We start from the raw sequence: 115343 nt of genomic DNA, 5'->3' as shown, positions 1-115343 counted from the left end.
GTACCTTGCGCGCCCTTAAGGTCGAAGGCGTTGCCGTCTATTCCGAAGCCGACGCCGCCAGCCTGCACATTCTGGAGGCCGATCAGGCCCACAGCCTGGGCGACGGTGGCGCGGCCGGAACCTATCTGGCGGTGGACAAGATCCTCACCATCGCGCAATCGACCGGCGCCAAGGCGATTCATCCCGGTTACGGGTTTCTCTCGGAAAACGCCGCGTTTGCGCAGGCCTGTGAAGACGCGGGGATCGCCTTCGTCGGCCCCACGCCTGAACAGCTGCGCGTCTTCGGCCTCAAGCACACGGCCCGTGCGCTGGCGAAACAGCATGGCGTGCCGATGCTGGAAGGCACCGAGTTGCTGGACAGCGTCGAATCCGCCCTGAGCGCCGCCGAGACAATCGGCTACCCGGTGATGTTGAAAAGCACGGCAGGCGGCGGTGGCATCGGCATGCGCGTGTGCCGCAGCGCCAGCGAACTGAGCGAATCGTTCGAGGCCGTCAAACGCCTCGGCCAGAACAATTTCAGTGACGCGGGCGTGTTCATCGAGAAGTACATCCAGCGCGCGCGTCATCTGGAGGTACAGGTGTTCGGCGACGGTCAGGGCGACGTCATTGCCTTGGGTGTTCGTGACTGCTCGGTGCAACGCCGCAATCAGAAAGTCCTTGAAGAAACCCCTGCGCCCAACCTGCCTGAAGGCATGGCCGATGAGTTGTGCACGGCGGCGATCAAGCTCGCGAAAGCCGTCAGTTATCGCAGCGCCGGGACCGTGGAATTCGTCTTCGACAGCGACGATCAGCGTTTTTATTTCCTTGAAGTGAATACCCGCTTGCAGGTCGAGCACGGTGTGACCGAGCAGGTCTGGGGCGTGGATCTGGTGAGCTGGATGATCCAGCTGGCCGCCGGTGACCTGCCGCCGTTGGCCGACTTGCAAGCGGGTCTGCAACCCCGCGGCCACGCCATTCAAGCGCGGTTGTACGCCGAAGACCCGGGCCGTGACTTTCAGCCGAGTCCGGGATTGCTGACGTCCGTTGAATTCCCGCCCGCTGATGGCAAACAGTTGCGCATCGACACTTGGGTCGAGGCCGGTTGCGAGATCCCGCCGTTTTTCGATCCGATGATCGCCAAGGTCATCTGCTGGGCGCCGGATCGTGCAGCCGCCAGCGAAGGTCTGGCGCAAGCTCTGAGCGACACGCGCCTGTATGGCGTGGAAACCAACCGCGACTACTTGCGCCAGATCCTCGCCGACGCGCCTTTTGCCAGTGGCCAGCCCTGGACCCGCTGCCTGGAAGGTCTGGTGTATCACGCCGACACCTTCGAGGTGCTGAGCGGCGGTACGCAAACCAGTGTGCAGGATTATCCGGGGCGTCTGGGTTATTGGGCGGTCGGTGTGCCGCCGTCCGGTCCGATGGACAGCCGCTCCCTGCGCTTGGGTAATCGTCTGCTCGGCAACCCCGAAGGCTGCTCGGCGCTGGAAATCACCATGAGCGGGCCGATGCTGCGCTTCAACACCGATACCGTGGTAGCCGTGACCGGGGCCGTGATTCCGCTGACGCTTGACGGTCAGGCACAGCCGATGAACCAGTCGTTTTTGGTGACCGCAGGTTCGACTCTGGCGCTCGGCACCATTGCCGGCGCAGGTGCACGCAGTTATCTGTGCGTGCGTGGCGGGCTGGATGTACCGGATTATCTGGGCAGCAAAAGCACGTTCACCCTTGGACAGTTTGGCGGTCACGGTGGTCGCGCATTGCGGGCTGGCGACGTGCTGCACATTGCGCCGTTGACTGACCGCAGCGTCGGAGCGCAATTGCCTGCAGAACAGGCACAGGCCCTGCCGGCCGTGCGTGATATCCGGGTGATCTACGGGCCCCACGGCGCACCGGAGTATTTCACCGAGGGCTACATCCAGACCTTCTTCACCACCGATTGGGAAGTGCATTTCAACTCTAGCCGTACCGGCGTGCGCCTGATCGGGCCGAAGCCTGAGTGGGTGCGTGCCGACGGCGGAGAAGCCGGGCTTCACCCCTCGAACATCCACGACAACCCGTATGCGATTGGCGCAGTGGATTTCACTGGCGACATGCCGGTCATTCTCGGACCCGACGGACCAAGCCTGGGCGGTTTCGTCTGCCCGGTGACCATCATCGAAGCGGACCTGTGGCAGTTGGGACAGCTCAAGGCCGGGGACAAGGTGCGCTTTCATCCCGTCAGCCTCGACGCCGCGCGAACAGCCTTTTGCAGAGGCCTGGATGTCGACGCTGATCTCCCGGGCGAACCTCAATCCTGTAGGAGCGCGCTTGCCCGCGATGACGATGGGGCCGACGCCAGAGATGCAGCGGATGTACCAGCCTCTTCGCGGGCCAGCGCGCTCCTGCAGGGGGCCTCGTTGACGTCGCCGATTGTGTTGGACATTGGCGTCGCCGACACCCGCTTGGTCGCGCGCGTATCCGGCGACACCCACCTGTTGCTGGAAATCGGCGCCCCCGAGCTGGATCTGGTGCTGCGGTTCCGGGGCCACGCGCTGATGCAGGCGCTGGAAAGCAAACGCCTGAATGGTGTGATCGACCTGACGCCCGGCATTCGCTCGCTGCAAGTGCATTACCAACCTGAACAATTACCCCTCGCCGAACTGCTGAACATCGTCGCGGGCGAATGGGATGCCGTATGCGCCAGCAAGAACCTCGAGGTGCCGTCGCGCATCGTTCACCTGCCCCTGTCGTGGGACGACCCGGCCTGCCAACTCGCCATCGAGAAGTACATGACCACCGTGCGCAAGGACGCGCCGTGGTGCCCGAGCAACCTGGAGTTCATTCGTCGCATCAACGACCTGCCGAACCTGGACGAAGTGCAGCGCACCGTGTTCGACGCCAGCTATCTGGTGATGGGCCTGGGTGACGTCTACCTCGGCGCACCGGTCGCCACGCCGCTGGACCCACGTCATCGTCTGGTGACCACCAAATACAACCCGGCCCGGACCTGGACCGCCGAAAACTCGGTCGGCATCGGCGGCGCCTACATGTGCGTGTATGGCATGGAAGGGCCCGGCGGTTATCAGTTTGTGGGGCGCACCCTGCAGATGTGGAACCGCTACCGCGCCGTCGAAGCGTTCGACGGCAAACCGTGGTTGCTGCGCTTCTTCGACCAGATTCGTTTCTACCCGGTGAGTGCCGACGAGTTGCTGAACATTCGTCGCGACTTTCCGCTCGGGCGTTACCCGCTGCAGATCGAACACACCACGCTGAACCTGGCCGACTACCAGGCGTTTCTGGCGAAAGAAGCCCAGAGCATCGCCGCGTTCCGCAACCAGCAGCAAGGCGCGTTCAATGCCGAGCGCGAACGCTGGATTGCCAACGGCCAGGCCACGTTCGAAAGCGATGAAGCGGTCGCCGAAAGCGTCGAAGAAGCCTCTGTACCACCGGGGCACTTGAGCGTCGACAGCCACATCGCGGGCAACCTCTGGCAGGTTCAAGTCGAAGTGGGGCAGCGTGTCGCGCCAGGCGACACGCTGGTGATTCTCGAGTCGATGAAAATGGAAATCCCCCTGCTCGCCCCGGTTGCCGGTGTGGTTCAGGAAGTGCGTGTGCAGCCCGGCTCCGCCGTACGCGCAGGCCAACGCGTGGTAGTGCTCCAGGCAGAGCACTGACAGCGAGGGCGGCGCTGATTCGGCGCCGCCCTTTCCTACCACCCTCGGTCACTGCGACCCGTACCAGATTCCACCTCGTAAAATGCATTACATAGATACGCTTTTTTAGCCCTCAAGCACGACATAGTGCACCGCTCACTCCCTCATAACTGTCATGCCATGACCCACAGCAACATCGCCACCACCCACACCGCGCCCGCCCTCCTCAACCACAAACAACTGGCCAGAATGCGCAACAGCCCCGTCGCACGGCTGCTGGCGGGTTCGGTATGGATTCTGAAAGCGTGGCAACTGGACCTCGAATTCCCGCCCTCGATTCACGCTTACCTTGATCAACGGCTTCAGCAGGCCTTGCGCGACAGGCTTGGCCACCCCATTGATATCGATGCGCTGCATATCCAGTTCACGACCGTAGAAAATCCCACCGTGGAGAACAACGGCGAGGAACAATTCGATCTGCGCCTGTCCGTCCGGGAACTCGGCCGTGCCGTGCTCGATCCTCCGGCCTTTCTGGCGCTCCAGCGTTGCGCGGAGCCTGACCGGGCGCTGCACGAAGACTTCCCGCACTTCACGCTGGCCACCCTGTTTGCGCTGCTCATCGATACGCGGTGGACCCGTGAGTACGAGGAGCGGGTGTTGCGATTCTGGGAGCAACATGCCGACACCTGGCAAATGCTCGCCACCCTGTCGTTTCTCGACGGGCTGCGTCTGTTACAGCGCCGCAAACGCATCAGCATGGACGGGTACGTCCTTGCGCTGGACGCTGCGGGGTTCGAGTGGTTTCCAAAGACCTTGTCGGCACTGACCACCGAAAGGCATACCCACCGCTCGGCAGTGCATCTGCTGACCCTCAACGATGACGTCATCCCGGGCGTGTTCCACCTGAGGTCCCGGTTCACGGGGCATTGCTACGTCCATGTACTCGGCGTCACCACACACTGCCACGAGTACATCAGCGACGATGAGCCCTGGAATCAGGACGCCGTCCTCAAGGCGCTGAACGCCTCACCCTGGCACCGGATGCACCTGGATCTTTCTCAGGCGCCGAACACGCTGGGGCTGAGCGAGCCGGTTGGGGATCTCTTCACTCAACTCAAGCAGGCACATCGGCAATTTTCCATTGACCGTCTCATGACCAGCGGTCCGTTCGAATCAGTAGCACACACAACTGAGGACGAAGACGACGTGCTGATGGCGCCGATCCAGCCCGCGATGACACTGGTCAGCGTGCTGGATCACTGGCATGGCGAACCGAAGATCCTCGACCGCATCCCCACGCCGACAACTGTCGCGAACCGAATCATGGGCAATTGGCTCAAGGGGCTCGATGCAGGACCTCCCCATGACCTGGACCCGAAACACGTTTTCATCCGTTACGTGCGAGGCACCTCGACCACGCCGTGGGGCGATCCGCAACGACCACCCACACACGTCGTCGTACCGAGTGAAACGCCGATGAGCCTCGGGCAGGCACTGATCAGAAATTATCGGGAAGAACATCCCAGCGGGTACACCGATGAGGGAGGCCGCTCGGTGGTGTACGTAGATGCAAGCGCCAAAGGCGTCTGGTCACCCGAGGCAGAGCTGTCGATCACACCCGCGAGTGTCCAGGCGCATGTCGACAGCATCGAATTTCTCGACATGATGGCCAAGAGGCTCAGGCGTTTTTGGGACAGACAAGGCGCGGCCATCGAACGTTCTCTGAAGAAGACCTTCATCGCGCAGGCGGTGTTGAGCCTAAAAAATGGCGAGCTCTCTGCCTCAGCGTTCAGCCTGTTGGTGACCGCGCTCGAAGAGGCGGAGCAACACACCGCGCAACGTCAGACCCACTGTCACGCACTCGGCTTTTACCTGAACGCAGGCTCCGTGACGGGGGCGGACGCTCCGGCCTGTGTCGGGCTGCTGCTGTTCCGGCACAAAACACAGCCGACCGGCGTGCTGTATCAGGCGGGTCAGAAGCAGCCCTTCGTGGAACTCGATGACCCCAGGCGTCTGGCTCAGCATCTGGCCCACGCGGCAGCGGATGAACACTGGCGAAAGACGGTGCTCAACTACATGCCCAGCCGTTTTCACGAGCGCCTTGCCTATATCACCGCACTCTGGGGCGGCACGGCCCCCATGCCCCCACCTTTTTCCGGCCTGCGCCCGTGGACCGAGCGAATTTACAACGAAGACGTGTACAAAACCCGGCAAGGCGGCGTCGCGGAACACGAGGTTTCCGGCTGTCCACTGGCGTTCATGGCCAGCGGGTTACGACAGAACGGCCACGATGACGCCGAAGACAGTATCGTCACGGATCGCGAGGTCGCGATAAACCACTGGACGCAACAGGTGAGCCGATTGCAGCTGCTGCTGGCACCGATGGCGTTGCTGATGCCTGTCGCCGTTATTGCATCGCTGACGGCGAGCGCCGCAAGCCTGGCGCTGAATGTTCAGGCGGCCAGTCTGCCGGGGCATCGTGCAGCCGAACGAAAGCAGGTCTTTTTCGCAATCCTCAGCCTGGGGCTGTTGCAGCTGGGGCCAGCAACGCCCCGCCTGCTGCGGGTGTTCACTCAGCTCGCCACACCCGCGAAGGCGCTGGGCGTTGCCCGTGCGCTACCGTCCTCCCGAAGCTTCGCCGAATGGCTACGGGGCGCCACGCACTCGCGAAAAACCTACGTCAGCACCTTCTTCAATGGCACAGGGCCGATGAAAACCTGGAGCCTGCTCGGCAACGGCATGTTCGGCGTCGAGCCGGTCAGGGCCTGGAAGCTGGGGCGCAAGTTTCTGCTCTGGACCTCGGATCGCAACCAGGCGCGCACGCTGGTTGTCAGCAGTCACGGTTACTACCTGCCCTGGACCCGCACCACGGCCATTCCCAACGGCACGGAATTGCGCACCTACGCCCCTCATGGCCAGACGCTGATTGATCCGACCCTGCACCGTGTTGCCAGCCAGAACGTTATCCCCTACTCGCTGCTCAACACCACGCAGCCTCTTCCCGGCCCCAGGACGCCGCCTTTCTCGTCCTGGCTGGAAGCCGACACCTTGATGGCCGGCACTTCACTCCCAGGTCGGATCAAGAATTACACCCTGGCGAAATTTCAGAGTGAGCACTACGAAAGCTATCGATACATCGGTCATATCGTACGCAACACCCAGCAGTCGCCGCTGGCGGGACACTTACCGTCAACCCCCATGGACGTGCTGACCGTGCGCAATCGTTTCGGCATGACAAACCCGACCTTGCAGGACCTGTTCAACGAACTGAATCGCCATGGCATTCATTACGACAGGATTCTGTTGGTGCATTGCCGCTGCTCGGCGGTCAGCTCGCTGCTGGGGCGAGTGCCTGACTTTCACGCGCCGATCGGTAACGCGCCGATCAGCCCGTAGGTGCCGGCCATCAACCGATCAGCCGTTAACCGCAGCCCCCCATGGCGCAACAGGGTGGCCGCAGGCTAGCATGTCTGGGTCAACGGACTCTTTTACATTCAAGCGGACTGGTCATGCCCCTTCGTTCCACGCTCCACTCACAACGCTCCCTGCTGTTGACGTTGGTGATCCTTCTGGGGAGCGGCTTTCTGGCGACATCCTTGCTCAGCTATTTTGCTTCGCGAGATGCCATTCGAGACAGCATCGTCAATACCGAACTGCCACTGACGTCGGACACGGTCTACTCCGAAATCCAGAAGGATTTGGTCCGTCCGGTGTTGATCTCATCGATGATGGCCCGCGACACCTTCGTGCGCGACTGGGTCGTGGCCGGCGAAAAAGACCCGCAGCAGATGACCCGTTACCTCAAGGAGGTCATGGATCACTACGGTGCCTACACGGCCTTCTTCGTCTCCAACCAAAGCCTGACCTACTACCAGGCCAAAGGCATTCTGAAAAAGATCAGCCCTGACGAGCCCCGTGATGTCTGGTACTACCGCGTGCGTGACATGGCCGATCCGTACGAGATCAACGTTGACCCGGACCTGGCGAACAAGGACAACCTGACCTTCTTCATCAACTACAAGGTTTTCGATTACAACGACAACTTCATCGGTGCCACAGGTGTCGGGCTGACCGTCGATGCCGTCATCAAGCTGATCGACCGATACCAGGAGCGTTATCAACGCAGTGTGTACTTCGTCGACACCTTTGGCCGACTCGTCCTGACGGGCGCGCAAGGCGGTCCGGGCGGCGCAAAAGTCGGGCAGGTCTTGCGCGAACTGCCCGACCTCAAGGCGCTTCAGCAGCAGATGCCGAAGCCACAAAGCGGCAGCTACCAGTACGATTCGCTGGATGACGCGCATTTCCTCAACGTGCGCTACATCCCCGAGCTGAACTGGTACCTGTTCGTCGACAAACGCGAAGACGGCGCGCTGGACGAGATTCGCCAGTCGCTGTACCTGAACCTGCTGATCTGTCTGGCGGTGATGGTGCTGGTGCTGTACCTGCTCAATCGGGTCATTCGCCGCTTCCAGGTCCGCATTGAAACCCAGGCCATGCTCGACAGCCTGACCGGTCTGCCCAACCGTCGCGGTTTCGACCGGATCGCCATGGACGCCATCGCGGACGCGCGCCGGGAACACAAAGCGCTGTCGGCCATGCTGCTGGACCTGGATCACTTCAAGCGCCTGAACGACACCCACGGCCACCTGGCCGGTGATGAAGTGCTCACGGGCTTTGCGGACGATGTGCGGCGTTGCCTGCGCGACACCGACATCATTTGCCGATGGGGCGGCGAGGAGTTCATCATCCTGCTCAAGGACACCAACAGCAGCGGTGCCCGACGCGTCGCCGAGAAAATTCGGCTGCTGGCCGAGCAACATACCTACGTCTTCACCGGCGCGGCCCTGCAAGTTACGGTCAGCCTTGGCCTGACCGAACTGCACCCCGGCGACACCCTGCAAAGCCTGATTGCCCGTGCCGACCAGGCGCTCTACAGCGCCAAGCAGAACGGCCGCAATCGGGTGTGTACCGAAGTGGCAGAACCGGCATGAACGCGTCCGAACCAAGCCCCGACATATGCCCCGTCTGCGGCATGAGTAACCGCTGCACACTGGCCGATCCGCGCACCGTCGATCAGCCGTGCTGGTGCTTCACCGAAACCATTGACCCCGCCGTGCTGGCAGCGCTGCCCGAGGCCCTGCGCAACCAGGCATGCCTCTGTCCGCGCTGCGCCGGACTGGCTCAGGCCATCGAACCCGACCAGATTCAACGACCGGAATGAGCCATTGACGGTCAAACAGGTCTCGGAAACCTGTGGGAGCAAATTCATTCGCGATGTGGCGAGCAGCCGATATCGATGTGCCGTATGTACCGGCCCTTCGCGAATGAATTCGCTCCCACAGGTTCAACGACCTCCTGACCTGACGTAACATGCCCCACCCTCTTTGCACGCCAAACTGCCATGCGCCTCGACCGCCTCCTCAGCAACCTCCCCCGCTTCAGTCGCAAGGACGTGCGCCTTGCGCTGCTCGCCGGACGGGTAAAAGTCGAGGGGCTGACGGTCAAGGACCCGCTGCACGAGGTTCGCGAATTCAGCCACGTCATGCTCGACGACGAAGTGCTGCAGACGGGCAAGCCCGCGCGTTACTTCATGCTGCACAAACCACCGGGATGCGTCAGCGCCACCACTGACCCTCAGCACCCGACCGTGCTCGATCTTGTGCACGAGCCCGACAAACACGACCTGCACATCGCCGGGCGCCTGGATTTCAACACCTCGGGACTGATGCTGATCACCAACGACGGCCAGTGGTCACGTCGTCTGACCCAGCCTGCCACCAAACTCCCGAAGGTTTACTACGTCGAAACCGAGCAGGACATCGGCGAGCATTACGTTCAGAAATTCGCGGAAGGCTTCTACTTCGCTTTCGAAGACCTGACCACGCAACCCGCTCTGCTGGCAATCCTCGACCCTCGCCGCGCACGATTGAGCATCGTCGAAGGCCGCTACCATCAGGTCAAACGCATGTTCGGTTTCTACGACAACAAGGTCGTGCGCCTGCATCGAGAAAGCATGGGCCCGTTACGCCTCGACCCGGCGTTGATGCCCGGCCAGTACCGGCCCCTGACAGCTGAAGAGATTCAGCAGATCTGACGTCTTTCGACCGCCCGGCAGATCGTGTAGGACAATTCACGAATGGCACTTGCGGGTTACCTCTACGCCTGCTTGAATCCAATCGTCGGTCCACATGTGACCGGAGAGTCACGAACGCACTCTAAGAAACCTTTTGTCGTCACGAGCGCCTTCAGGCACCAAAAGCGACACACCGCCCGCCAATAACAATACCTGTCGGACAGACTGTCCCGTACCGACATGGGCCCCCCTTTCAAGGCATTGCCTACCTGTCACGAAACTCGTGCAACGTGGTTGCGCGCACACCGGTTTTAACGTCAGGAGACATGGATATGAGGCCAGAAATCGCTGTGCTTGATATACAGGGCCAGTTTCGGGTTTACACGGAGTTCTATCGCGCAGATGCCGCAGAAAAGACCATCATCATGGTCAACGGCTCACTGGCCACTACTGCATCTTTCGCCCAGACCGTCCGCAATCTGCACCCGCAGTTCAACGTCGTGCTCTACGACCAGCCCTACGCGGGCAAATCAAAGCCTCACAACCTCCATGAACGACCGCTGACCAAAGAGATGGAAGGCCAGATCCTGCTGGAGCTCATCGACCATTTCAACGCCGAACACATCATGTCGTTCTCATGGGGTGGCGCGGCCGCGCTGGTGGCGCTGGCGCACCGACCCAAGCGCATTGAAAAGGCCGTGATCAGCTCGTTCTCGCCCGTCATCAACGAACACATGCACGACTACCTCACCCGAGGTCAGCAACACCTGGGCGCCTTTGATCGTTTCGAAGTCGGCAACCTGATCAACAGCACCATCGGCAAACACCTGCCGTCGCTGTTCAAGCGCTTTAACTACAAACACGTCAGCTCACTGGACCTGCACGAGTACGCGCAGATGCACCACCACATCAACCATGTGCTGGACGTCAGCACGCACAACCAGATCAAAGCCGCCAAACGCATCAACGTGCCGGTGCTGTTCATGAACGGCGAATGGGACGAATACACCGCCGCCCCCGACGCCCGACTGTTCGCCAATCACATTCGCGATTGCCACTTCACCACCATCAAAAGCGCCGGGCACTTCCTGGACATGGAACACAAAGCCGCGTGCCTGGAATCCCGGAACGCACTGTTGAGCTTCCTCACGCCGGCACCCGAACCCAGCCGAACCCGCTACCGACAGGCACACACGCACCATGCATTTGCAATCTGACCGTGAAGGTCTCAAGGAACGGATTCATTCGCCAGCGCCCGCCTACCAGCCTTCGGCGAATGAATCCCGAACCTTCCCCGCAGCACCCCGCAACACCCACTGATTTCCACGCACCGCATTTAACGCTTCAATTCAGTGCCCGCTTCTGGTACAAAGTGACCCGCTGAAAGCGTCAAAAGCGGGTGTCGTATAATGGCATTACTCCAGCTTCCCAAGCTGATAACGAGGGTTCGATTCCCTTCACCCGCTCCAGTCTCTCCAAACCCCGCCCGAAAGACCTCCTAATTCCTGATTTGATCTTCCGATCTGCCCCTGCGCCTCTGTTTGCACCAAGCTGCCACTTTTCCAGATACCCCCAATCACTTCTTTTCGCTTCTTCAGATACCCCGCACGCGCGTACGGTGGTGCCATCTGAAAGCAGCAGGCGAAGACGATGGAAAAGGTTCAGGTATCACCCTCTCGCACGGGTTCCCACGATCAGTCTCACAATGCCAAATGGGGCATTGCGGCCGGGTTTTCGGCGAGTCTGGTGGGTATTGGTCTTGCCCGGTTTGCGTATACGCCTTTGCTGCCGGCGATCATTGATGCCGGGTGGTTTGATGCGTCGAAGGCGGCGTACCTGGGTGCGGCGAACCTGGCGGGGTATCTGCTGGGTGCGTTGACTGGGCGGGTGATGGCGCAGAGGTCGTCGACGGCGTTCACGCTCAGGGCAATGATGCTGCTGGCCAGTGTGGCCTTTTTCGCCTGTGCGTTTCCGGTGTCTTATCTGTGGTTTTTTGTCTGGCGGTTGTTGTCGGGAATCTCGGGTGGCGCGCTGATGGTGCTCGCTGCGCCTGCGGTGCTGGCGTATGTGCCGCCGTCCAAGAGAGGGCTTTCGGGCGGGATCATTTTCATGGGAGTCGGCGTCGGTATCGCGGCGTCGGGCACGTTGGTGCCGCTGTTGCTGCAGCAAGGTTTGCAGCAGACATGGCTGGGGCTAGGGATCATTTCTCTGGTGTTCACGGCGATTGCCTGGAAGGGTTGGCCGAAGCAGGACGCTGCGCCCGTTCACGCAGTTCAGCATCCGCGTCAATCCAAGAACACGACGCTCAAGGCGTTGTACGCCGAGTACGCGCTCAACGCGGCGGGCTGGGTGCCGCATATGATTTTTCTGGTGGCCTTTATTGCTCACGGGTTGGGTCAGGGGCTTGAAGTCGGGGCTCAATATTGGGTGCTGTTCGGCATTGGCGCGACACTCGGCCCATTGCTGGCGGGCGTGTTGGCCGACCGCGTCGGCTTCGGCTTGGCGCTGCGGTTGTCGTTCATTCTGGAAGGTGTGTGTGTCTGCATCCCGGCGCTGGGCTTGGGCACTCCGTGGTTGATGGCCTCCAGCGTGGTGGTCGGCGCATTTGTAACGGGGACCGTGCCGTTGGTCCTGGGCCGTGTGCAGGAACTGCTGGTGCACCATCCCGCGCAACAAAACGCCGCGTGGCGGACGGCCACGGTAGGCTTCGCGCTGTTTCAGGCGGTGGCGGCGTATGGGTTTTCGTACTTGTTCTCGTACAGCGGCGGCAACTACGCCCTGTTGTTCCTGTTGGGAACCGGCGCTATCGCCCTCGCCTTGCTGATCGACATCGTGGCTTCACGAAGCGTTGATGAAGCGGCTCATCGCTGATGTCACGCAAGCTGCCTGACGTTCTGCGGGCGACCGCCATTTTCCTGATGCACGCTGTCGAGAAAGGTCGCCAGCGCGCTGGAGAAATGGCTGTCGATGCGTCGGACGAACACCGTTTCAACTTGGGAAAAAGCCGTCGGCAGCTCATGCACGGCGACCCGGCCTTCCTGCCAGGCGTCAGCCACAACGCCTCGAGGAAGGAGCGTGACGCCAACGCCCGCCGACACACAGGCGATGATGGCGTCGATGGAGCCGAACTCAAGTGGCTCCGGCACAAGCAGCCCCGTACTCGCCAATAACGCGTCCAGGCGCTGCCGATAGGAACAGCCGACACGAAACACCACGGTTTTCAGATGGGCGATCGCGCGCACAGCGTCCAGCGAGCGCACGGCACGAGAGGTGACGAGCACCAGCTCCTCGTGAAAGACGGTTTCGGTCTGCAACTCTGGATGACTGACCGGCCCTGCCACGAATGCCCCCTCGAGCTTACAGTCGACGACATCCTGAATCAGGCTGCTGGTGGTGCCGGTCCGCACCATTGGCCGAACGTCTGGCCACGCTTTGGCGAAGCGGGCGATCAACAGCGGCAAGCGAAGCGCGAGGGTGGTTTCCAGCGTGCCGATTTCCAGCACACCGGCCGGCGTGCCGTCATCGCGCGCAGCGGCCGATGCGTCGGAAAGAAGCTTGGACAGCCTGGCGGCATAGGGCAGCACGCGTCGGCCTGCCGGGGTGATCTGCACGCCCTTGGCGCTGCGTTGAAACAGCGAAACCCCGAGTTCGTCTTCTAGCGAGCGGATTCTTGAGGAAACATTCGACTGCACGGTGTTCAGTTCGACTGCGGCCTTGTTCATGCTGCCGTGCCGTGCGACGGCCTCCACGACCTTCAGATCGATAACGTCCACTGCATCACCTGCTATCTCGAATGAAACCAACCTGACCTCCAGGTTATTGGTTTTTGAGATTATTCCTCAACCCATGCGGTGACAAGCGCACGTAATCTTTCGAGAGCGGAAAAGTACAAAGCCCCGGCAAGAACCGAGGCTTCGTTTTTGTTCACGCATTTACTTTTTCGCTTTGGATTTAGCCTTTGGTGCTTCTTTATGGGCCTCGGCCGGCTTGGCTTTAGCGACTGCCGCGGGCTGTGCTTTCATTGCGGTCCGCTCCTGATAAGCCGGTAACGACGCAGCAAACGCCATCGCCTCCTCGCGCGAACCAAACGACCCGAGTCGGTCGTGGTGAGTGCAGACCCGCCATGGGCCGTTGTTGACGTTGATCACGTCGTAGCCGTTGAAATGGGTTTTGCTGAGCATCGCTGTGTGCATGGTGACCTCCCTCTCATTCAGAGAGTGTTATGGATTGTCCCGAAAGACCTTACACCCGGTCGCCCTCGTATGAGGGGCCGTTAGACAGATGGCGTCAGGGCTTAAGCGGTCGTTCTTCGTCTTTTTCCGACAGGTTTTTCCCATCGTCCGGGTGCTTCCAGGTTTGCGGGGGCGGCGTTTCGCGCCTTTGCTTATCGGTGGCTTCAACCCGTTCGAATTCGTCGGCGGACGGCGACGACCTGTCGCGACGCGGCGTTTCCATGGGGCTTGGATGAGGGCCGGGGCTTTGCGCGGCGGCGGTATTCACTGGATCGGTTTTCATGATGACCTCTCAGCGAACCGGATTTGGGGTTCAAGCGTTAGAAACAGGCTCGACACAGGGGTTCGAAATATCTTCCGGACGGTCCGACGACGGCTCCGGCGTTGACAAGGTCGACCTGGCTTCCTATAAGTCCACTCCGTTTGGCCGCTCGGCCAGCCTGCTCACCTGAACGCGAAGCGAGAAGATGGAATTCACGGATTTTGACGCTGAACTTGCCGACTGGCATCAACTGCAAACCGCTCACCCGTGTTCAGGTTTGCTGTTGGGCAACGGTGCCAGCCTCGCGGTGTGGAAGAACTTCGCCTACGACTCGCTGTTCGAGCTGGCGCAGACCACCCGCAATAAGCCGCTGAGCCCGACCGAGCTTGCGCTGTTCAAATCCATGGAAACCGAAAACTTCGAGCCCGTCCTCAGCGGCCTGAAGGTGGCGATGCGGGTGAACGCGGCGCTGACGATCAGTTCGTCGTCGCCACGTAACCGTTACTTCGCCATCAAGGAAGCGCTCATTCACGGGATTCGCTCGGCGCACATTCCATGGCGTTTGATGGCGCCGTCGACCATCGCACACATCAGCCAGGCGCTGAGCCAGTACGCGACGGTCTACTCCACCAACTATGACCTGCTGGCCTATTGGGCGGTGATGCATGGCGCACAGCCGTTCGACGATCTGTTCGATGACGACGCGGTCTTCAACCTGCACCGGACCACCAGCCACGCCACGCGCATCCTCTATCTGCATGGCGGCATGCACCTGGTGAAAAACTTCGACGGCACCGCGCGCAAGCTGATGTCCTCTGAAAGCACGCTGCTGGGTAGCTTTGCCGTCAATGCGCTGGAAGACGTCCCGCTGTTCGTCTGTGAGGGTCGCAGCAACGACAAGATGAAAATCATCCGAGGCTCGGACTACCTATCGTTCTGCCACGCCCAACTGGCGCAACACCAGGGTTCGCTGTGCATCTTCGGGCATTCGCTGGGCAAACAGGACCGACACATCCTGCACGCCGTGCTGCAAGCCAGACCGACCACCCTCGCCATCTCGATCCTTGCGCGCAGCGAAGCGTTCATCCAGCATCAAAAGCGGCACTACAGTGCGTTGTTCGAAGGACAGAACATCGAGTTGAAGTTCTTCGACGCCAAAACGCATCCGCTGGGCAATCCCGAGTTTTCGGTGCCGGTGGCGCGGTTGAAGGAAGGGTTGGAGATCAGGAAGGGCTGAGTCCTATCTGCGAGGAAATCTTCGGAATGCATTGGACTAAAGCGGCAGGTAAGCCTTTACACCGTTGATCACTGCTTCAAGGTCATTTGGGCAAAGACGTGGAACAAAATATTCCCTTCCGCCTCTCGTCTTGCGATGAGCCTTGTCCAGCCGATCAAAGCTGACGGTGTAGATCATGTCGCATTTGACCCATAACTGTTGAGCCCCATCCGTAATCAGCGGGTTCACTCTGAGCAGATGATGCCAGTCAAATTCGTTTTCAGGAGATGTGGAAGAGATGGGAACCACGGTACATAGACGTCTACGGTGTCTGGCACGATGGGAGATGACCACCACCTTGCGAACCTTCACCATTTCTGGAGGCACAAAACCTCTGGTGAAATCACAGACCAGCACATCGCCCTGTTTAGGCAAATAGTAGAGAGGCATCCCTTTCTCCAGGAAAAGCAAAGCCGCCCGAAGGCGGCCTCTATCGACACGCAGTAGAACTTGCATCGCCCTGACTGCGCCGCTGGTTCAACCTCAACTGAGGGATCCAGACTCCATTCAGCTCTCGCTGATCACCCGCGCAGTATGTGCAGTCAGAATTGCTGTTTCAAGCCCACTCTGGATATTCAGAATATATCCCACCTGCCAGGGCGATGCGTCCGAGAAATTCCCTGTATTGGAAGCAATAAAAGCGAGCGAGGGTCTCAGGGAACAGTTTTTGTCCGCTCCCCCCCAACCCGCTCCCAAACTTCCCACAACTGCCGGCTTACTCGTTACTTTCCGACAACGCCCCCACCACGACCGTGTTGCCGTGCGCCTTCTTATTGACGCTGGCAGCGACCGATTCTGTCGACAGTCGGACGCTGCTGAGGGAGGCGAGGCGGTCGCTGCTCGTCGATTTCACGACGCTCGCTGACCACTGAGCCGCCACGGTCGCTATCCATGCGAACAGGAACACCACGACACCTTGCAACGCCCACTTTCCGATGACCGACACGATTGTTCTCCTGGCTGAATTCGACGCCACCCATTTGACCTTCAAATGGTTGCAGGAAGATGGCATTCAATTTCTGCACCAATATTCAAAGGTGTGCAGCGGCCAGCAGGAAAATCCTCACAAACGGCGTTTCCCCCCTGAAACGCGAAGTGTACGGCCAATTCTGTCGGTATCTGTTAAGGGGCTTTGCGGGTCATCTGTGGCTGAATGGAAGCCTTCGTTCCACGCTTGGCTTTTATTCTTAAAACAAAAGGCACGACTCAACATGTCCTCTCGCGAAAACACCGGCATGGTCCTCGGACTGGTCGGCGTGGTGATCTTCAGTCTGACGCTGCCCATGACCCGCATCGTGGTTCAGGAAATCCATCCTTTGCTCAATGGCCTCGGCCGTGCGTTGTTCGCGGCGATTCCAGCGGCAGCTTTGTTGCTCTGGCGTCGGGAGAAATGGCCGACCCGCGCCCAGTTCAAAGCGCTGATGGTCGTCGCGCTGGGCGTGATCATCGGCTTTCCGGTGCTATCGGCCTGGGCCATGAAAACCCTGCCGGCCTCTCACGGTGCGCTGGTCAACGGCCTGCAGCCTTTGCTGGTGGCGATCTACGCGGCATGGCTGTCCCATGAACGTCCTTCAAAAGCGTTCTGGCTCTGCGCGGCGATGGGCAGTGTGCTGGTATTGGGCTATGCGCTGATCAGCGGTGCGGGCAACTTACAGGCCGGTGACCTGCTGATGGTGGGAGCCGTGGCCATTGGTGGGCTGGGTTACGCCGAAGGCGGCCGGCTGGCCAAACAGATGGGCGGCTGGCAGGTGATCTGCTGGGCGCTGGTGATTTCGATTCCGGTGTTGATCATCCCGGTCGGCTACCTCGCCTCGCAGCACGAAGGGCCGATCTCGACAGGCGCGTGGTGGGCGTTTGGTTATGTGTCGTTGTTCTCGCAATTCATCGGCTTTTTCGCCTGGTACGCGGGCCTTGCCATGGGCGGGATTGCCCGTGTCAGTCAGATCCAGCTGGTTCAGCTGTTCTTCACCATGGCGTTTTCGGCGCTGTTCTTCGGCGAACATATCGACCCGGTCACCTGGATTTTTGCCGCCGGCGTGGTCGTGACGCTGGCCATCGGGCGCAAGACGGCGGTCATCGCGCCCAAACCGGTCGTGGCTACGCGGCTCTAGCCGATCAGATGATCTGCCTGGAGCAAGGTCTCCAGGCAGTGTTCCTGAATGCCATAGAACGTCTTCAATTCCTGAATTTTCGCCAGCAGTTCTGCAGGATCGGCCGGCGTTGCGCGTTTGACGGCCAGGATCATCTTGTTCTTGTTGGTGTGCTCCAGCGAAATGAACTCAAAGACTTTGGTCTCGTAGCCACACACTTCCAGCAACAACGCACGCAGCGCATCGGTGACCATCTCGGCCTGCTGCCCCATGTGCAGACCGTATTGCAACATCGGCTTGAGCAGCGTCGGGCTCTGGATCTGCAGGCGAATCTGTTTGTGACAGCATGGCGAGCACATGATGATCGAGGCGCCCGAACGAATACCAGTGTGAATCGCGTAATCGGTGGCGATGTCGCAGGCGTGCAAGGCAATCATCACGTCCAGCTCGCTCGGCGCCACCGAACGCACGTCGCCACACTTGAACACCAGCCCGGGGTGCTCCAGACGCGCGGCGGCGTTGTTGCACAAGGTGACCATGTCTTCACGCAACTCGACGCCCGTGACGTTGCCTTCGGCCTGCAAGGTATTACGCAGGTAATCGTGGATGGCAAACGTCAGATAGCCCTTGCCTGAGCCGAAATCGGCCACCGTCACCGGCTTGTCGAGCGTGATCGGCGAGGTCGACAGCGCGTGGGAGAACACCTCGATGAACTTGTTGATCTGCTTCCATTTGCGCGACATCGCCGGAATCAGTTCATGCTGCTTGTTGGTCACACCCAGATCCGTGAGGAACGGACGGCTCAGCTCCAGATAGCGCTTCTTCTCGCGATCATGTTCCGCCGAAGGCGCCTCACGCTGTTGCTGTGAGGTGTTGCGGAACAGGGTGCTCTTGCCTTTCTTGCTGAACTCCAGCTGCACCTCGTCAGTGAGCGACAGCAGATGCGCGTTTTTGAACGATGCGGGCAGCAGGCTGGCGATCAGCGTTTGCGCCTCCGCCAGGGGATGGTTCTTGGTGATGTCGCGGGTCTTGTAGCGATACACAAACGACAAACAAGGCTGCTCCTTGATCGTCGTGGGTTTGATGATGATCCGTTGCAGCTCGGCCTCGGTCCCGACGTGCTTGGCCAGCACCAGCTTGATCAGTGAGTTCTGCGTCAGACAGGTGTCGAGCAGGCTCAGGAACTGGGCGCGGTGATCCTGCGCGGGAGCGACGTTGGCTGCAGTAACGGACATCGGGTGAACCCTGTGGATGCGAAAAATGCGAGGGCCGTATTTTAGGCGGGTTGACGGGCCGTGGTGGATTTAATTATTGACCACCACAAGGCCGTAGATCGGATTCCACTACTCCAGCACCACCAGACGGTTCGGCAGCTCGTTGCGCGCCTGGGTCACCGGCACCTGATCGCTCAGCACCTCGCCGCACGAACGAATACAGCCCAGAAAGCCTTCCAGGATCTTCCCGTCGCTCACCTGCCGGGTGAACACATCGACCATTGAACGCCAGACCATGTCATCCACATGACGGGCGATGCCGTCGTCAACGATGATTTCGACGTAACGCTCGGCTTCGCTGACGAAAATCAACACTCCCGTGCCATTAGCCGTCGCGTGCAGGTTTTGCTCCAGGAACTGACGCCGCGCCAGACTTCCCGCTCGCCAGTGCCGAACCGATCCGGGCACCAAGCGAGAGGTCATTGCGGGCAGTCGGCACACCAGCGCGACGACGATGAACGTCGCAATCTGAGTCAACAACAGCTCGTTGGCATTCAGCCAACCGGGATAAAAATTGATCAAACCGGGCACGAGCAGCGCAACCAGTCCGGCCCAGATCAAAGGCACGTAAGCATAATCGTCGGCACTTGCGGCCAGCACGGTCACCAGTTCGGCGTCCGTCTGACGCTCGACCGCTTCGATGGCTTGAGCAACCTGCTTCTGTTCGTCTTCAGTGAGTAACGCCATGCACTGCAATCCTTATTGAGCTATCGACTACCAGCCACCGGAGGCACCGCCGCCGCCAAAACTGCCACCACCGCCGCGCATACCCCCGCCACCGCCGGAGCCGCCGGAACCGAAGCCACCACCGCCGCCTCCCGAGCCGATATAGCCACCGCCCAAGCCACCCAAAGCACGGCCCCAGCGCATGTTGATAAAGACGAAGGCCACGAAGAGGATGAGAAACAGCAGGCTCATTTTCCAGTCAGTGACATCGTCGCCCCCGGACGCACCGACCGCGGGCTCAGCCAGCGGATCGCCGCCCAGCACCTGCACGATGGCTTCGGTGCCTTTACTGATGCCGCCGACGAAATCACCTTGCTTGAACGCCGGCGTGATGACCTGATTGATGATCACCGAGGACTGTGCGTCCGTCAGCCGGTCTTCCAGGCCGTAGCCGACTTCGATACGCACCTTGCGCTCGTCCTTGGCGACGATCAGTAACGCGCCGTTGTCTTTGCCCTTCTGGCCGATGCCCCAAAAACGACCGAGTTGGTAGCCAAAATCCTCGATGGTCGAGCCTTGCAGATTGGGCAGCGTGACCACCACGACCTGTTCAGTGGTGAGCTCTTCATGAGCCCGCAGCATCTGGGACAGCCGCTCCTTGCTCTCGTTGTCGATCATTGCGGCCGTGTCGACGACCTGACCGCTCAGCGCTGGAAACTTCAGTTCGGCCTGGGCCCATTGGGCACACAGGCCAACCGACATCGCCAGAAAGGCGAACAGAATGCCCCGCCCCGCGCGCGCCATCAGAATTTCACTTGCGGCGCTTTGTCAGCGTCTGCAGCGGTGGCTTCGAAGTTAGGCCGGATCGGCAGATCGCTGTACATCACCGAATGCCAGAGACGACCAGGAAAGGTGCGGATTTCGGTGTTGTACTTCTCAACCGCAGCGATGAAATCGCGACGTGCCACGGCAATCCGGTTTTCTGTCCCCTCGAGCTGCGATTGCAGCGACAGGAAGTTCTGGTTGGACTTCAGGTCCGGATAGCGCTCGGACACCACCATCAGACGACTCAAAGCACCGGTCAACTGACCTTGCGCGTCCTGAAACTGCTTGAGTTTGGCCGGATCGTTGAGCGTATTGGCATCGATCTGGATAGAGGTGGCCTTGGCCCGGGCCTCGATCACCGCCGTGAGCGTCTCCTGCTCCTGCTTGGCATAGCCCTTCACGGTTTCGACCAGATTGGGGATCAGGTCGGCGCGGCGCTGATACTGGTTCTGCACCTGGGCCCAGGCGGCTTTGACCTGCTCGTCATAGGTCGGAATATTGTTGATGCCGCAACCGGCCAGCAACGTGCTTAACAGCATCAGCAGCGCCAGTGACAAATTGTAACGACTGCCCCGAATGTGCCCGTAACGCTCTATTTGCATGGCCTGTGTGCCCCTTCATGTCCTGCATTAGTCTTCCCGTCTGACCATGACTTTAGCCAAATCGGACGATCCCCGGCATAATCTTGCCCCATCACGTTGTCAGGGCACTGGATTGCCAAGCAGCAATCAGATAAAACTCGCTGCGCTACTGATGCTCATATGCCTCGGGAGTTCAGCGACTCCCCGTCCTGATGACAATAAAAACCAAAGGTTTCACACCAAAAACAAAGGCCACCCGGTATTTCGCGCGAGTTGCCGGTCAACGCCTTGAGAAAATCATTCATGAATAAGCTGTGTTTACTGAGTCTAGTCATCGGTTTGGCCAGTCAGTCCGCCTGGGCCGAAACCGCAACCAGCCCCGCCAGTAACCTGTCCACGTTACAAGCCAAGAATGCATTCATCTCCAACCTGATGAAGCAGATGACCCTCGACGAGAAGATCGGTCAGTTGCGCCTCATCAGCATCGGGCCGGAAATGCCGAAGTCGGAAATCGTCAAGGAAATCGCCGCAGGCAGAATCGGCGGCACCTTCAACTCCGTCCTGCTGCCCGATAACCGCGCCATGCAAGACGCTGCCGTCGCCCACAGCCGTATGAAGATCCCGATGTTCTTCGCCTACGACGTGATCCACGGCCAGCGCACCATATTCCCGATCAGCCTGGGCCTGGCGTCGACCTGGGACATGGACGCCGTCACCCGCGCCGGTCGCGTTTCCGCGATCGAAGCCGCTGCCGATGGCGTAGACATGACCTTCGCGCCGATGGTCGACATCACCCGTGATGCCCGCTGGGGCCGCAGCTCCGAAGGCTTCGGCGAGGACACGTATCTCGTGTCGCGCCTTTCCGCGACGATGACCCGCGCTTTCCAGGGCACCAGCACGCAAGCACCGAACAGCATCATGGCCGCCGTCAAACACTTCGCCCTTTACGGTGCAGTGGAAGGCGGTCGCGATTACAACACCGTCGACATGAGCCCGGTGCGCATGCAACAGGACTACCTCCCGCCGTACCGCGCCGCCATCGATGCGGGCGCGGGGGGTGTGATGGTCGCACTGAACTCCATCAACGGCGTGCCTTCGACGGCCAACGCCTGGTTGCTGCAAGACGTGCTGCGCAAGGACTGGGGCTTCAAGGGCGTCACCGTCAGCGACCACGGCGCCATCAAGGAGCTGATCGACCACGGCGTCGCCAAGGACTTCCGCGAAGCCGCGAAGCTGGCAATCAAGGCCGGTGTCGACCTCAGCATGAACGACAAGGCGTACGGAGAAGAGCTCCCTGCGCTGGTCAAGAACGGTGAAGTGTCGATCAAGGAAGTCGACAATGCCGTGCGTGAAGTGCTCGGCGCGAAGTGGGAAATGGGCCTGTTCGCCAACCCTTACCTGCGCATCGGTGCGGCTGTCGACGACCCGGTCGATCGCGATGCCGAAAACCGGCTGCACCGCGCCGAGGCCCGCGATGTCGCGCGCCGCAGCATGGTCCTGTTGAAAAACGACCACAACACCCTGCCACTGAAGAAAGAAGGCACCATTGCCATTGTCGGCCCGCTGGCCAAGAGCTCGCTGGACATGCTGGGCAGCTGGTCTGCCGCCGGTCTGGCGCGTCAGACCGTCAGCGCCTACGACGGCCTGGCCAATGCCATCGGCGACAAAGCGAAGATTCTCTACGCCGCCGGCACCAACGTGACCGACAACCAGGAAGCGATCACCTACCTGGACAAGATGGACGACCAGATTCACATCGACGGCCGTCCCGAGCAGGACATGATCGACGAGGCGGTCAAGGTCGCCCAGCAGTCGGACGTGGTCGTGGCCGTGGTTGGCGAATCACGCAACATGTCGCACGAAGCCGCGAGCCGCGTGGATCTGGTGCTTCCAGGCCGTCAGCGCGATTTGATCAAGGCGCTCAAAGCCACGGGCAAACCGCTGGTCATCGTGCTGATGAACGGCCGGCCGCTGGCGCTGGGTGAAGAGAACAAGCAGGCCGATGCCATGCTTGAAACCTGGTTCCTGGGCACAGAAGGCGGCAACGCGCTGGCGGACGTGCTGTTCGGCGACTACAACCCGTCGGGCAAGCTGCCGATGACGTTCCCTCGCTCTGTCGGTCAGGTGCCTGCCTACTACAATCACCTGAACACCGGTCGTCCGTATCGCGAGAACGACTCGAACTACACCTCGAACTACTTCGAGGAGCCGACCAGCCCGCTGTTCCCGTTTGGTTACGGCCTGAGCTACACCCGGTTCAGCGTTTCGGACATCGTGCTGTCGGTCAACAAGATGACCCGCAAAGACAAACTGACCGCGACCGTTCAAGTGAAGAACATCGGCAAGGTCGCGGGTGAAACCGTGGTTCAGCTGTACCTGCGTGATGTGGCTGCGTCCATCAGTCGTCCGGTGAAGGAACTGAAGAACTTCCAGAAGGTGATGTTGAAGCCAGGCGAAGAAAAATCGGTGACCTTCACCGTGACCGAGGAAGACCTGAAGTTCTTCAATCCGTCGCTCAAGTACGCGGCAGAAGCAGGCGAATTCAAGCTGATGATCGGCCTGGACTCCAAGGACGTGAAAGAGACGACGTTCAATCTGCTTTAAGCCTTGCTGTGGGTGGTGCGGTGCCCAGACCGCACCACGAAGAGATTAACGTGTAGGAGCGCGCTTGCCCGCGATTGCATGCCTTCCTCGCCTGCCGAGGGGACTGACAGGTTGCTATCGCGGGCAAGCGCGCTCCTACACGGTCAGCATCCTCAGGCCTATCTATGCCCCGCGCCGCCCGCCTTCCTTTATATGTCCTGCTCATCCTGGCGGGCGCCGTGATTGTCGCGACCCTGGCGATGCATCAGGCGCAACGCCATTCGCTCGAAGACGAGGCTGCTCGCGCCCAGGACCAGCTTTCGCTGTACGCCAACACCCTGCAAACCCTGATCGAGCGTTACCGTGCCCTCCCCGCCGTTCTGGCGCTGGACCCGGAGCTGCGCGCCGCCCTGCGCGGACCGGTCAGCGCTGAAACCACGCAAGCCCTCAATCTCAAACTTGAGCAGATCAACGGCGCCGCGCAGTCCTCGACGCTGGAACTGCTTGATCGTGACGGACTGGCGATCGGCGCCAGCAACTGGAAACTGCCCAGCAGCTACGTCGGCCACAACTACGGGTTTCGTCCTTACTTCACACAGACCAAAGCGACCGGCGTCGGGCGATTTTACGCGGTCGGGGTCACCAGCGGCATCCCCGGCTACTTCCTGGCCAATGCGGTGCGCGACGACGCCGGGCTTTTCATCGGTGCGATGGTCGTGAAGCTGGAGTTCCCGGACCTTGAGCACACGTGGGCGCAGGGCGACGATTTGTTGCTGGTCAGCGATGCAAAGGGCGTGGTGTTCATCGCCAATCAGCCCGGCTGGCGCTATCGCTCACTGCACCCGCTGTCGGATCAGGACCGCAGCGAACTGGGCAGCACCCGCCAGTACGATAAACAGCCGTTGACGCCACTGACTCAAGAACCGCTGCGCACCTTCAACGACAGCAGCCACCTGAGCCGGGTTGTCGCGCCCGAGGGTACGACCGATTACCTCTGGCAGTCGTTACCCTTGCAACCGGAAGGGTGGACGCTGCACCTGCTTCGCAAACCTCAGCCTGCCCCTGAAGACCTTCGCAATGCCGCATTGGCAGCGGCTGGCACCTGGCTGACACTGGTGTTCCTCGGGCTGTTTCTTTATCAGCGCTGGCGACTGGCGCGCATGCGTCAACGCAGTCGCGAGGAACTGGAACAACTGGTCGAAGCGCGCACCCGGGATTTACGAACCGCTCAGGACGGTCTGGTGCAATCGACCAAGCTCGCTGCGCTGGGACAGATGTCCGCCGCCCTCGCTCACGAAATCAACCAGCCGCTGACCGCACAACGCATGCAACTGGCAACCCTGCGCTTACTGCTCGACCATGGCCGGGTCGATGACGCTTATAAGGCGCTGACCCTGCTCGACCAGCAATTGACCCGCATGGCGGCGCTTACCGGGCATCTCAAGACCTTTGCCCGCAAAAGCCCCAGCGGCCTGCGCGAGCGCGTAGACCTTGCCTGTGTGGTCGATCAGGCGATGTTGCTGCTCGACGCCAGAATTCGCGAGGAACGCGTGAGCTGTGTCCTGGACCTGACGCGTCCTGCCTGGGTGCGGGGCGATGCGATTCGTCTGGAGCAAGTGCTCATCAATCTGCTGCGCAATGCCCTGGACGCCATGCGCGAACAACCGCTCAAGCGGCTGGAAATCCGTATCGATGCCGAGGGCGATCACTGGCGCCTGAGCGTGGTTGACAGCGGCAGCGGAATTGCCGAGGCGCATCTGGCGAATATCTTTGATCCATTCTTCACCACCAAACCCGTCGGCGACGGGCTGGGTCTTGGGCTGGCGGTGTCCTACGCTATCGTCCATGAGCTGGGAGGACGTCTGAGCGCCGAGAACCTCGCGAACGGCGCGCGGTTTTTCTTCTGTCTGACCCAGGCCCCGGAGGCTGAACCCCTATGCTGAACTCGGTGATCGTGGTCGATGACGAGGCCCCTATTCGTGAAGCGGTCGAACAATGGCTGTCGCTGTCTGGCTTCCAGGTGCAAGTGTTCAGTCGTGCCGAAGACTGCCTGGCGCAGCTGCCCGAGCACTTTCCCGGCGTGATCCTCAGCGATGTGCGCATGCCGGGTATGGGCGGGCTGGAGCTATTGGCCCAGGTACAGGCGCGGGATCCCGACTTGCCGGTGATTCTGCTGACGGGGCACGGCGATGTACCCATGGCGGTGGATGCCATGCGCGACGGCGCCTATGACTTTCTGGAGAAACCGTTCACTCCGCAAACCCTGCTCGGCAGCCTGCGCCGTGCGCTGGAAAAACGCCGGTTGGTGCTGGAGAACCGTCGTTTGCATGAACAGGCGGACAATCGCAGCCGCCTCGAAGCCACGTTGCTGGGCCTGTCGCCGAGCATTCAGACCCTGCGCCGTCAGATTCAAGACCTCGCCCAACTGCCAGTCAATGTGCTGATTCGGGGCGAAACCGGCAGCGGAAAGGAGATGGTTGCGCGCTGCCTGCACGACTTCGGCCCTCGGGCCAGCAAACCGTTCGTGGCCGTCAACTGCGCCGCCATTCCCGAGCAACTGTTTGAAGCCGAGCTGTTTGGCCATGAAAGCGGCGCGTTCACTGGCGCTCAGGGCAAGCGCATCGGCAAACTGGAGTTCGCCCACGGCGGTACGCTGTTCCTCGACGAAATCGAAAGCATGCCACTGGCGCAACAGGTGAAGTTACTGCGGGTGATTCAGGATCGGCGCCTTGAACGATTGGGCTCTAACCAGAGTATCGAGGTTGACCTGCGCATCGTGGCCGCGACCAAGCCGGATCTGCTGGAAGAAGCCAGGTCCGGGCGATTTCGTGAAGACCTGGCGTACCGCCTGAACATCGCCGAGCTGCGCCTGCCACCCTTGCGCGAACGGCGCGAAGACATCCCGCTGCTGTTCGGTCATTTCTCAAGACAGGCGGCAGAACGTCTGGGCCGTAGCGCGCCAGTACTCGGCGGTGGGCAACTGAGTCATTTGCTCAGCCATGACTGGCCGGGCAATGTGCGGGAGCTGGCCAACGCCGCCGAACGTCAGGTGCTCGGGCTGGAGAATCCAGCCTCGGTGGACATGCCGGCCGGACAGTCGCTGGCGGCGCAACAGGAAGCGTTCGAGGCCCATTGCCTGCGCTCGGCGCTGAGCCGGCATAAAGGCGATATCAAGGCGGTGCTGAACGAGCTGCAACTGCCGCGCCGAACGCTGAATGAAAAGATGCAGCGTCACGGGTTGATCCGGGAAGTGTTTCTTCCTGACAACGGCGACCCTTTGTAGGACCCCGTCCACTGTAGGAGCTGCCGGAGGTTACGACGGTGGCGAATGCGATCGACCTGATACGAATAGGCTGGCTGCCCCCATGCCATCTCGGGCAAGCGCGCACCTGCAACAACGCGCGACATGAGCAAAATTTCGCTCACCCAACCCCGCGCATCGGCGGATTTCCGCTCATCCACTGCAAGCAAACCCTTCTAGACCGGGCCTTTCGGGCTTGGCACGTCTCCTGCTATCACCCTTGCAAGACCGCATCGCTGCGATCCTTCTAAAAACAATGACTTGCAGGAAATCCAATGGCTATTCCCAACTCTGTTTCCAACGGATCGGCTGCCGCACCCGTCGCCGACAAGACCACCCGAAGTCGCCTGAAATCCATTTTCAGCGGTTCGGTCGGCAACATGGTCGAGTGGTACGACTGGTACGTCTACGCTGCCTTCTCCCTTTACTTCGCCAAAGTCTTCTTCCCCAAAGGCGACACCACCGCACAACTGCTCAACACTGCCGCGATCTTCGCGGTCGGGTTTTTAATGCGCCCAATCGGCGGCTGGCTGATGGGCCTTTACGCTGATCGCAAGGGCCGCAAAGCTGCCTTGATGGCCTCGGTTCTGCTGATGTGCTTCGGATCGCTGATCATCGCGCTCACGCCCGGTTATGAAACCATCGGCGTCGGCGCCCCTATCCTGCTGGTGTTCGCTCGCTTGCTGCAGGGCCTGTCGGTCGGCGGCGAATACGGCACCTCGGCGACCTACCTCAGCGAGATGGCGACCAAGGAACGTCGTGGCTTCTTCTCCAGCTTCCAGTACGTGACGCTGATCTCCGGCCAGCTCATCGCGCTGGGCGTGTTGATCGTGCTGCAACAAACACTCACCACCGAGCAACTGAACACCTGGGGCTGGCGCATTCCGTTCGCCATCGGCGCGCTCTGCGCTGTCGTCGCGCTGTTCCTGCGTCGCGGCATGGAAGAAACCGAGTCGTTCACCAAAAAGAAGGAAGAACCAAAAGAGAGCCTGATGCGCACCCTGATGCGTCATCCCAAGGAACTCATGACCGTGGTCGGCCTCACCATGGGCGGCACCCTGGCGTTCTACACCTACACCACCTACATGCAGAAATACCTGGTGAACACCGTCGGCATGAGCATCACCGACTCCACCACCATTTCCGCCGCCACGCTGTTTCTGTTCATGGTGCTGCAACCGGTGATCGGTGCGCTGTCTGACAAGATCGGTCGTCGCCCGATCCTGATTGCCTTCGGTGTGCTCGGCACGCTGTGCACGGTGCCTATCCTCACCACGCTGCACACGATTCAAACCTGGTGGGGTGCGTTCTTCCTGATCATGGCGGCGCTGATCATCGTCAGCGGTTACACCTCGATCAACGCCGTGGTGAAGGCTGAGCTCTTCCCTACCGAAATTCGTGCACTGGGCGTCGGCCTGCCGTACGCACTGACCGTCTCGATCTTCGGCGGCACCGCCGAATACATCGCGTTGTGGTTCAAGAGCATCGGCATGGAAACGGGCTACTACTGGTACGTCACCGCCTGTATCGCCTGCTCGTTGCTGGTCTACGTCTTCATGAAGGACACCCGCAAGCATTCTCGGATCGAGACCGACTGACCGCGCGGAAAGGGCCGTATTAGCGCGCTCACGCACGCGAACCCAGGGGCACCCACGCAAAGTGGTTGCCCCTTTTTTTCGCGGCCCTGGCCGCTAAGTGGCTGAATCACCAAGCGCTTTTCGCAGTATCAATTTCAGCGATGATTGCTACTAATGCGATTGACTTCTTAATAATCCAGAGCCGAGTAAAGTTAACTCCATACCGAGTTACCCACTTATTTGAATCGATCTGGAGCAACTACCATGAAAACTAACAAACTGATCTTCGGCCTCGCTTTCTCTCTTCTGGCTTCTAGCGCTTTTGCACTTACCGCTGCAGACGCAAGCAAACATGTCAACGCGCCGGTAGTTGCTGAAAACGGATCCTCTCATACCAACATCGGTCGTGTTGCTGCTGACGGTGCTGACCGCGTAGGTAACAACCGTGTTGCCGCTGACGGTGCTGACCGCGTAGGCAACAACCGTGTGGCCGCTGACGGCGCTGACCGCGTAGGCAACAACCGTGTGGCCGCTGACGGTGCTGACCGTGTAGGCAACAACCGTGTGGCCGCTGACGGCGCTGACCGTGTAGGCAACAACCGTGTGGCCGCTGACGGCGCTGACCGTGTAGGCAACAACCGTGTGGCCACTGATGGTGCTGACCATGTTGGTGCAAATCGTGTCGCTGCCGATGGTGCTGACCGTGTAGGCGCAAATCGTCTGAGCTGATCGCCAAGCGGCTCCCTCTCCAGCCCGGCTTTCGCCGGGCTTAGTTTTTTCTGATGCAGCGAAACGATCTCGTCCCTGCATTTACGGGGCATCTGGCGATTTCGGGGTGATTTTCTCCTCGTTTCCAGCAGATCGCGCCATCACCCTGATGAATCACCACTCATCACGCAAACCTCACCCATGAAAAAATGCGTCCACGCAAGAATTTATTTGTCAAGGAGCAAAACTGTCAGAGCTGACAGAATTTGCCCCATTGCGGATCAAAATCCGCTGGAGCGCTTTAAAACCGGGCGCTGCGGCCAACTATCATTTTCAGCGATGGTCGTTAGCAACCTTGTTAACTTCTACTTAATGCATGCGCGCGTAGAATTCACTCCATACCCAAGTTAAAGAAATTATTGAACTTTGATGGAGCAAACATCATGAAAACTTCAAATCTTCTGTTCGGCCTTAGTCTTTCCATTCTGGCATCGAGTGCATTCGCATTGCCTGTTTCTGATCATCACCCTGTATTGAACGGTACGGTTGTAGCCGAAGGTGGTTCTTCTCACACCAACGCTTCGCACACGGGTTCTTATCGTCAGGCTTCTGATGGTGCTGACCACGTCGGTGCCAACCGCTTGGCCGCTGACGGCGCTGACCGTGTAGGCAACAACCGCCAGGCTGCCGACGGTGCCGATCACGTCGGTGCAAACCGCTTGGCCGCTGACGGCGCTGACCGTGTAGGCAACAACCGTCAGGCCGCAGATGGTGCCGATCACGTCGGTGCAAACCGCTTGGCCGCTGACGGCGCTGACCGTGTAGGCAACAACCGTCAGGCCGCTGATGGCGCAGACCACGTCGGTGCAAACCGCTTGGCCGCTGACGGCGCAGACCACGTCGGTGCAAACCGCTTGGCCGCTGACGGCGCTGACCGTGTAGGCAACAACCGCGTCAGCTGATTCGGCTTTACAGGTTTACCGCTTCACACGTTCAACCTCCTGAACTCCCTTTGTAGCCCGGTTTATGCCGGGCTTTTTTTTGTCCGCATCACGGCAGGGTCTGGAATCCGCGGGAAATGCCTTGCACTATGACGGCCTTCATTCTGTGCAGACAGCCGATACGTAAACCGGCTCGTCGCCTCTCTCATTCAGGAAGTGCGCCATGTCAGACGATATTCATTTCTACGAGCCATCCAAAGGTCACGGGCTGCCGCACGATCCGTTCAACGCCATCGTCGGCCCGCGTCCCATTGGCTGGATTTCGTCTCAGGACGCCCATGGCAAGCTCAATCTTGCGCCGTACAGCTTCTTCAACGCCTTCAACTACGTGCCGCCGATCATTGGCTTCTGCAGCATTGGCCGCAAAGACAGCCTGAACAACATTGAGCAGACCGGTGAGTTCGTGTGGAATCTCGCGACCCGTTCGCTTGCCGAGCAGATGAACCTGAGCTGCGCGCCCGTGGCAGCAGACGTGAATGAATTCGAGCTCGCCAATCTCACGGCCGAGCCGTCACGCATCGTGTCGGTGCCGAGGGTAAAAGAAACGCCGGTGGCGTTTGAGTGCAAGGTGACGCAGATCATCCAGCTGCAACGCGCGGACCACGAAGTCGTGCCAAGCTGGTTGATTCTGGGAGAAGTGGTGGCGATTCACATCGCCAAGCGCCTGCTCAAGGACGGTATTTACGACACAGCAGCCGGTGAGCCGATCCTGCGCGGCGGTGGCCCGGCCGATTATTTCCAGCTGGGCCCTGAATCGTTGTTCAAGATGTACCGACCGCGCGCCTGATCAGTCCTGGGCGAACATCAGTTCGCCCTCAGACGTCACGTCGATCAAGCGCTCCAGTTCCTGGACCGCCGCTTGATCGGCGGCCAGCGCTGTCTTGAATGTCTGGTCTTGAAGCACGCGATGAAAGGTCGGCGCACCACCGGCTCCCAGTCCTTTGACGGCGATAGCGGCGCTGTACGCGCCATCGCCAGGGACTGCAGCGGAAACGGCTTCGTAATGCTGGAATTCTTTGCGTGCCATGGGAGGAGGATCCTGCCTTGAAAGAGAAGGCGTGGATTTTAAACCTGAGCTGGGGAGATGAGCGTGAGATTTTCCATGTTCAAGCCGACGTAGTCGTCGCAATAACGCCCAGATCACGCTCACCCACCGTGATCGCACGGTCTCGCAGGAGTGGGTCTGCTCGCGATAAAACGCTTAACACAACCACTGCTCACCCCGCCTTCCGCACATCCGGCAACCCATACGCCGCCTCGGCCTGGGCGGCGCTGACGTGGGCGAAGGTCTGAAAATCCAGGCTACTGACCAGGCGCTCAGTCACCAACTCGGAAAAGAGTGCCAGCTCAGGTGTGGAGAACCAGTCGTTCATGGCTGAGGCGTCCGCCCACAGTCCGCTGATCACCCACACGTCCTTTTCAGTCATCGATTGCTGCAGCGCGAAGTGCAGGCAACCGCCGGCCCGGGAGGATGGGGCGATCAACGTGCTCAGGCGTGCGCCGAGTCGGGCACCGTTTCCGGCGCTGGCGCGCAAGGTCACAAGGTGGCTCACAGCTGACGGGTTGTGCATGGTCTTCGCTCCTTTGATTCAGCCGCGATCGAAGAAGGCGTTGCGGCTGGATGTGAAGATTAGTGGCCCCCGTGCAAATGTCGTTAGCCGGATACTGCCCCGTTATTGCCTGATTCTGCGCGCAGGCTTTTCAGCCGCCAGCCCATTGATCGCCCAACCGAGGCATTGGACGCGGGAGTTTCAAGCAATCAACCCAGCCAGTAAGGGCGTTTCGTCGTCTATCGCATGAATCGATAGCAGAATCAGGCAATCATCCGGCAGGATTCGCCTACCGCTTGCGATTGCACAAAAATAAGCTGTGCTGCATCGACGCTCCGTCAGAGGAATTTTCCATGTTGCCCACCGCCGTTGAGCCCGCCATCGCCCGTGCCGCGCCAGACGCCCGGCCGATGCCAGAACTGAGCGCGACAATGGAACAGCAGCGAGCAGAGCTTGCCGAGCTGATCCGTCGACACGCTCCCTCGGACGGCAGCTTTCAGACATTGATCAAGCCGCTGTTCATGGTGCGTCACGACCGCCCGCTGCAGTCCGTGCCAGGCGTGGTTCAACCCGCGCTATGTATCATGGCCCAAGGCCGCAAGGACGTGACGCTGGGTGGCGAACTGTTCACCTACGACCCGCTCAACTACCTGGTGCTCTCGGTTGCCCTGCCCATCAGCGGCAAAGTGATTTACGCAACGCCGGACGACCCGCACCTGGCCATGCGGCTGGACATCGACCCCGCCGACATCAATGCGTTAATCGCGCAAGCCGGTCCCATGAGCGTACCGACCCGTCCCAGTGGACGCGGCATGTACGTGGAACGCATCGATTCACAATTGCTGGACGCGGTTATTCGCCTGATTCGCCTGCTGGACAGCCCGAAAGACATCCCCATGCTGGCGCCGCTGATCACCCGCGAAATCCTCTACCGCTTGCTGCGCGGGAGCGAGGGCTATCGGTTGTATGAAATCGCCATTTCCAACTGCCAGACCCATCGTGTGACCCAAGCCATCAAATGGCTGAACGAGCATTTTCAGCAACCGTTGCGCATCGAAGAGCTGGCTCGGGAAGTGAATTTGAGCGTCTCGACGCTGCACCATCGGTTCAAGGCCGTGACCGCCATGAGCCCGTTGCAGTATCAGAAACAGCTGCGTTTGCAGGAGGCCCGTCGCCTGATGCTGGCCGACGGGCTTGAGGCGTCAGCCGCCGGTTACAAGGTGGGCTATGAAAGCCCGTCCCAGTTCAGCCGCGAATACAGCCGCCTGTTCGGCGCGCCCCCGTTGCGGGACCTGGCGCGCCTGCGCAAAACGCTGTGAACCATCGGCGCTGAGCAGCATGCAGGTCAGGCGCTCAGCACCCGGCACGCCTCAGCAGGAATCATCACCGAGACCGGATGACCAATGGCCAGCCCGAGGCTCTGGTTCGGCGTACTCAGCGCGGTCAGCGACACGCCGCCGCAATCCACCGTGGTTTCGATGGTGGCGCCAATGTCGCGAATGAACGTGACCGTGCCGTTCAGGCGATTACCTTCAGCAGCCTGCGAACGCGAAAGCTGCAAGTCTTCCGGGCGCACCAGCATTCTGATCTCGGCACCGGCTTTGATCGTGTCGCCGATCGGCACGTCCAGTGAATCGCCTGCGGGCAGCTGCACGCGGCCACCACCCAGAGCTTTGGCCGGGAAGATATTGCCGGAACCGATGAAGTCCGCGACAAAGGCGTTGGCCGGGTTGCGGTAAATCTCAATCGGCGTACCTACCTGCTGCACCCTGTGCTCACCCAGCACCACGACGATGTCGGCCATGGTCATGGCTTCGCGTTGATCGTGGGTCACCAGAATGGTGGTGATGTTCAGCTGTTTTTGCAGTTGACGAATTTCCACCTGCATCGACTCTCGCAGCTTGGCGTCCAGTGCGGACAGCGGCTCGTCGAGCAACAAGAGTTTCGGGTGCGAGGCAATCGCGCGGGCAATCGCGACACGCTGGCGCTGACCGCCGGACAGTTTCGCCACCGGACGATCCACCATCTGTTGCAGCTGAATCATCGCCAGCAGCTCGGTGACACGCGCTTTCTGCGCGGCCTTGTCGACACCCCGCAACTTGAGCGGGTACGCGATGTTTTCGCCAACCGTCATGTGCGGGAACAGCGCCAGCGATTGAAACACCATCCCGAAATTGCGCTCGTGCGCCGGCGTGTGGCTGACGTCCTCGCCATCCAGGCGAATCTCGCCGCTGGTGAGGGTTTCAAGCCCCGCGATCATGCGCAGCAACGTGGTTTTGCCGCAGCCCGACGGGCCCAGGAAGCACACGAGTTTGCCCTGCGGCAGGTGCAGGTTAACGTCGGTGACGGCGCAGGCCGAGCCATAGAATTTTTCAACGTTTTCGAGCATCAGTCCGGTCATTTCTTCACACCTCAAATCAGAACGAAACGCCACCTTCACCGACCAGCTTCTCCAACGCCCAGATCAGGACGAAGTCGATCAGCACGATCAGCACGGCGAACGAGAAAACGGTGGGGTCGAGCGAGGAGACGGTGCGGCTGTACATCCAGATCGGCACGGTCATCACGTCGATGTTGTAAAGGAAGTAGGTCACCGTGAACTCGTTGAACGAGACGATGAAGGCCAGCAGCATCCCGGCGAGAATCCCCGATTTCATCAACGGCACCACGACATCGACGATGGCGCGGGTGGGAGAAGCGCCCAGCATCTGCGCGGCCTCTTCCACTTCGCTGCCGATGGTCATCATTGAGGCCGTGCAGTTCTTGATCACGAACGGCAGCGCGAGAATCACGTGGGCAATCACCAGCCGCGAGGTGCTCAGGTGAAATGGCAAGCTGTCGAACACCAGCAGCAAGGCCAGCCCCAGGACCACCATCGGGAACACCAGCGGCAGCGACATCAGTTGCATCGCGAAGGCCTTGCCACGGAACTCGCAGCGCGTCAGCGCGTAAGACGCCGGCACTGCAATCAACGTGGCGAAGATCATCGTCAGGCACGCCACCATCAGGCTGGTGGTCATGGCTTTGCCCAGGCTCAGCACATCGCTTTCATCCGGGGAAACGAAGGTCTGCCAGGCCGCCTTGTACCACTGCAGGCTGTAGCTGCTCGGCGGAAAATCGAGGTTGGCCGAGCCGCTGAACGACATGACGATCATCGTCAGGATCGGGGTGACTGCCAGGAACAGAATCACCGCCGACACAATGGCCGCGAAACGTCCGGTTTCGCCGGGTAAAAGAGGCTGGGAACGGCGTATCTTTTTGCTCATTGCGAAGCCTCCAGCATGCGCCGACGGCGACCGGTGACGAATTCGGAAAGGGTCATGATCGCCAGCGTCGTGATGATCAGCACGACACCCGCCGCCGACGCAGCAGGCCAGTTCATGAGCGGCGCGATCTGGTCATGCACCATCACCGCGAGCATCGGCACGCGCCGACCGCCGAGGAGCAACGGCACGACGAAACTGCTGGCGTTGTAGGCGAACACCAGCGTGGCGCCGGTGATAATGCCCGGCAGACTCATGGGCAGGATGACCTGACGAAACACCTGAAAGCGACTGGCGCCCAGCGTCGCGGCGGCCTCTTCATAGCTTCGCGAAATCCCGCGCATGGCGCTCGCGATCGGCAGCACTGCCAGCGGGAAAGCGGTTTGCACCAGGCCCATCAGCACGCCGTTCTGGTTGTAGAGCATCATGATCGGCCGAGTGATCAGCCCCAGGCCTTTCAGCGCCTGATTGAGCATGCCGGCCGGGCCGAGAATCACCAGCCAGCCGTAACTTTGCAGCAGCAGGTTGACCAGCAGCGGCAACAGGACCGCCGCGAGAAAAACACGTCTGACCAAGGGCGACTTGAGCCGCGCCATGGTGTAGCCGACCGGGATCGCCAGGATGACGGCAATCACCGCGCTGATCAGGGCCAGTCGCAAGGTCAGCAGCAGGGACTTCAAATAATAGGGTTCGAACAGTTGTGCATAACTGTCGAGACTGAAGCCGCTCCACTCCGCCCCTTTGGTGCCGACGCTCATGCGCAGGACCAAGAGGCTGGCGACGATCAGTACGGCGAGGAACAGCATCGACGGCGTGAGGAACAGCCATGCGCGAGCGGTGGCAGAGAATGGCCGGTTTCGACGCGGTTTGGCTGCGTCTTCCTGGCGCGTTATAGGTGGGTTTTGCATGTTTTTGATCTCGGGTTTAGCGATGAGTCAGGGATGCATCGGGTGCACGTCCGATGTGTTCGCGGGCAAGCGCGCTCCTACAATTGATCGCGTTCCACTGTAGGAATGAGCTTGCTCGCGATGACGTCAGGACGGACGACCACACAACACCCGCGTGACGCCTATCACAGGCTCAGGACGAGAAAATCTCGGTGTAACGACGAATCCACTGGTCATGCACCGTCGCCAGGAAGGCGTTGTCGTGCATGATCGCCTTGTCGGCAATCTGCTCAGGCGTGAGGATGTAGGGGCTTTTGCGCGCTTCGGCGGAGATCACCGCCTTGGCATTGACCGGGCCGTTGTAGATGTCTTCGGCCATCTTGCCCTGCACCACCGGGTCCAGCGAGTGGTCAAGGAAGGCGTAGGCCAGGTCAGTATCGCCGGGACGATTCTTCGGCATCACCGACTGCATCAGGTCCGTGTAAAAGCCTTCTTTCATGCCAAAGGTGGCGCCCAGGCCGTAGTTCGGGTCGCGAATCTGCTTCGGGAAGAACGCTGGCGCGTACAGCCCGCCCATGTCCAGGGAACCGGTGCGGAACAACTCGGCGACCTGGTTCGGGTTCTCACCCAGCGTCACGACGCGGTCCTTCAACTCGGCGAGCTTCTTGAAGCCCGGCTCGATGTTGTGCTCGTCACCGCCTGCCAGTTTCGCGGCGATGATGATCAGGTCCATTGCCTCGGTCCAGTTGGGCGGCGGCAGGAAAATATTCGGCGCCATGTCCTTGTCCCATAGCGCGGCGTAGCTGTCAGGGGCCTCTTTCACGGTGCGAGTGCTGTACACCAGGCTGTTGCACCAGAGCAGGTAACCGATGCCGTGCCCATTGGCGCCGGTGCGGTACTTCTCAGGCACATCAACAATGTTGGGAATGCGGTTCAGGTCCGGCTTTTCCAGAAGACCGGCCGCCGCCAGGCCTTCGGCGCCGACGCCTGCCAGGGTGATGATGTCGTACTGAGGACGATCGCCGCCGGCCTTGAGTTTGGCGACCATTTCCGAGGTGCTGCCGGTGCGGTCTGCAATCACTTTGGCGCCGGTTTTGGCTTCGAATGTCGCCGCGATATTGCGCAGGGCTGCAAGGCCCGTGTCATCCGACCAGGTCAGCAGACGCAGGGTCTTGCCCTGGAATTTGCCATCACTGGCGCTCGCCCGGATAAAGGGCATGGACATGGCCGCCGCGCCCACGGATGCGACGCCCACTGCCTTGATGAATTGCCGTCTGTTCAGATCATGTTTGCCCACGTCGGACTCCATTGTTTTTCTGTCGCATGGTTGAGGGAATTCGCACCGCAGCGCGCAAGCCGACTTCTCTATAAGCCCCGGATGGCGGGGAGTTCAGCAAGTCAGCGGGGTCATCCTGCGGCGACGCAGGTCCCTCAACAATCGAAAGTTTTTCATTGGAGCCATGTGCTCGACGCATGCCTTATGGGGAGGCATGCGTGAACTGTTTTCGACCGGCTCAGACAGCGCGAACGACGTGTTTTATTTCCTGAAATGCCTGCATGCCCCAAGGCCCTAACTCGCGGCCCAGACTGCTCTGCTTGTAGCCGCCCCAAGCGGTTTGAGGAAAGATCACCTGTGGCGCGTTGATCCACACAAGCCCCGCCTGCAGCGCGTTGGCGACGCGTTCAGTGGTCGCGGCATCACGACCGACCACGCTGGCCACCAGACCGAACTGGCTGTCGTTGGCCAGAGCAATCGCCTCGGCTTCCGAGCTGAAACCCCGAACGCAGACCACCGGGCCAAAGATCTCCTCGCGCCACAGCGCACTGTCCAGGGGCACGTGGCTGAACACCGCCGGCTGTAAAAAATACCCGCGAGGCTGGTCGGCCGGACGTTTCCCGCCGCACAACAGACGCGCGCCCGTGTCTTTGCCGGCCTCGATATGGGCAATCACCCGTTGATACTGTGCCTTGTTGACTAAGGGGCCCATCTCGGCGCCTTCGTCCTGAGGGGCGGCGACCTTGATCGATCTGGCCTTTGCGACGATGCGCTCCAGAAAGGGTTCGAGCAGTTCGTTCGCCACCAGTACGCGGCTGGTCGCCGAGCACATCTGTCCGGCATTGAAGAATCCGCCGCCACTGGCCAGCTCCACCGCCAGATCCAGATCGGCATCGGCCAACACCAGAAGAGAAGACTTGCCGCCCAGTTCCAGGCTGACGCCTTTCACGGTTTCCGCCGCGCGCTGCATTACCTGCACGCCCACCGCATTACTGCCGGTGAACGACACTTTCGCGATGCCGGGATGGCCCGACATCGGCGCGCCGACCGCCAGACCAGTGCCGCAGACGACGTTGAACACCCCCGTCGGCAAACCGCTCGCGGCAATGATCTGCGCCAGTTCCAGCTCGGCGAGAGGCGTCACTTCGGAAGGCTTCAGGACCACACAGCAGCCGGCCGCCAATGCAGGCGCGAGCTTCCAGGCAGTGGTCACCATCGGAAAATTCCACGGCACGATCAGCCCGACCACGCCGCACGGCTCACGGCGCAGGCGCGCGGTGAATTCATCGCTGGGCAGCTCGACCGCACGGTTCTGCTGACCGTCGGACGCTTCGGCCAATTCGGCGTAATAGTTGAAGGTGCCGATCACATCGTCAACGTCGATGGCTGCTTCGAACCCCGGTTTGCCGTTGTTGCTCGATTGCAACTCGATCAGCCGCTCGCGACGGGCCGCCACACCGTGAGCGATTTTGCGCAGGATCATCGCCCGCGCCGCGCCGGTGGTTTTCGACCATGCGCCGAAGGCCTCGCGTGCAGCCTGCACGGCATCATCCACCGCACGCGCATCGCCACCGGTGACGATCGCCAGACGCTCCTCGGTCGACGGGTTGATCACGGTCAGTTGCTCGCCGCCAGCGCGCCAATGACCGTCGATGTACACACCTGCCAAAACCGGGCTCAACACAGTTGCCTCACTCACAATGCTTTCAATCCATTCATCCAGCGACGCTGGTCAATTTCGATGACGGTCGGGCCCTGACGGTCGTTGGCCGCATTCAATGCCGTTTTCAATTGCTCGACGCTGCTGGCCGCCTCGGCCGCGCAGCCCAGGGCTTTGGCGACGCCGATGAAATCAGGGGTGTAGATGTCCACGCCCACCGGCTCGATCGCGCGATTGACCATGTACTTCTTGATCTCCTCGTAACCCTGGTTATTCCACAGCAGCACGATGATCGGCGTGCGCGCTTCGACCGCGCTGGCCAGTTCCGACAGGGTGAATTGCAGGCCACCGTCGCCGATCAGGCAGGCAACCGGGTTGCGCTCCCCTGCATCCTGACTGCCAAGCCAGGCACCCACCGCCGCGGGCAAGGCATAACCCAGCGTGCCGTAGCCGGTGGACGAGTTGAACCAGCGGCGCGGCTTGTCCAGATCCAGCGTCAGGTTCCCGGTATAGACCGGCTGGGTCGAGTCGCCCACGAGCACCACGTCGGGCAGCACCTCCAGGACAGTTTCCAGGAACAGCGTCTGCCCGCGCGTGGCTTCATCCCATGACGCGGTCAGCGTCTCTTTGAGTGCAGCCGCACGTTTGTGGCCCCAGTCACTCTGACGCTCGGCCAGTGTTTCTTCGTTCACAGCAGCCAACAGGGCCTCGGCTGCGGTCCGGGCGTCGGACACCAGCGCGACCTTCGGCGGGAAGTTGCGCACCGTCTGATCAGGGTCGATATCGATACGCAGCAGCGTGCCGGGGATCTTGAAGTGTCCCTGGAACGTGATGTCGTAATCGGTTTCGGCCAGTTCTGTGCCGATCGCCAGCACCACGTCGGCGCCTTCGATGATTTCGCGGGTCGGGTCCAGCGACTGGGTCGAACCGATCAACAGCGGATGACTCGACGCCAGCATGCCCTTGGCGTTGATCGTCAGCGCAACCGGCGCGTCGAGCTTTTCTGCCAGCCGAGTGAGTGCGCCGGCCGCATCAATAGCACCACCACCGGCCAGAATCAGCGGACGCTTGGCGTTGGCCAGCAACCCGGCCATTTGCTTGATGGCGGCCGGCGATGGACCGGCCGGGGTGATCGACACCGGCTGGCTGTCCAGCAGGTCATCGGCGTTCTCGACCAGCACGTCCAGCGGGATTTCGATGTGCACAGGCCGGGGACGACCGGCCTGGAACAACGCGAACGCGCGGGCCAGCACCGACGGCAACTCGGCGGCCGACATCAACGTGTGGGAGAACGCCGCGACGCCCGCCACCAGCGCGCTCTGCGACGGCAGCTCATGCAGCTTGCCGCGTCCGCCGCCCAGCTGGTTACGCGATTGCACGCTGGAAATCACCAGCATCGGGATGGAGTCGGCGTAGGCCTGCCCCATGGCCGTGGTGATGTTGGTCATCCCGGGGCCGGTGATGATGAAGCAGACGCCCGGCTTGCCACGGGTGCGCGCGTAACCGTCGGCCATGAAACCGGCGCCCTGTTCGTGACGCGGGGTGACGTGATTGATCGATGAGCTCGCAAGGCCGCGATACAGCTCCACCGTATGCACGCCAGGGATGCCGAACACCTGCTCGACACCGTATCTCTCGAGTAACTTGACCAACACTTCGCCGCACGTCGCCATTTGTCTGGACCTTATAGTCGTTCGTTCTGAAAACCGGATTCGAAGCTGCCCGCCAGGCTCAGACCAGGCGCAACAGATGTAGGGTAATTGGAACCGTGCGGACATATCGGTGACAACGCAAAAAATGTCATGCTTAGGCATGTTCTCCACTCATGCCTGCGCAACCGATGAAACGCCTGCCTCCCCTGCCCGCCCTGCACACCTTCCTGATTACGGCTCAATGCTGCAATTTCACGCGTGCGGCAGAGCTGTTGCATATCACGCAGGGCGCCGTCAGTCGGCAGATTTCGGGGCTGGAAAGCCATCTGGGCTACAGCTTGTTTCAGCGTCAGGCCCGGGGCCTGAGCCTGACGGCGCAGGGCCGCGAACTGTTTCCGCGTATCCAGCAAGTGTTCGCATTGATCGATGAGGCGGTCGATCAGGTCGGGGTCAAGCGCGAGGCGCTGCAGCTCAAAGCGCCCACCTGCATGATGCGCTGGCTGCTGCCACGCCTGTTGCAGTGGCAAAAGGAACGCCCGGATGTGCCCGTGGAGCTGACTACAACCGTGCAGCACGCGGTGGACTTTCGTCGTGAGGAATTCGACGCCGCCGTGGTCTACGGCGCTCGCCCCGACGGATCGATGCAGGTCCATCACATTTTTGACGAACAGCTCACGCCCGTCTGTTCGCAATCGCTGCTTGACGGCCCGACGCCGCTGAGCGAGTTGAGCGATCTGGAGCAGCACATGTTGCTGCACCCGACCCGCGATCAACGTGACTGGGAGCAGTGGCTCAAGGCAGCAGGCACGACCCTGAGCAACATCAGCAAGGGTCAGCATTTCGATACCCTCGACCTGGCAATGACCGTCGCGTCTCAGGGTTCGGGTGTCGCGATTGGCGACTGGGCGCTGATCGGCGAAGACTTGAGCGCCGGACGACTGGTGATGCCGTTTGATCTGCGGGTCAAAACCGGTCAGGCCTATTATTTCGTCTACCCGAACCGTGCCGGGTCCTCACCACAACTGCAGGAACTGCTGGAGTGGTTGCTGGCCCAGGCCGCTCAGCGCGAGGGGCAGTGATCACGCCCGCAGCAGATCGGCCAGCAGGGTTTGACGGCGTTAAACCTTACAGCGCCCCTTCGCTGATAAAAACATTCAATCCTGATCGTTAAGCCATCATCGCGATAACGGCCTACACTCACCTTGTCCGACAAACAAACATTTTTTGTAACCGGATCGAGGCAAATGTCATGAAAACCACAATAAAAAGACAATGCGTGTACGTAGTCGCTGTTCTGGCGGTGCTCGGCATTTACGCGGCAGGCGCCTATCGAATAGAACAACTGCGGCAACAACCGCGCATGGCAGTGGTCTGCACCATTGGCCATTGTGTGCCGTCGGATGCGAGCTTCAGCGCCTTACGCTGATCGCATCTGCAGGCGTCGACAGCGGGTGAATCGATAAAGCCAGCTATCGATTAGCTAGCTAACGGACTAGACTGAGCGAAAATTCCCGCAGCGGTATACGGCGGGTCAACCTGCCAGTTCGAGCCCTTGTCGTGACCAGCCTTAATCAAACCCGTCCGGACATTCGCAGCATTCTCTTTGCGCTGATGATGGCCGTCTTTCTCAGTGCGCTGGACCAGACCATCGTCGCGGTCTCGATGCCCGCCATCTCCGCTCAATTCAAGGATTTCGACCTGCTGGCCTGGGTCATCTCGGCCTATATGGTCGCGCTCACCGTGGCCGTCCCGATTTACGGCAAGCTGGGTGACCTCTACGGCCGGCGGCGCCTGATGCTGTTTGGTCTGGGGACCTTCACCCTCGCATCCCTGTGTTGCGCCATGGCCCAGAGCATGGAACAACTGGTGCTGGCGCGCGTGCTGCAGGGTATCGGTGCGGGCGGCATGGTCTCGGTCAGCCAGGCGATCATCGGTGACATTGTCCCGCCCCGCGAACGTGGCCGTTATCAGGGTTATTTCAGCGGCATGTACGCAGCGGCGAGCGTCGCGGGCCCGGTGTTGGGCGGCTTTATGACCGAATACCTCTCCTGGCGCTGGGTGTTCATCATCAACCTGCCGCTGGGTCTCGTGGCCTGGTGGGTCGCGCGTCAGACCCTGATCGGCCTGCCGGTTCCGCAGCGCAAACCTGTCATTGATTACCTGGGCACGGTACTGATGATCATCGGCCTGACGGCCCTGTTGTTGGGCATCACTGAAATCGGTCAGGGTCATAGCTGGCGCGATGATCACGTGCTGACTCAACTGGGCGTGGCGCTGCTGGCGCTGGTGGTTTTCGTGCTGCATGAACGCCGATCCCCTGAGCCGCTGTTACCCATGCACCTGTTCGCCAACCGCAGCGCCGTGTTGTGCTGGTGCACGATTTTCTTCACCAGCTTCCAGGCCATCTCGCTGATCGTGCTGCTGCCACTGCGTTTCCAGACCGTGACAGGGGGCGGCGCCGACAGTGCGGCACTGCACTTGATGCCCCTGGCGATCGGCATGCCGATGGGCGCTTACTTTGGCGGGCGTCGGACGTCGCTCACCGGTCGCTACAAGCCGATCATTCTGACCGGTGCAGCGCTGATGCCGCTGGCGATTCTGGGCATCGCCTTCACACCCCCGCAGTCAGTCATCCTCACCGGTTTATTCATGGTGCTCACGGGCATTGCCAGCGGCCTGCAATTTCCCACGTCGCTGGTCGGCACACAGAACTCGGTGGACATGAAGGACATGGGCGTTGCCACCAGCACCACCAACCTCTTCCGCTCATTGGGCGGTGCCGTGGGCGTGGCAAGCATGTCGGCGCTGTTATTGGCGATGTTGACGACATCCGGTCTGGGCCACCTCAGTGGCGGCGCGATCGGTGAAGGCAGTTCGGGCAATCTGTTGATGGACAGCCTGCACGCCGCCAGCGGCCCGGCGCTGGAATTGCTTCGTGGCCAGTTGTCGATGACCTTCCAGCATCTGCTGATGATCAGTGCCGCCGTTTCCGTCCTCGGCCTTGCAGCGGCGTTGGCGATGCCGAACAACCTCTTGCGCGGGCGGGATGACAAGGATCGGTGAGGTTGTTTGCCGCCTACACGGTAGGCGGCAAGTTCACTGACTCAACCGTTGTAATACCCCACCGCCACCAGAAAATCCCCCACTTTGCGCATGTACGCGTGTTTGTGTTCGACCTTGCCGGTCACTGGGTTGCGCCAGCGGTATTCGTATTCGCCTTCCGGCTGTTTCTTGATCATGTCCAGCATCGGCACGCCGACCGGTTTGCCTTCCGGGTCCTTGACCTTGCTGAAATCGGTGTTGACGAGCCGCAGGTTGGTGCCGTGTGCGACATAGCGCTTGGTGTCGACATTAACCACGAACACGTAGAGATCATCCTGCAAAAAACCGCCTTTGAGGTCGTTGATCGCCTCAAGGGTTCCGTCCTGATCCAGCTCCAGCGCCGTGGACGCCTTGTCCAGCAACGCCCTCGCCTGTTCCGGCGATGCACGAGGCAGGTAATAACCGACGGCCAGAACACGGTCACCGACGCGTTGAAAATACACGCGCTTGCGTTCGACCTTGCCGTCATTCTGGTTCTTCCAACGGTATTCGGCCTGCTGAATACCGGCGCTTTCCGGAGTCTTTAGAACTTCCTTGAAGCCCTTCTGCAGCTCGGGGTCCAGGACCGAAGAGACGTCCCGGCCGATCAACACCACCGATGGCCCGCCGCTGGCAAGCATCACGCCGTTGGTGTCGGTGACAAAGACATAGCGCTCGCCGTCGACGAACTCGCCCTGACGACTGAATTCGGCCAGCGCCTTGTCACCGACTTGACGGTAATGGGCCACGGCTTTTTCCAGCAGTGCCTTCGCCGCCGCGGCCTCTTGAGCCTCGTCCCCCGCCGCCCAAAGCTGTCCCGCACACAGCCAGGCCAGCACGAAGACCAACCACTTTTTCCACGCCCCACATCCCGAAACGACCGGCATCGCGCTTACCCCGTTTTTTTGATTTGGCTGCAAGCTTAGTCGCGGGATGGCAATAAGGAAGTATTCGGCAGCTCGATGCTTGCATCTGCGGGACGCGCTTGCCCGCGATGCGCGGGTTCAGCCGCCATCTGTTCATCACGCCAACCCAGACTCACGCAGCAATCACCTTGCACCCGGTCGCTTCCTGAATCTGCTCGAAGGTCACGCCGGTGGCGAGTTCAACCAGCTGCAAGCCCTGCTCGGTGATGTCCAGCACGCCCAGGTCAGTGATGATCCGGTCCACCACCCCGACGCCAGTCAACGGCAGGTCACATTGCGCCAGAAGTTTGTGGGTCCCGCCTTTGGCCGTATGTTCCATCAAGACCACGACGCGCTTCACGCCCGCCACCAGATCCATCGCGCCGCCCATGCCCTTGACCATTTTCCCGGGGATCATCCAGTTCGCCAGATCACCGGTTTGCGACACCTGCATCGCGCCAAGGATGGACAGATTGATGTGACCGCCACGAATCATCGCGAACGAATCAGCGCTGTTGAAAAAGCTGCTGCCCGGCAACGTGGTGATGGTTTGCTTGCCTGCATTGATGAGGTCCGGGTCGACTTCATCTTCCTTCGGGAAGGGGCCAATTCCGAGCAAGCCGTTTTCGCTCTGCAACCAGACGTCCATGCCGTCGGGGATGTAATTGGCGACCAGGGTCGGCAGACCGATGCCAAGGTTGACGTAGAAACCGTCCTGCAACTCCTGCGCAGCACGATGCGCCATTTCTTCGCGTGTCCAGGCCATGTCAGGCACTCCTCACGGTGCGTTGTTCGATGCGTTTTTCCGGCGTCGCGTTGAGCACCAGACGCTTCACATAAATGCCCGGCAAATGAATCTGGTCAGGCTCCAGCGCGCCGGTCTCGACGATTTCCTCCACCTCCACCACGCAGACTTTTGCGGCCATGGCGGCCAGCGGGTTGAAGTTGCGCGCGGTTTTGTTGAACAGCAGGTTGCCCGACTTATCGGCCTTCCAGGCCTTGACCAGCGCGACGTCGGCACGCAGCGAGCGCTCCATCACGTACCACTCGCCGTCAAACTCACGGGTTTCCTTGCCTTTGGCCACCAACGTGCCGTAACCCGTTCGGGTGAAGAACGCAGGGATACCCGCCCCGCCCGCCCGAAGTTTCTCGGCCAGCGTCCCTTGCGGGGTGAACTCCAGTTCCAGTTCGCCGGCCAGGTATTGACGCTCGAACTCTTTGTTCTCGCCCACGTAAGACGAAATCATTTTGCGAATCTGACGGGTCGCCAGCAGTTGGCCCAAGCCGAAACCGTCGACACCTGCGTTGTTGCTGATCACAGTGAGATCGCGCTTGCCGGTGTCGCGTAATGCAGCAATCAACGCCTCAGGAATACCGCACAGACCAAAACCGCCAACGGCCAGCGTCATGCCGTCTTCAACGAGCCCCTGCAAGGCGTGGTCGGCGGTGGAATAGAGCTTGTTCAATGGTTGATCCTCGAAAGTCGCCGCTGTTGGCAACACTGCCAAAAGCGACAGGAATACTCTCGTCACATCCCCCCGAAAAACGCCGGGAGGCCTGTGCACCCTTGCGCCACACCGTTGCAACGTGCAGCGCGATTTGAGTGTAGAGGACGCTCAAGGAGGTGCCCGATGAATGGGCGCCATGTGCACAATCGGGCGCCATAAACGACAGCCTGTCGCGTTGCTGAATGCGCCCCGGGATTTAGGTAAAGCCTGGGTAAACCGTCTGTTCAATCCGCTTGAACGTATGTATAGATGCAGGCTAAGCGCCACACGGTTATAGTCGGTGCTCTGAAGAGCGCGATTCGTGTGGCTTTCAGCCCCGAGAGAGCAGACAGTGCATATTGCGCACAGAGAGAAAGTGCTTCAAACGCGGGGATCGCCAGACCCTGTGCAAGGGTCGCGCAAGGCGGGGCTGTAACGGAGCATATCCAGAACGGTATCAACCAGGCGTTCAGCGTCCTGGAACAGCGGAAAGCTGTCGGGCACCAGTAACCACTGGCCGAGAATGCCGTGTATATACGCATGCAGACAGATGGCCCCTCGATGAGGGTTCAGATTGGCGGGCAGCTGCCCTTGGCGAGACGCGTTGCTCAACGCCAGAGCGATACGTTCATTGGCATCGAGCCAGACGAATTGACGCTGACGCCGCATGTCACACATTTCATCGGTGAATTCAAATTTATGAAACAGAATTTCATTGATGCGGCGGGTTTTCGGGTCCATTGCAACTTGCTGAAACAAATGAACCAGGAGCTTCCGCGTCCAGCCCAGCGGATCCAGTTCATCCGCACTTTCACTGGCTCGGGCCATTTCCTCCAGCGGCTCATGCAGGCTGTCCAGCATCGCCTGCACCAGATCGGCCTTGTTGCTGAAGTGCCAGTAGATCGCGCCGCGGGTCACCCCCGCCAGGGCTGCGATGTCCGCCAGGGTCGTGCGCGACACGCCACGCTCGAAAAATGCCTGTTCGGCAGCTTCAAGAATCTGCCTGCGGGTTTCCTGAGCTTCTTCTTTCGTGCGTCGGACCATGGCAGTAAAACCTCAATGAAAATGCGTCAGGCTCTCCGGTCGAGTGGCCTGAACAGCATGCCGGACGGCCTTTGTAATGCCTTGTCCCGGACCTACAATCGATGCCCTCACTGCGTTCGTGTGTCGCAGCTATGGGTGTTTACAAACAACCGTGAACGTAAGTATATTCATTAGCTTGCTACTTATCCAGCCGGAAGACTTTTTACGCCCTTTCCAATTCTCATGAGCTCAGGCTCCTGACCCGAGGATCTTCATGCAATTCAAGCCAGCTGTTACCGTACTGGTCACTGCCGTCGCCCTGGCATCGCTGCTCAGCGGATGCAGTAAAAAGGAAGAAGCGGCCGCGGCACCACCGCCCCCTCAGGTCGGCGTCGTCACTCTGAAAACACAGGCCTACACCCTGACCACCGAACTGCCGGGCCGGACCACTGCGTTCCGGGTCGCTGAAGTGCGTCCGCAGGTCAACGGGATCATCCTCAAGCGTCTGTTCACCGAAGGTGCCGACGTCAAGGCAGGCCAGCAGCTGTATCAGATCGATCCGTCGATCTATCAAGCGAACCTGGACAGCGCCAAGGCGACCTACCAGTCGGCCAACTCGCTGGCCGGCCGCTATAAACAGCTGATCAACGAGCAAGCTGTCAGCCGTCAGGAATACGACACCGCTGTCGGCTCCGCGCGGGAAGCCCAGGCCGCGGTACAGACAGCCGAAATCAATGTGCGCTACACCAAGGTCTATGCGCCGATCTCTGGCCGTATCGGTCGTTCGTCGGTGACCGAGGGCGCATTGGTCAGCAGTGCCCAGGCAGACGCCATGGCAACCATTCAGCAGCTTGACCCAATCTACGTCGACGTCACGCAGTCTTCGGTCGACATGCTCAAACTGCGTCGCGAACTGGAAAGCGGTCAGCTGCAGAAAGCGGGCGACAACGCGGCGAAGGTCAAACTGGTGCTGGAAGACGGTAGCGTTTATCCGGTCGACGGCAAGCTTGAGTTCTCGGAAGTGTCGGTTGACCAGACCACAGGCTCGGTGACACTGCGCGCAGTGTTCCAGAACCCGGACCACACGCTGCTGCCGGGCATGTTCGTTCATGCACGCCTGCAGGCCGGTGTTGCAGCCAACGCAATTCTGGTGCCTCAGCAAGGCATTACCCGAGACCTTAAAGGCACTCCGACTGCGCTGATCGTCAACCAGGACAACAAGGTTGAAACCCGCACGCTGGTTGCCAACCGCACCATCGGCAGCGACTGGCTCGTCGAGAAAGGCTTGAACGCTGGCGATCGTGTAATCACTGAAGGTCTGCAGTACGTGAAACCGGGTGCCCAGGTGAAAGTCGCCGAAGCCACCAACGTCAAGGCAGCCAACCCGGCCCCTGCCCCGGCGACTGATCCAGCCGCAGGCAGTAAAGGGGAGTAATTCATGTCGAAATTTTTTATCGACCGGCCCATTTTCGCGTGGGTAATTGCCCTCGTGATCATGCTGGTGGGGACGCTCTCGATCCTCAAGCTGCCGATCAACCAATACCCCGCCATCGCTCCGCCGGCCATCGCGATTCAGGTCACCTACCCGGGTGCGAACGCGCAGACCGTGCAGGACACCGTGGTTCAGGTGATCGAGCAACAGCTCAACGGTATCGACAACCTGCGTTATGTCGCCTCGGAAAGTAACTCCGACGGCAGCATGACCATCACCGCGACGTTCAACCAGGGCACCAACCCGGACATCGCGCAGGTTCAGGTCCAGAACAAGCTCAACCTGGCGACCCCACTGCTGCCTCAAGAAGTGCAGCAGCAAGGTATCCGTGTCACCAAGGCGGTTAAAAACTTCCTGATGGTTGTGGGTCTGGTGTCCGAAGACGGCAGCATGGCCAAGGAAGACTTGTCCAACTACATCGTGTCGAACATGCAGGACCCGATCTCCCGTACCTCCGGTGTGGGCGACTTCCAGGTGTTCGGTGCGCAGTATGCGATGCGTATCTGGCTCGACCCGGCCAAGCTGAATAACTTTCAGCTGACGCCGGTCGATGTGAAAACCGCAATCAGTGCCCAGAACGTACAGGTTTCCTCCGGCCAACTCGGCGGCCTGCCTGCGCTCAAGGGTCAGCAACTGAACGCGACCATCATCGGCAAGACCCGTCTGCAAACTGCCGAGCAGTTCGGCAACATCCTGCTCAAGGTCAATCAGGACGGTTCGCAAGTTCGTGTGAAGGACGTGGGCACAGTCGGTCTGGGCGGCGAGAACTACAGCATCGACGCGCAGTTCAACGGCAAACCGGCTTCCGGTCTTGCGATCAAGCTGGCAACCGGTGCGAACGCACTGGACACCGCCAAGGCGATCCGCACGACCATTTCGCAACTCGAACCCTTCTTCCCGCCAGGCATGAAAGTCGTCTACCCATACGACACCACGCCGGTGGTGACCGAATCGATCTCCGGGGTTGTTCATACCCTCGGTGAAGCGATCGTGCTGGTCTTCCTGGTGATGTACCTGTTCCTGCAGAACTTCCGCGCAACTGTCATCACGACACTGACGGTTCCAGTGGTATTGCTGGGTACCTTCGGCATCCTCGCGGCAGCGGGCTTTACCATCAACACCCTGACCATGTTCGGCATGATTCTGGCCATCGGCTTGCTGGTGGACGATGCCATCGTGGTGGTGGAAAACGTCGAACGGGTGATGGCGGAAGACAAGCTGTCTCCGCGTGAAGCCACCATCAAGTCCATGGAGCAGATTCAGGGTGCACTGGTCGGTATTGCCCTGGTTCTGTCGGCGGTACTGCTGCCGATGGCCTTCTTCGGCGGCTCCACCGGTGTGATCTATCGGCAGTTCTCGATCACCATCGTCTCGGCCATGGCCCTGTCGGTACTGGTTGCGCTGATCTTCACCCCTGCCTTGTGTTCGACCATGCTCAAGCCCATTGACCATGAAAAACACGGGCAACCGAAACGTGGATTCTTTGGCTGGTTCAACCGCACGTTCGACCGCAGCGTACTGAGCTACGAGCGCGGCGTCGGGAACATGATCAAGCACAAGATCCCGGCTTATCTGGTTTACCTGTTGATCATCTGCGGCACCGTCTGGATGTTCACACGCATCCCGAGCGCGTTCCTGCCGGAAGAAGACCAGGGCGTTATTTTTGCCCAGGTTCAGACGCCGCCCGGCTCCACAGCCGAACGCACCCAGGTGGTCATCGACAACATGCGCAAATACCTGCTGGAGCAAGAGTCCGGTGCGGTTAACTCGGTGTTCACGGTCAACGGCTTCAACTTCGCGGGTCGCGGCCAGAGCTCGGGTCTGGCATTCATCATGCTCAAACCGTGGGAAGACCGTAACGCGTCCAACAGCGTGTTCGAGCTTGCCAAGCGTGCTCAGCAGCACTTCTTCGGCTTCCGCGATGCGATGACATTCGCCGTCGTGCCGCCTGCCGTACTGGAACTGGGTAACGCCACCGGTTTCGACGTGTACCTCCAGGATCAGGGCGGTGTGGGCCACGCCAAGCTGATGGAAGCGCGTAACCAACTGCTCGGCATGGCAGCACAAAGCAAGATACTGGCGGGCGTGCGGCCCAACGGTCTGAACGATGAGCCGCAGTATCAGTTGGTCATCGATGACGAACGTGCCCAGGCACTGGGTGTCAGCTTGTCGGACATCAACACCACACTCTCGGTGGCGTTCGGCGGTAACTACGTCAACGACTTCATCGACCGCGGCCGGGTTAAAAAGGTGTACGTGCAGGGTCAACCCAACGCGCGGATGAAGCCTGAAGACCTGAAGAAATGGTACGTGCGCAACACCGCAGGGGAGATGGTGCCGTTTGCCTCGTTCGCCACGGGCGAGTGGGTGTTCGGTTCGCCGAAACTGTCGCGCTATAACGGTGTTCCGGCCGAGGAAGTACTGGGTACTCCGGCGCCGGGCTACAGCACCGGTGAAGCGATGGCCGAGGTCGAGCAACTGGCCAAGAAACTGCCTGCAGGCATCGGCATCTCGTGGACGGGTCTGTCTTACGAGGAGCGTCTGTCCGGCTCTCAGGCGCCAGCACTGTATGCGCTGTCGATTCTGGTGGTCTTCCTCTGCCTTGCGGCCCTGTACGAAAGCTGGTCGATTCCAATCGCGGTCATTCTGGTGATCCCGCTGGGCGTGATCGGTGCACTGATGGCAACCAGTCTGCGGGGCCTGTCCAACGACGTGTTCTTCCAGGTGGGCTTGCTGGTAACGGTGGGTCTGGCGGCGAAGAACGCCATTCTGATCGTCGAGTTCGCCAAGGAACTCCATGAGCAGGGTAAAGGTCTGGTTGAAGCGACCATTGAGGCATGCCGGATGCGTCTGCGGCCGATCGTCATGACGTCGATGGCGTTCATCCTCGGCGTAGTACCCCTGGCGATTTCCTCGGGTGCAGGTGCAGGCAGCCAACATTCGATCGGTACTGGCGTAATCGGCGGTATGATCACCGCCGTGATCCTGGCGATCTTCTGGGTACCTCTGTTCTTCGTTTCGGTATCCGCGCTGTTCAAGAGCAAACAGAAACACATCCCACACGATGAGGCTGGCCAATGAGCAAGTCCCTGATCTCTCTGGCAGTTACCGCGTTCATTCTTAGCGGCTGCTCGTTGATCCCCGATTACATGCAGCCAGCAGCACCGGTGGCCGCCCAGTACCCGCAAGGCCCGGCGTATTCGCCGGCCGATGCGCCCAACCAGGCCGCTGCCGAGCAAGGCTGGCGTCAGTTCTTCCATGACCCAGCCCTGCAACAGTTGATTCAGACGGCGCTGGTGAACAACCGCGACCTGCGTGTCGCGGCCCTGAACATCGACGCGTACCGCGCGCAGTACCGCATCCAGCGTGCGGACCTGTACCCGGCCGTGAACGCTGAAGCCACCGGCACGCGTCAACGCGTACCGGGGGATCTTTCGCAAACCGGCCAGGCGGGCATCACCAGTCAGTATTCGGTCGGTCTGGGTGTCAGCTCCTATGAGCTGGACCTGTTCGGCCGCGTGCGCAGCCTGAGCGAGCAAGCCCTCGAAACCTATTTCGCCAGCGAAGAAGCCCGTCGCAGCACGCAAATCAGTCTGGTGGCCAACGTCGCCAACGCCTACCTGACCTGGCAGGCGGACAAGGAATTGCTCAAGCTGACGCAAGACACTCTGGGTGCCTTTGAAGAAAGCCTGCGCCTGACCTCGCGCAGCAGCGAAGTCGGCGTGGCGTCGGCCCTGGATCTGGCACAGTCGCGCACCTCGGTGGAAAGCGCCCGCGTCAAGCTGGCTCAATACCAACGACTGGTCGCTCAGGACGAGAACAACCTTGTCCTGCTGCTGGGCACCGGGTTGCCAGCCAACTTGCCGGCCCCGCAACCGTTGAGCGCTGACATGCTCAATGAAATGCCGGCCGGTCTGCCGTCCGAACTGCTGCAACGTCGTCCGGACATCCTCCAGGCCGAGCACAGCCTGAAAGCCGCCAACGCCAACATCGGTGCCGCGCGCGCCGCGTTCTTCCCGAGCATCAGCCTGACGGCCAGTGCCGGTACGGCGAGCGGCGATCTGAGCGGCCTGTTCAAAGGCGGTTCGGGCACCTGGCTGTTCACGCCGACGATCAATCTGCCGATCTTCAACGCAGGTAGCCTGCGCGCGAGCCTGGATTACTCGAAGATTCAGAAAGACATCGGCGTTGCCAACTACGAGAAGGCGATTCAGACCGCGTTCCAGGAAGTGTCCGACGGCCTGGCTGCACGCAAGACCTTCACCGATCAGCTCAAGGCGCAGAACGACTTCGTCGCGGCCAACCAGGACTACTACCGTCTGGCTGAGCGCCGTTATCGCATCGGGATCGACAGCAACCTGACCTTCCTCGACGCCCAGCGTCAGTTGTTCAGTGCGCAGCAGTCGTTGATCACGGATCGTTTGTCGCAGTTGTCCAGTGAGGTGAATCTGTACCGCGCGCTAGGTGGCGGTTGGTACGAACAGACCCAGAACGGCCAGAAACAGCCGACCTCGGGCGATGTTCCGGCCATGCGGATGTTCTGATTCGACGCTTCATGCTTCACGAGAAACCCACCGCTTGGTGGGTTTTTTTATGGGTGCGCCAGGCATGGCTCGTGCGGAGATTCATCGTTCTGCCTAACGGCAGAACCACTGCCAGCGTCACCCAAGACAATGGATCTGCACACGACGCTAAATCCGATTCATCCCAACAAAAACTCCGTCACCCTCCACGTAAACGTCTCCTCCAACTCAACGCTCGACAAATGCGCCGCGTAGTAATCAGACAGCTGCGAACCCTGGATGTGATTGTGCAAATAGTGCCCATCGGCAACCGTCGTCACCGCATCATGACTGCCGCAGATAATCAGCGTATCCACCGTAATCGAACTCACCTGCTTACGGAAATCCGCATCACGCACCGCTGCACAGCACGCGGCATAGCCCAGTGGAGAAGTGCTGGCCAGCACGTCGGTCACCGCCGTGACTTTATCCGCATGATCACGGGCAAACTCCGGCGTGAACCAACGCCCTACAGCCCCCGCGCCCAGCGCCTTCATCGCCTGGTCGCCGTCCTTGTTCACCATCTCGATCCGAGGCTTCCACATCTCAGGTCCGCCGATCTTCGCGGCTGTGTTGCACAGGATCAGCTTATGCAAACGATCATTGGCGTGGATGCCCAGCCACTGACCGATCAGCCCACCCATCGACAGACCACAGAAATGCGCGCGCTTGACCTTCAGGGCATCGAGCAGCGCCAGCACATCGCGCCCTAACTGCTCGATCGTGTAAGGCCCCTGAGTGACAAGCGACCTGCCATGGCCACGGGTGTCATAACGCACCACCCGGAAGGACTTCTTGAATGCCTCGATCTGCGCGTCCCACATGTGCAGGTCTGTGCCCAGCGAGTTGGAGAGCACCAGCACCGGCGCGCCAGCGGGACCCTCCACCTCGTAATACATTTCACCGTCTTCAAGATGTACGAATGCCATAGCAGCTCCTTGTTATCGAGCACTTGCGGAAAAGTCATTGAGGAGTATGGATGACGCGCGCCTGCTCGCAGGCGCGCGCGGATGAATCAGTGGTCTTCGTGCAGGTAGTGCGGCTTCTTCGGCAGGCGCAGGCTGAAGAGGAAGGCAATCGCCATCATGGCCGTCACGTACCAGTAGAAGACGTTTTCCGAGCCCATGTTCTTGAAGCTCAGCGCCACGAACTCCGCCGAACCGCCGAAGATGGCGTTGGCAACCGCGTACGCCAGGCCTACACCCAGCGCGCGGACATGCACCGGGAACATTTCGGCTTTGACCAGGCCGCTGATCGAGGTGTAGAAGCTGACGATCGCCAGTGCCAGCGTGATCAGGACGAACGCCAGGACCGGGCTGGTGGTGGTTTTCAGGGTCACCAGCAACGGCACGGTGCAGATCGTGCCCAGCGCACCGAACCACAACATCGACGCACGACGACCGATCTTGTCCGCCAATGCGCCAAACACCGGCTGCATGCACATGTACAGGAACAGCGCACCGGTCATGATGTAGCTGGCGACCTTGGGGTCCATGTGAACGGTGTTCACCAGGTATTTCTGCATGTACGTGGTAAAGGTGTAGAAAATCAGCGAGCCGCCGGCGGTGTAACCCAGCACGGTAATGAACGCGGCTTTGTGGTCACGGAACAGCGCGGCGATGCTGCCCGCGTCCTTGTCCTGACGCACGTCGGCGGTAGTGGTCTCTTTCAACGAGCGACGCAGCAGCAGCGAGATGACGGCAGCCACGGCGCCGACCACGAATGGAATCCGCCAGCCGTACGCTTTCAACTCATCGGCATTGAGAAACTGTTGCAGGATGACCACGGTCAGGACCGCCAGCAATTGGCCGCCGATCAGCGTCACGTACTGGAAGGACGCGAAGAAACCACGCTGCCCCCGCAGCGCGACCTCACTCATGTACGTGGCAGTGGTGCCGTATTCACCACCGACCGACAGCCCTTGGAACAGGCGCGCAATCAGCAGCAGAAAGGGCGCCCAGGCACCGATGGAGGCGTAAGTCGGCAAGCAGGCGATGACCAGCGAGCCGGCGCACATCATCAGAACCGAAATCATCATCGAGTTCTTGCGGCCATGCTTGTCGGCGACGCGGCCAAACAGCCAGCCACCGATAGGACGCATCAGGAAGCCCGCCGCGAATACGCCTGCGGTATTGAGCAGTTGCACGGTCGGATCGTCAGACGGGAAGAAAGCCGGTGCGAAATAGATCGCGCAGAAGGCGTAGACATAGAAGTCGAACCATTCCACGAGGTTGCCGGAAGAGGCACCCACAATCGCAAAAATCCGTTTGCTCCTTTCTTCTCCGGTGTAGTGAGTCGTTGTCATTATTGTTTCCCCAGTTTTTATAAGTACCAGCCCGTTCGAGCCTGTTCCAACGGCCAGTCTACGACATAGTTTGCAACACTTGGACTTAAGCAGTAACACTTCGACATCACAAGGACAACCGCCCAAGCCATCGAGTTGCCTGTTCGTGGAGGCAGTCGATGGCTCGGGTGGCTGGACGCGTCAGGTGTCGCTTATCGTTCTAATGCCAGGGCCAGGCCCTGTCCCACGCCGACGCACATGGTGACCAATCCCTTGCTGCCGCCGGTTTTCTCCAATTGATGCAACGCGGTCAGCACCAGACGCGCGCCGCTCATACCCAAGGGGTGGCCCAGGGAAATAGCCCCACCGTTCGGGTTGACCTTGGGCGAGTCGTCGGCGATGCCGAGTTCACGCATGACCGCCAGGCCCTGGCTCGCGAAAGCCTCGTTGAGTTCGATCACGTCAAAATCCGAGACGGCCAGGCCCAGACGCTCCACCAGCTTGCGCACCGCCGGAACCGGACCGATGCCCATCACGCGAGGCAAGACGCCCGCGCTGGCCATGCCCAGAACACGGGCACGTGGGGTCAGACCGTGTTTTTTGACCCCCTCGGCTGACGCCAGGATCAGCGCAACAGCGCCGTCGTTCAGACCGGCTGCGTTGCCTGCGGTCACCGTCTTGCCCGCACCGTTGACCGGTTTCAGTCTGGCCAGCCCTTCCAGGCTGGTGTCCGCGCGCGGGTGCTCATCCTGGTCGACAAGGGTTTCGCCCTTCTTGTGAGCGATACGCACCGGCACGATTTCTTCGGCGAAGAAGCCCGAAGCCTGAGCCGCGGCGGTCCGTTGCTGGCTGCGCAGCGCAAACGCATCCTGGTCTTCTCGGGACACCTTGAAGTCCTCGGCGACGTTGTCGCCGGTCTGCGGCATTGTTTCGACGCCGTACTGGTCTTTCATCTGCGGGTTGACGAAGCGCCAGCCCAAGGTGGTGTCTTCCAGCTTCTGACCGCGACCGAAGGCCGTGTCAGCCTTGCCCATCACGAATGGCGCACGGGACATCGACTCGACACCGCCGGCAATCGCCAGCTCCATTTCGCCACAGGCAATGGCGCGGAACGCGGTGCCCACGGCGTCCAGACCCGACGCGCAGAGGCGATTGAGGGTGACGCCGGGGACGGTCTCCGGCAAGCCGGCCAACAGTGCCGCCATGCGCGCGACGTTCCGGTTGTCTTCGCCCGCCTGATTGGCGCAGCCGAGGAACACTTCGTCGACCTCGTTCCAGTTCACCGATGGATTGCGCTCCATCAGGGCTTTGATTGGCAGAGCGGCCAGATCGTCCGCACGGACGGTTGCCAACGCGCCGCCGAAGCGGCCTATCGGGGTGCGAATCGCATCGCAGATAAAGACGTCACGCATCATGCTTCTCCCGGGGCCTGCCCATGGGCGGCAGCCGTACGCGCTTCAAGGTCACGCAAGGCGCTCAGCTCGTATTCGCTAGGTTCTTCGGAAACCACCACGTTTTCGGCAAACCGCAGCTCCCAACCGGTGGCGGCGATCACCTGTTCGCGGGTCACGCCCGGATGCAGTGTCGTCACGACAAACTCGTGGGTGCCTGCTTCCGGCTCCATGATGCACAGGTCAGTGATGATGCCGACGGGCCCTGCGCCCGGCAGACCCAGGCGTTTGCGAGAATCGCCGCCTTCGCCATGGCCGACGGAGGTCATGAAATCGAGCTTGTTGACGAACGCACGGGAAGATTGCTTGAGGATGATCAGCACTTCCTTCGCCGAACCCGCAATCTCCGGCGCGCCACCGGCACCCGGCAAGCGCACTTTCGGGTTGTGGTAATCACCGACCACGGTCGTGTTGATGTTGCCGAAACGGTCGACCTGAGCAGCACCGAGGAAACCCACATCGACGCGACCGCCCTGCAGCCAGTAGCGGAAAATTTCGCTGGTGGACACCACGGTGTCTGCTGTTTCGGCCAGTTCACCGTCACCGATGGACAGCGGCAGAACATCCGGCTTGGCGCCGATCGGACCGGATTCGTAAATCAGCACGACGTCCGGTGACGAGGTCAGGCGCGCGAGGTTCGCAGCCTTGGAAGGCAGCCCGATGCCGACGAAGCAGACAGAGCCGTTTTTCAAGCGACGGGCAGCGGCCACGGTCATCATTTCACTGGTGGTGTAGGTCATTATTTTGCCTCCGAAGCGCGGGCCAGCTTGCTCTGGAACTCACTGAAGTCACGGGTGCCGTGGATGTATTCGTCGATCCATGCAGTAAATGCCTCACGGTCACGGCCGATCGCGTCCCACGCCTGATAGAAACGGTTGTCGCGCTCGTAGTAACCATGAGCGTAAGAAGGGTGTGCCCCGCCCGGTACGACGCAGACCGCACTGAGGGCCCAGGTTGGCAGCACGCAGGCATTCATCGGGGCCTTGAGGTCATCGACGATTTCCTCAACGGTGACAATGCAGCGTTTGGCAGACAGCGCCGCTTCTTTCTGTACACCGAGAATGCCCCACAGCAGCACGTTGCCCTTGCGGTCCGCTTTCTGTGCGTGGATCACGGTGACGTCAGGACGTACTGCGGGCACGGCGGCCAACACTTCGCCGGTGAACGGACAGGTCACGGACTTGATCAGCGGGTTGACCTTCGGCAGGTCAGAACCGGCGTAAGCGCGCAGGACCGCGAACGGTAAGCCCGATGCGCCCGCTACGTAAGCGTTGGCCAAGTCCGCGTGGCTGTGCTCTTCGATTTCCAGCGGTTGCGGCCACTGTTTTTCAACGGCATCGCGCAGTCGGTGCAACGAGCCGACACCTGGGTTGCCCCCCCACGAAAAGATCAGCTTTTTCGCACAGCCCGAACCGATCAACTGGTCGTAGATCAAGTCCGGCGTCATGCGAACCAGCGTCAGGTCTTTCTTCTTCTGACGAATGATTTCGTGACCGGCGGCTGTAGGAATCAGATGGGTGAAGCCCTCCAGCGCAACGGTGTCGCCATCGTTGACGAATTGCTTCACGGCATCGTGCAGGGAAAGAATTTCAGCCATGGGGTGCTCCAGGTTCAAAAATCTCAATCGGTGAGCGACACGTCAAACAGTGCCGGGATGAGATTCAGGTTATGCCTGAGCGTGGAGCTGAACAATCCGATAATCGACTAACCGTTCGATAATCGAACAGAGAGTGAGGCGGCTGTATTCAGGTGAACAGCTGAGTACTGAGATCGCGACTGGCATCGAGCATGATCGGCAGAAACTTCTGCTCCAGTTCGTTACGCGTCACGCGCCCGGCGCTGGTACTGACATTGAGCGCGGCCAACACCTGACCCGAGGCGTCATACACAGGGACGGCGATCGAACGCAAACCCTGCTCCAGCTCCTGATCGACAATGCACCAGCCTTGCTGGCGAACCTGTTGCAGGCATTCAAGCAACGCTTCAGGCGTGCGCAAGGTGCGACTGGTTTTGGGCTGCAAGTCCACATGGTCCAGGTATTCCTGCAGCGAAACGTCGTCCAGTGCGGCAAGAAGAATCCTGCCCATAGACGTGCAATACGCCGGCAAACGACCGCCCACCGCCAGATCAACGGAAATCAGCCGCTGGGTGGTCGCCGAACGGGCTATATAAAGGATGTCGTCACCCTCGAGCGTGGCCATGTTGCAGGCTTCATGCAACTGATTGCTCATGCGGTCCAGGTAAGGCTGGGAAGAGACCGCTAACGGTGTGGACGACAGATAGGCGTGGCCCAGGGTCAGCACCTTTGGCAGTAATGAATACGTGCGGCCGTCGGTCGTGGCGTATCCAAGCTTGATCAGTGTGTGCAGACAGCGGCGCACGGCCGCGCGGGGAATTTCGGTGCGGTGACTGATCTGCGCAATGGTCAGGTGTCGCTTGCGCTCCTGAAACGCCTGAATCACGGCCAGCCCACGCGCCAGCGATGTCATGAAATCCGGATCACCTGTGAGGGCCTGAATACGCTTGGCCGGGGACGCCACGATGGGTGGGGCCAGCGAGGCAAAGGAATTACGCAGTTGATCGTTCATCTTGATACCGTTCGTCGTGGCCGCGCAGGCCTTCTATAGCGCCACTCTCGTCTCTTTTTTCGGAGACATCAAGGGTGATCGGGGCGATTATCGAACCACTGGCCGATAATCGCAATTGACCCGCCGTCCCGTTGCTTATACCTTTCACACGCCACCATGTGGCTTCTTGGAAATACTGGTCAGGTACCCACTGAGAAGTCCCAGGCACGGCCTTGCTAACCGCAAGGCCGTTTTTGTCTCTGCCTCAATCCCCGCAAAAATCTTCCGTGTATGAATCCCGATACATTCACATTGATCGGCTCAATCGAATCAGCATGGAATTACGTCGCCAGAATTCTGTCTCAGCTGTTCACAATTTGAATAACAAAGTTCTGTCGTAAATTTTACTCGCACAAACTTCGGAACCTTCGTACACGAAAAGAGTATTTATCCTCGGTTATTGAATAAGGGGTCGCCCCACAGTTGACTCTTTTGTTCTTCTTGGAGATAGTACGCCGTAATTGACGTGCTATAACGCTACGGCGTGAGGTGATGTCCACCGCCTGATCTGGCGTGGATCCAATCTCCGCACCGCATGCACTACCCGAGTGCATTGCCCAGCGATAGACAGGCCAGAAGCCTGGTCGATTCGCCAGCAACGCTGGCAAACCCGAAAATGAATGTTGCTACGACAGCTTTGTCGTTCTGGTGCGCGTAGCCGCATGTGGCAGAAGTGTTTAATACATTCGCCCCTGACTCATCGATCACGTTTATCTTTCGTCGATCCGTCAACGGCTTCAACACTTCCAGGCACTGCGTTATCACCAGAATCAAACTCGACACAATCAGGTAATAACGTGACCAAAGATGAACTGCGCGCAGAATTAGAGCGCCAGGAACAACGTTACAAGGAAGTCTACGGTGGCGAAATCACCACCTACGCCGCTCAGCCCGAACCTGAACGCAAGCCTTGGCGCAAAAGGGCCAGCTTGCTCGATCAGGCGTTCAAGCAAGAACTGCAGAAAATGGAAGACGAGCTCAAAGAAGAGCCTTGAATCCGTTCGACTGTCGGTGCTGAGGCAACGGCCAGATACTCGATTCACCCTACCCGGTTTCAGCTAAGGTTGAAGCGCGCTACTGCGTTTTTTGCTTCCTTACAGAAAGTCAACGGGGCGGAACGACAGAAATTTCGTTGCAGGTTGCTACCAATTGGCGGCGTGCCTATCGATTAGTTTTTTTCTGTCATAATCCCGCCCCCTTAATACCGGGTCAGAAAACCTTCCATGATCGATTTATTCAGCGGACTGGATGCCTGGGTGATTGTGAGCCTGCTGCTCGCCCTGGCTTTTGTCCTCACCTTCGAGTTCATCAACGGCTTTCATGACACCGCCAACGCGGTGGCGACAGTCATTTACACCAAGGCCATGCCGCCTCATCTGGCGGTATTTTTCTCGGGTGTGTTCAACTTTCTCGGGGTGCTGCTCGGCGGTGTCGGCGTGGCGTACGCCATCGTCCACTTGCTGCCGGTCGAGTTGCTGATCAACGTCAATACCGGTCATGGACTGGCGATGGTGTTCTCATTGCTGGCGGCGGCGATCACCTGGAACCTGGGGACGTGGTACTTCGGGATTCCGGCATCCAGCTCGCACACCCTGATCGGGTCGATCCTGGGTGTGGGGCTGGCCAACGCGCTGATCAACCATATTCCGTTGGGCGAAGGCGTGAACTGGCAGAAGGCGATCGATATCGGCGCCTCGCTCGTGTTCTCGCCGCTGATGGGTTTCATCGTCGCCGCGCTGGTGCTGATCGGCCTCAAGACCTGGCGTCCGCTGTCGAAGATGCACAAGACGCCGGAACAACGCCGCAAGCTCGACGACAAGAAGCATCCACCGTTCTGGAACCGTCTGGTGCTGGTGATATCGGCCATGGCGGTCAGTTTCGTGCATGGCTCCAATGACGGCCAGAAAGGCATCGGCCTGATCATGCTGGTGCTGATCGGCATCGTGCCTGCGCAGTTCGTACTGGATTTGAGCACCACGACCTATCAGATCGAACGTACCCGCGACGCGACGTTGCACCTGAGCCAGTTTTACCAGCGCAACAACGCGACGCTCGGCGAGTACCTGGCCTTGGGCAAATCGAAAAGCGGTGACCTGCCCGAGCGCTTCAGTTGCAACCCGGAACAGACCGAACCCACCATCGATGCCCTGCTCAGCAACCTCAAGGGCGTGACCGACTATCACAGCCTGGCGCCCGAGCATCGCATTGAAGTTCGTCGCTACTTGCTGTGCCTGGATGACACCGCGCGCAAAGTCAGCAAACTGCCAGCACTGGATGCCCGTGAGAAATCCGATCTGGACAAACTGCGCAAAGACCTGACCGCGACCACTGAGTACGCCCCGTTCTGGGTTATCTTCGCCGTGGCGCTGGCGCTGGGTATCGGCACCATGGTCGGCTGGAAACGTGTGGTGCTGACCATTGGCGAGAAGATCGGCAAGCAAGGCATGACGTACGCACAAGGCATGTCGGCACAGATCACCACTGCCAGCGCTATCGCACTGGCCAACGTCTTCAGCCTGCCGGTATCGACCACGCATATCCTGTCTTCCGGTGTGGCCGGGACCATGGTGGCGAACAAGAGCGGCCTGCAAGGCGGCACCGTGCGCAACATCCTGCTGGCCTGGGTGCTGACCCTGCCCGCTACGGTCGCACTGTCGGCTGGATTGTTCTGGCTGGCGTCCAAAGCACTGGCTTGATACCCGCCGCTTTAGACTGACGGTGCCCACTCATTGAGTGGGCACTGTTGTTTTGGGTGGATGGAAAACCTGAAAGCCAGCCGTCAGCGTCGCTTCTTGCTCCCTCCCAGCAACGACCCCATCAAGCCTCGCACCAGCTCGCGACCAATCTGATTGGCAGCCTGACGCATCGCACTTTTGACCGCCTGCCCTGCCAGCCCGCCCAGAAAACCGCCGGCCATGTCGGCAAAGCCGCCTTCTGCTTTCTCGTCTGCAACGGGCGCCTGCCCTGATTCAGAAGTTGCGCCTTTCCTCGCCAGCAGCATTTCATACGCCGACTCGCGATCGACCGGCTTGTCGTAACGACCGGACAGCGGCGATTGGGCGATCAACGCCGCGCGCTCTGCATCGCTCAGCGGCCCTATCCTCGATTGCGGTGGTGCAACCAGCACACGCTTGACCATTTCCGGCGTGCCCTTTTCCTGCAGGGTTCCCACCAGCGCTTCACCGATCCCCAACTCGGTCAACACCGTCAGCGCATCGAATTCGGGATTGGGCCGGAACCCTTCCGCCACGGCTCTCAGCGATTTCTGCTCTTTGCTGGTGAAAGCCCTCAAGCCGTGCTGAATACGCAAGCCCAGTTGCGCAAGGATCGTGTCGGGCAGGTCGGAGGGAGACTGCGTGACGAAAAAAACGCCCACGCCCTTGGAGCGAATCAGCCGGACCACCTGTTCAAGCCGGTCCTGCAGCGCTTTCGGCGTATCGGCGAACAGCAGATGCGCCTCGTCGAAAAACAGCGCCAGCAGCGGTTTGTCGGCGTCGCCACGCTCAGGAAGCTGCTCGAATAACTCGGCCAATAACCACAACAGGAACGTCGCGTAGACCTTCGGCGCCTCATGCACCAGACGGCTGGCGTCCAGCAGGTGAATACGCCCTCGCCCATCGCTCGCTGGCTGCAGGATGTCTTCGAGTTGCAGGGCCGGTTCGCCGAACAGCGCTTCGGCGCCCTGTTGCTCAAGCACCGCCAGACGACGCAACAATGCCTGGCTGGAACCTGTCGTCATCAGCGCGCTGTCTTCACCCAGCACCTGCGGGTTGTCACGCAAGTAGTTGAGTAACGCCTTGAGGTCCTTGATATCCAGCAACAACAGTCCCTCGCGGTCGGCGACCTTGAACGCGGCATACAGGGCCGACTGCTGACTGTCGGTCAATTCCAAAAGGCTTCCGAGCAGTAACGGCCCCATTTCGGACAACGTCGTACGAAGTGGGTGGCCCGACTGGCCCTGCACATCCCACAACGTCACCGGGTACGCCTGCGGCGTATGGTTGAGCCAAGGCATCCCGGCAATACGCTCGGCCACCTTGCCCTGAGGATTGCCCGCTGCGCCCAGCCCACAAAGGTCGCCTTTGATATCTGCAGCAAAAACCGCCACACCTGCGTCGCTGAACACTTCCGCCAGGCGCTGCAAGGTCACGGTTTTTCCGGTGCCTGTCGCCCCAGCCACCAGTCCGTGACGATTGGCCAGACGCATCGCCTGGCCGATCGGCTGACCGTCGAGGCCCGCGCCGACCAGAATGTGTTGAGAATCCGGCATGTCATCCCCCAAAGGTCGCTTGTTTTCGAATAAGGCCAAAGCGATTCACCGAGCTTCGCCCGCATTGAACATCGCCAACCAGCGTCGGCATCTTCACTCTAGTTCACGCCACGAGAAGCCCACAGCGTCGGCGATTGCACAATGGCTTTCCCACCGAACAACTCATCTTGTGAGTGGTCAACGAAGGGCGTAATACCGCAGGAAGGAGCAACCGTGGCTGAGAACGTCAGCACGATGGGGCATATTCCAGGCACGCGAGCGGCTTGGCGCCAATGCCCACAGGGCCGCACCATTGATGCGGCAGTGATGCACGACACCTGTATCGTCTGCCGGACTTTTCCCCGATCGACGCACCGGGTATTGTCTGGAGCGCGCGCAGTTGCTGGCGACGCGGATTCCCGAAAATAATCAGTGACCATCGCGAGGCTCATTTGCATAACGCCACCCCTATCCGCCAAGGGCTACACCCCGTGGACATGCGCCATGATTTCTCTCGCCGGTATCGGCTGCGCCCCCTTGAACGCCTGCTCGAAGAAGGCCGTGAGCCCATGACCAGATTTGACGGGCTGCAACGGCAATGCGCTGCCAGGTCCGCGGCGTGAAGCGACTTGTCTGGCTGGCGGTGGTGCTGGTACTTGCCCTTCTGATTCCTTTCTTCATGGGCGGCGCGGATATGTTTCACCGCCTGCGCAACTTTCCACTCCCCTTGCTGCTCGGCATGTTTGGCATGGTTCTGGTCGGCTGGTGCATGAACACCCTGCGCTTGCGCCTGCTGTTGGGCGAGAGCGCGGGAGGACTGGGAATGCGCAAGAGTCTGGCAGTGGTCATGGCCACCGAATTCGCGTACTGCGCGACGCCCGGTGGCAGCGGTGCGCCGTTGACGCTGGTGGCGCTGCTGTCACGCAGCGGTATCGGTCCGGCAAAGAGCACGGCGGCGTTCGCCACGGATCAGCTCAACGACCTGGTGTTTTTCCTGCTCGCGCTGATCGGCATCCTGATCTACGCGGTCTTTCACAAACTCAGCGAAAACCTTGAATGGATGCTCATTGCCAGCGCATTGCTGATCGGCGCGGGCCTGTGTGCCTGCGCAGGTTTTGCACGGTATCACCGTCGAATCATTCTGCTGAACGGCAAGCTGCTCAAACGCCTGAAACGCAAAAACACCACGCGCATCCGATGGGCGCGCAAGTTGTTGCACTTTCGCGATGCGCTGGCTGAAACCTGGAAGATGCCCCACCGCATATTGCTCAAGGTCTTCGCGCTGACCTGCGTGCACTGGAGCCTGCGTTACAGCGTGATGTACCTGGCCTTGCAGGGGCTCGGCGTGAACATCGATTGGGCCTGGACGTTTCTGGTGCAAATGCTGTCGCTGAGCGCGGGACAGTTCAGCCTGTCGCCGGGCGGGGCCGGTGCTGCGGAATTGACCTCGGCGGCCCTGTTGGCGCCGATGGTGGGCAAATCGACCGCTGCCGCGGCGATTCTGATCTGGCGGATCGTGACGTACTACTTCTATCTGGTGGCGGGCGGACCGGTGTTTCTGCTGATGGTGGGCCGACCCTTGTTGATGAAACTACTCCGGATCCGGGCGGCGTGAAGCCTCTTCGTCCGTTTCCTCAGGCTTGAGTCGCTCCCACAACTGAGCGGCCCCCTCGAAATCGGTGCCGTCCTCGGGAGACAACGCCTCGGGGTCATAACGGCTCAGACAGCCTTCACCCAAGGTGGGCGGAGCGTTGGAGGTGGCTTTGTCGAGTGGGTCGGTCATGGCTGAGCTCCGCTGATCTACGGATGGACTGTGGGACGACTTCATTCGTGACACGCCAGTGCATTCACTGCGCTGTATCGCCTGACACATTGCATGGCGAATGAACTGGCCCCCACAGATCTGGCGTTTAAACGCTGCCTCTCTCGCTGGACTCTATCGTCCGGCTCAGTCGAACACCACGGTCTTGTTGTCATGGACCAGAACGCGGTCCTCCAGGTGCGCGCGCAGGCCGCGGGCCAGCACCATCTTCTCGACGTCACGACCGAAACGCACCATGTTCTCGATGCTGTCGCGGTGGCTGACGCGCACCACGTCCTGCTCGATGATCGGGCCAGCGTCCAGCTCTTCGGTGACGTAGTGACACGTCGCACCGATCAGCTTCACGCCACGCAGCGATGCTTGATGGTAAGGCTTGGCGCCCACGAACGACGGCAGGAAGCTGTGATGAATGTTGATGACCTGATGTGCATATTCGCGACAAAGATCAGGCGGCAGGATCTGCATGTAACGGGCGAGCACCACCACATCGGCTTCGTGCTGTTTCACCAGGCGTGAAACTTCAGCGAAGGCCGGCTCTTTGTCTTTTGGATCGACCGGTACGTAGTGGTAAGGAATGTTGTGCCACTCGACCATGCTGCGCAGGTCCTGGTGGTTGGAAATCACACAGGCGATTTCGCAATCCAGCTCATCGCTGTGCCAGCGGTGCAGCAAGTCCGCCAGGCAATGCGATTCGCGGCTGGCCATCAGCACGACGCGTTTTTTCTGATCGGAGTCCGTGATGCGCCAGTCCATCGAGAACTCTTCAGCGATGGGGGTGAATGCCTCGCGGAAACCCTCGAGGTCGAACGGCAGCGTGTCGGCACGGATTTCGTGACGCATGAAGAACCAGCCGCTGAGGTTGTCAGAATGATGGCTCGCTTCGGTAATCCAGCCGTTGTACGACGCCAGAAAGTTACTGACTTTGGCAACGATGCCAACACGGTCCGGGCACGCGATGACCAGACGAAAAGTGCGCATGAGGGGGAAACTCCAGAACTTCGCAAAGGCGGCTATTCTAGCGACTACCCGACGACTCTGCAGTATTCCGATGACACTGATTTCATGGGGTGAAAATGCGCCTCGGATCAACGGTAATGGGTCGCTGCTCCCGAGCCGACCCTACCGGATCTAACAAGGCGCAGATAAGGCACTCAGTAGAGGCATTCTTTTGAACGCCGGCCACATAACATTTGTTTCATGAATGCGCAGATCACTCAGCTATTTCAAAATGCTACAGATAAAACTTTTCTTAAATGTTTACTTGCGCAAACGCTGTGACTATTATTGCGTCATTACACCCTGCTCATCACAACACAGGTAGCCCTCATGTCCCTGATCAACGAATACCGCGCAACAGAAGAAGCCATCAAAGAACTGCAAGCGCGTCTGCAAAACCTGCAACAAGACGACAAACTGCAAAAGGAACTTGAGTTCGAAGGCAAACTGCGCACCCTGATGGGCGAATACCAGAAATCCCTGCGTGACATCATCGCGCTGCTGGATCCAGATTCCAAAATGAAGGCCCCTCGCGGCGCTGCGGTCAAAACTACCGGCACCAAGCGCGCGCGCAAGGTCAAGCAATACAAGAACCCGCACAACGGTGAAATCATCGAAACCAAAGGCGGCAACCACAAAACCCTGAAAGAGTGGAAAGCCAAGTGGGGCGGCGACGAGGTTGAAAGCTGGGCAACTCTGCTGGGCTAATTACCCACGTAGTGCGCTAGCTGTTGTGCAGTGATGTGCGACTCAAGAAAAACGCCAGCAAATGCTGGCGTTTTTTATTGGCCGCGAAAACGCTGCCCCCGTTTACAAGCCCACTCGCTGCTGAAGTTGCAACGCATAATCCTGCCACTGGCTCAGCACCTTGAGTTGCTCGGGCGTCGCGGTGAGGGACTGCGCGATCAAGGCTTTGGTAAAGGCTTTCAACGTATTGGGCGCCCCAGCCTGCGGGTCGGTGAGGCGCAACTGGCAAAAGCTTAACCAGCGTTGTTGCTCTTCGACGCTCAGGGTTTCGGCAAAGTTTCGGGCGCGGTAACGGAACAATAACTCGGGCAGACGAGGGTCATCGAAAGGCCAGGCCTCGCTCCCCAGTTGCTGCGGCTCGGCAATACGGACCTGCTCACAAAGACGACGATCCCGGTCGTTAATAAACCCATCATATAACTGCTGCTCGGGGTCATCACTCGCCGCGAATTCATCACTGGTGTAAACCGTTTTCAACTTTTCCTGCCAGATCGCCTGCCCTTCATTCAGCCGCAAGACACGCTCTTTCAAGACGCTCATGTCCAACTGCAACCGCTGGCGATCTTCCTCGCGCAAGACGCTCAGAGGCGCGACGACCGGGCATTTATTTATATGCAGTAGTTTGAGCGGCACTGGCAACTGCCCCTGCGCCAGATCTTCACGACGTGTATATAAACGCTGGCGCAAGGTCTCGCCGTCTTCGTCCAGCAACGGACGGTGGTCATGAAAAAGGTCGCAGACAATCAGCGCATTGCGATTGGTCGGATGCCAGGCCAGCGGTAATACGACGCTCAGGTAACTTCGCGCGGCGGAAAACCGGCCGGATATATGCACCAGCGGCTGCAACAACCGTATCTGCTCCTGCACCTTGTGCTTGCTGCGTAACTGGAAAAGATAGTCGTACAGCTTCGGTTGTTTGTCGCGAATCAAACGTGCGAGTGCAATAGTTGCACGCACATCGGACAGCGCATCGTGGGCCTGACCGTGATCGATTCCATTTGCAGCAGTGAGACGCTCAAGTTTCAGCGTGACGCGTCCTTCTTCTTCCGGCCAGACAATGCCTTCGGGGCGAAGGGCATAGGCGGTACGCACGACATCGATCAGGTCCCAGCGACTGTTGCCGCCCTGCCACTCCCGCCCGTACGGGTCGAAGAAGTTGCGATACAGGCTGTAGCGCGTCATCTCGTCATCGAAACGCAGCGTGTTGTAACCCGCGCCACAGGTGCCGGGTTGTGAAAGCTCGGCATGTACGCGGGTCATGAAATCCGCTTCGCACAATCCTTTTTCCGCCAACCGGGCCGGGGTGATGCCCGTGACCAGGCAGGCCGCCGGGTGCGGCAGGATGTCGTCGCTCGGCTGGCAATAGAGATTGACGGGATCAGCGATTTCGTTGAGCTGCTCATCGGTGCGTATCCCCGCCATTTGCAGAGGACGGTCGTTACGCGGATTGATCCCGGTGGTTTCGTAGTCGTACCAGAAGATGCTGGAGGTCACGGGGCTGATCCTGAACAAAAGACCGGGCAAGTCTAACAGATGGACCTGACGCGCTATCGAGGCGGCAGATGTAACGAGGTTATGCGCAGGTTGCTTACCTCCCCCTGCGTGGCTAGCATCAGACTTTATTTCAAGGCGTATCCCTCCCCACAATGTCCACCTCGCACGCTTGGCCAAGGAACGTTGCGCAGCCTGCCCCGCTGGACACCCGTATCCGCATGGAAACCCCGGAAGGCATCGACCTGATGCTGCGTCCTGCCGGACTGTTGGCGCGCTCGCTGGCCTTCAGCATCGATCTGCTGATTCGCGGTGCCCTGCTGACCGGACTGTTCTTTGTGCTGGGAGCGCTGGGTGAGTTCGGCACTGGCGTGTTCGTGCTGGTGCTGTTCCTGATCAACTGGTGGTACATGGTGCTGTTCGAGGTCCTGCATCAGGGACGCACACCCGGTAAGCAGATGATGGGATTGCGCGTGGTCCACGATGACGGTACGCCGGTCGGCTGGTCGGCCTCGCTGCTGCGCAATCTGTTGCGCTTCGTCGACATGCTGCCGTTCGGTTACAGCGTCGGGGCGTTTGCCTGCTTGCAACACCCGCTGTTCAAACGCCTTGGCGATCTGGCTGCGGGGACGCTGGTGATTTACCGCGACGCACCCACACCTCGCCCGGTACTGCCCGATGCGCCACCCGTGATGCCACCTTGGGTGTTGACCTTGTCGGAACAACGCGCCGTATTGGCCTTCGCCGAGCGTCAGGCGGGGCTCGCCCCGGCGCGGGCCGAGGAGCTTGCATCGATACTCGCCGAACCGTTGCAGGTGCCTGCCCACAGCGACCCGCAACAAGCGGTGAGCCAGTTGAACGGTATCGCGCGTGCACTGGCGGGCTCGGCATGAAGCGGTGCTCGCCATGAAGCAAAGCCATTTCGAACAACGCCATCAAGCCGCTTGGCAGCAGTTCGGCGAGCGCCTCGACGCGCTGGAACGCAGCCGACGCCGGCACGACGCAGGCGACGGTTTCACGCAGGCGTACCGGCAAATCTGTCAGCACCTGGCGCTGGCTCAAGAGCGCGGTTACAGCAGCCATCTGGTCGAGCCGCTGCAACAGCTCGCCATGCGCGGCCATCAACAGCTGTATCGCCACCGCAGCCAGTTCGCGGCCCAGTTGCTGGCATTCGTACTCGCAGATTTCCCGCGTCTGGTGCGTGCCGAATGGCGGCTGGTCACCTTGGCCCTCGTCTTGTTCTTCGGCAGCCTGATCGTGATGGGACTGCTGGTGTACGGGTATCCGGACCTGATCTACAGCGTGGTCAGCCCCGCTCAAGTCAGCGAAATGGAATCCATGTACGACCCTGCGGCTCGTCGTATCGGCCAAGCCGCAGAACGTGCATCGAGCACTGACTGGCTGATGTTCGGCTACTACATCATGCACAACATCGGTATCGCCTTTCAGACCTTCGCCAGCGGGTTGCTGTTTGGCTTGGGCAGCCTGTTCTTCCTGTTCTTCAATGGCCTGATGATCGGCGCCGTCGCAGGTCACCTCACCGATGTCGGCTTCGGCCAAACGTTCTGGCCGTTTGTGGTGGGGCATGGCGCCTTCGAATTGACCGCTATCGCGCTGGCGGGCGCTGCGGGCCTGAAACTGGGCTGGGCACTGCTCGCACCCGGCCCGATGCGACGTGGGGAAGCCCTGCGCATCGCCGCAAAAACCAGCGTCCGGCTGATCGGCGGCGTGATGCTGTTTCTGTTGATTGCCGCTTTTATCGAAGCCTACTGGTCGTCGATGACCTGGCCGCAGCCCACCACCAAATACCTGGTGGGCGCCGTGTTGTGGGCGTTGGTCGCCTCCTATCTGATCTTCGCCGGGCGCACACCTCATGCGCCTGACTGAAGCCTGCGTGGCGATTCGCCCGCGCAATCCATGGGAAGCCATCGACCTCGGCGTCCTGCTCGCGCGCCAGCATCGGCGTCTGCTCATGACCAGTTGGGCGATGGTCACGTTGCCTATTTTCGCGCTGATCAGCGGGTTGCTCTGGAACTATCCCAGCGTGGCGGTGCTGCTGTTCTGGTGGCTCAAGCCCGCGTTCGAACGGCTGCCGTTGCTGATCCTTTCCCAAGCGCTGTTCGGCGCAACGCCATCGTTGAAAGAGGCGCTCAAGGCCTGGCCGCGCGCGCTCAAACCCCAGTTGCTCGCCAGCCTGACCTGGCGCCGTTTCAGTCTGAGCCGCAGCTTCTATTTGCCCGTGCAGCAACTTGAAGGCCTGAACGGATTGTCACGGGCACAACGCATCGCGCTGCTGGGACAAAAGGACCGACGCGTCGCGCGCTGTCTGACGTCCATGGGCAGCACCCTGGAGATGTGCCTCTGGGCCGGTGCAATGTTGCTGTTCTACGCGCTCATTCCCCAGCAGGTTGAACTGGACTGGTCATGGCGTAGCCTGCTGGACATCGAAGGGCAATGGAACTGGCTGGAACATTTGACCAATGCGTTCTACGCGCTGGTGCTGGTGTTCTGGGGCCCGACCTATGTCTCTTGCGGTTTCGCCCTTTACCTCAATCGCCGTACGACGCTGGAAGCCTGGGACATCGAACTGGCGTTCCGCCAATTGCGCCAGCGCGTGATGGGCAGCGCCTATGCGCTCTTGATCGGCGTATCACTCGCCTTCAGCCTGTCGCCGTCGACCACGATGGCCGCCGAGCCCCCAGGCGAATCGAATTACAGCTGCCCGTTGCCGCCTCTGGACTCTCCTCTGGCGGACGAGCAGGTGGCAGGCCCCACCGCTGCGCGATTGCTGAATCAGCCGCTGACCAGCCAGGCCTCGCGGCAAGCCATCAAAACCGTGCTGGACAGCCCGCCCTTCAAGAACCCGAAAACCGTCTCGGGCTGGCGAATCGCCGAACAGAAACACAGTGCAAAGACCGGCGACAGCCCTCAATGGCTGGCGAAGCTGGTGGTGGGCTTACTGAACGCAGGCAAAACCCTGTCGACGGTTTTCGAAGCCCTGCTATGGACCTTGATCGCCGTGGTCGTTGCCTGGGCCGTGTGGCGTTATCGCGCCTGGTTCGGCACGTTTGTCAGCCGGGGCCAACGCAAGAAACCCTTTGCGCGTGCAACACCTCAACAGCTGTTCGGTCTGCAGGTGGCCGCCGGGAGTCTGCCGGACGACGTCGCCAGTGCCGCAGAAAAACTCTGGGCACACGCACCCCGCGAAGCCCTCAGCCTGCTCTACCGCGCCCTGCTCAACCGCCTGCTCACCGACTACCAACTGCCCTTGAGAAATGCCGACACCGAAGGTCAGGTGCTGGCACGCGTCGACGCCCTGAACCAGCCAATGCTCCACGCCTACAGCCATGAACTGACACGGCACTGGCAAAACCTGGCCTACGGTCATCAGCTTCCTGAGGCGCACGTGCAGCAAGCCCTGTGTGACGACTGGCGGCGGCTGTTCGCCAAGGGTGCTGCAGCATGAGCCGGCGCACAGGGATGCTGATTGGCGCCATCGTGCTGGTGTGCGTCGCGATTGCCAGCGCACCGCTGCTCAACCGTATCGAGCACTATGAAGAGGTGGTCGACCAAGGCGCGTCGCCTGAGGTGCGGGCCAACCCGTACCTGGCTGCCGAAACGTTTTTGCGTCAGCGAGGCGTGTCGGTCAACGTCACCCAGGCCCTCAATCACCTGCCCGACACGCGCCAGCAAACGCAGACCCTGATGCTGCTGGACACACGCGAAAAGATGACCCCGGCCGACGTCACCCGGTTGCTGAGCTGGACCCGTGCAGGCGGGCGCCTGCTGTTCGTCGCCGAGCAGCTATGGGATGAAAAGAAAGGCCGCAGCGGCGACTTGTTGCTCGATCAGTTGCAGATTCATCAGTTCCTCACCCGTGACCTGCGCGAACAGGACAGGCGACGTGAACGCGAGCAGATCAAGCCCGTCATCCCGTTGAGCACGCCGGACATCGAGGCGCCAAAAACACCCTGGCCCGAGCTGACCCGGCTCTACGTACAAAACGAAAACGACCCGGCCTACATGAGTTTCGATCCGGCCTTTCACCTGGACGATCCGCAGGACCACGCACAATCATGGGCCAACAGCGCCGACGCCACCCACCTGCTGCAAATGGTGTACGGCAACGGCCTGATCACGATCCTCACTGACGCAGACCTGTGGAAAACCCGCGCCATCGGCAAATACGACAATGCCTGGTTGCTGTGGTACTTGAGCCAGGACAGCGACGTCACCTTCTTGCTGCGCACCGATCACGACGACGTGTTCGGGCTGCTCTGGAAGTATTTCCCGCAAGCGTTGCTGGCATTGGCGCTGTGCCTGGGTGCAGGTCTCTGGCACGCCGGCATGCGCCACGGCCCTCTGCAGCCCGAGCCCTCGCGGGCGCGCCGCCAATTGAGTGAGCACCTGCGCGCCAGCGCCGACTTCCTGCTGCGCCGCCGAGGTCAACACGCGCTGCTACGGTCCCTGCAGCAAGACATTCTGCGTCGCGCCCGACAGCGCCATCCCGGCTTCGAAGCGTTACCGGTCACCGAACAATGGCAATTGCTGGCCCGCATCACTCGCCAGCCGACCCGCCACATTGGCCAGGCCTTGCGCCCGCGCCTTGAAGAGCGCCTGTCCAGCACCGAATTCACCCGTCAGGTTGCCTACCTGCAAACCCTCAGGAATGCCTTATGATCCGGAGCGTTGCGGTCGTTAGATCGCAGTGATATCAAAATCTTAGGTCTGTCCTTGAGGAGGAACCGCGTCAGCAGCCTTCAGGCGTTTCCATGAGACATCGAAAATGCTTGAAGCCAAAGGGCTCGATCACTTCATGGATGTTTGCGCTGCGATCCATGACAGCCAGCCGAGTGATGCGCAGCTCGGAGGCATTCACAATACGGGATCAGCGCTCAGCTGTTGGTGGTGCCAGAACGGCAAAGCACCCAGCACCGGCAGAAACGACGGCGCGAACGCCGCCGTTTTTACACGCCTGCCGACGCAGCGGGCAAGCGAGATCGAACAACTGCTGCCGCATCAGTGGGTGGCGGCAGAAACCACGTAAGCCCTGATGCTTTGGGACTTGCAAGGATGGCGCAATTAACGGAGTAGTCATAACGATGATTTTGGTAGTTGAAGGAATCAGCGCCAGCGGGAAAACGACTTGGTGCGCTAAGCATGGAGGGCAACATGTCATTCCTGAAAACGGCCGTTTTGAAAACGAGCCGGATCGGATAAAAGATCCAGTCGGAGCAGCAACTTTTTGGGCAGAGCGAAACGTGGATCGTTGGCAAAAAGCGTTGGCCATGGAAGACATTTCTTCGTGGGCTTTGTGTGACAGTGACCCTCTCAAGCTCCACTACATTTGGAGCCTTTGGCAGATCGGCGAGACGAGCGAACACACCTGGCGAATAGAGTTGGACGCCACAAGAGAAACAATCGCACAAGGACGTATTGGCTTTGCTGACTGTTACATTGTTTGCCGCATAGATCCTCAGCTCGCGCGCGAGCGGGCCAAAGCAGACACCACCCGCCGACGGAGTGGATTCGAGCTACACGTGCGCCTCCAACAAGCTCTGCTGACTTGGTACTCAGCTATGGATGAAGTGCTTCCCGGCAGAGTGAGATTCGGGTTTCCTTCAGAAATGCCAACCTTTAAAAGCCTTGATGGAAGATATGCGGTGGTGGCCTTTGATCAAATGATCGCATCGCTCCCACGACCTACTCGCACCTCTTAGCGAGACGGAGCCTTATATAGCAGTTGGAAGCGGATCGATGTGAGGGCGAAGTAAAGATGTGTTCGCCATCCGCTTACAAATCTAACCCGGAACCCTCTGCTCAAAGCAAAGACTTCAAGCTCAGACCCGTACCTTTATACCGTGGAAACCATGGTCGACTTTTTCAACAGAATCGGCCATTCGTAGACACCAATTCGAGACGGCGGTGGCTGCGATCACAAGCGTTTACGTTTTCGGAGGGTGTCTGGTGTAGAGAGCTTTAGCCCTCTGATGGCTTAAGTTTGCCGACCCACTGTTGCGCTTTGGAGCAACCATTGATATCGACGGCTTTTTGTGCAAATTCCGAGCGCTGCGCGCGATTTTTAACACCCAAGAGCCAGTAGATTTCTGCTTGATAGTCGCGGCTGGTTGCCCATTGGAATCCAGCACCTAAAGCCTCCTCGCGACGGCAAGCCAAGTTCATAGCAGGCTGCGGGAAGTAACTTTCATAAGTTGGCGCGGGCACCAGCACGCTCTCCAAAGCAGACCGATATTCAGGCGCATCGGTATACGCAAAACAGGCTGACGCAATCGTCACAGCGGGAGGAGCAAAGCCATGGCCCAGGCTTTTTTCGAGCAATGTACAAGCCTTCTCTTCAGAGCCCCGGGGTGAGTACGTCAGATAGATCAGTGCAAGGCGGTATTGCGCAACAGGATGTTCTAACGCTGCGGCCTGCTCCAGCAAGGGAACCGCAATCTGAAGCTGAGCGTTGGCTCTCGCACCCAACTCGCGATTAGTCGCCTGGATGTCTGAAGCCGGGGATTTGAAATCTACCATTTGGAGGTTTTTCTCCGCATCTTGTAGATGCGGGAGAGCCTGCTGATAAAGACGCTCGCCGCGAGGGTCAATTTCAACAGTACGGGCCAAGCAAACCGGCGAAAGCACACAGGCCAACAAAAAACTAATCAAACGGGGTAGGTGCATACGGCGACGTTCCTGAAAACATGGCATTTTCGTGACAGCAGTTCATGGACTCGGATCGCGTGTGCGCGACCGCCTCACCATGATGCCATGTAGAGCGGCGCTCAGGCTTTCATGATTTCATACGGGGATGTATTCGCAACGCTGATGCGGCTCTGGTAACGCGCCCGGTATCTGAAAAAATAGGAAACTGCCCCTCATACTTAAGAGCAAATTCTGAGCGAGAACGATCATTTGCCAGTCCGCTATGGGTCGATTCTGTTGAAAACAGTATGTCTCCTGTCAATCTATAGCGCGCGACCAGCTGAAGCAGGTCGGCTAGAAAGCGCCCCCTTGAGAGCCTAAGAAATCAGTATCATCCGACAGGTGATATCGAGAGCAGAACCATGACAGAGAAAGAGGCATGTGCAATTTTGCAAGCACAAGGTTGGGCTTGTGGAAAGGATGAGGTAGGTGACCGCTTTTGCATCAAGTGTTTGGGCGATATCCAAGTCCAGATCATTCCAGCTATAGGGAAGCGCTCGGATCATTTTAAAGTTTCGTTCATGCCCTCCATCTCCTCGACAGAGTTTTCGGATGCTGTGGCGTTCATCTTTGGGGAGGGAGAATATTTTTCACCTGTCATCGTAAGCAACGAAACGCCACAGAAGCTAGAGACCATTGGCGCTGACGATGTAGTCGAGCTATCTGACAGGGCGTTATCCTGGGCTCAGAATCAAGATATAGATGCGGGCTTGGCGCTCTACAGATCTTTACCTACAGATGCCAAAGGAGCAATGCCACTCAGGCATCTAGCTGCGCTAGCAATTGCGCAAGATGTCGATCAGTTAGAAGATTACAAAAAAAGCTTTAAAAAGGGCGAAAGGCTGGGGTTCGTCCCATACATCACCGTTGAAATGATTGAGCGCTCGCTGCTGATTGCGCGGGGAAACGCTCCCACCGTTAACTGATTACCTGAGTAGCTCCATCGACTGATCTGCGGAAAAATCACTCCACCGGTCAGCGGGAGAATACGCAGCATGATGGGACGGTTGCCGAGTGGGTAGGATCGGCTGTTTTACTCGTTCAACCTTGAAGATCACATCCTAAAAAATCATCTTCTGCGCAGCATTGATCGGTGTCTCGATCTGAGCGACCTGCGCCACTACCTCGCCGATTTCTATAGCCCAATTGGACGTCCTTCAATTGATCCTGAGCTGATGATCCGCATGCAAGTCGTGAGCTATTGCTATGGCATTCGCTCCGACCGGCGCTTGTGTGGAGAGGTTCATTTGAACTTGGCGTATCGCTGGTTCTGGCGGTTGAGCCTTGAGGATGAAGTACCTAATCACTCTACGTTTTCCAAGAATCGACACGGCCGTTTCCGGGACAGCGATCTGTTTTGCTGGTTGTTTAATGAAGTCTGCGTCGCTGCATGGACGCGGGTCTGGTCAAGGACGAAGGCTTTGCCGTGAACGCCAGCATCATCAAGACGGACGCGAGTCGGCAACGTGGAGTGCGTGGCGATGAATAGATCAACTGGCGCGATCCGTCTCTGAGCACTCATGCTGTCCGTGAATACCTCGAAGCACTCGATGAGGAGGCGCTCGCTGAAGCTCTTCCAAGCGCTTATCTCTGACTGATCCTCTAGCCCGTTGGACGGCCACCCCGGGGGGGCCCAGCGTTTTTTGCCTATTCCACGAACTACCTGATTGATGTCGAGCATGGCGTGATCATGGATGCAGAACCGACACCGGCTCATCGAACGGCCGAGGTCGATAGCACCAAAACATGATTGATCGAGTCGAAGAATTGTTCGACATCAAACCGGATCGCTTAATCGGTGACACCGCAGACGGCACAGCACCGATGTTGTCCTGGTTGGTGGAAGAGAAAGATATCGAACCGCATGTGCCGGTATGGGAATTAACTGGAGAATCTGGGTCTGACTGCCCTCGCCTTTACTTGATAGCATCACTGCTCTCACGACAACCGACGTGAGGAGATAGTCAACCAGGCGCCGAGGCCGATAAGCGCGACGAGGGATCGAAATGCTCGACAGTACTGCGGTACTCACCGTTTTCTGGGTTTATCTGGCCGGGGTGGTTATTCCGGGGCCTAACTTCGTCGCCGTTGTTCACAAGGCAGTCGCCGGGACACGATCCGAGGCGCTGGCATTGGTCGCCGGCATCGTGGTCGTGAATCTGCTCTGGTCGAGCTGTGCGATCACGGGACTGGGTCTTATGTTTGCAGCCTTCCCATGGGCGGCACTGATCGTGAAGATCCTGGGGGCAGCCTACCTGATGTGGTTTGGCGCGCGCCTGATCGTCAGCGCTGGCAAACATCCTGCCTCACGGACTGACGAGGAGCCTGCTGGCAGCGCTTTCAGATCCTTCTTGCAGGGGGTCGTTACCAACATTGGAAATCCCAAATCCATGGCCTTCTACGCGGCCGTCTTTTCAGCCGCTGCCCCTGCCCACGTCTCAGTCAGCACCTTCGCCTCGATGCTGGCCGTCGTGGTAGTCGTTTCGCTGACGTGGTACGGACTGGTTGCCCTGACGTTGTCGCAGGCAAGGATTGCCTCCGCGTATCAGCAGGCGCGCAAAGTGATTGATCGCCTGTGTGGCGGATTGATTCTAGGGCTGGGCGTACGGCAACTGACCTGAGCCGGGAATCGAACGCGAGAAAACCGGAACATCACCTTGCGGCCAGGAAGTGGCCATTCAGCTTCTGCAACCTGGGCCAATCCACGGCGCTGGCTGGAAGCGTCATGCAAAGGACGACGCTCACGCAAAACCGCAGTCGCGCACTGGCTTCCAGGTACCCAGTCTTTTCGCAGGGGCACCGCAAGCCGCTTCAAGCCTGCGCAGCGATACTGGCTTTGCTTTGGAACATGGCGGTGTCTGCCTTGAAAATCAGATCGTCGAGACCTTCGCCATCTTCCGGATACCACGCTACCCCTAGGCTGGCGCTGACCTGGATCTGGCTGTTTTTCCATGGAATGGGCAGGGCGACGGCCTGGCAGATTTCATGGGTGATGCGCTGGATATCGCCTCTGTGATGCGCGCCGTCGAGCAGTACGACGAATTCGTCACCGCCCATTCGCGCGGCTATTTCGAACTCGCGAATGTTGGATTTGATGGCCGTGGCTACGTGGATCAGGATGGCATCGCCTGCCTGGTGGCCAAAACGATCATTGATCTGCTTGAAGTGATTCAAGTCGATATAGCACAGGGCCAGACGTTCTCCACGGCTCTTTGCGGCCAGCAGCTTCTGACTGGCAAAGGGAATGAAACTATTGCGATTGGGTAAGCCAGTCAGGCTGTCATAGAAGGCCAGCTTGTGTACTTCCTCTTCGGCGAGTTTGCGCAACTTGATCTCGTTGCGCAGATGGCGCTGGGCATTCAACAGAACCAGAGTGAACATCAGGACAAGCACACAGCTAATACTGATCAGCACAATGGTCTTGCGCAGCCGCTCGACAAGCTGTGGCGGGTTGGGATCGTAAATGAAGTTTTCCAGACCGGCGATATTGTCGACCATACCCAGTTGGAGGAAGGTTTCAGCCATACGTTGCCAGCGCCCGGGGTTCATATGACCGATCTCGATCAGGTCAGATACCACCAGCGGACGCATGGCCTGAGCCTCGAATTGCAAGTGCGCGCGACTTTTCTCCACCGAATACTGATTGAGCAGCAGGTCTATAATTCGCTCGGGGTTATCCATTGCGTAGCGCCAGCCGCGCAGAGTAGCGCGGCGGAAGGCCTCGACCCGCTCTGGGTGTTCGTCAATCTCGGCCTGGGTGGTGAACAGTATGTCGCTGTAGAAGTCGATCCCGTAAGTGACAGGCGAGATGATGTTGTAGTTCACGCCCCGCTGTTGCAGGTAGAAGGGCTCGTTGGTCAGGTACGAGTTGAACGCCGTCACTTTACCGCTGGCTAAATCCCCAATTTGATAACTGCTGGGTAGCAATTGTAGTTTTTCGAAGGGGATACCCTCGCTACGGAACATCGCCAGAAAATCGGCATCGGTCTGTGCATCCATCAGCATCACCGGCTTGCTGATCAGGTCGTGCACAGTGCGAACACCTTGGTCGGTGCGCGCCAGTAGCACGGAAGGTGAATGCTGAAAAATCACCGCCAGCGCTACCAAGGGCTTGCCACGCAGGCGTTCGTAGAGCAATTCACTATTGGCTTCGCCGTATTGGGCACGCCCGGAGAGCACTTCTTCGACCGGTGTGACATTGGGGCCACCTTCGTGCAAGCGCACGTCCAGTCCTTCTTCGCGGTAATAGCCCTCTGCGATGGCGGCATAGTAGCCCGCGAACTGGAACTGATGTTTCCAGCGTAGCTGTACATCAATGACCTGTTCGGCGCCGTTCTGTTGAGGGCCAGGACCCGCCCACGCAGCCTGCCCCCAGAGCAGCACAAAGCACAGCAGTCGACGCAGCCGAACGAGGAGAAGTCTCTTCGGCGGGCCTGGCGTGTTAAAACAGCAACAGAGGCTGGGCATGGTGATAGTCCGTGAACCGCGCTTATCGTAGCGTGCAAGGCATGGCCCGGCATTGTGACATCACTCATGCGAGGCCAGCAATCGCGCGCCACGATAACCGAAGCGGCCGTTATCCTCGCTTGGGGCGTAGTAGGCGTTTGCTTCCCTACAGCAGACAGCTACCGGCCAGAAGCGGTCATCAGTTCTCTACCCGACCAGGCCGATTTAGATCAACGCGTTGATTTTAATCGAGCACTGTTTGAACCATCCCGGTTTTCTCTAAGAATTCGGAGCCCACCAGTACCGGGCGGTGGTACCCGGTTTTAGCATCTTCTGCTTTGTTGGGCGAAACAATCATTATGCATTGGTGAGCTGGGTGTTCACCCCGGCCAAACAGTATGTCTGCATGAGCTTCGGCAGTGCAGTCTAGGATTGTCCCGTCCGAAAGAGTCAACCAAACGTGGGCCTTGATGGGCTCAAAGATTTTAGTGCTATCTAGTTCGTTCTCGACGGACTCTTTAGTCATCTCGCAATAGACATAATCATCCCAAAATCTGTCGCCAATCGTGATCAGGGTTTCTATACCAAGCTCAGCTTTCAGACGCTCCTTGAGCATTAGATGAATAGGAGCGCATTTACCAGCCAGATGAGAGGAGCTTTGCAATCCCGCTTGATATAAAGCGTCCCCACAAAGCTGGAAAATACTCTGCTTACTGTTATCCGTCAATGCGACATCTAATGAAAATATTGAATTGTCGATATGTAGGCTTAAGCTCTGAGTGTACGTGATGGCTTCTAATAGCCTGTCTTTATAATTCAATTTAGATAGCCCAATATATTTAGAAAATCGGCTTGCACACAAGAAAAATGAGCCCGTGAGACCATCTTATTTGACGGTGTAGGTTGCATCAACCCATAGCTCTGCCGACGCCCGCCGGCTACCGACCACCGCAGCGCTGGCGCCAGTAGTACTGACCCGCGTGCGCAGCCGTCTGGGGCAAGAGCCGACCTTCCTGTCCACCTTCGGCATGCACCTGGACATCACCATGGCTTCGCTGCGGATCGAATACCTGATTCCCACCGGCCCACAGACCCGGCAGTCCATGACTCAAGCGTTTGAGCAGTGGTTGGGAGAACAAGGTTCAGGGTGCCGGACGTCCGACCTGCACCAGCCGTTGACGACCGGCTCCAATCGGCCAGAAGCTGACGTAGGCTAAGGTCAGCGGCTATCTTGTTTCTTGAACTCGCTATTTCAGAGGAAAGGGAATCCATGTCTGATCTGTTTCAACAAACGCCTGCGGCCATAAGATGGGCTGAAGAGGCTGAACAGCGCCACCAAACAAGCAAATTTGGCGAGATTGTACATGCGATTATCTGGACGGACGCGCGCGGCTCAGACGGGCAGCTGTTGGTGGCTGTCGATCCAGACCGCTTGGTCGCCAGAATAAATACCAATCCTTTCACCCTTCTTGAGAACCACGATCCCGGACGCCCCAAGGGACAACTACTCGAAAGTGCATCGTTCGAGAGCCTTGATGGTCGAAAATTTGTCGCAGCAATCCTGGGATATTACGCGGGCGGGGACGTGCTGAGTTTTTCTGGGTTAGGGATAGACGTTGATTCTTTTGTCCCGCTACCCCAGCAGCTTCCAAGCCTTCTAGATGACATGTGGATCGAGATAGCGACGGATGCAAGGGAGGTGGATGAGGATTGGTTGGATCGGATTACGAATGACTCACCAGTTAGAGTCGAACGGTCCGAACTGTCACACAACACAGCAGATTCGCTCCAAGAATTGATTAGGATCGGGCTACCCTATGTACTATTGGTCTGGAATCCCTTCGTGAATGCGATAGCTGCTGAGGCGGGCAAGGCTTCGTATGCTGAAATACATTCATGGTTTCGGAAACTGCTTGGTCGAATGGCCGACAGACGTAACCCCATACTCGACTTTCATTCACACCAGGACGGCTGCCAAGTCTCATTTATATTCAGAGGGAAGGATGAGAAAAAGCTTCACGAAGCAATGGACGCATTGGCTGCCGCTGCGGCTCAGGCAGCGCGACTGATTTCGAGGCTAAAATCGCAAGGACAGATAAGTCGGCAAATGGTCTATGAATTCGATAAGGAAGCACTTAGGTGGGCACCATCGTTTGTTTTACTGACTGATGATCGGATCATCACCGATAACCTTGCACTTATTGCCATTGAGAATCTTCCCAAGGGGTTAAGCCTTGGTCTGACTCGAAGCAATTCGCTGTGAGATAGAGTCGGAATTTTTAAGGTAAGTTGAGAGCTACACCTTAACTGAATCGTGGGATGAAGTGGTTTCTAGGTTAGTACTGAAGCGCCTTGAATTGAGCCCGTCTCGGCCGAATGAACCCTCCGCGAGTGACCGATTTCGGCCGATTCTGCTGAAAAAGTCGGCTTCGTTCTCCACGGCAGAAAAGTACGCGCCTGAGATTTAAATCTGTGTTTTTAGCAGAAGGTTCAGGACTCAGATTTCACGTAGCGGCGTGCAAAAGAGGTGTTTTCACCCATAAGTGTTCGAGCGTTTTGGGAACACCGACTTTTTCAACAGAATAGGCCAAAAGCAGACTGTGGACAGCTTCCCGTTCAGCCCCATACGCTGTTTAGTCTGAATACAATTTTCTGAGGGGGGTCATGATGCTGATACTTGCCATTGATCGAGATAGCGTCCACGCGGGTGACGATCTGATCAGCCATGCCAACTCAGTCAAGCTCGATCCGACTGCAACATTGCGTACAGCGTTAGAAGCCATACAGACCATGCACTACCTGCCCGGCATCAGTGGAGATGAAGCCACCTGGATTATCTGCGCGTCAGGCAAACCAATTGGTGTTCTCGCACAGCAATGGGAGGCACCCAAACTGGTGGTACCAATTGAGAGCCCAGTGACGCAGTTTTTTGGAGAAGATGAACCTCTCCTTTTCTTTAGATACTGGTGCCAAACAGATCCTCACGTTGTTTTCTCACGCATCGCAGCAGGAGAAGTGTTGGCTTCCCGTTATTAGGGTTCCCAGCTGAAGAAGCAGCCGGATGTCCGCTTTGGGTCGATAACGGTCTCTCATCAGCTCCAGAAACAGTGTCAAAGGGATGTATGCAACGGCGGTTATGCGCGGTCAGCGATGTCAGGCGTGCGCACGCCGGTAGATGGTTACATCACTAGCGGTTGCTATGATCAAGGTCAGGCCTGAGTAGGAGAAGCCGAACGCTCTCAGTTCGCTCGCTGTGGCCATTTTATGGAAGCTCGATGGACGGCTGTAACGTGCACCGTACAACCAAGAGTCGGGCTCCACCAATAGCAGATGATGGTTGGGCCAATCCAGGCTGACAGCTTCGGTGACCCACCCGTCAACAGTACCTGATGCGAGGCCACCACCACTCATACCGGACATGCGAATCGACTCGCCCGCAAGCGGCCCTATGCCTTGGCATTCCAGATAGCGGTCTGTGCTCGGATATTCCGAATAATCCCTCGCAATCTTCTCTCCGCACGCGCAATCAATGACACCTCGGCCAGAGCTAGAGGCTATTAGGAGATGCTCCGACTCACGACTGAATCCGACCTCCAACAAGCCTGCAATGGCAAATGTTGCCGTACATATCCACGGAGGCGGAGGTTCCGCCGTAGACCGCTCCCGGATGGCCGCGCGTAGTGAGTCGAGGTGAGTTGTCTGCATGAGTAAAATTCCCGAAATCGAGATAACGGCACACTATCACGCGTGTCGAAACTCAGAGTTTTTATTGATGAGACTAAGACATGCCCTCAGCGCCGAGAAAGACCACATCGTCACGCGCTCCATCCCGTTATCTTACGTTGCCTTGAGAGTCCGCTACCGGCCAAAAGCAGTCACCCACTGCGAACGGCGAATTCGCGTTCTTTCGGTTACGATCACATTCCCCTCTCACCAATTGATGATGGGCCCATGACGTCCGCCAGGTAGCGCGTCAGTGATACTTAAACAAGAAATTGAAAGACATTTTGGTCCCGCTGTTTTTCAGAGACCTTTGTTTCACTCCTACCCAGGAGGCCTGCGATTCGGGCTATCGGAGCCGGGAACTGCGCTTGAACAATTTTTGTCGGCGCTGCGCAAGGCAATGGCTATCTGTAGAGACATTTTCGCCAATGACCCCATCGTCGTTTGTCTGCGGACTCATTCGAGCACCTGCCATTTTGAGCATCGCAGGAAGCTCGAATGCTTGAAGTCCGCAGGCATCTCTGTCCCCGCTCAGCGGAGCATCTGGAGTGAGGCGATCGACCCGGAGGAGTGGCTATGCGAATCAGCACCCGAGTATTGGGTGTACCTCTCATTCGAATTGTCTGTATCGCTCCTTGAACCGTTGTTGTGGTGCGCTTTGGCAAAGGATTTTCAAATGATTCAACCCAATCCTAGCTGCGACGTTTATCTGTTCAACCGAAACAACAATGTTCTTGCGTTTCCTTACGATGACAGGGGTATGGATGTAGTCGGCTCAAACAGAGAGCTGTTGTTTGCCCTCTACGAGAAGCATCAGCTATCTCTGCTGGCCTGCGACCATTCAGAAATGAGCACTAGGTTCTGCGCTCCCTGACAACGAACGAGGTCAGCGCACATGCACTCCATGCCGCTTCGACCGTCTGCATTGGGTCGACAGTGGGCGCAGCAATCGGCAGATTTCGACCGATGCCTTATTCATTTACGCTGAATGCTTTAAGGGGCTTCTCACTGTCCGTTCCTGCGCCTCAGCGATAAACCCCGACACCTGGTTCATAGCCATCAAGCACAAATACCTGCGATACATCGCAGTCCGGATAGACCCACTGTGCCCAGTTCGCCACCATCCATTCCTTGCTGAGTCCCATCCTCCCTACGTTGCTTTCGCTCGGCAGAATAGCCAACGGCAGGCCCGCCTTCGATCCCGTGGTAATCATCAGCCCAAACTGACGCTCCTCTGCCTGGGTTGCGAAAACCATGAAGTCCACGGCTTCTTCGTAAGGGAATTTCCCCTTGACCCTGAATACGCTCCCTCGACCGAAGATCTGACTTGAGCACTCGACAAGCGTCGTTATTGAATTCAATGTTTTACCTCCAAACCGGCCAGTATTGACCGGCAGATACCACTCATTCGAGAGGGCTTTCTCTGGACTATGGGAGCGCCTCCACGCTCCCCCCGGCATGGCTCATACTGGCAGATATCGGCCATTATCGGACGTTTGGCGCTCAGACTGCCTACAGTCATTAGCCGCTGCTAGTATCAAGCGCTCACCTACCTAGCCCACGCACCGATTCGCGTTTACTATATTTCCAACTCGTATTACTGCGGCTGCTGAACCCGGTACTCACGAGGATATGACAATGAAAAGAACCCGCGCCTGGAGACGTGTGCAGGCCCGTAAATGCAGAGGCGACAATGCGGTTCGTCCGCCGGAGTTCAAGCCAGAAAAGAATTGGAAACTGATGTACATCCGTGCAGCCAAACTGTACAGAGCACACCAACTCGGGATGAGCTATCCCATCCGCACAACACGCCAACTACTGGATCAGAATGATTAATCTCCTGTTCGTCTGTAGCCGTAACCAATGGCGTAGTCCTACTGCGGAAGCGATCTGGCGTCGCCGTCCTGGCTTTAATGCCCGTTCAGCAGGCACCAGTCCAAATGCACGTAAACCTATCAGCCCAGCGGATATTCGCTGGGCTGATGTGATCCTTGTCATGGAACGCAAACACCTTAATCGTCTTCAGGCTGAATACGCCCGCCTTCTTGAACACAAACGGCTCCACTCTCTCGATATTCCCGATGATTATCGCTACATGGATCCTGAACTGGTGGGCATGCTTGAAGACATTGTGACCTCCTATCTCAACACGTAAGTTTCATTCGGGAACGACTGTCGCAGGTATGGTCGCGGATAAGCCGGCGGGCCGGTCTAGACCTTCTAGTTCGCTTAAAGATCAAGTTCACACCCATTTGCTGCCATTCGTGACGGGCCACCAACGGCCAAAACCAGCCGCTCTCAGGGCGTTGAGCACCTTGTCGGAAGGAAAAGGCATCGCGGTTCTGTGCATGGCGACACGTGGGTGCATGACCCAGCGACATTTGCCTTGGCATGCTTGGGGGATAATGGTGTAGTCGAGTATAAGATGCACGATTGGACGCCATTAAATCTGGCCATCAAGATCACGTTCATTTCGATCGATTTCGCGCTGCGGGGCAGTTCTGGAGTCGTGGGTCAGCAATCAAAAAAAGCCAAAAGCCGTTAAATTAGGTAACCCATTGATTTATGGAAGATAAAACGAATTTAACCGTTAGCAAGGCTCCGGAATTCATGAGCGATCATCCGACCGAACCGTCGAGCAGCGCAGCGAACCCGGCCGAAACCCTCGAACAGCCCGGCATCGAACACAGGAACACCGAACCGAAAGCAGGTGAACACAAAGACCCAGCGCCACACGCGGCGCCGACGAGCAACCCTGCGCAACAACGCCAGCGTGCGATTCACCTCGCTCAGGCCGTGCGTCACGAGTTGCAGAAGGCGGTGATCGGTCAGGACGCGGTCATCGACGATGTGCTGACCGCGTTGATCGGTGGCGGCCATGTCTTGATCGAGGGCGTTCCCGGACTCGGAAAAACCTTGTTGGTGCGCGCCCTCGCCCGCTGCTTTGGCGGTGAGTTCGCACGCATCCAGTTCACGCCCGACTTAATGCCCAGCGATGTCACCGGCCATGCGGTCTACGACATGCAGACCGAGCAGTTCAAACTGCGCAAAGGCCCGTTGTTCACCCACCTGCTACTGGCTGACGAGATCAACCGCGCCCCGGCGAAAACCCAGGCAGCGCTGCTCGAAGCAATGCAGGAGCGTCAGGTCACCCTCGAGGGCCGCGCCCTGCCGGTGCCGCAGCCGTTCATGGTGCTGGCCACTCAGAACCCCATCGAACAGGAAGGCACCTACCCGCTGCCTGAAGCCGAGCTCGACCGCTTCATGCTCAAGCTGCGCATGGATTATCCACAGGCCGAGCAGGAACTGGACATGGTGCGTCAGGTGACGCGTTCGACGCGCTCGGACATGCTGGACGTCCAGCCGCTACGAACCTTGATGCAGGCCAAGGATGTACAGGCGCTGCAACGCATCGCCAGCGATCTGCCGGTGGACGAACAGGTGCTCGACTATGCCGTGCGTCTGGCTCGTGCCACGCGTACGTGGCCGGGCCTGACACTCGGCGCCGGCCCTCGCGCCTCGATTGCACTGGTCCGTGGCGGACGGGCCCGGGCGCTGTTGCGCGGTGGCGAATTTGTGGTCCCTGATGACATCAAGGGCTGCGCGCTGGCGGTCCTGCGCCACCGTGTCAGGTTGGCGCCCGAGCTCGACATCGAGGGCATGTCGGTGGATCAAGTGCTCAAGCAGTTGCTCGATCAGGTCCCGGCGCCGCGCCAATGAAACAACTGCTCAAGCCATCGCCCCGGCTACTCGCGTGGCTTGCCGTGCTGGCAGGCTTCGCCGTGTTGTTGGGCATTCTCCAGTCGCTGGGCCGCGGTCCGACGGTAAAACTCGACGGCCTGTTCTGGGCGCTGCTCTGCGTCATCGGCACACTGGCCGCACTGGATGCATGGTGGGTCGGGCGTTTGCCTTCACCCCGCCTGCAACGCCACTTGCCCGGCAGTCTGGCGCTCGGCCGCTGGAGCGACGTACGCATCGACATCGAGCACGCGTCACTGCGCGCCCTGCCGATGAGCGTGTTTGATCATGGGCCTGAAGGGCCTGGCAATCGTTGCGAGGTCGAACACCTGCCGCAGGAGATCGTGCTGCGTCCCCAGCGCAAGGCTCAGTTGACCTACCGGCTGCGCCCGACGAGCCGGGGCCATTTCACCTTCGAGCGGATCGAAATCCAGCTCCGCAGCCCGCTGCGCCTGTGGCTCTCGCGACGTTACCTGCCGGTCACCCACTCAGCACGGGTCTATCCGGATTTCGCACGGCTGCACAACGGGCAATTACTGGCGGTGGATAACTGGCTGAGCCAGATCGGCATTCGTCAGCGCCAGCGCCGAGGGCTGGGTCTGGAATTCAACCAGCTGCGTGAGTTTCGCGAGGGCGACAGCCTGCGGCAGATCGACTGGAAAGCGACGGCGCGTCAACGCACGCCGATTGCGCGGGAATATCAGGATGAGCGCGACCAACAGATCGTTTTCCTGCTCGACTGCGGACGCCGGATGCGCAGCCAGGATGGCGAGCTAACGCATTTCGATCACGCCCTCAACGCCTGCCTGCTGCTCGGTTACGTCGCGCTGCGTCAGGGCGATGCCGTGGGTGTGTCGACCTTTGCCGCCGAGCAGAATCGCCACTTGTCCCCCGTCAAAGGGGCTGCACACTTGAATGTACTGCTCAACCACGTGTACGACCTTGGCAGCACTCAGCACCCCGCCGACTACGGCGCGGCCATCCGGCAGCTGTTGGTCAGGCAAAAACGTCGCGCGCTGGTGGTGCTGATCACGAACCTGCGCGACGAAGACGATGAGGATTTACTCGGCGCCGTCAAACACCTGAGCCGCCATCATCGGGTCTTGATCGCCAGCCTTCGCGAAGAGGTACTGGATGAGCGTCGCCAGGCGACGGTGCAGACCTGGCAGGAGGCGCTGGATTACTGCGGGACGATAGACTTTTTGAACGCGCGGGCGGGTTTGCATGAGCGTTTGAACGCTCATGGCATACCGGTGCTGGATGTGCGCCCCGGCGAGCTGGGGCCGCAGTTGGTGAGTCGCTATCTGGGATGGAAGAAAGCCGGCACCTTGTAACAGGTGCCGCCGTCAGGCCGACGCTTCCAGCGGATAAAAACTGAAGTAACGCTGCAACGCCTGAATCAGGTGAAAGTACTCGGGAGGCGCCGCCTGCAATCTGAAACCGGAATCGTAAACGCGCGGCGTTTCATCTTCCTGGCACCACAGGCAACTGGCATTGATGTCGATGTTGTAAACACCGCCCTTCTCGTCCGGCACCTTCAGACGCAGCTGGAAATCGGCGCCGACGAGGATCGGCAGATCGCTTATCAGCATCAGGCCCTGTTCCGAGACGTTACCCAGGCACCCCAACGGTTTGTCGGTGTACCGGTTAAACACCTGCAGGTAATACGGTAACTGGTGACGCTCGATTCGTCTTTCGTTGAGCATTGTTGGACACGCCCTGGAATGACCATTGAGCATGGTCGCGCTAGTGCATTGAGATTCGGTCGCACGTGAAACCACCAAGACGACGTACACAATCGAATCCACCTGTTCATTACAACAGGGACGTCATCTGACTCACCAGCCATAACCGAAGTCACTCATCCGATTATTCGAATTCGCGATAACGCCCGCGTTTCTATAACCAGAGCGCCCTTCGCTCACTCCTGTGATGAAAGCTTAGGTCCCTATGTTTTTTTCAGACTAGCTCAGACTCACAGAACATCCACCCGAAAAAGTGACCGTCAATCCATTCGGGTGTAACTACAGTGAAGCAGGTCGCGGGACAGCAGGCGGTGCGAGGTTGTCGTGCCCCAATTGATGCAGCGTATCCAGACGGGCCTGCGCCCGGTAGGCGTACTCGCTGGACGGGTAATTGTTAATGATGAACTGATACGTCTGCACCGCATCGACGTACAGCTTCTGGCGCTCCAGACACTGGCCGCGCAACATCGACACTTCCGGTTGTACGTACCGGCGAGCACGGCTTTCGCGGTCCACTTTCGACAGGTTATACATCACCGCATCGCAGTCGCCCTTGGCGTACGCGCGGTTGGCATTGTCCAGATGGCTGTTCATTGCCCAGCGGGTGCAACCGCTCAGCGCCGCCAGCGCCACTAATATCATCACGATTCGCATGAGAGTCTCCTGTGCTCTGCATTGTATCGGCGCCTTTCGGCATTTCTTCAAGGTCGATTTGTCGGCCGCCGGCCTGCCGATTGCCCAGTCGTAACGCGGCAAGGTAGTGCAAAGGAACAATGACTACAGGCCAATACAGTAGTAGCCTCTCGCTGCGCTTCATTTAAGGAGTTTGTGCATGTCCGTTCGTCGCACCAAAATCGTAGCCACACTTGGCCCTGCCAGTAATTCGCCCGAAGTCATCGAGAAGCTGATTCTTGCCGGGCTGGACGTTGCCCGCCTGAACTTCTCCCACGGCACGCCCGACGAGCACAAGGCTCGCGCGAAGCTGATCCGCGACATCGCCGCCAAGAACGGCCGCTTCGTCGCGTTGCTGGGTGACCTGCAAGGCCCGAAAATTCGTATCGCCAAATTCGCCAACAAGAAGATCGAGCTGAAGGTCGGTGACAAGTTCACCTTCTCCACCAGCCATCCTCTGACGGAGGGTACTCAGGAAATCGTCGGCATCGACTATCCCGATCTGGTCAAGGATTGCGGCGTAGGCGACGAACTGCTGCTCGACGATGGACGTGTGGTCATGCGCGTAGACACGCAAACCGCTGACGCGCTGCACTGCACCGTGACCATCGGCGGCCCGCTGTCCGACCACAAAGGCATCAACCGTCGCGGTGGTGGTCTGACTGCACCGGCCCTGACCGAAAAAGACAAGCAAGACATCAAGCTCGCGGCAGAAATGGACCTGGATTACCTGGCCGTTTCCTTCCCGCGCGACGCCGCCGACATGGAATACGCACGCAAACTGCGTGACGAATCCGGTGGCACCGCGTGGCTCGTGGCGAAGATCGAACGCGCCGAAGCCGTGGCTAACGACGAAACCCTCGATGCGCTGATCCGCGCCAGTGACGCGGTCATGGTTGCCCGTGGCGACCTGGGCGTTGAAATCGGTGACGCCGAGCTGGTCGGCATCCAGAAGAAAATCATCCTGCACGCACGTCGCCACAACAAAGCGGTGATCGTGGCCACGCAGATGATGGAATCGATGATTTCAAGCCCGATGCCAACCCGCGCCGAAGTATCCGACGTGGCCAACGCCGTGCTCGACTACACCGACGCCGTGATGCTGTCCGCTGAAAGTGCCGCCGGTTCCTACCCTGTCGAAGCCGTTGAAGCCATGGCGCGCATCTGCGTCGGTGCTGAACGTCACCCGACGGGCAAGACCTCCAGCCACCGCATCGGTCACTCGTTCACCCGTTGTGACGAAAGCATCGCGCTGGCCGCCATGTACACCGCCAACCACTTCCCTGGCGTGAAGGCGATCATCGCACTGACTGAAAGCGGCTACACCCCGCTGATCATGTCGCGCATCCGCTCCTCGGTGCCGATCTACGCGTTCTCCCCGCACCGCGACACCCAGGCGCGCGCGGCGATGTTCCGTGGCGTCTACACCATTCCGTTTGACCCGGCTTCGCTGCCTGCCGGTCAGGTCAGCCAGGCCGCCGTGGACGAGCTGCTCAAGCGCGGTCTGGTCGAGCAAGGCGACTGGGTCATCCTGACCAAGGGTGACAGCTACCACACCATCGGTGGCACCAACGGCATGAAGATCCTGCACGTCGGCGACCCGCTCGTATAAGACGCTGCAGCGATAGCAAAAGCCCCGGTTCTCGTGAGAGGCCGGGGCTTTTTTGTGCGCGACGCTTACGCAGATCTGACCATACCGCCGATTTATCCGACCGAACCTGTAGGCGCGCGCTTGCCCGTGATCGGGTGCGCAGCGGCAATAAACCCTGCAAATGCGATCCCGGTCGCGCTTATCAGGCCTTTTTCTACGAAGACATCCGCCAACAGTTGGTTGCGAGGCAGTCCGGCGATGTACAGCCGCTTGGAAAAAGCCTCGACAGTGACTGGCGAGCCACACACCAGTGCAACGGTTTGCCGGGAGGTCACGCGGACACCCGAAAGTGCCACCTGAACATCCGCTGCGTCGATCAAGTCGATCTGCAGGTGTGCGTGATTGACCGCCAGCGCCTGTAACTCCGCCGCGAAATAATGTTCGCGCGCCACGTGCATCACCCGGATCGGCCCTTGGTGCTGTTGACGCATCGCCTCGCGCAGCACACCCCACAACGGCCCGAGGCCAGTGCCGCTCGCCAGCAGCCACAGCGGTCGCTCCTGCCAGTCAGCATCGTAATGCAACGCTCCGCCGCGCAACTCGCCCAATCGAATAGCGTCTCCAACCTTCAGCGTGCGCGCGACGTCGACGAAGGCACCAGGGTTGCGACAATCGATATGAAATTCGAGAAACGCATCCTCGCCCGGCAGACTCGCCAGCGAGTAAGGGCGCGCGATGCCAGTCGCGGTCCACAGCACCAAATGCTGCCCGGCGCGATACCGCAGCGGACGCTCGGGTTCAAGACGCAGCCGTAAGACCGTTGGACTGACCCAGTCACAACCGCTGACGCTGGCAGGCAACCCATCGCGCAACGGGTCGAAGATTTCGACACGCAGGTCATCGACCACGCGGCACTGACACGAGAGGCGCCAGCCTTGCTCGCGTTTGCTGGCGTCGAGAGCTTCGGGAAGGGCGTCCAGCGGCTCACCTCCGACACAACGCACCAGACACGCGTGGCAACTGCCCGCACGGCAACTGTAAGGCACCGACAGGCCAGCGCTGTTCAAGGCATCAAGAAGGTTGGAACCGGGTGCGACCGACCACTGCCGTTCGCCTGCGTACAACTCAGGCATCGGCGTAATCCCAGGCACCATGGCAGCAGTTTCGGCCGTGGTGTTTGGCCCGGTATAACGCGTGGTCGGCACGTTGCAAGGCGCGATCCATGTCGTCGTCACGTTCGACCAGCGTCATGCCGACCGAGAGGCTGAGCTCCAGGCCCGGCAGATCCGGAATGGTCACGTTTGCAAAGGCCTCACGCACGCGTTCGCAGCATTCGACCAGTTGCGCACGGGTACAACGCGGGATCAGCAACACGAACTCCTCTCCACCATAGCGCGCCAGAATGTCGTCTGAGCGCAGGCAGTCGCTGGCGGTTGCCGCGAACACCTGCAAGACACGATCGCCCGCGGCATGTCCGAGCAGATCATTGACCCGCTTGAAGTGATCAAGGTCGATCAGGGCAAGACCTTCGGTGTAATTGCCATCCATGGTTTCAAGCTCACGGGTGGCCAGACGCAAGAAATGCCGGCGATTGTACAGATTGGTCAGCTCATCGGTCGACGCCAGCTCTTCAAGCTGAAACATCATGCCGCGCAAGGTTTCCTGATGCGCCTGCAAGGTGATCCGACGCTGATGCATGCGCTGCCGCGAGCGTTGCACGAACCCCGCATACATGCACAACCAGCCCAGCACGATAAACAACGAGCACGTCTGGAGCGCGGCCAGGCCCGGGTCATTCAACTGGCCGCTAAAGGCATCCCACAGGTTGATCCCGATAAACCCCAGCAAGGCAAGCACGGCGCAGCGTGTGAACACCTTGGGCGGAAGATGAAACAGGCCGAAAAGCAACACCAACACATACAGCACCAGGAAGGTGCCACGTGCGGAATCCAGATGGGCCAACAGAAACGTTTCCCAGCCGAGGCCCATCAGCACCTGGAATTCGGTCAGGCTGGGGTCTTTGAACCGGTTGTTGAGCCCGCCAAAAAACACCAGGCTCAGCGCGCCCTGAGAGAGCAGCACGGCCACGCTAGTCAGCCACACACCAAAGAATGTCGCGTGGTAATAACCGGCGCAGAACGCCACCCACATCAGCGCGATCAGCAACACGTAGGTGCCGGCAGCCAGGGCAAAACGCTTGAGTCGCAAGCGCTGGATAGATCCATCTATAGGAGGCTGGGTTGTCATCGTGTGAGGGTTCGTCCTGTCCGGCCGCTGGGGCCTGGATCCCACCGCTGGCCGAAGGGGCAGCAGTCGCTTCATTCATCCGGGAAGGTTGCAATGTAGAGGAAACGGGGCGTTTCGCCAACGCGTCTGTCGAGGCGACGGCCGTGCCATTCAAACGCGGGTATCGGGCGCGTTGAATGTCGATCAGCGGCGAGGCCCGGTTACAAAGCCTGACGAAACATTCCCACTCACCCTGCTTGAACACCCTAACTATGTATATCAACTCAAACGACTGGAGTGGGTAATCTGTGGCTGTCTTCAACAACCACGGATGGTTGGAACATGCAGTCAAGAAACGACGCTCACTGGCTGAGCAAATTCAAAATCGAGATCACTTCCAACTCGAACCGGCTTTACAGCAACGGGAACCAACAACTGAAAGTCACGGTGAACCTGACACCCGCCAAAGGGCAGGAAATCAGCGATGAACAACTCGATAGCCTCTGGCTCTTCCTGATATCGGACGATGGTCAATACCGCGACCTGGGCGCCGAATTTGGCCGTGGGGCGTACGATCCTGAGTGGGCCGCGCAGAACCCCGTTCTACCGGAGGACCTGTTCCGCCTCTCGACGGTTAAAGACCCTAGGTTCGAGTATTACGCCGCATCCGGCTCCGCTCCGGTGAACCTGATCGAATCCAGTTCGCGCGCTCGCTCCTTCTACATTTCTTCACTGGCTCCGGCAGGTGAGCGATACAAGGTTTACGCCGCGATCACCAAAGAGGAAGGTGTTGAATACGCCACCAGCACCTCGATTTTCAACTCACACGCTGAAATAGAAACCGTCGCCTCTCCCCACAAGAAGCGGTCGGACTTCACCCTTGAGCGCGTTCACGAATACGAAGGCAAGTCCGGGGATACAGACGTAGACATTGACCTGTATTACCTGGAATTCGCCAATCGACATTTCAAGATTGTCGATGCCGTTCCCTACGGCCCCAACGCCGATGAGTCCTATTACAACGACGCCCTGGATGTCTCCCCTTGGTACCGTGTTTTCGACGGAGTCTGGCCAGCGCGTATCTACGAAGAGCATTTCCATTTCGCCTTCAAGCCTGGCAAACCTGGACATTTCAATTCCCATGACGCCTCCGTTGCAGTGAACACCCGGGAAGGCGCCATGAATTTCATTCGCCTGGAGTTGATTGGCTACGGAAGTGAATTCGCCCGGTACACCCGGGCCTTTTTCGGACCGAGCCGTTGGGGCGTGATTGACCAGTACGGCAACGAATACGGCATTCAGATGACCCAGGAAAACGCGGGCAATGAGCTGAACTTCAAGATGCGCCATTAACGGCTCGAGGCTGTTCCGCCGCACCCTGTCGACAGACGACAGGGTGCGCTCACTCGCCACTTGGCGCACCGACAAAGAGAGCTCACATGTCCGGCATTCATACCCAAGCCACCCATTTCATGGACTGCATCAAGACCGGAGTCGATGCCCGCACCGGGCAATTCACCCTGGCGTTTCAACTGCCCCTGCTTCCCGCCAACCACCTGGCCGGCCCATCGGTCACCCCTACCCTCACCTTCAGCGTTCTGGGTTCCACCCGTGACAAAGGATTCGGGCTGGGCTGGTCGCTGGACTTGAGCGAACTCAATCTGCACCAGGACGCACCGTCGTTGCGGCTTTCGTCGGGAGAGCACTTCGCGGTTGACCTCGACAACGCCACGTTCATGCCGGGCAGCGAGTTGACGCTATTGGATGCCAAGCTCAAATCGAGGCGGGTGGTCTGCGAGAGCGATTTGGTAATTCGGGTGGATCAAAAAAACGGTCAGACTGAAATCCTCACCCGACAGCCAGAAAGCGCCCGCTATCTGGTCACTGAATTGCGCAGCCAGGAAGGTAACCGCGTGTTCGTCGAGTGGTCGCCCTACGGCAACGACGACTTCATCCTCGAACGGATCAGCGACGAAACGCGCACCTTGCTGCACGTGCAGAGGGCGGATGACGGTGAGGTCGCGTTCACTGTTCCCGGGCGCGCAGAAGAGAGCGTACGCCTGCGGCTGGTCAACGATGCATTGAGCGAAGTTTACCTGCCCGGCATCGATACGCCCTTCAGCATTCTTTATGAGCACCATGCGCTCAACCCGGACAACCATCTCCTGCTGCCGAGCACACTCACGAGCCCTTTGGGAGCGATCGATTCCGTGATCTGGGCGACGGGCGAAGAAGGCCACCAACTCCCCGAGGGGGCGCCCTTGCGGGTATTGCCACGGGTGTTGCAGTGGACCCACTCGGCGTGCGAAACGACCCGCGAGCTGACCCGCACGTATGAATGGTCCGGCGTGCACAACTTCCTGGGTTTTGGCAGCGATCAGGCATTCGACTGGCAGCAAGGACGCGACAACCTGTACCAGGTCGAGCAGGATTACGATTATCAGGTCACCGAAACCCAGACCGATCCGGACGGCAGAACGCTCTCGACCATCACCCGCACCTGGAACCGCTTTCACTTGCTCACGAGCGAAGTCACCCGCCGAGGCCATTGCGAGTTGCGCACCACGACCACGTTCGGCATCGCACCTGACACCGACTGGGAGGACCAGCCCGCGTGGTGCCAGCTTCCGCATAAACAGACCGTGACCTACATCGACCACTCGAACGCCGGCCTGCAACGCCGTGAAGAAACCGAGTATCGCTACGACGCATTCGGCAACGTCGTGTTCACCCTCTCGCCTCTCGGCTTAGAGGAGCACAGCGAGTACTACCCTGCCGAAGGTGTCGCAGATATCGAGGAAACCGAGGGGTGTCCGCCCAATCCTCTGGGCATGGTCAGGCACCTGAAGAAAAAGACCGTCATACCGGCCCGCCTGAATGACGGCACCTACGGCGGCGCGCCTGTCATCTCGACCACGTACCGCTACGCATCGCTGGCGTCGAAGCTTACGGGCGGACCTGCGTTTGTCGTGGTGGACCGCGAGACGGCGCGGGAAGAAATCGAGGGTCGCCTGCTTGAAACCACCACACAGACCTACATCACTGCCGATGGCCCTCACTATGCCCGTCTTGAAAAAAAGGTCACCACGCTCAATGGCAAAGCCACCACCACTGAGTATCGCTACGCGCTGACAGAGGACGAACTGAGCACCCATGTCACCCTCACCGGGTTCGAGCAAACCGACCGGGTGCGCGCCACGCAAAGCAGTGCGCGGGCGCTGAGCACAGGCCGTTTGACCCGCGAGCGCAATCACGCCGGGGTCGTCTCCCGCTTCACCTACGATGCCCTCGGCCGTGTCACGCTGGCAGTCACAGCCGATGACAGCCGCTATGAAGCCCGCCGCACCTCGACCTATTGCGTGAGCGACTTGGCAGCGCTTGAGCACAGGTCCGGGAACGAGAACCCGGTGATGATTGAGCATCGCCATTCGACCGGCCAACGGCGTCGACAGTGGCTCGATGGCGAGGGTCGTACCGTGCGGGTGGAACTCGAAGACATCGACCACGCCCCTGACGTGTTTCGTGAGATTGCCAGCACCGTCTTCGACGCTGAAGGCCGAACGGTCAGCGAGACCCAACAGGACTGGCTGCGCGACCCTCAGGATCCCGCCGCAGTGACGGCACTCAGGCTCACGACGACAACGTTCTACGACGACTGGGGCAACATACATCGGAGCATCACACCCGATGGCGTGGAAACATACAACGAGCATGACCCGATCACCCTCACCGTCAAGCGATGGCAACAGAACGGGACGCTCAAGGGTCCGCACACGCTGACCCGCCATAACGCGGCGGGCAGCCCTGTCAGCGAACACCTGTATGACACCGATGGCCTCTTGATCCGTGCCAGAGAGTGGCAACGCGACGGGCTGGACCGCGTCACCGCGACCACGATCAAAGTCCCCGGCCAGGCTGACCGCGTCACGGCTGTCCAGCTCGATGCCTACGGGCGAACCGTCGAGCAGCGGCTGGCAGACAACACGGTGGTGAGCTGGACCTACGCCTTACACAGCGACGACAACCACCCTGACACCGTCGCCGTGACGCCACCGACCGTGACTGAACCGTCATAAGCAGCGGCATTGGAGCATTTACGACACTCACCGGGAAAACGGCAACGCACGCCACACTTCCCGGTGAACTGCACATTTCGAAGGATCGAAAACATGAACACGCCCATCATCATCGGCCGTCAGACCTTCGACGGTCTGGGTCGCCAGCTGTCTGTTGAAGTGGGTGGGCACACCACCCTGTTTCATTACCGCAACGACCAGCTTCCGCCCTCTTCCACGACCCTGGCCGACGGCAACGACATCGCATTCACCTACGAGAAGGCCCTCAATAATCTTCTGATGAGCGTCACCCCCGATGGCGAAGCCGCGATACAGATATCCCGCCACCCGGCATTCGGTCATCCCAGCGCCGTTAGCGGTGAACAGGGTCATCAAGCCTTCGCCTTCAGCGCCACTGGCCAACCGGCGCAAGACCAGTGGACCGTCGACGGGCAGACCCACACGACCCGCTGGCTCTATTCGTTCGGCGGCCTGCTGCAAGGCTTTGAAGATGCTCAGGGCATTGCCCACCGGCGTCAGTTCGACTCGGCGGGTCGGGTGCAGACCACACGCGTCGGGGAACTGGAAACCACCTACACCTATGACGCCCTGTCGCGGCCATTGACCGTCCACGTCAGCGACCCTGAAAACCGCCGTACCCTCATCACCTCGATTGAGTACGACGCACTTGGACGCGAGCACGCACGCACGTTCACCTTCACGCAAACCGAAGAAGGACACCCTCCTGCCATCAGGACGATCACCCAGACGTCAGGCTATTGCGCTCTGGATCAGATCATCTCCCGACGCTGGACCGACGGCGATGCGCAAAGCGAACAACGCTTCGAATACGATGCGCGCGACAGACTGGTACGGTGCACGGCCGACCACCAGGCCGCCGCGGAGGATCCGTTTGGCAACCTCATCGTCGAACAGGCGTTCACCTTCAACGCATTTAACGGCCATGAAACGGTGGTGAGTCTGTTTGCCGACGGGAGTCGGGACGAAGCCCGCTTCAGCTACGCCGACGACGACCCTGTTCGACTGGTGCGCATCACCCACACCCACGCCTCCTGGCCACCGGAAATCACGCTTGACTATGACGCCTGCGGCCGGGTCATCAGCGACAGCCTGGGCCGTCATTTCAGCTGGAATACCCAGGGCCGACTCACGCAAGTCCGCACACCGGCGGGGACGTGCACGTACCGCTACGACCCCAGCGGACAGCTCACCGACCGCGAAGTGAACGGTGTTCTGACGCGTGATTTTTTCAGCGCGGATCAACTCACTCATCAGCAAACCGGCAATGACAGTGTGCAGTTGATCGGCGACCTGAACGCCTTGTTCGCCTTGAACAAGGTCACCGACGGCGTTCGCCAGACCCTGCTGATCGGCACCGACGCGCAGGGCAGCGTGCGTCTGGAAGCTGAGAACGCAGTGCGTGCGCGGCGCTACACCGCCCATGGTGCGGACAGCGAAGACGCCGCTTTCGGCTACGCCGGTGAGCAGCGCGAACCTTTGTCGGGCCTTTACGTCCCGGGAGGGAATCGACCTTACGATCCAGTGCTGATGTGCTTTCTGGCTCCGGACACCGACAGCCCGTTCGGCCAGGGCGGGATCAACCCCTACGCGTGGTGTGCCGGCGATCCGGTCAATCGCGTCGACCCGGATGGCCACAGCTGGGTGAATTACGCCCTCGCCGGCGCAGGACTTGCGCTGGCGGCGGTGGCGTTGATTCCCGGTCTGCAAGCGGCCCTGCCCGCTGCGGGTGTCTTGATCAGTTCCGGGACAGGCCTGTTGACCACCGGGCAGATTGCAACGCTTGCCGCCGTGGCGCTGGATATCATCTCGCTGGCCACGGGGGCGGCGAGCACCGTGCTTGAGGCGACCGGGCAGGATGGTGCCGCGTCCGGCATCCTGGGGGGGATTTCCCTGGTCACCGGCCTGTCTGGCGCCGGGATAGGCCTGAAGCTGGGCAGCCTGAAACATGCGGGTGCCCGACAAAGAGCACTGGACATCAAGCACGGCTGGACGCCACCGAAGCCCGGCCGCCTGGGCAATGGTGAGTTGCTGGCCCAGCACACATCCAGAGGGGTGGACGTCGGTTTCATCGACACCTATCACGGCACCAACCGGGTCGCCCTGCTCACCCATGGTGATCCCAAACGTGCATTGCTCATGGGCCCGGATGGCCACGTAGCGCGTGCAGCCGACATCGCACGCGACGTCATCGCGCCCCGCCTCGAAGCGCTCGGGGTCGGCGCCGATGAGACCTTCGTGTTGCTCTCGTGCTGGAGCGGAAAAAACGGTGCGGCGCTGGAGATCGCCAAGGAACTGGGCCGCCCGGTTCAAGGGTTCACTCACAAAGTCTTCGTGAAAGGCTTCGCCAATCTGCAAAGCTCAGCCAACTCGTCGAATATCCCAAAGGAGGCCATTCCGTATTTTGAGCGCCTGCGTACGACAGGAAATCCGCTCAAAGCCTGGAAGACCTCGCTGCGAGACGCACAAGCCACGATCTTTCACCCTGACGGCAGCGTGACCGCGGTCTGACGAGGCTCGCGAACCCTCGCCGTTCGGCGCCGCGCGCCCTCAAGACTAAGGTTTACCCTGTGGCAGGGTGTCGCGGCGGTGGGCAAGCGGTATACTGCGGCGCCTTTTCCTGCCGCTGCGCCTGAGCGTTAGCCGAGCCAAAGGCCGTTTGCGCGCTTGCCAAGCGCATCCCGCGCAAACCGCCCTACATAATGTTCCCGCCTGATAGAGGAGAACGCCCCATGACCGTGATCAAGCAGGATGACCTGATTCAGAGCGTTGCCGACGCCCTGCAGTTCATCTCCTATTACCACCCCGTTGATTTCATCCAGGCCATGCATGAGGCCTACCTGCGCGAAGAGTCGCCTGCCGCGCGCGACTCCATGGCCCAGATTCTGATCAACTCGCGCATGTGCGCCACGGGGCACCGTCCGATCTGCCAGGACACCGGCATCGTGACCGTATTCGTACGCGTGGGCATGGACGTGCGCTGGGATGGCGCCACCATGAGCCTGGACGACATGATCAACGAGGGCGTGCGTCGCGCCTACAACCTGCCGGAAAACGTCCTGCGCGCCTCGATCCTCGCCGACCCGGCGGGCGCTCGTAAAAACACCAAGGACAACACCCCGGCGGTCATCCACTACTCCATCGTCCCGGGTAACACCGTGGAAGTGGACGTCGCGGCCAAAGGCGGCGGCTCGGAAAACAAATCGAAGATGGCGATGCTCAACCCGTCCGACTCGATCGTTGACTGGGTGCTGAAAACCGTTCCGACCATGGGCGCAGGCTGGTGCCCACCGGGCATGCTGGGTATCGGCATCGGCGGCACCGCCGAGAAAGCAGCCGTCATGGCCAAGGAAGTCCTGATGGAATCCATCGACATCCACGAGCTCAAGGCCCGCGGCCCGTCGAACCGTCTGGAAGAAATGCGCCTGGAGCTGTTCGAGAAGGTCAACCAACTGGGCATCGGCGCTCAGGGCCTGGGCGGTCTGACCACCGTGCTCGACGTCAAGATCATGGATTACCCGACCCACGCCGCCTCGCTGCCGGTCTGCATGATCCCTAACTGCGCCGCGACCCGTCACGCGCACTTCGTGCTGGATGGTTCCGGCCCGGCCTCGCTGGAAGCGCCACCGCTGGACGCCTACCCGGAAATCGTCTGGGAAGCCGGCCCGTCGGCTCGCCGCGTCAACCTCGACACCCTGACCCCGGAAGACGTGCAGAGCTGGAAGCCGGGCGAAACCGTGCTGCTCAACGGCAAAATGCTCACCGGCCGCGACGCTGCGCACAAGCGCATGGTCGAAATGCTGAACAAGGGCGAAACCCTGCCGGTCGATCTGAAAGGTCGCTTCATTTACTACGTCGGTCCGGTCGACCCGGTCGGTGATGAAGTCGTCGGCCCTGCTGGCCCGACCACGGCCACGCGGATGGACAAGTTCACTCGTCAGATCCTCGAGCAAACCGGCCTGTTGGGCATGATCGGCAAATCCGAGCGCGGCCCGACCGCCATCGAAGCGATCAAAGACAACAAAGCCGTTTACCTGATGGCCGTCGGCGGTGCTGCTTACCTCGTTGCCCAGGCGATCAAGAAATCGCAGGTCCTGGCATTCCCTGAACTGGGCATGGAAGCGATCTACGAGTTCGACGTCAAAGACATGCCGGTCACTGTCGCAGTGGACAGCAACGGCGAGTCGGTACACATCACCGGTCCTGCGATCTGGCAGAAGAAGATCAGTGAAAGTCTGGCGGTGGAAGTGCAGTAAGCCGCGTCAAAACAGATGTAACGGACGCGGTACTGTTTAACCTGCCGTCCAACTAAAAATCCGAGCCTGGTTTTCCTGGCTCGGATTTTTTATGCATGCCCGCAGCGGTCAGTCGCAGTGGCACCTTCGAAATATCATCGTGAACATTGTGCAAGCCAAGGTCACAAGCTTAATGAAAAAGGTCGACCACTCTTACTTGCCAACCCACACGGTCTCGGCCCCAGCAGCGTTACCCCGCACCAGGCTCAATGGTGGCGCGAACGCCCTGTGCTGGCTTAGATAACGCATACAACTGACCCGGAGAAACGACGCAAAATTGATCACTTCGCCCCGGTAATCCATGACCTCTTCGTACAGCTTGCTGATCAGTTGGTTGGTGGTGATGCCGTCGTGACCCGCGATTTCAGCGAGGATGTCCCAGAACTGGTTTTCCAGGCGCAGGGTGGTGACGACGCCGCAGATGCGCAATGAGCGCGAGCGGGATTCGTAAAGAATGGGGTCGGCTTTTACGTAAAGTTCGCACATGCGTGGTCCCTCCGTTTTAGAGAATGATCTGCGTACCGAGCACCTTGAGGAATGCCGCCAGCCACGCCGGATGCGCGGGCCACGCGGGGCCGGTGACCAGTTTGCCGTCGGTATGTGCTTGGTCCATCCCGATCTCGACGTACTCGCCGCCTGCCAGCCGAACCTCGGGGGCGCACGCAGGGTAAGCACTCACCGATTTGCCCTTGAGCACGCCGGTTTCGGCCAGTAATTGTGGACCGTGGCAGACAGCGGCAATCGGCTTGTCGTCGCGACCGAATTCGCGCACCAGTTCCAGCACCCTTTCATTGAGGCGCAGGTACTCAGGAGAGCGGCCGCCAGGCACCAGCAACGCGTCGTAGTCGGCGGACTTCACGCTGTCGAAATCGAAATTCAGACCGAAGTTATGGCCGCGCTTTTCGCTGTAGGTCTGATCGCCCTCGAAATCGTGAATGGCCGTGCGAATCACATCGCCCTTCTTCTTGCCCGGGCACACAGCATGAACGGTGTGTCCGACCATCTGCAGCGCCTGGAACGGCACCATCACTTCGTAGTCTTCGACGTAGTCGCCGACCAGCATGAGAATTTTCTTGGCAGCCATCTGGTGATGTCCTCCGGACCGATTGCGGTGGATGGGTGTCGCGCAAGTATTCGCCGGTTGATCCCGACGCTGGTAACAGCGTAGTACTACAAACCTGCGTTCACTTGCGCTGCTGACCGGTAGCAGATCCCCACCGCTTACCCCCGACGATCCAACGCATTGACCACCAGCCGATCCACCCACCCCCACAGGCGCTGTTTGACACGGCGCCACAGGGGGCGGGATTTCCAGTCCGCCAGACTCACTTCGCTGCTGACCAGAAAGTCCCGCTCGAAGCTCTTCTGCACGGCCAGGCTCAGCCCGGGATCAATGGCCTCAAGATTGGCTTCCAGATTGAAGCGCAGGTTCCAGTGGTCGAAGTTGCAGGAGCCGAGGCTCACCCAATCGTCCACCAGCACCATTTTCAGATGCAGGAAACACGGTTGGTATTCGAAGATCTTGACCCCGGCTTTGAGCAGACGCGGGTAATACCGATGGCCGGCGTAGCGCACGGACGGGTGATCGGTGCGCGGGCCGGTGAGCAGCAGGCGTACGTCGACACCTCGGGACGCCGCACGGCGCAGTGCGCGGCGGACTTTCCAGGTTGGCAGGAAGTACGGCGTCGCCAGCCAGATGCGCGTTCTGCTGGTGTTCAGGGAGCGAATCAGTGACTGCAGGATGTCGCGGTGCTGGCGTGAGTCGGCATAAGCCACGCGCCCCAAGCCACTGCCGCTGACCGGCGCTTTCGGCAAACGCGGCAACCCGAAGTTTTCCGCAGGTCGCCACGCGCGGCGTCTGGGGTTGGCGTGGAACTGACGGTCGAACAAGGCTTGCCAGTCGAGCACCAGCGGGCCGCGAATCTCGACCATCACTTCGTGCCATTCGCTGGCGTCCTGATCCGGCCGCCAGAATTCGTCTGTCACACCCGTGCCGCCCACCACCGCCAGCGCCTTGTCGACCAGCAACAACTTGCGATGATCGCGGTAGAAATTGCGTATGCCCCGACGCCAGTACACGCGGTTGTAAAACCGCAGAATCACACCCGCTTCGGTCAAGCGCGTGCGCAGGCTTAAGGTAAACGCCAGAGAACCGAAGTCGTCGAACAGGCAACGCACCATCACGCCACGCTGTGCGGCATTGACCAGCGCCTGCACCACGGCCTCGGCACACACGCCCGCTTCCACCAGATACAACTCGAGTTCAACGTGCTGCTGCGCGCCGTCGATCGCGGCAATCATGCGCGGGAAAAACGCAGGGCCGTCGATCATCAGGTTGAACTGGTTGTCGTCACGCCACGGAAAAATCGCGCCTCTCATGATCAGCGCGCCGAAAAGATCAAGACAGCACCCACCGGCACCGAAAACCCGATGGCCGACAGATCAGCCACTTTGCGCAGCCCTTCCAGGCCCGAAAGCAATCCAAAATCCTCGGCGTGCAACACCAGCGGCTCCAGCGTCACGACCTGGAAACGTCGGTCATCGAGTCGTGTCGCCAGCAGTTCGGCGTTGTAGCTTTGCGACTGGCCGTGTATCTGCACCTTCAACGGCAGCCGTAACTCCAACTGCGCGCCAGGCGCCAGCGCATTGATCGGACGCATGTCCAGTTGCGCCGTGATGCGGGCTTCAGGAAATTGCTTGATGTCGAACAGCTGCCTGCGCAAGCGCTCGTCGCGCAACGGAATGCCGGTGCTCACCGAATCCAGCTCGACTTCCAGCTCGGCCACGCCCTTGGGATCGACCTTGCCGTGCAGGTTGAGGAAGCGGTGGACTTCGGAGATGTCGGCGTTCTTCGTGGAAATGAACGACAGCCGCGAGGACTCGTTATCCAGATACCAGTTCGCCTGAGCAGGCAGCGCCCACACGGCGAGCGAGGCCAGCAGCAGGCGGGTGAAAGTGGGCATGAGAACTCCAGCGGCGCGATTGAGGCAACCTTATCCGCCTGTCAGACCGCAAGCAAATGGCGACGTTCGCCCTCACGGCTCGGCTGGCAACAATCGACAGCCCTGGCGCTGGCCTTGCCATTGCGCGCTGCTTTCACGGCCCATCCCTGTAGCGGTGATTCGCTTGTCGGCCAGGCTTTCCGTCAATGTGCTTGGCAGCCACTGCTTCACGTAGGCCTGACAGTCGTCCACCGGGTTGTTCATCACGTAACGGCAGGAACAATATTCCTTGGCGGTGTAAGCACTGATGATGCTCGGAAACGCCTGCAACGGGACACGCCAGATCCAGACCACGGCGAGCAGAAGCACCACCATCAGGATCGCCACCGTGCTGAACGGGCGGCGTCGAATGAACCCCTTCCTGGCCGTCATTGCACACGCTCCCCAGCCACGGCTTTCAACGCGCGCTTGAGCAACTGGTTGTGATCGTAGGTCCCGTCCCGGTCATCGGCGTAACGCACGATCACCAGGCCCGCGCTCGGGATCACATACAACGCCTGTCCCCAATGCCCCAGGGCCGCGAAGGTGTCGGGCGGCGCGTCAGGCCAGGGGCCGGGCGTGTTGTTCGCCGCCCGGTTGAGCCACCACTGTCCTCCCGGCGCTTCGGTGGTGGGCGTTTGGGAACCGAACGGGGTGAGGTTGAAATCGACCCAGCCCTGCGCCAGCAACGGGCGATCCTGCCAACGGCCGCCACGCTGCATGAGCAAACCGATACGGGCCAGATCCCGCGCGGTCATGTAGGCGTAGGACGAGCCGACAAAGGTGCCGGTACCATCGGTTTCCCAGACCGCGCTCTTGATGCCCAGCGGGTCGAACAACGCGGTCCACGGGTAATCGGCGTAGGCCGTGTCGCCCACCATGCCTCGAAGCGCAGCGGCCAATACCGTGCTGTCGCCACTGGAATAGCGATACGCCGTGCCGGGCGCGCTCGCCACGTCGTGCTCGGCGGTGAAGCGCGCCATGTCGCTGCGGCCTCGGGTGTAGAGCATGGCGACGACCGAGGAGTTGAGCGGCGCATATTCGTAATCCTCTTGCCAATCCAGGCCCGACGCCCAGTGCAGCAGGTCCTGAATCCTGATGTCGGGGTGTGCTTTGAACGGTGGGTAATAGCGTGCAACCGGGTCATCCAGCTTGAACCGCCCTTCTGTAAAGGCCACGCCCAGCACCGTTGCGAGAATGCTCTTACTGATCGACCAGGTGAGGTGCGGCGTCTCGGCATGAGTCACGCCGGCGTAGCGTTCGTAGACCACTTCGCCGTTGTGGACGATCAACAGCGCGTCGGTGCGGATGCCGGCGCGGGTCTGCTCGTCGCGAGGGGGGAAGGCGTAGGTGTCGAGGTCCTTTAGCGCTGCACTTGAAGCGAGTGGCCGAGCGGACCATTGCGCGTCAGGCCAGGTTTCGGCGACCGCCGAACAAGCGATCGAAAAGAGGATTAGCGTTAACCACAAACGACTCATGAACGGACCTCATGCGCGGATACCGGCAATCCTGGCACGCAATGATGACAGCACGGGGAAACCCTCTTTGAGGTCGTTCAAACGCAGCACAAAATCAGCCGGACGAAAATCTTCTGTGGGAGCGAATTCATTCGCAATTGGCCAGCAGGGTCAAAGCAGCTCTGTTCGCTGGACGACTTTTCGCGAATGAATTCGCTCCCACAGGGGTTCGGCACCGAAGCAAAAATCGCCACGCATTCATCGCATCCCCAGCGTCTCCCACCTTCCGCCCCGCCTGTCACGCAACCATCACCAAAGCTTAATGGTGATGACATCGGCCCTCCCTAGCCTGCATTCGTACAGCAATGCTTCGAATCATTCAGTCGACCGGCCTGGACCAAGGCTGGCCCACGGAGACGCCCTATGACTCAGATCGCCAGTATTCGAGACACCAGCGTAGACCGCCGCCTGCAGGCCGAGCGCCTGATCGGTCCTCAAGCCCTGCAAGAAGCACAGGCTTTGCGTTTCAGCGTGTTCAGCGGCGAATTTAACGCCAAGCTCAAAGGTGCCGAGCTGGGTCTGGACATCGACGATTACGACGTTCACTGCATGCACATCGGCGTACGTGACCTCAACAGCGGTCGACTGGTCGCCACCACTCGCCTGCTGGACCACAAGGCCGCCAACACCCTGGGCCGTTTCTACAGCGAAGAAGAATTCAGCCTTCATGGCCTGGGCCATTTGCAGGGTCCGATCCTGGAGTTGGGCCGTACCTGCGTCGACCCGGCGTATCGCAACGGCGGGACCATTGCCGTGCTGTGGAGCGAGCTGGCCGAAGTGCTTAACGAAGGCGGTTACAGCTACTTGATGGGCTGCGCGAGCATCCCGATGCAGGACGGCGGCATTCAGGCCCACGCCATCATGCAGCGTCTGCGTGAACGCTACCTGAGCACCGAACACCTGCGCGCCGAGCCGAAGAACCCGCTGCCAACCCTCGACATTCCAAACAACGTAATCTGTGAAATGCCACCGCTGCTCAAGGCCTACATGCGCCTGGGCGCCAAGATCTGTGGCGAGCCGTGCTGGGATGAAGATTTCCAGGTCGCCGACGTGTTCATCCTGCTCAAACGCGACGAGCTGTGCCCGCGCTACGCCCGTCACTTCAAGGCAGCGGTGTGATGAGCTCGCTGCGCAGTCATGCGCGTGTTATCCGTGTGCTGTGGGTCATCGGCCTCGGCCTGACCATTGCCGGCACGTTCGCCCTGATGGAACGTCTGCGCGTCGGCAACTCCATGGCCCGCCGTCAGCGCTGGACAAGCTGGTTCATGGCACGCCTGACGGCCGCGCTGCCGTTCCGCGTCACGGTCAGCGGCACATTGCCGGCTCAGCCCGCCTTGTGGGTCAGCAACCATGTGTCATGGACCGACATTCCCTTGCTGGGCATGCTCGCCCCGCTTTCGTTTCTGTCCAAGGCTGAAGTGCGCACCTGGCCGGTGGCCGGCTGGCTGGCGCTGAAGGCCGGCACACTGTTCATTCGCCGCGGTTCGGGCGACAGCAAGCTGATTCAAAAGCAAATGGGCCAGCACCTGCTGGGCAATCATTCGCTGGTAATTTTCCCTGAAGGCACCACCACGGACGGCACCCGTTTGCGTACCTTCCACGGTCGCCTGCTGTCCAGCGCCATTGAAACCGGAACCCCTGTGCTACCGGTTGCCATCCGGTATGTGCGCGACGGCAAGCCCGATCACATCGCGCCATTCATTGGCGATGACGATCTGCTTTCACACCTGCGCCGCCTGTTCGCCAACGAGGTGAGCGACGTGCATATTCAGTTGCTGGAGCCGATTGCGTCCCATGGTAAAGAGCGCGCGGCACTGGCGTTCGAAGCACAGACCGCTGTCCAGACTGCGTTGTTTGGGGAGGTGACTCAGCCTGCCGAGCTACGACCGTCAACCGCCAGGGCCGCCTGAGCGAACGCCTGAAGTTGCGGATAGAACTCGCTGAAATCCTCGCTTAACGGCCCATAAAGCGCCTGCAGTTCCTGCATGGCGCCGGCCAGTCCCTCGGGGCGTGACAGGCGTCGGGCAATCCCGGCCAATGCATCGCCCACCACTTCGAAATCCCGATACGACCCCAGCCAGTCATGCGCCGCCATGCGCGGCGCGATCATCGCCAGGCGCTCGGGCAGTTCAGGCTCGTTCGCCAGCACGCGATACACCTTGCCGGTGAATGCATCCAGCGGCACGTCCGAATACTGCGACCAGTCCCGCGCCAGACAGTGATCGAAGAACACGTCCAGCACGATGCCGACATAGCGACGGCGCTCGGCCGGAAATCGTCCCATTGCCCGTTTGGTCACGGGATGAGCGTCGGTAAACGCATCGATGCGCCGATGCAGACGGATCGCCTGCTCGATGTCCAGGGGAAAGCGACCCGCCAGCAAGCCTTTGACGAAATCGCCATACAGGCTGCCAAGCAATTGGGAAGGCGTCTGACCGCCCAGATGGAGGTGTGCGAGGTAATTCATGACAACCGTTGCCCGTGTGCAGGTCGCCGCAATGTAGCAGACACCGAGCAAGCCTGTGGGCGCACGCTAGCCCGCGATGGCGGCTTGTCAGGTATTTTTTCATCGACTGTTCTACCGCGATCGCGGGCAAGCGCGCTCCTACAATGAGGCTCCGCGCTTGTATCGTTATAACCCGGTATACCCATTCGCTCCATGCTTAGAACTCCTTCATATTTGTATATCGCGATGCACCAATATAAAGTTCGCTCCATCGCGATATAACGCTACACGCAGATTGAGAACGACATGCCTATCGACCTCGACGAAATAATAAAAGCGCTGGCTCACCCGGTTCGCCGTCAGATTCTGGTCTGGCTCAAGGACCCTCACACCTGTTTCCCCGATCAGGAGCACTCGCTTGACAACGGCGTGTGTGCCGGTCAGATCGACCAACGTGCGGGCCTGTCGCAATCGACTGTTTCGGCCCACCTGGCCACCTTGCAACGTGCTGGCCTGATCAGCAGCAGGAAGTACGGCCAGTGGCATTTTTTCAAACGCAACGAAGACGCCATTCAGGCGTTTTTGCAGGAGCTGGCCCAGCAACTTTGAGCGGGCCGCTCTCAAACACCGATTTTTCAGGAGACGCACCGTGCCCCTTTCGCTACTCATTCTGGCCCTGAGCGCCTTTGCCATCGGGACGACCGAGTTCGTCATCATGGGCCTGCTGCCCGACGTCGCCTCTGACCTGGGCGTCAGCATTCCCGGCGCTGGCTGGCTGGTGACCGGCTACGCGCTGGGCGTTGCCATCGGTGCACCGTTCATGGCCATGGCCACCGCCAAACTGCCGCGTAAAGCAGCGCTGGTGACGCTGATGGGGATCTTTATCATCGGCAACCTGCTCTGCGCCGTCGCGGCCGATTACAACATTCTGATGTTCGCCCGCGTGGTCACTGCGCTGTGCCATGGGGCATTCTTCGGCATCGGCTCGGTCGTGGCAGCCGGCCTGGTTCCGGCCAACCGCCGTGCTTCGGCCGTTGCGCTGATGTTCACCGGCCTGACCCTTGCCAACGTGCTGGGCGTGCCATTGGGCACTGCGCTCGGACAACAGGCGGGCTGGCGCTCGACCTTCTACGCGGTGACCGTGATCGGCGTCATTGCCTTTATCGGCCTGATTCGTTTCCTGCCGGCCAAACGCGATGAAGAGAAACTCGACATGCGTGCTGAACTCGGTGCCCTCAGAGGTGCCGGGATCTGGCTGTCGCTGAGCATGACGGCTCTGTTTGCCGCTTCCGTTTTCGCGCTGTTCACCTACGTCGCACCGTTGCTGGGTGAAATCACCGGCGTGTCGCCGCTGGGCGTGACCTGGACGCTGATGCTGATCGGGCTGGGACTGACCGCCGGCAACATCATCGGCGGCAAGCTGGCGGATCGTCGCCTGGCCGCCACCTTGATCGGCGTATTCATCGCCATGGCCGTGACCTCCACTGTTCTGACCTGGACCAGCGTGGCGCTGATCCCGGCTGAAATCACCCTATTCCTCTGGGCCACCGCCTGTTTCGCCGCCGTGCCTGCATTGCAGATCAACGTGGTGACCTTCGGCAAGGACGCACCGAACCTGGTGTCGACCCTGAACATCGGCGCCTTCAACGTCGGCAACGCCTTGGGCGCATGGGTCGGTGGCAGCGTCATCGCCCACGGCTACGGCCTGACCAGCGTGCCCCTCGCCGCCGGCGGCCTGGCCATCCTGGCGTTGCTGGTGACCCTGATCAATTTCCGTCAGCGCGGCGATGGCGAACTGGCCGCTGCAACGAACTGATTTCAACGCTTCACAACTGCGGATTCACCCACTACCCAACGCATTGAGGATATCCCCGATGAGCACGATTTTTGACCCGATCAAGATGGGCGAGCTGGAGCTGGCCAACCGTATCGTCATGGCGCCACTCACCCGTTGCCGCGCCGACGAAGGCCGCGTTCCGAACGCGATGATGGCCGAGTACTACGTGCAGCGCGCCACCGCTGGCCTGATCATCAGCGAAGCGACGTCCGTCACGCCAATGGGCGTCGGCTACCCGGACACCCCGGGTATCTGGTCCAACGACCAGGTTCGCGGCTGGAGCAACATCACCAAGGCCGTTCACGCCGCGGGCAGCAAAATGGTGCTGCAACTGTGGCATGTCGGCCGTGTGTCGCACCCTCTCTATCTGAACGGCGAAACGCCTGTCGCACCGAGCGCGATTCAACCAAAAGGCCACGTGAGCCTGGTTCGTCCGCTGTCTGATTACGTAACGCCACGCGCGCTGGAACTGGCTGAAATCGACGACATCGTCGACGCCTACCGCGTCGGTGCCGAGAACGCCAAAGCCGCTGGTTTCGATGGCGTGGAAATCCATGGCGCCAACGGTTACCTGCTCGACCAATTCCTGCAAAGCAGCACCAACACGCGCACCGACCGCTACGGCGGCTCGCTGGAAAACCGCGCGCGCCTGCTGCTGGAAGTGACCGACGCGGCCATCGAAGTCTGGGGCCCAGGCCGTGTGGGCGTGCACCTGGCACCTCGCGCCGACTCCCATGACATGGGCGACGACAACCTGGCTGAGACCTTCACCTACGTCGCGCAGGAACTGGGTAAACGCGGCATCGCGTTCATCTGCGCCCGTGAGCGTGAGCTGGACGACAGTCTGAGCCCACGTTTGAAAGAGGCGTTTGGTGGGGCGTTCATCGCCAACGAGAAATTCACCAAACAGAGCGCCAATGAATGGCTGGCCAGCGGCAAAGCGGACGCGGTGGCCTTTGGTGTGCCGTTCATTGCGAACCCTGATCTGCCTGCACGCCTGGCCAAGGATGCTCCGCTGAACGAGCCGCATCCTGAGACGTTCTATGCCAAGGGCGCAGTGGGGTATATCGATTATCCGACGCTGTAATTAGCGTATTTGGCTGGGGCTGGATTGGATTCGGGGTGTATCCGGTTCTTCCTGCGTCGCTGCCAGGGTCTGGCTAACGCCAGACCTGAAAGCAGCGCCACCACAAACAGCGGACATCTCAGCTCACTGTCCGCGCGCACGCCTCGCTCAGAGCCCTACTGAGCCCGCGAATTGATCTGCTGCGACAACGTCTGAATCTGACTCTGCAGGGTATTGAGACTGCGCGTCATCTGCCCACGAAACGCATCGAACTCCGCCGTGCTCGCACTCGATGAAGCCGCCTGCGCCGGACGATTGTCCTGCTCGCTCTTGAGCACAATCATGTCCTGCTCCAGACGCTCGATCGCCTGACTGTTATTGCTCTTCTTCAAATTCGCGACATCGGCACTCAAGCCTTTGAGTTCAGAATCCAGACGATCCTGCTGCGACTGCGCCGATTTGTTATCAGGCATCGCCGCCTTCAACGCGGCCAGTTCGGTCGCGACCGTCTTCAACTGATCCTGCAACTGCTGATTGGTCGCCTGCTGCTGCGTCGCTTGAGCCGCAATCTGCTCCAGACGCTTGTCCAGGCCGCCCTGCAAACCGGCCACGCCTTGCTGCTGCTTGCCCTGGTCCGCCAGTTGATCCTGCAACTGCTTGATCTGCGCCTTCAGCGCTTCACCGCCGCTGTTGGCAACCGATTCGGTGGCGACAACTTTGCCGGAAATGTCTTGCAGGCGCCCCGCCGCTTCCTCGCTGATGCGCGCGAAGCTTTCCTGGGTGGCGACCAATTGCTGCTCCATCAACGAAACCTGCTGAAAACTCCACCAGCCCAGACCGCAGAACGCGATGAACAGCGCCCCGATCAAGGCCCACAAAGCGCCGGTGCCCGGGGCTTTGACCTTGACCACCGGTGTGGTTCGCGAATACACCGTGGTGCGCTCACGGGCACCGGCGGTCGGGATGAAGTCATCGTCGTCATCTTTGGCGCTGAGGCTCGGCACGTCATCGATGTCGTCATACGGATCTTTGCGCATGTGTTTCCCTTTGAAGATCGCTGAATCTGAATGGCGGCAGTATAACCGCGACACGTAGGACCCTATGAATCGCCGGCCGTTTTACACCGCCTGGCCGTGCTGCGCTTTCCACCAGCCGCAGAACTCATCCAGCGCGGTCCAGACGCTGACGTTGGGCTGGTAATCCAGATAATACTGGGCGCGGCTGATATCAAGCGTGAAATCTCGATTCATCACCTGCATTCCCACTCTGGACAGCGTCGGTTCAGGTCGGCCCGGCCAGAGCAGGCAGGCCGCTTCGTTGATCGCCGCCGCGCTGTAGGCCAGGCCGTACGAGCGATAACGCGTGACAGGCGGCAATTGCATCTGACGCATGACGTAATTGACCACGTCCCAGATGGGAAGCGGCGTGCCGTTGCTGATGTTGTACGCCTTGCCCAGTGCCGCACCCGTCGCCAGCAAACTGCTGAGCATCGCTTCGTTGAGGTTCTGAATGCTGGTGAAATCGACTTTGTTCAGGCCATTGCCGATGATCGACAGGCGCTTCTTGCGCTGCATCTGCATCAGCCTCGGGAAGATGCTGGTGTCTCCCGCGCCGGTGACGAAGCGAGGACGCAACGCGATGACTTCAAGCCCGAACTCCGTGGCGCCAAACACCTTTTGCTCGGCCAGGTACTTGGTCGCGGCATAGTGATTGTGGAAACGCTTGGGAACCTGCTCTTCACGGATGTTCAGGTGCGACTGCCCATCGAAGTAGATCGATGGCGAGGACAAGTGCACCAGCCGCCGGACGTGTTGCTTGAGACAGGCTTCGACGACGTTTTCAGTGACCTGGACGTTGCCCTGCTGGAAGTCCTGACGGCGTCCCCAGGTGCCGACAGCCCCCGCGCAGTGAACAACCGCCTCGACGTCGTCGCACAGGGCGTGCACCAGCTCCGGGTCACTCAAGTCGCCTTGAATGAATTCGGCGCCGCGCCGCACCAGATGCTCAACGCCCTCTGCACGACGGCCGTTGACCCGGACGCTCAATCCCTGCTCCAGGGCGAAACGCGCAAAGCGTCCACCGATGAAGCCGCTTGCGCCGGTGACCAGAATCTTCATTTACCGCTCCGTTAAAATAAAAATGCACAACATTGGCTCGCGAGGCCCGACCCTGCAGGTCGCAGAAATCTCTGGCGTTAGTGATCTCTGTGGGAGCGAATTCATTCGCGATACGGTTTTTCAAACGACACATCTTCGCAGGCTGATCAGGCCGCTCGCGAATGAATTCGCTCCCACAGGTTTTGCGCCCGACCGAGGCACCTCAACGTCTGTACTGACGCTCACTGCGCTGCCAGCGGCACTAACCACTGACCGGCTTTCTTCGCCAGATGATCAGTCAGCTGAGTCAGCAACTGCCCGCCGTTGCGCCAATGATGCCAGTACAAAGGCACATCGATGCAGCGATCGCTCAACAATTCCACGAGTTTGCCGCTCGCCAACTGTTCTTGCACCTGCAACTCAGGCACCAGCCCCCAGCCCATCCCGGACTCCGTCATGCGAATAAAACCCTCGGACGACGGACACAAATGATGTTCAAAACCGCCCTCGACGCCCAGCGACGCCAGATAGCGATGCTGAAGAAAGTCATCCGGCCCGAAGACCAATGCCGGCGAACGTGCCAGCGCCTGAGCCGTGACACCGTGCGGAAAATGCCGCGCGATGAAGGCAGGGCTGGCCAACGCGCGATAGCGCATGGCGCCCAGCAGCAGACTACGCGCGCCCGCTACCGGGCGTTCGCTGCCACACAGGCAGGCTGCGACTTCGCCGGCGCGCATGCGCTTGAGGCCAACGTCCTGATCCTCCACCACCAGATCGGTCAGCAACCGGTGTTCGGCACAGAAGTCCCCCACCGCCGGTGCCCACCAGGTCGCCAGACTGTCCGCGTTCAACGCAATGCGCAGACGCTCCGCAATGCCGCCTTCGTCCAGCGCAGGCACCACGCTTTGCAGGTCTCGCTCCAACAACCGCACCTGTTGAACATGGTTCAGCAGGCGCCGACCGATATCAGTGGGACTGGGCGGCGTGGCCCGCACCAGCACCGGCTGACCAATGCGTGCCTCCAGTAATTTAATCCGCTGTGAAACGGCCGACTGCGACAGGCCCAGTACGTGGGCCGCGCGCTCGAAGCCAGCCTGTTCAACCACAGCTGCCAACGCCGAAAGCAATTTATAGTCGAACATCACTTTCCCTAATGAGCGATGAGCAATATTGGTTTTTCTTATACCGCTCATTGCCTGACACTTGCCACACAAACCTGCTTGCGATGAGACCCCCCTGATGTCCGGTGAAACCTCCCTGAACGTGCTGCTGCGCAGCATGAGCCCAGCATTGAACCCAGGTGAATATGTGTTTGCCAGCGTGCCCGAAGGCAGCGACCTTCAACGCGTGGAGGTGATCGGCAGCTTTCGCGAACGGGAGGGGCTGACCGTGATTATCGAACGACTAGAGGCCGAATCACTGGGCCTTGCCTGTGGCTACGTCATGGCGTGGATCACGCTGAACGTGCACTCGTCACTGGAGGCCGTAGGGCTGACCGCGGCATTCGCCACTGCGTTGGGCGAAGCAGGCATCACCTGCAATGTGATCGCAGGCTTCTATCACGACCATCTGTTCGTGGGCAAAGACGACGCGCAGA

At 59.7% G+C, this 115343-nt stretch carries 101 protein-coding genes, 1 tRNA gene and 4 pseudogenes (2 of these 106 cut by a window edge); 57 read left to right on the top strand and 49 right to left on the bottom strand.

Features of this window, described 5'->3' with window-relative positions; translation table 11 throughout:
- From uca to AB4N84_RS16670, 8 genes are all read left to right on the top strand, one after another.
- Window positions 1-3635: the 3' portion of an urea carboxylase gene (gene uca / locus AB4N84_RS16705; protein WP_460042295.1), read on the top strand. The gene continues 55 nt to the left of window position 1, outside the view; 3635 of the gene's 3690 nt are visible here — the last part of the coding sequence; its start codon lies beyond the left edge, outside the window; its stop codon occupies window positions 3633-3635.
- 159 nt (window positions 3636-3794) lie between these two features.
- The gene (locus AB4N84_RS16700) at window positions 3795-7010 is read left to right on the top strand and encodes a dermonecrotic toxin domain-containing protein (RefSeq protein WP_460042293.1); all 3216 of its coding nucleotides are present in this window, start codon (window positions 3795-3797) and stop codon (window positions 7008-7010) included.
- A gap of 113 nt (window positions 7011-7123) precedes the next feature.
- Window positions 7124-8605, top strand: a complete 1482-nt coding sequence (locus AB4N84_RS16695) for a sensor domain-containing diguanylate cyclase (RefSeq protein ID WP_460042292.1) — start codon at window positions 7124-7126, stop codon at window positions 8603-8605.
- Window positions 8602-8835: a cysteine-rich CWC family protein gene (locus AB4N84_RS16690; protein ID WP_460042291.1), complete on the top strand. Its 234-nt coding sequence runs from the start codon at window positions 8602-8604 to the stop codon at window positions 8833-8835. Before AB4N84_RS16695 ends, AB4N84_RS16690 begins: the two co-directional genes overlap by 4 nt.
- 180 nt (window positions 8836-9015) lie before the next feature.
- Window positions 9016-9708 (top strand): pseudouridine synthase, encoded by a 693-nt coding sequence (locus AB4N84_RS16685; RefSeq protein ID WP_460042290.1) that lies wholly within the window; start codon window positions 9016-9018, stop codon window positions 9706-9708.
- A 311-nt stretch (window positions 9709-10019) separates the two neighbouring features.
- On the top strand, window positions 10020-10904 hold the full coding sequence (locus AB4N84_RS16680; RefSeq protein ID WP_074755658.1) for an alpha/beta fold hydrolase: 885 nt from the start codon (window positions 10020-10022) through the stop codon (window positions 10902-10904).
- A 178-nt stretch (window positions 10905-11082) separates the two neighbouring features.
- Window positions 11083-11156, top strand: a tRNA-Gly gene (locus AB4N84_RS16675).
- Between the two features lie 181 nt (window positions 11157-11337).
- Window positions 11338-12558, top strand: coding sequence for a YbfB/YjiJ family MFS transporter (locus AB4N84_RS16670; RefSeq protein ID WP_460042289.1), 1221 nt, complete (start codon window positions 11338-11340; stop codon window positions 12556-12558).
- 2 nt (window positions 12559-12560) lie between these two features.
- Here the strand turns inward: AB4N84_RS16670 and AB4N84_RS16665 are convergent, their stop codons facing one another.
- From AB4N84_RS16665 to AB4N84_RS16655, 3 genes and pseudogenes are all read right to left on the bottom strand, one after another.
- A complete protein-coding gene (locus AB4N84_RS16665; protein ID WP_460042288.1) occupies window positions 12561-13460 on the bottom strand; it encodes a LysR substrate-binding domain-containing protein in 900 nt (299 codons plus the stop codon).
- Window positions 13461-13712: 252 nt separating this feature from the next.
- Window positions 13713-13880, bottom strand: a pseudogene (locus AB4N84_RS16660) (SPOR domain-containing protein); the annotation flags it as partial.
- Window positions 13881-13974: 94 nt separating this feature from the next.
- A complete protein-coding gene (locus AB4N84_RS16655; RefSeq protein WP_074755652.1) occupies window positions 13975-14202 on the bottom strand; it encodes a hypothetical protein in 228 nt (75 codons plus the stop codon).
- A gap of 184 nt (window positions 14203-14386) precedes the next feature.
- Between AB4N84_RS16655 and AB4N84_RS16650 the strand changes: the two genes are divergently transcribed.
- The gene (locus tag AB4N84_RS16650) at window positions 14387-15418 is read left to right on the top strand and encodes a DUF4917 family protein (protein WP_460042287.1); all 1032 of its coding nucleotides are present in this window, start codon (window positions 14387-14389) and stop codon (window positions 15416-15418) included.
- Between the two features lie 36 nt (window positions 15419-15454).
- Here AB4N84_RS16650 and AB4N84_RS16645 read toward each other — a convergent pair whose 3' ends face one another.
- Both AB4N84_RS16645 and AB4N84_RS16640 read right to left on the bottom strand, forming a co-directional pair.
- Window positions 15455-15847, bottom strand: coding sequence for a type II toxin-antitoxin system PemK/MazF family toxin (locus AB4N84_RS16645; RefSeq protein WP_460042286.1), 393 nt, complete (start codon window positions 15845-15847; stop codon window positions 15455-15457).
- A gap of 325 nt (window positions 15848-16172) precedes the next feature.
- On the bottom strand, window positions 16173-16403 hold the full coding sequence (locus AB4N84_RS16640) for a hypothetical protein (protein ID WP_460042285.1): 231 nt from the start codon (window positions 16401-16403) through the stop codon (window positions 16173-16175).
- Window positions 16404-16668: 265 nt separating this feature from the next.
- On the opposite strand from AB4N84_RS16640, the gene AB4N84_RS16635 reads away from it, so the two are divergent.
- On the top strand, window positions 16669-17568 hold the full coding sequence (locus AB4N84_RS16635; RefSeq protein WP_074755644.1) for a DMT family transporter: 900 nt from the start codon (window positions 16669-16671) through the stop codon (window positions 17566-17568).
- Here AB4N84_RS16635 and AB4N84_RS16630 read toward each other — a convergent pair.
- The 4 genes from AB4N84_RS16630 to AB4N84_RS16615 form a co-directional block, all read right to left on the bottom strand.
- The gene (locus AB4N84_RS16630; protein ID WP_460042284.1) at window positions 17565-18782 is read right to left on the bottom strand and encodes a class I SAM-dependent methyltransferase; all 1218 of its coding nucleotides are present in this window, start codon (window positions 18780-18782) and stop codon (window positions 17565-17567) included. The two genes, AB4N84_RS16635 and AB4N84_RS16630, sit on opposite strands and share 4 nt — an antisense overlap.
- Before the next feature lie 108 nt (window positions 18783-18890).
- Window positions 18891-19508, bottom strand: a complete 618-nt coding sequence (locus AB4N84_RS16625; protein ID WP_460042283.1) for a TPM domain-containing protein — start codon at window positions 19506-19508, stop codon at window positions 18891-18893.
- A gap of 27 nt (window positions 19509-19535) precedes the next feature.
- Window positions 19536-20249, bottom strand: coding sequence for a TPM domain-containing protein (locus tag AB4N84_RS16620; protein WP_244165883.1), 714 nt, complete (start codon window positions 20247-20249; stop codon window positions 19536-19538).
- A 41-nt stretch (window positions 20250-20290) separates the two neighbouring features.
- A complete protein-coding gene (locus tag AB4N84_RS16615) occupies window positions 20291-20914 on the bottom strand; it encodes a LemA family protein (RefSeq protein ID WP_074755636.1) in 624 nt (207 codons plus the stop codon).
- A 282-nt stretch (window positions 20915-21196) separates the two neighbouring features.
- Here AB4N84_RS16615 and bglX point away from each other — a divergent pair, with 282 nt between their 5' ends.
- From bglX to AB4N84_RS16580, 7 genes are all read left to right on the top strand, one after another.
- Window positions 21197-23497, top strand: a complete 2301-nt coding sequence (bglX, locus tag AB4N84_RS16610; RefSeq protein WP_460042282.1) for a beta-glucosidase BglX — start codon at window positions 21197-21199, stop codon at window positions 23495-23497.
- A 164-nt stretch (window positions 23498-23661) separates the two neighbouring features.
- Complete coding sequence (locus AB4N84_RS16605) at window positions 23662-25419, top strand: sensor histidine kinase (protein WP_460042281.1); 1758 nt, start codon at window positions 23662-23664, stop codon at window positions 25417-25419.
- Window positions 25413-26759, top strand: coding sequence for a sigma-54-dependent transcriptional regulator (locus AB4N84_RS16600; RefSeq protein ID WP_460042280.1), 1347 nt, complete (start codon window positions 25413-25415; stop codon window positions 26757-26759). The genes AB4N84_RS16605 and AB4N84_RS16600 overlap by 7 nt, the downstream gene beginning before the upstream one ends.
- A 293-nt stretch (window positions 26760-27052) precedes the next feature.
- Window positions 27053-28375, top strand: a complete 1323-nt coding sequence (locus AB4N84_RS16595; protein WP_460042279.1) for an MFS transporter — start codon at window positions 27053-27055, stop codon at window positions 28373-28375.
- A 243-nt stretch (window positions 28376-28618) separates the two neighbouring features.
- A complete protein-coding gene (locus AB4N84_RS16590; protein WP_460042278.1) occupies window positions 28619-29083 on the top strand; it encodes a hypothetical protein in 465 nt (154 codons plus the stop codon).
- A gap of 422 nt (window positions 29084-29505) precedes the next feature.
- Window positions 29506-30024 (top strand): hypothetical protein, encoded by a 519-nt coding sequence (locus tag AB4N84_RS16585; RefSeq protein ID WP_460042277.1) that lies wholly within the window; start codon window positions 29506-29508, stop codon window positions 30022-30024.
- Between the two features lie 202 nt (window positions 30025-30226).
- Entirely contained in the window at window positions 30227-30850 is a 624-nt protein-coding gene (locus AB4N84_RS16580; protein WP_460042276.1) for a flavin reductase family protein, read from the top strand.
- Here the strand turns inward: AB4N84_RS16580 and AB4N84_RS16575 are convergent, their stop codons facing one another.
- Together AB4N84_RS16575 and AB4N84_RS16570 are read right to left on the bottom strand one after the other, a co-directional pair.
- Window positions 30851-31090 (bottom strand): hypothetical protein, encoded by a 240-nt coding sequence (locus tag AB4N84_RS16575; RefSeq protein ID WP_074755619.1) that lies wholly within the window; start codon window positions 31088-31090, stop codon window positions 30851-30853.
- Between the two features lie 190 nt (window positions 31091-31280).
- On the bottom strand, window positions 31281-31634 hold the full coding sequence (locus AB4N84_RS16570; RefSeq protein ID WP_460042274.1) for an antibiotic biosynthesis monooxygenase family protein: 354 nt from the start codon (window positions 31632-31634) through the stop codon (window positions 31281-31283).
- Window positions 31635-32023: 389 nt separating this feature from the next.
- On the opposite strand from AB4N84_RS16570, the gene AB4N84_RS16565 reads away from it, so the two are divergent.
- Window positions 32024-32932 carry an AraC family transcriptional regulator gene (locus tag AB4N84_RS16565; RefSeq protein ID WP_460047040.1) on the top strand — a complete coding sequence of 303 codons (909 nt, stop codon included), beginning with the start codon at window positions 32024-32026 and terminating at the stop codon, window positions 32930-32932.
- Between the two features lie 26 nt (window positions 32933-32958).
- Here the strand turns inward: AB4N84_RS16565 and AB4N84_RS16560 are convergent, their stop codons facing one another.
- The 6 genes from AB4N84_RS16560 to AB4N84_RS16535 form a co-directional block, all read right to left on the bottom strand.
- The gene (locus AB4N84_RS16560) at window positions 32959-34014 is read right to left on the bottom strand and encodes an ABC transporter ATP-binding protein (protein WP_460042273.1); all 1056 of its coding nucleotides are present in this window, start codon (window positions 34012-34014) and stop codon (window positions 32959-32961) included.
- A 16-nt stretch (window positions 34015-34030) separates the two neighbouring features.
- Window positions 34031-34879: an ABC transporter permease gene (locus AB4N84_RS16555; RefSeq protein WP_460042271.1), complete on the bottom strand. Its 849-nt coding sequence runs from the start codon at window positions 34877-34879 to the stop codon at window positions 34031-34033.
- Complete coding sequence (locus AB4N84_RS16550; protein WP_460042270.1) at window positions 34876-35784, bottom strand: ABC transporter permease; 909 nt, start codon at window positions 35782-35784, stop codon at window positions 34876-34878. The genes AB4N84_RS16555 and AB4N84_RS16550 overlap by 4 nt, the downstream gene beginning before the upstream one ends.
- Before the next feature lie 172 nt (window positions 35785-35956).
- The gene (locus AB4N84_RS16545; RefSeq protein WP_460042269.1) at window positions 35957-37060 is read right to left on the bottom strand and encodes an ABC transporter substrate-binding protein; all 1104 of its coding nucleotides are present in this window, start codon (window positions 37058-37060) and stop codon (window positions 35957-35959) included.
- A 217-nt stretch (window positions 37061-37277) separates the two neighbouring features.
- Window positions 37278-38738 (bottom strand): aldehyde dehydrogenase family protein, encoded by a 1461-nt coding sequence (locus tag AB4N84_RS16540; RefSeq protein WP_074755609.1) that lies wholly within the window; start codon window positions 38736-38738, stop codon window positions 37278-37280.
- Window positions 38735-40372 (bottom strand): 5-guanidino-2-oxopentanoate decarboxylase, encoded by a 1638-nt coding sequence (locus AB4N84_RS16535; protein ID WP_460042268.1) that lies wholly within the window; start codon window positions 40370-40372, stop codon window positions 38735-38737. The genes AB4N84_RS16540 and AB4N84_RS16535 overlap by 4 nt, the downstream gene beginning before the upstream one ends.
- 167 nt (window positions 40373-40539) lie before the next feature.
- Between AB4N84_RS16535 and AB4N84_RS16530 the strand changes: the two genes are divergently transcribed.
- The 3 genes from AB4N84_RS16530 to AB4N84_RS16520 all read left to right on the top strand — a co-directional run bounded on the left by AB4N84_RS16530 (window position 40540) and on the right by AB4N84_RS16520 (window position 43414).
- On the top strand, window positions 40540-41430 hold the full coding sequence (locus AB4N84_RS16530) for a LysR substrate-binding domain-containing protein (RefSeq protein ID WP_460047039.1): 891 nt from the start codon (window positions 40540-40542) through the stop codon (window positions 41428-41430).
- A gap of 197 nt (window positions 41431-41627) precedes the next feature.
- Window positions 41628-41777 carry a hypothetical protein gene (locus AB4N84_RS16525; RefSeq protein WP_460047194.1) on the top strand — a complete coding sequence of 50 codons (150 nt, stop codon included), beginning with the start codon at window positions 41628-41630 and terminating at the stop codon, window positions 41775-41777.
- 131 nt (window positions 41778-41908) lie between these two features.
- Entirely contained in the window at window positions 41909-43414 is a 1506-nt protein-coding gene (locus AB4N84_RS16520; protein ID WP_460042266.1) for an MDR family MFS transporter, read from the top strand.
- 41 nt (window positions 43415-43455) lie between these two features.
- On the opposite strand, the gene AB4N84_RS16515 is transcribed toward AB4N84_RS16520, so the two are convergent.
- From AB4N84_RS16515 to AB4N84_RS16500, 4 genes are all read right to left on the bottom strand, one after another.
- A complete protein-coding gene (locus tag AB4N84_RS16515) occupies window positions 43456-44319 on the bottom strand; it encodes a cache domain-containing protein (RefSeq protein ID WP_460042265.1) in 864 nt (287 codons plus the stop codon).
- Between the two features lie 151 nt (window positions 44320-44470).
- Window positions 44471-45103 (bottom strand): CoA transferase subunit B, encoded by a 633-nt coding sequence (locus tag AB4N84_RS16510; RefSeq protein WP_460042263.1) that lies wholly within the window; start codon window positions 45101-45103, stop codon window positions 44471-44473.
- A gap of 1 nt (window position 45104) precedes the next feature.
- Window positions 45105-45803, bottom strand: coding sequence for a CoA transferase subunit A (locus tag AB4N84_RS16505; RefSeq protein ID WP_460042261.1), 699 nt, complete (start codon window positions 45801-45803; stop codon window positions 45105-45107).
- Window positions 45804-46205: 402 nt separating this feature from the next.
- Window positions 46206-46868 (bottom strand): TetR family transcriptional regulator, encoded by a 663-nt coding sequence (locus tag AB4N84_RS16500; RefSeq protein ID WP_460042260.1) that lies wholly within the window; start codon window positions 46866-46868, stop codon window positions 46206-46208.
- A gap of 253 nt (window positions 46869-47121) precedes the next feature.
- Between AB4N84_RS16500 and AB4N84_RS16495 the strand changes: the two genes are divergently transcribed.
- From AB4N84_RS16495 to AB4N84_RS16485, 3 genes are read left to right on the top strand one after another with little or no spacing between them, the layout of a single operon-like run.
- Window positions 47122-48282: an efflux RND transporter periplasmic adaptor subunit gene (locus tag AB4N84_RS16495; RefSeq protein WP_074755593.1), complete on the top strand. Its 1161-nt coding sequence runs from the start codon at window positions 47122-47124 to the stop codon at window positions 48280-48282.
- Window positions 48283-48285: 3 nt separating this feature from the next.
- A complete protein-coding gene (locus tag AB4N84_RS16490) occupies window positions 48286-51420 on the top strand; it encodes an efflux RND transporter permease subunit (RefSeq protein WP_460042258.1) in 3135 nt (1044 codons plus the stop codon).
- Window positions 51417-52883: an AdeC/AdeK/OprM family multidrug efflux complex outer membrane factor gene (locus tag AB4N84_RS16485; RefSeq protein WP_074755589.1), complete on the top strand. Its 1467-nt coding sequence runs from the start codon at window positions 51417-51419 to the stop codon at window positions 52881-52883. The genes AB4N84_RS16490 and AB4N84_RS16485 overlap by 4 nt, the downstream gene beginning before the upstream one ends.
- 158 nt (window positions 52884-53041) lie before the next feature.
- Here the strand turns inward: AB4N84_RS16485 and pcaD are convergent, their stop codons facing one another.
- The 6 genes from pcaD to pcaR form a co-directional block, all read right to left on the bottom strand.
- Entirely contained in the window at window positions 53042-53830 is a 789-nt protein-coding gene (gene pcaD, locus AB4N84_RS16480) for a 3-oxoadipate enol-lactonase (RefSeq protein ID WP_460042257.1), read from the bottom strand.
- A gap of 86 nt (window positions 53831-53916) precedes the next feature.
- Window positions 53917-55206, bottom strand: coding sequence for an MFS family transporter (locus AB4N84_RS16475; protein ID WP_074755585.1), 1290 nt, complete (start codon window positions 55204-55206; stop codon window positions 53917-53919).
- 191 nt (window positions 55207-55397) lie between these two features.
- Window positions 55398-56600, bottom strand: a complete 1203-nt coding sequence (gene pcaF, locus AB4N84_RS16470) for a 3-oxoadipyl-CoA thiolase (protein ID WP_460042256.1) — start codon at window positions 56598-56600, stop codon at window positions 55398-55400.
- Window positions 56597-57376 carry a CoA-transferase subunit beta gene (locus AB4N84_RS16465; RefSeq protein ID WP_074755581.1) on the bottom strand — a complete coding sequence of 260 codons (780 nt, stop codon included), beginning with the start codon at window positions 57374-57376 and terminating at the stop codon, window positions 56597-56599. Before AB4N84_RS16465 ends, pcaF begins: the two co-directional genes overlap by 4 nt.
- The gene (locus AB4N84_RS16460) at window positions 57376-58233 is read right to left on the bottom strand and encodes a CoA transferase subunit A (protein ID WP_074755579.1); all 858 of its coding nucleotides are present in this window, start codon (window positions 58231-58233) and stop codon (window positions 57376-57378) included. The genes AB4N84_RS16465 and AB4N84_RS16460 overlap by 1 nt, the downstream gene beginning before the upstream one ends.
- A gap of 148 nt (window positions 58234-58381) precedes the next feature.
- Window positions 58382-59224, bottom strand: coding sequence for a pca regulon transcriptional regulator PcaR (gene pcaR / locus AB4N84_RS16455; protein ID WP_346833461.1), 843 nt, complete (start codon window positions 59222-59224; stop codon window positions 58382-58384).
- A gap of 836 nt (window positions 59225-60060) precedes the next feature.
- Between pcaR and AB4N84_RS16450 the strand changes: the two genes are divergently transcribed.
- A complete protein-coding gene (locus AB4N84_RS16450; protein WP_062383732.1) occupies window positions 60061-60258 on the top strand; it encodes a hypothetical protein in 198 nt (65 codons plus the stop codon).
- 228 nt (window positions 60259-60486) lie between these two features.
- The gene (locus AB4N84_RS16445) at window positions 60487-61959 is read left to right on the top strand and encodes an inorganic phosphate transporter (protein ID WP_074755575.1); all 1473 of its coding nucleotides are present in this window, start codon (window positions 60487-60489) and stop codon (window positions 61957-61959) included.
- A gap of 83 nt (window positions 61960-62042) precedes the next feature.
- On the opposite strand, the gene AB4N84_RS16440 is transcribed toward AB4N84_RS16445, so the two are convergent.
- The gene (locus AB4N84_RS16440) at window positions 62043-63533 is read right to left on the bottom strand and encodes a helicase HerA-like domain-containing protein (RefSeq protein WP_074755573.1); all 1491 of its coding nucleotides are present in this window, start codon (window positions 63531-63533) and stop codon (window positions 62043-62045) included.
- Between the two features lie 302 nt (window positions 63534-63835).
- On the opposite strand from AB4N84_RS16440, the pseudogene AB4N84_RS16435 reads away from it, so the two are divergent.
- Both AB4N84_RS16435 and AB4N84_RS16430 read left to right on the top strand, forming a co-directional pair.
- A pseudogene (locus tag AB4N84_RS16435) lies at window positions 63836-64135 on the top strand (DUF2334 domain-containing protein); the annotation flags it as partial.
- Window positions 64132-65127 (top strand): lysylphosphatidylglycerol synthase transmembrane domain-containing protein, encoded by a 996-nt coding sequence (locus tag AB4N84_RS16430; protein ID WP_460042255.1) that lies wholly within the window; start codon window positions 64132-64134, stop codon window positions 65125-65127. The pseudogene AB4N84_RS16435 and the gene AB4N84_RS16430, both read left to right, overlap by 4 nt.
- On the opposite strand, the gene AB4N84_RS16425 is transcribed toward AB4N84_RS16430, so the two are convergent.
- Together AB4N84_RS16425 and purU are read right to left on the bottom strand one after the other, a co-directional pair.
- Window positions 65104-65295 carry a hypothetical protein gene (locus AB4N84_RS16425; protein ID WP_074755571.1) on the bottom strand — a complete coding sequence of 64 codons (192 nt, stop codon included), beginning with the start codon at window positions 65293-65295 and terminating at the stop codon, window positions 65104-65106. The two genes, AB4N84_RS16430 and AB4N84_RS16425, sit on opposite strands and share 24 nt — an antisense overlap.
- A gap of 165 nt (window positions 65296-65460) precedes the next feature.
- Window positions 65461-66312 (bottom strand): formyltetrahydrofolate deformylase, encoded by an 852-nt coding sequence (gene purU / locus AB4N84_RS16420; protein ID WP_074755569.1) that lies wholly within the window; start codon window positions 66310-66312, stop codon window positions 65461-65463.
- Window positions 66313-66660: 348 nt separating this feature from the next.
- On the opposite strand from purU, the gene mvaT reads away from it, so the two are divergent.
- Entirely contained in the window at window positions 66661-67038 is a 378-nt protein-coding gene (mvaT, locus tag AB4N84_RS16415) for a histone-like nucleoid-structuring protein MvaT (protein ID WP_074755567.1), read from the top strand.
- 102 nt (window positions 67039-67140) lie between these two features.
- On the opposite strand, the gene sbcB is transcribed toward mvaT, so the two are convergent.
- Complete coding sequence (sbcB, locus tag AB4N84_RS16410) at window positions 67141-68571, bottom strand: exodeoxyribonuclease I (RefSeq protein ID WP_460042253.1); 1431 nt, start codon at window positions 68569-68571, stop codon at window positions 67141-67143.
- A 152-nt stretch (window positions 68572-68723) separates the two neighbouring features.
- Between sbcB and AB4N84_RS16405 the strand changes: the two genes are divergently transcribed.
- The 6 genes from AB4N84_RS16405 (at window position 68724) to AB4N84_RS16380 (ending at window position 74288) form a co-directional block, all read left to right on the top strand.
- The gene (locus AB4N84_RS16405) at window positions 68724-69461 is read left to right on the top strand and encodes an RDD family protein (RefSeq protein ID WP_460042252.1); all 738 of its coding nucleotides are present in this window, start codon (window positions 68724-68726) and stop codon (window positions 69459-69461) included.
- Between the two features lie 13 nt (window positions 69462-69474).
- Window positions 69475-70455: a stage II sporulation protein M gene (locus tag AB4N84_RS16400; RefSeq protein ID WP_460042251.1), complete on the top strand. Its 981-nt coding sequence runs from the start codon at window positions 69475-69477 to the stop codon at window positions 70453-70455.
- On the top strand, window positions 70442-72034 hold the full coding sequence (locus tag AB4N84_RS16395) for a DUF4129 domain-containing protein (RefSeq protein ID WP_460042249.1): 1593 nt from the start codon (window positions 70442-70444) through the stop codon (window positions 72032-72034). The genes AB4N84_RS16400 and AB4N84_RS16395 overlap by 14 nt, the downstream gene beginning before the upstream one ends.
- Entirely contained in the window at window positions 72031-73248 is a 1218-nt protein-coding gene (locus tag AB4N84_RS16390) for a DUF4350 domain-containing protein (RefSeq protein ID WP_460042248.1), read from the top strand. Before AB4N84_RS16395 ends, AB4N84_RS16390 begins: the two co-directional genes overlap by 4 nt.
- A gap of 106 nt (window positions 73249-73354) precedes the next feature.
- Entirely contained in the window at window positions 73355-73615 is a 261-nt protein-coding gene (locus AB4N84_RS16385) for a hypothetical protein (RefSeq protein WP_460047193.1), read from the top strand.
- A 55-nt stretch (window positions 73616-73670) separates the two neighbouring features.
- Window positions 73671-74288 carry a hypothetical protein gene (locus tag AB4N84_RS16380; RefSeq protein WP_460042247.1) on the top strand — a complete coding sequence of 206 codons (618 nt, stop codon included), beginning with the start codon at window positions 73671-73673 and terminating at the stop codon, window positions 74286-74288.
- 259 nt (window positions 74289-74547) lie between these two features.
- Here AB4N84_RS16380 and AB4N84_RS16375 read toward each other — a convergent pair whose 3' ends face one another.
- On the bottom strand, window positions 74548-75252 hold the full coding sequence (locus AB4N84_RS16375) for a hypothetical protein (protein ID WP_460042245.1): 705 nt from the start codon (window positions 75250-75252) through the stop codon (window positions 74548-74550).
- A 383-nt stretch (window positions 75253-75635) separates the two neighbouring features.
- On the opposite strand from AB4N84_RS16375, the gene AB4N84_RS16370 reads away from it, so the two are divergent.
- The 3 genes and pseudogenes from AB4N84_RS16370 (at window position 75636) to AB4N84_RS16360 (ending at window position 77894) form a co-directional block, all read left to right on the top strand.
- The gene (locus tag AB4N84_RS16370) at window positions 75636-76199 is read left to right on the top strand and encodes a DUF6990 domain-containing protein (RefSeq protein WP_460042243.1); all 564 of its coding nucleotides are present in this window, start codon (window positions 75636-75638) and stop codon (window positions 76197-76199) included.
- 102 nt (window positions 76200-76301) lie between these two features.
- A pseudogene (locus AB4N84_RS16365) lies at window positions 76302-77160 on the top strand (transposase); the annotation flags it as partial.
- 119 nt (window positions 77161-77279) lie between these two features.
- Complete coding sequence (locus AB4N84_RS16360; protein ID WP_074755548.1) at window positions 77280-77894, top strand: LysE family translocator; 615 nt, start codon at window positions 77280-77282, stop codon at window positions 77892-77894.
- Window positions 77895-78084: 190 nt separating this feature from the next.
- Here AB4N84_RS16360 and AB4N84_RS16355 read toward each other — a convergent pair whose 3' ends face one another.
- Window positions 78085-79740 carry an ABC transporter substrate-binding protein gene (locus AB4N84_RS16355; protein WP_460042241.1) on the bottom strand — a complete coding sequence of 552 codons (1656 nt, stop codon included), beginning with the start codon at window positions 79738-79740 and terminating at the stop codon, window positions 78085-78087.
- Between the two features lie 223 nt (window positions 79741-79963).
- Window positions 79964-80539, bottom strand: a complete 576-nt coding sequence (locus AB4N84_RS16350; RefSeq protein ID WP_460042240.1) for a hypothetical protein — start codon at window positions 80537-80539, stop codon at window positions 79964-79966.
- Window positions 80540-80699: 160 nt separating this feature from the next.
- On the opposite strand from AB4N84_RS16350, the gene AB4N84_RS16345 reads away from it, so the two are divergent.
- The 4 genes from AB4N84_RS16345 to AB4N84_RS16330 all read left to right on the top strand — a co-directional run bounded on the left by AB4N84_RS16345 (window position 80700) and on the right by AB4N84_RS16330 (window position 84316).
- Window positions 80700-80936: a hypothetical protein gene (locus AB4N84_RS16345; protein ID WP_460042238.1), complete on the top strand. Its 237-nt coding sequence runs from the start codon at window positions 80700-80702 to the stop codon at window positions 80934-80936.
- Window positions 80937-80989: 53 nt separating this feature from the next.
- On the top strand, window positions 80990-81982 hold the full coding sequence (locus AB4N84_RS16340; RefSeq protein ID WP_460042237.1) for a hypothetical protein: 993 nt from the start codon (window positions 80990-80992) through the stop codon (window positions 81980-81982).
- Between the two features lie 401 nt (window positions 81983-82383).
- Window positions 82384-82755, top strand: coding sequence for a hypothetical protein (locus tag AB4N84_RS16335; protein ID WP_460042235.1), 372 nt, complete (start codon window positions 82384-82386; stop codon window positions 82753-82755).
- Between the two features lie 940 nt (window positions 82756-83695).
- Window positions 83696-84316, top strand: coding sequence for a DUF3885 domain-containing protein (locus AB4N84_RS16330; RefSeq protein WP_460042233.1), 621 nt, complete (start codon window positions 83696-83698; stop codon window positions 84314-84316).
- Window positions 84317-84467: 151 nt separating this feature from the next.
- On the opposite strand, the gene imm45 is transcribed toward AB4N84_RS16330, so the two are convergent.
- Window positions 84468-84902 carry an Imm45 family immunity protein gene (gene imm45, locus AB4N84_RS16325; protein ID WP_460042231.1) on the bottom strand — a complete coding sequence of 145 codons (435 nt, stop codon included), beginning with the start codon at window positions 84900-84902 and terminating at the stop codon, window positions 84468-84470.
- Window positions 84903-85080: 178 nt separating this feature from the next.
- Between imm45 and AB4N84_RS16320 the strand changes: the two genes are divergently transcribed.
- From AB4N84_RS16320 to AB4N84_RS16305, 4 genes are all read left to right on the top strand, one after another.
- On the top strand, window positions 85081-85278 hold the full coding sequence (locus AB4N84_RS16320) for a hypothetical protein (RefSeq protein WP_460042229.1): 198 nt from the start codon (window positions 85081-85083) through the stop codon (window positions 85276-85278).
- Window positions 85271-85597 carry a low molecular weight protein tyrosine phosphatase family protein gene (locus AB4N84_RS16315; protein ID WP_460042227.1) on the top strand — a complete coding sequence of 109 codons (327 nt, stop codon included), beginning with the start codon at window positions 85271-85273 and terminating at the stop codon, window positions 85595-85597. Before AB4N84_RS16320 ends, AB4N84_RS16315 begins: the two co-directional genes overlap by 8 nt.
- Before the next feature lie 410 nt (window positions 85598-86007).
- On the top strand, window positions 86008-87162 hold the full coding sequence (locus tag AB4N84_RS16310; RefSeq protein WP_460042225.1) for an AAA family ATPase: 1155 nt from the start codon (window positions 86008-86010) through the stop codon (window positions 87160-87162).
- The gene (locus tag AB4N84_RS16305; RefSeq protein WP_460042223.1) at window positions 87159-88514 is read left to right on the top strand and encodes a DUF58 domain-containing protein; all 1356 of its coding nucleotides are present in this window, start codon (window positions 87159-87161) and stop codon (window positions 88512-88514) included. The genes AB4N84_RS16310 and AB4N84_RS16305 overlap by 4 nt, the downstream gene beginning before the upstream one ends.
- Before the next feature lie 12 nt (window positions 88515-88526).
- Here AB4N84_RS16305 and AB4N84_RS16300 read toward each other — a convergent pair whose 3' ends face one another.
- Together AB4N84_RS16300 and AB4N84_RS16295 are read right to left on the bottom strand one after the other, a co-directional pair.
- Window positions 88527-88886, bottom strand: a complete 360-nt coding sequence (locus AB4N84_RS16300; protein ID WP_074755534.1) for a PilZ domain-containing protein — start codon at window positions 88884-88886, stop codon at window positions 88527-88529.
- A 318-nt stretch (window positions 88887-89204) separates the two neighbouring features.
- Window positions 89205-89579: a tetratricopeptide repeat protein gene (locus AB4N84_RS16295; RefSeq protein WP_074755532.1), complete on the bottom strand. Its 375-nt coding sequence runs from the start codon at window positions 89577-89579 to the stop codon at window positions 89205-89207.
- A 178-nt stretch (window positions 89580-89757) separates the two neighbouring features.
- On the opposite strand from AB4N84_RS16295, the gene pyk reads away from it, so the two are divergent.
- Window positions 89758-91209, top strand: a complete 1452-nt coding sequence (pyk, locus tag AB4N84_RS16290) for a pyruvate kinase (protein WP_460042222.1) — start codon at window positions 89758-89760, stop codon at window positions 91207-91209.
- A 188-nt stretch (window positions 91210-91397) separates the two neighbouring features.
- Here the strand turns inward: pyk and AB4N84_RS16285 are convergent.
- Together AB4N84_RS16285 and AB4N84_RS16280 are read right to left on the bottom strand one after the other, a co-directional pair.
- Window positions 91398-92321: pseudogene (locus AB4N84_RS16285) on the bottom strand (iron-sulfur-binding ferredoxin reductase); the annotation flags it as partial.
- A complete protein-coding gene (locus AB4N84_RS16280) occupies window positions 92314-93435 on the bottom strand; it encodes a GGDEF domain-containing protein (protein WP_460042221.1) in 1122 nt (373 codons plus the stop codon). The pseudogene AB4N84_RS16285 and the gene AB4N84_RS16280, both read right to left, overlap by 8 nt.
- 321 nt (window positions 93436-93756) lie before the next feature.
- Between AB4N84_RS16280 and AB4N84_RS16275 the strand changes: the two genes are divergently transcribed.
- The 4 genes from AB4N84_RS16275 to AB4N84_RS16260 all read left to right on the top strand — a co-directional run bounded on the left by AB4N84_RS16275 (window position 93757) and on the right by AB4N84_RS16260 (window position 101764).
- Window positions 93757-94767 carry a hypothetical protein gene (locus AB4N84_RS16275; protein WP_460042219.1) on the top strand — a complete coding sequence of 337 codons (1011 nt, stop codon included), beginning with the start codon at window positions 93757-93759 and terminating at the stop codon, window positions 94765-94767.
- Window positions 94768-94853: 86 nt separating this feature from the next.
- Window positions 94854-97490 carry an RHS repeat domain-containing protein gene (locus AB4N84_RS16270; RefSeq protein ID WP_460042217.1) on the top strand — a complete coding sequence of 879 codons (2637 nt, stop codon included), beginning with the start codon at window positions 94854-94856 and terminating at the stop codon, window positions 97488-97490.
- A gap of 93 nt (window positions 97491-97583) precedes the next feature.
- Window positions 97584-100019, top strand: a complete 2436-nt coding sequence (locus AB4N84_RS16265) for an RHS repeat domain-containing protein (RefSeq protein ID WP_460042216.1) — start codon at window positions 97584-97586, stop codon at window positions 100017-100019.
- A 221-nt stretch (window positions 100020-100240) separates the two neighbouring features.
- Complete coding sequence (locus AB4N84_RS16260) at window positions 100241-101764, top strand: fumarate hydratase (protein ID WP_074755518.1); 1524 nt, start codon at window positions 100241-100243, stop codon at window positions 101762-101764.
- 192 nt (window positions 101765-101956) lie between these two features.
- Here AB4N84_RS16260 and AB4N84_RS16255 read toward each other — a convergent pair whose 3' ends face one another.
- The 6 genes from AB4N84_RS16255 to AB4N84_RS16230 form a co-directional block, all read right to left on the bottom strand.
- Window positions 101957-102289 (bottom strand): ribbon-helix-helix domain-containing protein, encoded by a 333-nt coding sequence (locus AB4N84_RS16255; RefSeq protein ID WP_460042215.1) that lies wholly within the window; start codon window positions 102287-102289, stop codon window positions 101957-101959.
- A gap of 16 nt (window positions 102290-102305) precedes the next feature.
- On the bottom strand, window positions 102306-102887 hold the full coding sequence (locus tag AB4N84_RS16250; protein WP_460042214.1) for a DJ-1/PfpI family protein: 582 nt from the start codon (window positions 102885-102887) through the stop codon (window positions 102306-102308).
- A gap of 137 nt (window positions 102888-103024) precedes the next feature.
- Window positions 103025-104182: a phospholipase D-like domain-containing protein gene (locus AB4N84_RS16245; RefSeq protein ID WP_460042213.1), complete on the bottom strand. Its 1158-nt coding sequence runs from the start codon at window positions 104180-104182 to the stop codon at window positions 103025-103027.
- Window positions 104183-104184: 2 nt separating this feature from the next.
- A complete protein-coding gene (locus AB4N84_RS16240) occupies window positions 104185-104766 on the bottom strand; it encodes a YceI family protein (RefSeq protein WP_460042212.1) in 582 nt (193 codons plus the stop codon).
- Between the two features lie 72 nt (window positions 104767-104838).
- On the bottom strand, window positions 104839-105177 hold the full coding sequence (locus AB4N84_RS16235; RefSeq protein WP_460042210.1) for an amidase: 339 nt from the start codon (window positions 105175-105177) through the stop codon (window positions 104839-104841).
- Complete coding sequence (locus tag AB4N84_RS16230) at window positions 105174-106262, bottom strand: serine hydrolase domain-containing protein (protein ID WP_460042209.1); 1089 nt, start codon at window positions 106260-106262, stop codon at window positions 105174-105176. The genes AB4N84_RS16235 and AB4N84_RS16230 overlap by 4 nt, the downstream gene beginning before the upstream one ends.
- Window positions 106263-106664: 402 nt before the next feature.
- Here AB4N84_RS16230 and olsB point away from each other — a divergent pair, with 402 nt between their 5' ends.
- Both olsB and AB4N84_RS16220 read left to right on the top strand, forming a co-directional pair.
- Entirely contained in the window at window positions 106665-107420 is a 756-nt protein-coding gene (olsB, locus tag AB4N84_RS16225; protein ID WP_074755496.1) for an L-ornithine N(alpha)-acyltransferase, read from the top strand.
- Window positions 107420-108211, top strand: coding sequence for a lysophospholipid acyltransferase family protein (locus AB4N84_RS16220; protein ID WP_460042208.1), 792 nt, complete (start codon window positions 107420-107422; stop codon window positions 108209-108211). The genes olsB and AB4N84_RS16220 overlap by 1 nt, the downstream gene beginning before the upstream one ends.
- On the opposite strand, the gene AB4N84_RS16215 is transcribed toward AB4N84_RS16220, so the two are convergent.
- Complete coding sequence (locus AB4N84_RS16215) at window positions 108169-108768, bottom strand: acyl carrier protein phosphodiesterase (protein ID WP_460042207.1); 600 nt, start codon at window positions 108766-108768, stop codon at window positions 108169-108171. The genes AB4N84_RS16220 and AB4N84_RS16215 overlap by 43 nt on opposite strands.
- A 285-nt stretch (window positions 108769-109053) precedes the next feature.
- On the opposite strand from AB4N84_RS16215, the gene AB4N84_RS16210 reads away from it, so the two are divergent.
- Genes AB4N84_RS16210 through AB4N84_RS16200 form a run of 3 tightly spaced genes read left to right on the top strand, consistent with a single transcriptional unit; the run spans window position 109054 to window position 111671 of the window.
- On the top strand, window positions 109054-109356 hold the full coding sequence (locus AB4N84_RS16210; protein ID WP_460042205.1) for an ArsR/SmtB family transcription factor: 303 nt from the start codon (window positions 109054-109056) through the stop codon (window positions 109354-109356).
- 40 nt (window positions 109357-109396) lie between these two features.
- Window positions 109397-110563 carry an MFS transporter gene (locus AB4N84_RS16205; protein WP_460042204.1) on the top strand — a complete coding sequence of 389 codons (1167 nt, stop codon included), beginning with the start codon at window positions 109397-109399 and terminating at the stop codon, window positions 110561-110563.
- Between the two features lie 58 nt (window positions 110564-110621).
- Window positions 110622-111671, top strand: a complete 1050-nt coding sequence (locus AB4N84_RS16200; protein ID WP_460042203.1) for an alkene reductase — start codon at window positions 110622-110624, stop codon at window positions 111669-111671.
- 155 nt (window positions 111672-111826) lie between these two features.
- Here the strand turns inward: AB4N84_RS16200 and AB4N84_RS16195 are convergent, their stop codons facing one another.
- The 3 genes from AB4N84_RS16195 to AB4N84_RS16185 all read right to left on the bottom strand — a co-directional run bounded on the left by AB4N84_RS16195 (window position 111827) and on the right by AB4N84_RS16185 (window position 114888).
- On the bottom strand, window positions 111827-112687 hold the full coding sequence (locus AB4N84_RS16195) for an ATPase (protein WP_074755484.1): 861 nt from the start codon (window positions 112685-112687) through the stop codon (window positions 111827-111829).
- Between the two features lie 81 nt (window positions 112688-112768).
- Window positions 112769-113767: an NAD-dependent epimerase/dehydratase family protein gene (locus tag AB4N84_RS16190; RefSeq protein ID WP_460042201.1), complete on the bottom strand. Its 999-nt coding sequence runs from the start codon at window positions 113765-113767 to the stop codon at window positions 112769-112771.
- 221 nt (window positions 113768-113988) lie between these two features.
- Window positions 113989-114888 (bottom strand): LysR family transcriptional regulator ArgP, encoded by a 900-nt coding sequence (locus AB4N84_RS16185; protein ID WP_074755480.1) that lies wholly within the window; start codon window positions 114886-114888, stop codon window positions 113989-113991.
- Between the two features lie 97 nt (window positions 114889-114985).
- Between AB4N84_RS16185 and AB4N84_RS16180 the strand changes: the two genes are divergently transcribed.
- Window positions 114986-115343, top strand: partial view of an ACT domain-containing protein gene (locus AB4N84_RS16180; protein ID WP_460042199.1) — the 5' portion only. Its footprint extends 44 nt past the window's final position; only the first 358 of its 402 coding nucleotides appear in the window; it begins with the start codon at window positions 114986-114988; the stop codon falls past the right edge of the window.

This window comes from Pseudomonas sp. S2_H01, from assembly GCF_054668305.1.
This window is presented reverse-complemented; position numbering and strand designations above follow the sequence as displayed.

What these genes read in the sequence shown, in the direction of transcription:
- AB4N84_RS16700 (WP_460042293.1), top strand. Translation starts at nt 3,795, where the DNA reads ATGACCCACAGCAACATCGCCACCACCCACACCGCGCCCGCCCTCCTC.
- AB4N84_RS16695 (WP_460042292.1), top strand. Translation starts at nt 7,124, where the DNA reads ATGCCCCTTCGTTCCACGCTCCACTCACAACGCTCCCTGCTGTTGACG.
- AB4N84_RS16690 (WP_460042291.1), top strand. Translation starts at nt 8,602, where the DNA reads ATGAACGCGTCCGAACCAAGCCCCGACATATGCCCCGTCTGCGGCATG.
- AB4N84_RS16685 (WP_460042290.1), top strand. Translation starts at nt 9,016, where the DNA reads ATGCGCCTCGACCGCCTCCTCAGCAACCTCCCCCGCTTCAGTCGCAAG.
- AB4N84_RS16680 (WP_074755658.1), top strand. Translation starts at nt 10,020, where the DNA reads ATGAGGCCAGAAATCGCTGTGCTTGATATACAGGGCCAGTTTCGGGTT.
- AB4N84_RS16670 (WP_460042289.1), top strand. Translation starts at nt 11,338, where the DNA reads ATGGAAAAGGTTCAGGTATCACCCTCTCGCACGGGTTCCCACGATCAG.
- AB4N84_RS16655 (WP_074755652.1), bottom strand. Translation starts at nt 14,202, where the DNA reads ATGAAAACCGATCCAGTGAATACCGCCGCCGCGCAAAGCCCCGGCCCT.
- AB4N84_RS16650 (WP_460042287.1), top strand. Translation starts at nt 14,387, where the DNA reads ATGGAATTCACGGATTTTGACGCTGAACTTGCCGACTGGCATCAACTG.
- AB4N84_RS16645 (WP_460042286.1), bottom strand. Translation starts at nt 15,847, where the DNA reads ATGCCTCTCTACTATTTGCCTAAACAGGGCGATGTGCTGGTCTGTGAT.
- AB4N84_RS16635 (WP_074755644.1), top strand. Translation starts at nt 16,669, where the DNA reads ATGTCCTCTCGCGAAAACACCGGCATGGTCCTCGGACTGGTCGGCGTG.
- AB4N84_RS16630 (WP_460042284.1), bottom strand. Translation starts at nt 18,782, where the DNA reads ATGTCCGTTACTGCAGCCAACGTCGCTCCCGCGCAGGATCACCGCGCC.
- AB4N84_RS16625 (WP_460042283.1), bottom strand. Translation starts at nt 19,508, where the DNA reads ATGGCGTTACTCACTGAAGACGAACAGAAGCAGGTTGCTCAAGCCATC.
- AB4N84_RS16620 (WP_244165883.1), bottom strand. Translation starts at nt 20,249, where the DNA reads ATGTCGGTTGGCCTGTGTGCCCAATGGGCCCAGGCCGAACTGAAGTTT.
- AB4N84_RS16615 (WP_074755636.1), bottom strand. Translation starts at nt 20,914, where the DNA reads ATGCAAATAGAGCGTTACGGGCACATTCGGGGCAGTCGTTACAATTTG.
- bglX (WP_460042282.1), top strand. Translation starts at nt 21,197, where the DNA reads ATGAATAAGCTGTGTTTACTGAGTCTAGTCATCGGTTTGGCCAGTCAG.
- AB4N84_RS16605 (WP_460042281.1), top strand. Translation starts at nt 23,662, where the DNA reads ATGCCCCGCGCCGCCCGCCTTCCTTTATATGTCCTGCTCATCCTGGCG.
- AB4N84_RS16600 (WP_460042280.1), top strand. Translation starts at nt 25,413, where the DNA reads ATGCTGAACTCGGTGATCGTGGTCGATGACGAGGCCCCTATTCGTGAA.
- AB4N84_RS16595 (WP_460042279.1), top strand. Translation starts at nt 27,053, where the DNA reads ATGGCTATTCCCAACTCTGTTTCCAACGGATCGGCTGCCGCACCCGTC.
- AB4N84_RS16590 (WP_460042278.1), top strand. Translation starts at nt 28,619, where the DNA reads ATGAAAACTAACAAACTGATCTTCGGCCTCGCTTTCTCTCTTCTGGCT.
- AB4N84_RS16585 (WP_460042277.1), top strand. Translation starts at nt 29,506, where the DNA reads ATGAAAACTTCAAATCTTCTGTTCGGCCTTAGTCTTTCCATTCTGGCA.
- AB4N84_RS16580 (WP_460042276.1), top strand. Translation starts at nt 30,227, where the DNA reads ATGTCAGACGATATTCATTTCTACGAGCCATCCAAAGGTCACGGGCTG.
- AB4N84_RS16575 (WP_074755619.1), bottom strand. Translation starts at nt 31,090, where the DNA reads ATGGCACGCAAAGAATTCCAGCATTACGAAGCCGTTTCCGCTGCAGTC.
- AB4N84_RS16570 (WP_460042274.1), bottom strand. Translation starts at nt 31,634, where the DNA reads ATGCACAACCCGTCAGCTGTGAGCCACCTTGTGACCTTGCGCGCCAGC.
- AB4N84_RS16565 (WP_460047040.1), top strand. Translation starts at nt 32,024, where the DNA reads ATGCCAGAACTGAGCGCGACAATGGAACAGCAGCGAGCAGAGCTTGCC.
- AB4N84_RS16560 (WP_460042273.1), bottom strand. Translation starts at nt 34,014, where the DNA reads ATGACCGGACTGATGCTCGAAAACGTTGAAAAATTCTATGGCTCGGCC.
- AB4N84_RS16555 (WP_460042271.1), bottom strand. Translation starts at nt 34,879, where the DNA reads ATGAGCAAAAAGATACGCCGTTCCCAGCCTCTTTTACCCGGCGAAACC.
- AB4N84_RS16550 (WP_460042270.1), bottom strand. Translation starts at nt 35,784, where the DNA reads ATGCAAAACCCACCTATAACGCGCCAGGAAGACGCAGCCAAACCGCGT.
- AB4N84_RS16535 (WP_460042268.1), bottom strand. Translation starts at nt 40,372, where the DNA reads ATGGCGACGTGCGGCGAAGTGTTGGTCAAGTTACTCGAGAGATACGGT.
- AB4N84_RS16530 (WP_460047039.1), top strand. Translation starts at nt 40,540, where the DNA reads ATGAAACGCCTGCCTCCCCTGCCCGCCCTGCACACCTTCCTGATTACG.
- AB4N84_RS16515 (WP_460042265.1), bottom strand. Translation starts at nt 44,319, where the DNA reads ATGCCGGTCGTTTCGGGATGTGGGGCGTGGAAAAAGTGGTTGGTCTTC.
- AB4N84_RS16510 (WP_460042263.1), bottom strand. Translation starts at nt 45,103, where the DNA reads ATGGCCTGGACACGCGAAGAAATGGCGCATCGTGCTGCGCAGGAGTTG.
- AB4N84_RS16500 (WP_460042260.1), bottom strand. Translation starts at nt 46,868, where the DNA reads ATGGTCCGACGCACGAAAGAAGAAGCTCAGGAAACCCGCAGGCAGATT.
- AB4N84_RS16495 (WP_074755593.1), top strand. Translation starts at nt 47,122, where the DNA reads ATGCAATTCAAGCCAGCTGTTACCGTACTGGTCACTGCCGTCGCCCTG.
- AB4N84_RS16490 (WP_460042258.1), top strand. Translation starts at nt 48,286, where the DNA reads ATGTCGAAATTTTTTATCGACCGGCCCATTTTCGCGTGGGTAATTGCC.
- AB4N84_RS16485 (WP_074755589.1), top strand. Translation starts at nt 51,417, where the DNA reads ATGAGCAAGTCCCTGATCTCTCTGGCAGTTACCGCGTTCATTCTTAGC.
- pcaD (WP_460042257.1), bottom strand. Translation starts at nt 53,830, where the DNA reads ATGGCATTCGTACATCTTGAAGACGGTGAAATGTATTACGAGGTGGAG.
- AB4N84_RS16475 (WP_074755585.1), bottom strand. Translation starts at nt 55,206, where the DNA reads ATGACAACGACTCACTACACCGGAGAAGAAAGGAGCAAACGGATTTTT.
- pcaF (WP_460042256.1), bottom strand. Translation starts at nt 56,600, where the DNA reads ATGATGCGTGACGTCTTTATCTGCGATGCGATTCGCACCCCGATAGGC.
- AB4N84_RS16465 (WP_074755581.1), bottom strand. Translation starts at nt 57,376, where the DNA reads ATGACCTACACCACCAGTGAAATGATGACCGTGGCCGCTGCCCGTCGC.
- AB4N84_RS16460 (WP_074755579.1), bottom strand. Translation starts at nt 58,233, where the DNA reads ATGGCTGAAATTCTTTCCCTGCACGATGCCGTGAAGCAATTCGTCAAC.
- pcaR (WP_346833461.1), bottom strand. Translation starts at nt 59,224, where the DNA reads ATGAACGATCAACTGCGTAATTCCTTTGCCTCGCTGGCCCCACCCATC.
- AB4N84_RS16445 (WP_074755575.1), top strand. Translation starts at nt 60,487, where the DNA reads ATGATCGATTTATTCAGCGGACTGGATGCCTGGGTGATTGTGAGCCTG.
- AB4N84_RS16440 (WP_074755573.1), bottom strand. Translation starts at nt 63,533, where the DNA reads ATGCCGGATTCTCAACACATTCTGGTCGGCGCGGGCCTCGACGGTCAG.
- AB4N84_RS16425 (WP_074755571.1), bottom strand. Translation starts at nt 65,295, where the DNA reads ATGACCGACCCACTCGACAAAGCCACCTCCAACGCTCCGCCCACCTTG.
- purU (WP_074755569.1), bottom strand. Translation starts at nt 66,312, where the DNA reads ATGCGCACTTTTCGTCTGGTCATCGCGTGCCCGGACCGTGTTGGCATC.
- mvaT (WP_074755567.1), top strand. Translation starts at nt 66,661, where the DNA reads ATGTCCCTGATCAACGAATACCGCGCAACAGAAGAAGCCATCAAAGAA.
- AB4N84_RS16405 (WP_460042252.1), top strand. Translation starts at nt 68,724, where the DNA reads ATGTCCACCTCGCACGCTTGGCCAAGGAACGTTGCGCAGCCTGCCCCG.
- AB4N84_RS16400 (WP_460042251.1), top strand. Translation starts at nt 69,475, where the DNA reads ATGAAGCAAAGCCATTTCGAACAACGCCATCAAGCCGCTTGGCAGCAG.
- AB4N84_RS16395 (WP_460042249.1), top strand. Translation starts at nt 70,442, where the DNA reads ATGCGCCTGACTGAAGCCTGCGTGGCGATTCGCCCGCGCAATCCATGG.
- AB4N84_RS16390 (WP_460042248.1), top strand. Translation starts at nt 72,031, where the DNA reads ATGAGCCGGCGCACAGGGATGCTGATTGGCGCCATCGTGCTGGTGTGC.
- AB4N84_RS16385 (WP_460047193.1), top strand. Translation starts at nt 73,355, where the DNA reads ATGCTTGAAGCCAAAGGGCTCGATCACTTCATGGATGTTTGCGCTGCG.
- AB4N84_RS16380 (WP_460042247.1), top strand. Translation starts at nt 73,671, where the DNA reads ATGATTTTGGTAGTTGAAGGAATCAGCGCCAGCGGGAAAACGACTTGG.
- AB4N84_RS16375 (WP_460042245.1), bottom strand. Translation starts at nt 75,252, where the DNA reads ATGCACCTACCCCGTTTGATTAGTTTTTTGTTGGCCTGTGTGCTTTCG.
- AB4N84_RS16370 (WP_460042243.1), top strand. Translation starts at nt 75,636, where the DNA reads ATGACAGAGAAAGAGGCATGTGCAATTTTGCAAGCACAAGGTTGGGCT.
- AB4N84_RS16360 (WP_074755548.1), top strand. Translation starts at nt 77,280, where the DNA reads ATGCTCGACAGTACTGCGGTACTCACCGTTTTCTGGGTTTATCTGGCC.
- AB4N84_RS16355 (WP_460042241.1), bottom strand. Translation starts at nt 79,740, where the DNA reads ATGCCCAGCCTCTGTTGCTGTTTTAACACGCCAGGCCCGCCGAAGAGA.
- AB4N84_RS16340 (WP_460042237.1), top strand. Translation starts at nt 80,990, where the DNA reads ATGTCTGATCTGTTTCAACAAACGCCTGCGGCCATAAGATGGGCTGAA.
- AB4N84_RS16335 (WP_460042235.1), top strand. Translation starts at nt 82,384, where the DNA reads ATGATGCTGATACTTGCCATTGATCGAGATAGCGTCCACGCGGGTGAC.
- imm45 (WP_460042231.1), bottom strand. Translation starts at nt 84,902, where the DNA reads ATGCCGGGGGGAGCGTGGAGGCGCTCCCATAGTCCAGAGAAAGCCCTC.
- AB4N84_RS16320 (WP_460042229.1), top strand. Translation starts at nt 85,081, where the DNA reads ATGAAAAGAACCCGCGCCTGGAGACGTGTGCAGGCCCGTAAATGCAGA.
- AB4N84_RS16315 (WP_460042227.1), top strand. Translation starts at nt 85,271, where the DNA reads ATGATTAATCTCCTGTTCGTCTGTAGCCGTAACCAATGGCGTAGTCCT.
- AB4N84_RS16310 (WP_460042225.1), top strand. Translation starts at nt 86,008, where the DNA reads ATGGAAGATAAAACGAATTTAACCGTTAGCAAGGCTCCGGAATTCATG.
- AB4N84_RS16305 (WP_460042223.1), top strand. Translation starts at nt 87,159, where the DNA reads ATGAAACAACTGCTCAAGCCATCGCCCCGGCTACTCGCGTGGCTTGCC.
- AB4N84_RS16300 (WP_074755534.1), bottom strand. Translation starts at nt 88,886, where the DNA reads ATGCTCAACGAAAGACGAATCGAGCGTCACCAGTTACCGTATTACCTG.
- AB4N84_RS16295 (WP_074755532.1), bottom strand. Translation starts at nt 89,579, where the DNA reads ATGCGAATCGTGATGATATTAGTGGCGCTGGCGGCGCTGAGCGGTTGC.
- pyk (WP_460042222.1), top strand. Translation starts at nt 89,758, where the DNA reads ATGTCCGTTCGTCGCACCAAAATCGTAGCCACACTTGGCCCTGCCAGT.
- AB4N84_RS16280 (WP_460042221.1), bottom strand. Translation starts at nt 93,435, where the DNA reads ATGACAACCCAGCCTCCTATAGATGGATCTATCCAGCGCTTGCGACTC.
- AB4N84_RS16275 (WP_460042219.1), top strand. Translation starts at nt 93,757, where the DNA reads ATGCAGTCAAGAAACGACGCTCACTGGCTGAGCAAATTCAAAATCGAG.
- AB4N84_RS16270 (WP_460042217.1), top strand. Translation starts at nt 94,854, where the DNA reads ATGTCCGGCATTCATACCCAAGCCACCCATTTCATGGACTGCATCAAG.
- AB4N84_RS16265 (WP_460042216.1), top strand. Translation starts at nt 97,584, where the DNA reads ATGAACACGCCCATCATCATCGGCCGTCAGACCTTCGACGGTCTGGGT.
- AB4N84_RS16260 (WP_074755518.1), top strand. Translation starts at nt 100,241, where the DNA reads ATGACCGTGATCAAGCAGGATGACCTGATTCAGAGCGTTGCCGACGCC.
- AB4N84_RS16255 (WP_460042215.1), bottom strand. Translation starts at nt 102,289, where the DNA reads ATGTGCGAACTTTACGTAAAAGCCGACCCCATTCTTTACGAATCCCGC.
- AB4N84_RS16250 (WP_460042214.1), bottom strand. Translation starts at nt 102,887, where the DNA reads ATGGCTGCCAAGAAAATTCTCATGCTGGTCGGCGACTACGTCGAAGAC.
- AB4N84_RS16245 (WP_460042213.1), bottom strand. Translation starts at nt 104,182, where the DNA reads ATGAGAGGCGCGATTTTTCCGTGGCGTGACGACAACCAGTTCAACCTG.
- AB4N84_RS16240 (WP_460042212.1), bottom strand. Translation starts at nt 104,766, where the DNA reads ATGCCCACTTTCACCCGCCTGCTGCTGGCCTCGCTCGCCGTGTGGGCG.
- AB4N84_RS16235 (WP_460042210.1), bottom strand. Translation starts at nt 105,177, where the DNA reads ATGACGGCCAGGAAGGGGTTCATTCGACGCCGCCCGTTCAGCACGGTG.
- AB4N84_RS16230 (WP_460042209.1), bottom strand. Translation starts at nt 106,262, where the DNA reads ATGAGTCGTTTGTGGTTAACGCTAATCCTCTTTTCGATCGCTTGTTCG.
- olsB (WP_074755496.1), top strand. Translation starts at nt 106,665, where the DNA reads ATGACTCAGATCGCCAGTATTCGAGACACCAGCGTAGACCGCCGCCTG.
- AB4N84_RS16220 (WP_460042208.1), top strand. Translation starts at nt 107,420, where the DNA reads ATGAGCTCGCTGCGCAGTCATGCGCGTGTTATCCGTGTGCTGTGGGTC.
- AB4N84_RS16215 (WP_460042207.1), bottom strand. Translation starts at nt 108,768, where the DNA reads ATGAATTACCTCGCACACCTCCATCTGGGCGGTCAGACGCCTTCCCAA.
- AB4N84_RS16210 (WP_460042205.1), top strand. Translation starts at nt 109,054, where the DNA reads ATGCCTATCGACCTCGACGAAATAATAAAAGCGCTGGCTCACCCGGTT.
- AB4N84_RS16200 (WP_460042203.1), top strand. Translation starts at nt 110,622, where the DNA reads ATGAGCACGATTTTTGACCCGATCAAGATGGGCGAGCTGGAGCTGGCC.
- AB4N84_RS16195 (WP_074755484.1), bottom strand. Translation starts at nt 112,687, where the DNA reads ATGCGCAAAGATCCGTATGACGACATCGATGACGTGCCGAGCCTCAGC.
- AB4N84_RS16190 (WP_460042201.1), bottom strand. Translation starts at nt 113,767, where the DNA reads ATGAAGATTCTGGTCACCGGCGCAAGCGGCTTCATCGGTGGACGCTTT.
- AB4N84_RS16185 (WP_074755480.1), bottom strand. Translation starts at nt 114,888, where the DNA reads ATGTTCGACTATAAATTGCTTTCGGCGTTGGCAGCTGTGGTTGAACAG.